Source organism: Paramesorhizobium endophyticum (genome assembly GCF_014640615.1).
GTDB classification, from domain to species: Bacteria; Pseudomonadota; Alphaproteobacteria; order Rhizobiales; family Rhizobiaceae; genus Paramesorhizobium; species Paramesorhizobium endophyticum.
Genome location: NZ_BMHH01000007.1, coordinates 111,185 through 224,228, shown reverse-complemented (window position 1 = coordinate 224,228; position 113,044 = coordinate 111,185). Strand labels below are relative to the sequence as shown.

At 62.1% G+C, this 113,044-nt stretch carries 106 protein-coding genes, 1 tRNA gene and 1 pseudogene (2 of these 108 cut by a window edge); 66 read left to right on the top strand and 42 right to left on the bottom strand.

From position 1 onward, the window contains the following. The 20 genes from IEX53_RS11160 to IEX53_RS11065 all read left to right on the top strand — a co-directional run. Positions 1-84, top strand: the final stretch of a protein-coding gene (locus IEX53_RS11160; protein ID WP_188824236.1) for a phage tail tape measure protein. It extends 468 nt beyond the left edge of the window; 84 of the gene's 552 nt are visible here — the last part of the coding sequence; its start codon lies beyond the left edge, outside the window; its stop codon occupies positions 82-84. Positions 85-86: 2 nt separating this feature from the next. Continuing rightward, complete coding sequence (locus IEX53_RS11155; protein ID WP_188824235.1) at positions 87-710, top strand: DUF2460 domain-containing protein; 624 nt, start codon at positions 87-89, stop codon at positions 708-710. 187 nt (positions 711-897) lie between these two features. After that, a complete protein-coding gene (locus tag IEX53_RS11150; protein ID WP_188824234.1) occupies positions 898-1,785 on the top strand; it encodes a phage/gene transfer agent baseplate hub protein in 888 nt (295 codons plus the stop codon). Beyond that, on the top strand, positions 1,782-2,216 hold the full coding sequence (locus IEX53_RS11145) for an NlpC/P60 family protein (protein ID WP_188824233.1): 435 nt from the start codon (positions 1,782-1,784) through the stop codon (positions 2,214-2,216). The genes IEX53_RS11150 and IEX53_RS11145 overlap by 4 nt, the downstream gene beginning before the upstream one ends. A 203-nt stretch (positions 2,217-2,419) precedes the next feature. After that, positions 2,420-6,229 (top strand): baseplate multidomain protein megatron, encoded by a 3,810-nt coding sequence (locus tag IEX53_RS11140; RefSeq protein WP_188824232.1) that lies wholly within the window; start codon positions 2,420-2,422, stop codon positions 6,227-6,229. Between the two features lie 234 nt (positions 6,230-6,463). Then, on the top strand, positions 6,464-6,670 hold the full coding sequence (locus IEX53_RS11135; protein ID WP_188824231.1) for a hypothetical protein: 207 nt from the start codon (positions 6,464-6,466) through the stop codon (positions 6,668-6,670). Between the two features lie 134 nt (positions 6,671-6,804). After that, positions 6,805-7,101, top strand: a complete 297-nt coding sequence (locus IEX53_RS11130; protein WP_373288631.1) for a hypothetical protein — start codon at positions 6,805-6,807, stop codon at positions 7,099-7,101. A gap of 75 nt (positions 7,102-7,176) precedes the next feature. Continuing rightward, positions 7,177-7,839: a response regulator transcription factor gene (locus IEX53_RS11125; RefSeq protein ID WP_188824229.1), complete on the top strand. Its 663-nt coding sequence runs from the start codon at positions 7,177-7,179 to the stop codon at positions 7,837-7,839. Between the two features lie 361 nt (positions 7,840-8,200). After that, positions 8,201-9,523 (top strand): ATP-binding protein, encoded by a 1,323-nt coding sequence (locus IEX53_RS11120; protein ID WP_188824228.1) that lies wholly within the window; start codon positions 8,201-8,203, stop codon positions 9,521-9,523. Between the two features lie 87 nt (positions 9,524-9,610). Beyond that, on the top strand, positions 9,611-10,036 hold the full coding sequence (locus IEX53_RS11115; RefSeq protein ID WP_188824227.1) for an RT0821/Lpp0805 family surface protein: 426 nt from the start codon (positions 9,611-9,613) through the stop codon (positions 10,034-10,036). Between the two features lie 261 nt (positions 10,037-10,297). Then, a complete protein-coding gene (gene ccmI / locus IEX53_RS11110) occupies positions 10,298-11,173 on the top strand; it encodes a c-type cytochrome biogenesis protein CcmI (RefSeq protein ID WP_188824226.1) in 876 nt (291 codons plus the stop codon). Next, positions 11,170-11,616, top strand: coding sequence for a cytochrome c maturation protein CcmE (gene ccmE, locus IEX53_RS11105; protein ID WP_188824225.1), 447 nt, complete (start codon positions 11,170-11,172; stop codon positions 11,614-11,616). The genes ccmI and ccmE overlap by 4 nt, the downstream gene beginning before the upstream one ends. 225 nt (positions 11,617-11,841) lie before the next feature. Further along, positions 11,842-13,833: a heme lyase CcmF/NrfE family subunit gene (locus IEX53_RS11100; protein ID WP_188824224.1), complete on the top strand. Its 1,992-nt coding sequence runs from the start codon at positions 11,842-11,844 to the stop codon at positions 13,831-13,833. Between the two features lie 263 nt (positions 13,834-14,096). After that, positions 14,097-14,543 carry a cytochrome c-type biogenesis protein gene (locus tag IEX53_RS11095; protein WP_236016144.1) on the top strand — a complete coding sequence of 149 codons (447 nt, stop codon included), beginning with the start codon at positions 14,097-14,099 and terminating at the stop codon, positions 14,541-14,543. Positions 14,544-14,709: 166 nt separating this feature from the next. Continuing rightward, positions 14,710-16,230: a DegQ family serine endoprotease gene (locus IEX53_RS11090; RefSeq protein WP_188824222.1), complete on the top strand. Its 1,521-nt coding sequence runs from the start codon at positions 14,710-14,712 to the stop codon at positions 16,228-16,230. A gap of 242 nt (positions 16,231-16,472) precedes the next feature. Beyond that, on the top strand, positions 16,473-17,171 hold the full coding sequence (locus IEX53_RS11085) for a response regulator transcription factor (RefSeq protein WP_188824221.1): 699 nt from the start codon (positions 16,473-16,475) through the stop codon (positions 17,169-17,171). After that, entirely contained in the window at positions 17,168-18,625 is a 1,458-nt protein-coding gene (locus IEX53_RS11080) for a sensor histidine kinase (protein WP_188824263.1), read from the top strand. Before IEX53_RS11085 ends, IEX53_RS11080 begins: the two co-directional genes overlap by 4 nt. Before the next feature lie 274 nt (positions 18,626-18,899). Then, positions 18,900-21,827 carry a bifunctional [glutamine synthetase] adenylyltransferase/[glutamine synthetase]-adenylyl-L-tyrosine phosphorylase gene (locus IEX53_RS11075; protein WP_236016135.1) on the top strand — a complete coding sequence of 976 codons (2,928 nt, stop codon included), beginning with the start codon at positions 18,900-18,902 and terminating at the stop codon, positions 21,825-21,827. Between the two features lie 45 nt (positions 21,828-21,872). Next, entirely contained in the window at positions 21,873-22,112 is a 240-nt protein-coding gene (locus tag IEX53_RS11070) for a type II toxin-antitoxin system Phd/YefM family antitoxin (protein WP_188824220.1), read from the top strand. 2 nt (positions 22,113-22,114) lie between these two features. Further along, complete coding sequence (locus tag IEX53_RS11065) at positions 22,115-22,528, top strand: PIN domain-containing protein (RefSeq protein ID WP_188824219.1); 414 nt, start codon at positions 22,115-22,117, stop codon at positions 22,526-22,528. 10 nt (positions 22,529-22,538) lie between these two features. Here IEX53_RS11065 and IEX53_RS11060 read toward each other — a convergent pair whose 3' ends face one another. Next, a complete protein-coding gene (locus IEX53_RS11060) occupies positions 22,539-24,890 on the bottom strand; it encodes a PAS domain-containing sensor histidine kinase (RefSeq protein ID WP_188824218.1) in 2,352 nt (783 codons plus the stop codon). 453 nt (positions 24,891-25,343) lie between these two features. After that, entirely contained in the window at positions 25,344-27,989 is a 2,646-nt protein-coding gene (gene pepN / locus IEX53_RS11055) for an aminopeptidase N (protein ID WP_188824217.1), read from the bottom strand. A gap of 143 nt (positions 27,990-28,132) precedes the next feature. Here pepN and IEX53_RS11050 point away from each other — a divergent pair, with 143 nt between their 5' ends. After that, complete coding sequence (locus tag IEX53_RS11050) at positions 28,133-29,101, top strand: DMT family transporter (protein WP_373288628.1); 969 nt, start codon at positions 28,133-28,135, stop codon at positions 29,099-29,101. A gap of 191 nt (positions 29,102-29,292) precedes the next feature. Next, on the top strand, positions 29,293-30,150 hold the full coding sequence (locus IEX53_RS11045; protein WP_373288627.1) for a hypothetical protein: 858 nt from the start codon (positions 29,293-29,295) through the stop codon (positions 30,148-30,150). Positions 30,151-30,167: 17 nt separating this feature from the next. On the opposite strand, the gene IEX53_RS11040 is transcribed toward IEX53_RS11045, so the two are convergent. The 3 genes from IEX53_RS11040 to IEX53_RS11030 all read right to left on the bottom strand — a co-directional run bounded on the left by IEX53_RS11040 (position 30,168) and on the right by IEX53_RS11030 (position 33,891). Then, positions 30,168-31,343, bottom strand: a complete 1,176-nt coding sequence (locus tag IEX53_RS11040) for a linear amide C-N hydrolase (protein ID WP_236016134.1) — start codon at positions 31,341-31,343, stop codon at positions 30,168-30,170. 86 nt (positions 31,344-31,429) lie between these two features. Next, positions 31,430-32,668 (bottom strand): MFS transporter, encoded by a 1,239-nt coding sequence (locus tag IEX53_RS11035; protein WP_188824216.1) that lies wholly within the window; start codon positions 32,666-32,668, stop codon positions 31,430-31,432. Positions 32,669-33,015: 347 nt separating this feature from the next. After that, positions 33,016-33,891 carry a uracil-DNA glycosylase gene (locus tag IEX53_RS11030; RefSeq protein ID WP_188824215.1) on the bottom strand — a complete coding sequence of 292 codons (876 nt, stop codon included), beginning with the start codon at positions 33,889-33,891 and terminating at the stop codon, positions 33,016-33,018. Between the two features lie 223 nt (positions 33,892-34,114). On the opposite strand from IEX53_RS11030, the gene IEX53_RS11025 reads away from it, so the two are divergent. Beyond that, the gene (locus tag IEX53_RS11025; RefSeq protein WP_188824214.1) at positions 34,115-35,782 is read left to right on the top strand and encodes an electron transfer flavoprotein-ubiquinone oxidoreductase; all 1,668 of its coding nucleotides are present in this window, start codon (positions 34,115-34,117) and stop codon (positions 35,780-35,782) included. A 44-nt stretch (positions 35,783-35,826) separates the two neighbouring features. On the opposite strand, the gene IEX53_RS11020 is transcribed toward IEX53_RS11025, so the two are convergent. Next, positions 35,827-36,414, bottom strand: a complete 588-nt coding sequence (locus tag IEX53_RS11020) for a DUF922 domain-containing Zn-dependent protease (RefSeq protein ID WP_188824213.1) — start codon at positions 36,412-36,414, stop codon at positions 35,827-35,829. 173 nt (positions 36,415-36,587) lie between these two features. Here IEX53_RS11020 and IEX53_RS11015 point away from each other — a divergent pair, with 173 nt between their 5' ends. Further along, positions 36,588-37,352, top strand: coding sequence for a VOC family protein (locus IEX53_RS11015; protein WP_188824212.1), 765 nt, complete (start codon positions 36,588-36,590; stop codon positions 37,350-37,352). A gap of 100 nt (positions 37,353-37,452) precedes the next feature. Beyond that, positions 37,453-37,968, top strand: coding sequence for a P-loop NTPase family protein (locus tag IEX53_RS11010; protein WP_236016133.1), 516 nt, complete (start codon positions 37,453-37,455; stop codon positions 37,966-37,968). 59 nt (positions 37,969-38,027) lie between these two features. Here IEX53_RS11010 and IEX53_RS11005 read toward each other — a convergent pair whose 3' ends face one another. From IEX53_RS11005 to IEX53_RS10995, 3 genes are all read right to left on the bottom strand, one after another. Next, positions 38,028-39,101 (bottom strand): hypothetical protein, encoded by a 1,074-nt coding sequence (locus tag IEX53_RS11005; RefSeq protein WP_188824210.1) that lies wholly within the window; start codon positions 39,099-39,101, stop codon positions 38,028-38,030. A gap of 173 nt (positions 39,102-39,274) precedes the next feature. Beyond that, on the bottom strand, positions 39,275-40,426 hold the full coding sequence (locus tag IEX53_RS11000) for a porin (protein WP_188824209.1): 1,152 nt from the start codon (positions 40,424-40,426) through the stop codon (positions 39,275-39,277). A 21-nt stretch (positions 40,427-40,447) separates the two neighbouring features. Further along, complete coding sequence (locus IEX53_RS10995) at positions 40,448-40,714, bottom strand: SEL1-like repeat protein (RefSeq protein ID WP_188824208.1); 267 nt, start codon at positions 40,712-40,714, stop codon at positions 40,448-40,450. Positions 40,715-41,021: 307 nt separating this feature from the next. Between IEX53_RS10995 and IEX53_RS10990 the strand changes: the two genes are divergently transcribed. Beyond that, on the top strand, positions 41,022-41,369 hold the full coding sequence (locus tag IEX53_RS10990) for a DUF2147 domain-containing protein (protein ID WP_188824207.1): 348 nt from the start codon (positions 41,022-41,024) through the stop codon (positions 41,367-41,369). 125 nt (positions 41,370-41,494) lie between these two features. Here the strand turns inward: IEX53_RS10990 and IEX53_RS10985 are convergent, their stop codons facing one another. Further along, on the bottom strand, positions 41,495-42,196 hold the full coding sequence (locus IEX53_RS10985) for a glutathione S-transferase family protein (RefSeq protein WP_188824206.1): 702 nt from the start codon (positions 42,194-42,196) through the stop codon (positions 41,495-41,497). Positions 42,197-42,289: 93 nt separating this feature from the next. After that, positions 42,290-42,613 (bottom strand): ArsR/SmtB family transcription factor, encoded by a 324-nt coding sequence (locus IEX53_RS10980; RefSeq protein WP_188824205.1) that lies wholly within the window; start codon positions 42,611-42,613, stop codon positions 42,290-42,292. Positions 42,614-42,661: 48 nt separating this feature from the next. Between IEX53_RS10980 and IEX53_RS10975 the strand changes: the two genes are divergently transcribed. The 6 genes from IEX53_RS10975 to IEX53_RS10950 all read left to right on the top strand — a co-directional run bounded on the left by IEX53_RS10975 (position 42,662) and on the right by IEX53_RS10950 (position 47,166). Further along, a complete protein-coding gene (locus tag IEX53_RS10975) occupies positions 42,662-43,150 on the top strand; it encodes an SRPBCC domain-containing protein (RefSeq protein ID WP_188824204.1) in 489 nt (162 codons plus the stop codon). Positions 43,151-43,330: 180 nt separating this feature from the next. Next, complete coding sequence (locus tag IEX53_RS10970; RefSeq protein WP_188824203.1) at positions 43,331-43,477, top strand: hypothetical protein; 147 nt, start codon at positions 43,331-43,333, stop codon at positions 43,475-43,477. After that, positions 43,474-43,641, top strand: a complete 168-nt coding sequence (locus tag IEX53_RS10965) for a hypothetical protein (RefSeq protein WP_188824202.1) — start codon at positions 43,474-43,476, stop codon at positions 43,639-43,641. Before IEX53_RS10970 ends, IEX53_RS10965 begins: the two co-directional genes overlap by 4 nt. 55 nt (positions 43,642-43,696) lie before the next feature. After that, entirely contained in the window at positions 43,697-45,199 is a 1,503-nt protein-coding gene (locus IEX53_RS10960) for an AMP nucleosidase (protein ID WP_188824201.1), read from the top strand. 141 nt (positions 45,200-45,340) lie between these two features. Beyond that, the gene (locus tag IEX53_RS10955) at positions 45,341-46,348 is read left to right on the top strand and encodes an endonuclease/exonuclease/phosphatase family protein (protein ID WP_188824200.1); all 1,008 of its coding nucleotides are present in this window, start codon (positions 45,341-45,343) and stop codon (positions 46,346-46,348) included. 155 nt (positions 46,349-46,503) lie between these two features. Beyond that, complete coding sequence (locus IEX53_RS10950) at positions 46,504-47,166, top strand: antifreeze protein (protein ID WP_188824199.1); 663 nt, start codon at positions 46,504-46,506, stop codon at positions 47,164-47,166. A gap of 49 nt (positions 47,167-47,215) precedes the next feature. Here IEX53_RS10950 and IEX53_RS10945 read toward each other — a convergent pair whose 3' ends face one another. The 4 genes from IEX53_RS10945 to IEX53_RS10930 form a co-directional block, all read right to left on the bottom strand. Next, positions 47,216-47,572, bottom strand: coding sequence for a DUF423 domain-containing protein (locus IEX53_RS10945; RefSeq protein WP_188824198.1), 357 nt, complete (start codon positions 47,570-47,572; stop codon positions 47,216-47,218). Positions 47,573-47,586: 14 nt separating this feature from the next. Further along, positions 47,587-48,693: a pyridoxal phosphate-dependent aminotransferase gene (locus IEX53_RS10940; protein ID WP_188824197.1), complete on the bottom strand. Its 1,107-nt coding sequence runs from the start codon at positions 48,691-48,693 to the stop codon at positions 47,587-47,589. Between the two features lie 281 nt (positions 48,694-48,974). Next, entirely contained in the window at positions 48,975-49,892 is a 918-nt protein-coding gene (locus IEX53_RS10935; protein ID WP_373288630.1) for a tyrosine-type recombinase/integrase, read from the bottom strand. A 285-nt stretch (positions 49,893-50,177) separates the two neighbouring features. Continuing rightward, positions 50,178-51,347, bottom strand: coding sequence for a porin (locus tag IEX53_RS10930; protein ID WP_188824195.1), 1,170 nt, complete (start codon positions 51,345-51,347; stop codon positions 50,178-50,180). A gap of 200 nt (positions 51,348-51,547) precedes the next feature. Here IEX53_RS10930 and IEX53_RS10925 point away from each other — a divergent pair. The 3 genes from IEX53_RS10925 to IEX53_RS10915 all read left to right on the top strand — a co-directional run bounded on the left by IEX53_RS10925 (position 51,548) and on the right by IEX53_RS10915 (position 54,402). Then, positions 51,548-51,638 (top strand) — tRNA-Ser (locus tag IEX53_RS10925). Positions 51,639-52,332: 694 nt separating this feature from the next. Next, positions 52,333-53,433 (top strand): porin, encoded by a 1,101-nt coding sequence (locus IEX53_RS10920; protein ID WP_188824194.1) that lies wholly within the window; start codon positions 52,333-52,335, stop codon positions 53,431-53,433. A 321-nt stretch (positions 53,434-53,754) separates the two neighbouring features. Further along, positions 53,755-54,402: a BON domain-containing protein gene (locus IEX53_RS10915; RefSeq protein ID WP_188824193.1), complete on the top strand. Its 648-nt coding sequence runs from the start codon at positions 53,755-53,757 to the stop codon at positions 54,400-54,402. Between the two features lie 721 nt (positions 54,403-55,123). Here IEX53_RS10915 and IEX53_RS10910 read toward each other — a convergent pair. Beyond that, positions 55,124-55,420: a hypothetical protein gene (locus IEX53_RS10910; protein ID WP_188824192.1), complete on the bottom strand. Its 297-nt coding sequence runs from the start codon at positions 55,418-55,420 to the stop codon at positions 55,124-55,126. A 7-nt stretch (positions 55,421-55,427) separates the two neighbouring features. On the opposite strand from IEX53_RS10910, the gene IEX53_RS10905 reads away from it, so the two are divergent. Then, positions 55,428-56,270 carry a helix-hairpin-helix domain-containing protein gene (locus tag IEX53_RS10905; RefSeq protein WP_188824191.1) on the top strand — a complete coding sequence of 281 codons (843 nt, stop codon included), beginning with the start codon at positions 55,428-55,430 and terminating at the stop codon, positions 56,268-56,270. A gap of 155 nt (positions 56,271-56,425) precedes the next feature. Here IEX53_RS10905 and pyrE read toward each other — a convergent pair whose 3' ends face one another. From pyrE to rpoZ, 3 genes are all read right to left on the bottom strand, one after another. Further along, complete coding sequence (gene pyrE, locus IEX53_RS10900) at positions 56,426-57,004, bottom strand: orotate phosphoribosyltransferase (RefSeq protein WP_188824190.1); 579 nt, start codon at positions 57,002-57,004, stop codon at positions 56,426-56,428. Positions 57,005-57,241: 237 nt separating this feature from the next. Next, on the bottom strand, positions 57,242-59,494 hold the full coding sequence (locus tag IEX53_RS10895) for a RelA/SpoT family protein (RefSeq protein ID WP_188824189.1): 2,253 nt from the start codon (positions 59,492-59,494) through the stop codon (positions 57,242-57,244). A 177-nt stretch (positions 59,495-59,671) separates the two neighbouring features. Further along, on the bottom strand, positions 59,672-60,076 hold the full coding sequence (gene rpoZ, locus IEX53_RS10890) for a DNA-directed RNA polymerase subunit omega (RefSeq protein ID WP_188824188.1): 405 nt from the start codon (positions 60,074-60,076) through the stop codon (positions 59,672-59,674). Positions 60,077-60,405: 329 nt separating this feature from the next. Here rpoZ and IEX53_RS10885 point away from each other — a divergent pair, with 329 nt between their 5' ends. Continuing rightward, positions 60,406-60,990, top strand: coding sequence for a LabA-like NYN domain-containing protein (locus IEX53_RS10885; protein WP_188824187.1), 585 nt, complete (start codon positions 60,406-60,408; stop codon positions 60,988-60,990). 28 nt (positions 60,991-61,018) lie between these two features. After that, complete coding sequence (locus tag IEX53_RS10880; protein WP_188824258.1) at positions 61,019-61,669, top strand: uracil-DNA glycosylase; 651 nt, start codon at positions 61,019-61,021, stop codon at positions 61,667-61,669. 346 nt (positions 61,670-62,015) lie between these two features. Here IEX53_RS10880 and smpB read toward each other — a convergent pair whose 3' ends face one another. Continuing rightward, positions 62,016-62,492 carry an SsrA-binding protein SmpB gene (gene smpB / locus IEX53_RS10875; protein WP_188824186.1) on the bottom strand — a complete coding sequence of 159 codons (477 nt, stop codon included), beginning with the start codon at positions 62,490-62,492 and terminating at the stop codon, positions 62,016-62,018. Positions 62,493-62,575: 83 nt separating this feature from the next. Beyond that, the gene (gene dapA / locus IEX53_RS10870) at positions 62,576-63,457 is read right to left on the bottom strand and encodes a 4-hydroxy-tetrahydrodipicolinate synthase (RefSeq protein WP_188824185.1); all 882 of its coding nucleotides are present in this window, start codon (positions 63,455-63,457) and stop codon (positions 62,576-62,578) included. Between the two features lie 242 nt (positions 63,458-63,699). On the opposite strand from dapA, the gene IEX53_RS10865 reads away from it, so the two are divergent. Then, on the top strand, positions 63,700-65,805 hold the full coding sequence (locus IEX53_RS10865) for a lytic transglycosylase domain-containing protein (protein WP_188824184.1): 2,106 nt from the start codon (positions 63,700-63,702) through the stop codon (positions 65,803-65,805). A 210-nt stretch (positions 65,806-66,015) separates the two neighbouring features. Continuing rightward, positions 66,016-67,350, top strand: a complete 1,335-nt coding sequence (gene hemN / locus IEX53_RS10860; RefSeq protein ID WP_188824257.1) for an oxygen-independent coproporphyrinogen III oxidase — start codon at positions 66,016-66,018, stop codon at positions 67,348-67,350. Between the two features lie 100 nt (positions 67,351-67,450). Here hemN and IEX53_RS10855 read toward each other — a convergent pair whose 3' ends face one another. Next, positions 67,451-68,659 (bottom strand): MFS transporter, encoded by a 1,209-nt coding sequence (locus tag IEX53_RS10855; RefSeq protein WP_373288626.1) that lies wholly within the window; start codon positions 68,657-68,659, stop codon positions 67,451-67,453. A gap of 135 nt (positions 68,660-68,794) precedes the next feature. Between IEX53_RS10855 and IEX53_RS10850 the strand changes: the two genes are divergently transcribed. Continuing rightward, a complete protein-coding gene (locus IEX53_RS10850) occupies positions 68,795-69,628 on the top strand; it encodes an AraC family transcriptional regulator (RefSeq protein ID WP_188824182.1) in 834 nt (277 codons plus the stop codon). 6 nt (positions 69,629-69,634) lie between these two features. On the opposite strand, the gene IEX53_RS10845 is transcribed toward IEX53_RS10850, so the two are convergent. Both IEX53_RS10845 and IEX53_RS10840 read right to left on the bottom strand, forming a co-directional pair. Then, the gene (locus IEX53_RS10845; protein ID WP_188824181.1) at positions 69,635-69,943 is read right to left on the bottom strand and encodes a HigA family addiction module antitoxin; all 309 of its coding nucleotides are present in this window, start codon (positions 69,941-69,943) and stop codon (positions 69,635-69,637) included. Continuing rightward, positions 69,933-70,235: a type II toxin-antitoxin system RelE/ParE family toxin gene (locus IEX53_RS10840; protein ID WP_210311638.1), complete on the bottom strand. Its 303-nt coding sequence runs from the start codon at positions 70,233-70,235 to the stop codon at positions 69,933-69,935. Before IEX53_RS10840 ends, IEX53_RS10845 begins: the two co-directional genes overlap by 11 nt. 106 nt (positions 70,236-70,341) lie before the next feature. Between IEX53_RS10840 and bspA the strand changes: the two genes are divergently transcribed. From bspA to recO, 6 genes are all read left to right on the top strand, one after another. After that, on the top strand, positions 70,342-70,896 hold the full coding sequence (gene bspA, locus IEX53_RS10835; protein WP_188824180.1) for a type IV secretion system effector BspA: 555 nt from the start codon (positions 70,342-70,344) through the stop codon (positions 70,894-70,896). Then, positions 70,893-71,294: a holo-ACP synthase gene (gene acpS / locus IEX53_RS10830; protein WP_188824179.1), complete on the top strand. Its 402-nt coding sequence runs from the start codon at positions 70,893-70,895 to the stop codon at positions 71,292-71,294. Before bspA ends, acpS begins: the two co-directional genes overlap by 4 nt. Before the next feature lie 91 nt (positions 71,295-71,385). Next, positions 71,386-72,171, top strand: a complete 786-nt coding sequence (lepB, locus tag IEX53_RS10825; RefSeq protein WP_188824178.1) for a signal peptidase I — start codon at positions 71,386-71,388, stop codon at positions 72,169-72,171. A gap of 2 nt (positions 72,172-72,173) precedes the next feature. Next, positions 72,174-72,893, top strand: coding sequence for a ribonuclease III (gene rnc / locus IEX53_RS10820; protein ID WP_188824177.1), 720 nt, complete (start codon positions 72,174-72,176; stop codon positions 72,891-72,893). Beyond that, positions 72,890-73,819, top strand: coding sequence for a GTPase Era (gene era / locus IEX53_RS10815; RefSeq protein WP_188824176.1), 930 nt, complete (start codon positions 72,890-72,892; stop codon positions 73,817-73,819). The genes rnc and era overlap by 4 nt, the downstream gene beginning before the upstream one ends. 86 nt (positions 73,820-73,905) lie before the next feature. Continuing rightward, positions 73,906-74,634 carry a DNA repair protein RecO gene (recO, locus tag IEX53_RS10810; protein WP_188824175.1) on the top strand — a complete coding sequence of 243 codons (729 nt, stop codon included), beginning with the start codon at positions 73,906-73,908 and terminating at the stop codon, positions 74,632-74,634. A gap of 254 nt (positions 74,635-74,888) precedes the next feature. Here recO and IEX53_RS10805 read toward each other — a convergent pair whose 3' ends face one another. Further along, the gene (locus tag IEX53_RS10805; protein ID WP_188824174.1) at positions 74,889-76,127 is read right to left on the bottom strand and encodes an MFS transporter; all 1,239 of its coding nucleotides are present in this window, start codon (positions 76,125-76,127) and stop codon (positions 74,889-74,891) included. Between the two features lie 402 nt (positions 76,128-76,529). Here IEX53_RS10805 and nadA point away from each other — a divergent pair, with 402 nt between their 5' ends. The 5 genes from nadA (at position 76,530) to panB (ending at position 82,116) form a co-directional block, all read left to right on the top strand. Next, positions 76,530-77,597 (top strand): quinolinate synthase NadA, encoded by a 1,068-nt coding sequence (nadA, locus tag IEX53_RS10800; protein ID WP_188824173.1) that lies wholly within the window; start codon positions 76,530-76,532, stop codon positions 77,595-77,597. A gap of 234 nt (positions 77,598-77,831) precedes the next feature. Further along, positions 77,832-79,547, top strand: coding sequence for an L-aspartate oxidase (locus tag IEX53_RS10795; protein WP_236016132.1), 1,716 nt, complete (start codon positions 77,832-77,834; stop codon positions 79,545-79,547). Then, entirely contained in the window at positions 79,547-80,416 is an 870-nt protein-coding gene (gene nadC / locus IEX53_RS10780; protein ID WP_188824172.1) for a carboxylating nicotinate-nucleotide diphosphorylase, read from the top strand. Before IEX53_RS10795 ends, nadC begins: the two co-directional genes overlap by 1 nt. Beyond that, positions 80,413-81,261: a pantoate--beta-alanine ligase gene (gene panC / locus IEX53_RS10775; protein ID WP_188824171.1), complete on the top strand. Its 849-nt coding sequence runs from the start codon at positions 80,413-80,415 to the stop codon at positions 81,259-81,261. Before nadC ends, panC begins: the two co-directional genes overlap by 4 nt. A 36-nt stretch (positions 81,262-81,297) precedes the next feature. Beyond that, a complete protein-coding gene (gene panB, locus IEX53_RS10770) occupies positions 81,298-82,116 on the top strand; it encodes a 3-methyl-2-oxobutanoate hydroxymethyltransferase (protein WP_188824170.1) in 819 nt (272 codons plus the stop codon). A gap of 912 nt (positions 82,117-83,028) precedes the next feature. Here panB and IEX53_RS10765 read toward each other — a convergent pair. The 3 genes from IEX53_RS10765 to IEX53_RS10755 form a co-directional block, all read right to left on the bottom strand. Continuing rightward, positions 83,029-86,241: an efflux RND transporter permease subunit gene (locus IEX53_RS10765; RefSeq protein WP_188824169.1), complete on the bottom strand. Its 3,213-nt coding sequence runs from the start codon at positions 86,239-86,241 to the stop codon at positions 83,029-83,031. A gap of 307 nt (positions 86,242-86,548) precedes the next feature. Continuing rightward, on the bottom strand, positions 86,549-87,766 hold the full coding sequence (locus IEX53_RS10760) for an efflux RND transporter periplasmic adaptor subunit (protein ID WP_188824168.1): 1,218 nt from the start codon (positions 87,764-87,766) through the stop codon (positions 86,549-86,551). Between the two features lie 47 nt (positions 87,767-87,813). Further along, positions 87,814-88,617: an alpha/beta hydrolase fold domain-containing protein gene (locus IEX53_RS10755; RefSeq protein WP_188824167.1), complete on the bottom strand. Its 804-nt coding sequence runs from the start codon at positions 88,615-88,617 to the stop codon at positions 87,814-87,816. Positions 88,618-88,886: 269 nt separating this feature from the next. Between IEX53_RS10755 and IEX53_RS10750 the strand changes: the two genes are divergently transcribed. Next, the gene (locus IEX53_RS10750) at positions 88,887-89,792 is read left to right on the top strand and encodes a LysR family transcriptional regulator (RefSeq protein WP_188824166.1); all 906 of its coding nucleotides are present in this window, start codon (positions 88,887-88,889) and stop codon (positions 89,790-89,792) included. A 229-nt stretch (positions 89,793-90,021) separates the two neighbouring features. Here IEX53_RS10750 and IEX53_RS10745 read toward each other — a convergent pair whose 3' ends face one another. From IEX53_RS10745 to ygfZ, 4 genes are all read right to left on the bottom strand, one after another. Further along, positions 90,022-91,014 (bottom strand): NUDIX hydrolase, encoded by a 993-nt coding sequence (locus IEX53_RS10745; protein WP_188824165.1) that lies wholly within the window; start codon positions 91,012-91,014, stop codon positions 90,022-90,024. A 267-nt stretch (positions 91,015-91,281) separates the two neighbouring features. Further along, on the bottom strand, positions 91,282-91,797 hold the full coding sequence (locus IEX53_RS10740; RefSeq protein ID WP_188824164.1) for a tyrosine phosphatase family protein: 516 nt from the start codon (positions 91,795-91,797) through the stop codon (positions 91,282-91,284). Then, positions 91,797-92,411, bottom strand: a complete 615-nt coding sequence (locus tag IEX53_RS10735; protein WP_188824163.1) for an HD domain-containing protein — start codon at positions 92,409-92,411, stop codon at positions 91,797-91,799. Before IEX53_RS10735 ends, IEX53_RS10740 begins: the two co-directional genes overlap by 1 nt. Next, positions 92,411-93,400 (bottom strand): CAF17-like 4Fe-4S cluster assembly/insertion protein YgfZ, encoded by a 990-nt coding sequence (gene ygfZ / locus IEX53_RS23885; protein WP_236016131.1) that lies wholly within the window; start codon positions 93,398-93,400, stop codon positions 92,411-92,413. Before ygfZ ends, IEX53_RS10735 begins: the two co-directional genes overlap by 1 nt. Before the next feature lie 70 nt (positions 93,401-93,470). Here ygfZ and IEX53_RS10720 point away from each other — a divergent pair, with 70 nt between their 5' ends. The 3 genes and pseudogenes from IEX53_RS10720 to IEX53_RS10710 all read left to right on the top strand — a co-directional run. Then, positions 93,471-94,805 carry a dihydroorotase gene (locus IEX53_RS10720; RefSeq protein WP_188824162.1) on the top strand — a complete coding sequence of 445 codons (1,335 nt, stop codon included), beginning with the start codon at positions 93,471-93,473 and terminating at the stop codon, positions 94,803-94,805. A gap of 208 nt (positions 94,806-95,013) precedes the next feature. Continuing rightward, complete coding sequence (locus IEX53_RS10715; protein WP_188824161.1) at positions 95,014-95,301, top strand: YciI family protein; 288 nt, start codon at positions 95,014-95,016, stop codon at positions 95,299-95,301. Positions 95,302-95,530: 229 nt separating this feature from the next. Next, positions 95,531-95,899 (top strand): annotated as a pseudogene (locus tag IEX53_RS10710) (HAD family hydrolase); the annotation flags it as partial. A 58-nt stretch (positions 95,900-95,957) separates the two neighbouring features. On the opposite strand, the gene IEX53_RS10705 reads toward IEX53_RS10710, so the two are convergent. The 6 genes from IEX53_RS10705 to IEX53_RS10680 form a co-directional block, all read right to left on the bottom strand. Further along, complete coding sequence (locus tag IEX53_RS10705) at positions 95,958-96,707, bottom strand: SDR family oxidoreductase (protein ID WP_188824160.1); 750 nt, start codon at positions 96,705-96,707, stop codon at positions 95,958-95,960. 125 nt (positions 96,708-96,832) lie between these two features. Continuing rightward, entirely contained in the window at positions 96,833-97,747 is a 915-nt protein-coding gene (locus IEX53_RS10700) for a helix-turn-helix domain-containing protein (protein WP_236016130.1), read from the bottom strand. A 13-nt stretch (positions 97,748-97,760) separates the two neighbouring features. Further along, positions 97,761-98,546, bottom strand: coding sequence for a hypothetical protein (locus IEX53_RS24255; protein ID WP_188824158.1), 786 nt, complete (start codon positions 98,544-98,546; stop codon positions 97,761-97,763). A gap of 165 nt (positions 98,547-98,711) precedes the next feature. Continuing rightward, complete coding sequence (locus IEX53_RS10690; protein ID WP_188824157.1) at positions 98,712-98,969, bottom strand: hypothetical protein; 258 nt, start codon at positions 98,967-98,969, stop codon at positions 98,712-98,714. Between the two features lie 181 nt (positions 98,970-99,150). Next, positions 99,151-99,507: a TIGR02301 family protein gene (locus IEX53_RS10685; protein ID WP_373288629.1), complete on the bottom strand. Its 357-nt coding sequence runs from the start codon at positions 99,505-99,507 to the stop codon at positions 99,151-99,153. An 87-nt stretch (positions 99,508-99,594) separates the two neighbouring features. Continuing rightward, positions 99,595-100,026 carry an NUDIX hydrolase gene (locus IEX53_RS10680; protein WP_188824156.1) on the bottom strand — a complete coding sequence of 144 codons (432 nt, stop codon included), beginning with the start codon at positions 100,024-100,026 and terminating at the stop codon, positions 99,595-99,597. 75 nt (positions 100,027-100,101) lie between these two features. Between IEX53_RS10680 and IEX53_RS10675 the strand changes: the two genes are divergently transcribed. After that, positions 100,102-100,872: an SOS response-associated peptidase gene (locus tag IEX53_RS10675; RefSeq protein ID WP_188824155.1), complete on the top strand. Its 771-nt coding sequence runs from the start codon at positions 100,102-100,104 to the stop codon at positions 100,870-100,872. Between the two features lie 108 nt (positions 100,873-100,980). Continuing rightward, complete coding sequence (locus IEX53_RS10670; RefSeq protein ID WP_188824154.1) at positions 100,981-101,601, top strand: LysE/ArgO family amino acid transporter; 621 nt, start codon at positions 100,981-100,983, stop codon at positions 101,599-101,601. Here the strand turns inward: IEX53_RS10670 and IEX53_RS10665 are convergent. Both IEX53_RS10665 and IEX53_RS10660 read right to left on the bottom strand, forming a co-directional pair. Next, on the bottom strand, positions 101,598-101,762 hold the full coding sequence (locus tag IEX53_RS10665) for a hydrolase (protein ID WP_188824153.1): 165 nt from the start codon (positions 101,760-101,762) through the stop codon (positions 101,598-101,600). The genes IEX53_RS10670 and IEX53_RS10665 overlap by 4 nt on opposite strands. A 144-nt stretch (positions 101,763-101,906) precedes the next feature. Then, positions 101,907-102,236, bottom strand: coding sequence for a DMT family transporter (locus tag IEX53_RS10660; protein ID WP_188824152.1), 330 nt, complete (start codon positions 102,234-102,236; stop codon positions 101,907-101,909). Between the two features lie 468 nt (positions 102,237-102,704). On the opposite strand from IEX53_RS10660, the gene cysS reads away from it, so the two are divergent. From cysS to rarD, 5 genes are all read left to right on the top strand, one after another. Beyond that, positions 102,705-104,204 (top strand): cysteine--tRNA ligase, encoded by a 1,500-nt coding sequence (cysS, locus tag IEX53_RS10655; RefSeq protein WP_188824151.1) that lies wholly within the window; start codon positions 102,705-102,707, stop codon positions 104,202-104,204. A 228-nt stretch (positions 104,205-104,432) separates the two neighbouring features. Beyond that, positions 104,433-104,816 (top strand): endonuclease domain-containing protein, encoded by a 384-nt coding sequence (locus IEX53_RS10650; protein ID WP_188824150.1) that lies wholly within the window; start codon positions 104,433-104,435, stop codon positions 104,814-104,816. After that, complete coding sequence (locus tag IEX53_RS10645) at positions 104,813-105,286, top strand: GFA family protein (RefSeq protein ID WP_188824149.1); 474 nt, start codon at positions 104,813-104,815, stop codon at positions 105,284-105,286. The genes IEX53_RS10650 and IEX53_RS10645 overlap by 4 nt, the downstream gene beginning before the upstream one ends. 51 nt (positions 105,287-105,337) lie before the next feature. Then, positions 105,338-106,951, top strand: coding sequence for a citramalate synthase (gene cimA / locus IEX53_RS10640; protein WP_188824148.1), 1,614 nt, complete (start codon positions 105,338-105,340; stop codon positions 106,949-106,951). Between the two features lie 166 nt (positions 106,952-107,117). Next, entirely contained in the window at positions 107,118-108,032 is a 915-nt protein-coding gene (gene rarD / locus IEX53_RS10635; RefSeq protein WP_188824147.1) for an EamA family transporter RarD, read from the top strand. A gap of 228 nt (positions 108,033-108,260) precedes the next feature. On the opposite strand, the gene IEX53_RS10630 is transcribed toward rarD, so the two are convergent. Further along, entirely contained in the window at positions 108,261-109,259 is a 999-nt protein-coding gene (locus IEX53_RS10630; RefSeq protein ID WP_188824146.1) for a CorA family divalent cation transporter, read from the bottom strand. 43 nt (positions 109,260-109,302) lie between these two features. Then, positions 109,303-109,908, bottom strand: a complete 606-nt coding sequence (locus IEX53_RS10625) for an LOG family protein (RefSeq protein ID WP_188824145.1) — start codon at positions 109,906-109,908, stop codon at positions 109,303-109,305. A 201-nt stretch (positions 109,909-110,109) separates the two neighbouring features. Here IEX53_RS10625 and IEX53_RS10620 point away from each other — a divergent pair, with 201 nt between their 5' ends. The 3 genes from IEX53_RS10620 to IEX53_RS10610 form a co-directional block, all read left to right on the top strand. Next, positions 110,110-111,291 (top strand): Ig-like domain-containing protein, encoded by a 1,182-nt coding sequence (locus IEX53_RS10620; RefSeq protein ID WP_188824144.1) that lies wholly within the window; start codon positions 110,110-110,112, stop codon positions 111,289-111,291. Positions 111,292-111,562: 271 nt separating this feature from the next. Further along, a complete protein-coding gene (locus IEX53_RS10615; RefSeq protein ID WP_188824143.1) occupies positions 111,563-111,979 on the top strand; it encodes an ArsR/SmtB family transcription factor in 417 nt (138 codons plus the stop codon). Continuing rightward, on the top strand, positions 111,969-113,044 hold the 5' portion of the coding sequence (locus IEX53_RS10610; RefSeq protein WP_188824142.1) for an ABCB family ABC transporter ATP-binding protein/permease. The gene runs 820 nt beyond the window's last position; only the first 1,076 of its 1,896 coding nucleotides appear in the window; it begins with the start codon at positions 111,969-111,971; its stop codon lies off the right edge, out of view. Before IEX53_RS10615 ends, IEX53_RS10610 begins: the two co-directional genes overlap by 11 nt.

The following is a 113,044-nucleotide window of genomic DNA, read 5'->3' as shown; positions in this document are numbered from 1 at the left end:
GACGCCGCCTCCTTCCGGAAATCGGAAGCGCAGGTATCGAGCATGTTGGCGCGGGCGGCCCGACGCGGATCGAGGAGCTTATAATCATGCCGCAAATCGCCTCCTTCCACGATGTCCGCTTTCCCCTCGGCGTCTCCTTCGGCGCGACGGGTGGGCCGGAATGGCGCAACGAGATCGTCACGCTCACCTCAGGCCATGAAAAGCGCAATGCGCGCTGGGCCCAGTCGCGCCGCCATTTCGATGCGGGAACCGGCTTGCGCTCCCTAGAGGATCTGACCGAGGTGCTCGCCTTCTTCGAGGCCCGGCGCGGCTCGCTCCACGCCTTTCGCTTCCGCGACCCGTTCGACCATGCGGCGAAGGGGGAGTTGATCGGCACTGGCGATGGCGTGACCGCGACTTATCCGCTCGTCAAGCGCTATGGCGAGGGCGCGTATGCCTATCTGCGCCCCATCGGCAAGCCGGTCGCGGGGTCGGTCAGGGTGCAGATTCGCGGCGTCGAGATGATCGAAGGCGAGGCTTTTGCCATCGACAGCCTCACCGGGATTGTCACCTTCGCGCCCGATGCCATTCCGCTCGCCGGCGCGCCCGTCACGGCGGATTTCATGTTCGACGTCGCCGCGCGCTTCGACACCGACCGCCTCACCGCCAGCATCGCCACCTTCAAGGCGGGGGAGATTCCGTCCATACCAATCATAGAGGTGAAGGCATGATCTGTCTCCAAGCGCCCTCGTGGTTCGAGGCTCATTCCGCTGCGCTCCAATCGCACCTCACCATGAGGGCTACTGGAACCGCCGCCACCCTTCGTTGTTGTTGCATGGCGCAACGCCCCTTCACCCTCATCCTGAGGTGCTCGCGAAGCGAGCCTCGAAGGACGAGGGTGAAGGGGGAGATCGAACGATGACCCCCATCCCTCAACCCCTTGAATCCCATTTGCGGGGAAACGCCACAACCCATTGTTTCGTCTGGATTATCCGGCGGGAGGATGGCGTGGCGCTGGGTTTTACCGATCATGACAGGCCGCTTGAAGTCTCAGGCGTAGCGTGCGAGCCGCAAACGGGAATGAGCGGTAGCGAGGCGAGTGCGGGCCTGGGTCTGTCGGTCGATAGTGCGGAAATCGAGGGTGCGCTGTCCTCGGCTGCCATCGACAAGGCCGACATCGAGCGCGGGCTTTATGACGGCGCGTCGGTGGAAACCTGGCTCGTCAACTGGTCCGCGCCGGATGAGCGCGTCCTGCTGCGCCGCTCGACCATCGGCAAGATCACGCAAGCGGACGGCAGGTTCGTCGCGGAAGTCAAAAGCAGCGCCGCTGCGCTCGACAAGATCAGAGGCCGCCGCATCATGCGCGCCTGCGACGCGGAAGTGGGCGACGGGCGCTGCGGCGTGAATGCAAACGATCCGCGCTATGCGGGAACGGGGACGGTGCTTGAGCCCGGTGACGCCGCCTTTGCCGCATCCGGCCTTGGCGGCTTCCAAGCTGGCTGGTTCGCCAATGGCATTCTGCGCTGGCTGAGCGGAGCGAATGCGGGGCGCGAGGCGGTGGTGGTGAGCCATGTCTCGTCCGCTGGCGCGGCCCGGCTCTCGCTGCGCGACATCCCCGGCGCTCCAATAGCGGCAGGCGATACGTTCCGCGTCATCGCCGGTTGCGACAAGAGCTTCGCGACCTGCAAAGCGAAATTCGCAAACGCCGTCAACTATCGCGGCTTCCCGCACCTGCCCGGCAATGATGCCGCCTATGCCTATGTCAGCGGCGACGACGAGTTCGACGGAGGCCCGCTGGTTCCATGACCGCGTTGAAAGTCTTGCACGAAGCCGAAAGCTGGATCGGCACGCCCTATCGCCATGGCGCGTCGTCCAAGGGCGTCGGCTGCGATTGCCTCGGCCTTATCAGAGGTGTCTGGCGCGCGCTTTATGGCAAGGAGCCGGAAACGCCTGCCACATACGCGCCTGACTGGGCGGAGGTGGCGGGCGATAGCGACGCGATGCTCGATGCGGCGCGGCGATATATGGCTGAGAGGCCCGTCGAGGCGATGCAGCCCGGAGATTTGCTGGTGTTCCGCTGGCGCCCGCGCGTTGCGGCCAAGCATCTGGGCATCCTCGCGCCCGATAATCGCTTCATCCACGCCTATGAGGGCCATCGTGTGATGGCCTCGGCGCTCGTTCCGCAATGGCGGCGGAAGATTGCGGGGGTGTTTGTGTTTCCAGCTCCTCATCATTGAAACGCTGGTTCTCACCCCCCTCTGCCCTTCCGGGCATCTCCCCCACAAGGGGGGAGATTGCCAGCATTTAGCGCACCGCCAGTTCTGCTACGTTGGAGATTGGTGAAAGCGGAACTGACAGCCAATCTCCCTCCTTGTGGGGGAGATGCCCGGCAGGGCAGAGGGGGGTGTGACCGCGCAAAGCTCTAACCAAGAGAACTCCCATGGCCACACTCCTCCTCCAGGCCGCAGGCGCAGCGATCGGCGGCAGCCTGTTCGGCGCGATTGGCGGCACGATCGGTGCTGCGGCGGGCGCGCTGGGCGGCTATCTCATCGACACCGCGCTCATCAACTCCACCCGCCATGCGGAAGGGCCGCGATTGGCCGGGGCCAAGCCGACGACGGCGGAGGAGGGGGCCTCGCTCCCCTTCGTCTATGGCACGGTGCGCATTTCCGGCTCGCTCATATGGGCCACCCGTTTCGAGGAACAGTCGAAGACCACCCGCCAGGGCGGCAAGGGTGGCGGGGCGAAGACCACGGAATATAGCTACTACGCCAATGCCGCCTACGCGGTGGCGGAAGGGCCGATTGCCGGCATCCGCCGCATATGGGTGGACGGCAAGGAGTTGGACCAGACCAAGGTGGAGATGCGGATCTATCGCGGCACGGAGGACCAGCTTCCCGACCCGCTGATCGAGGCGAAGCAGGGGGACGGCAACGCGCCCGCCTATCGCGGCACGGCCTATATCGTGTTCGAGCGCATGCCCATCGACGATTATGGCCGCCGCCTGCCGCAGATCCAGTTCGAGGTGATGCGGCCCGTAGGTGCGCTTGCGAACAGCATCACCGCCGTCGCGCTCATTCCGGGCTCGACCGAGTTCGGCCTGTCGCCCGTGGCGGTGACGGACGAGCCGAGGCCGGGCGAGACGCGGGCGCTGAACCGCAACACGCTGCGCGCCGCCAGCGACTGGACCGCCGCGATGGACGAGCTGCAGGCGCTCTGCCCCAATCTGAAGCATGTGGCGCTGGTCGTGCCCTGGTTCGGCGACGATCTGCGCGCCGGAGTATGCACCATCCGCCCGGGCGTGGTGGAGCAGACGGCGAGGAAGCCGAGCCGGACATGGAAAGTGGACGGCCTCACCCGCGCCGCCGCGCATCGAATTACCCGCAACGCGCTGGGGCAGGCGGCCTATGGCGGCACGCCCTCGGACGACAGCGTCGTCGCCGCCATCCGCGACGCCCGGGCGCGCGGGCTGATGGTGACGCTTTATCCCTTCATCATGATGGACATCGCGCCCGGCAACAGCCAGCCGTCGCCCTATGGTGGGACCCAACCGGCCTATCCGTGGCGTGGGCGCATCACGTGTTATCCGTTGAGCGCCGACCACACGGCGGCGGTGACGGCGCAGATTTCAGCCTTTCTCACCGGCACATGGGGCTATAACCGCTTCATCCGCCATTGCGCCGATCTGGCGGTTTCGGCAGGCGGCGTCGAGGCTTTCCTGCTCGGTTCGGAACTGCGCGGGCTCACCACCCTTCGCGACGGGGCCAATGGTTTTCCCTTCGTGTCAGGCCTTTGCGATCTTGCCGCCGAGTTGCGCTCACGTCTTGGGAGCGGCTGCAAGCTGACCTATGCGGCGGACTGGTCGGAATATTTCGGCCATCACCCGCAGGATGGCAGCGGCGAAATGTTCTTTCACCTCGACCCGCTCTGGGCCCATCCCGCCATCGACGCCATCGGCATCGACAATTACATGCCGCTTTCCGACTGGCGCGACGAGGATGACCGGCATTTCGGGCCGGACGGGATTTCCGCCGCTTATGACATGGATGGCCTCATCGCCAACATCGCGGGCGGGGAGGGATACGACTGGTATTACGCCAGCGAGGCCGACCGGCGCAACCGCGTGCGCTCGCCCATATCGGATGGGCTGGCGGGCAAACCCTGGGTGTTCCGCTACAAGGATTTGAAAGGCTGGTGGGAGAACCCGCATTATACCCGGGTCGGCGGCAGGGAGAGCACGACCCCGACCGCCTGGCAGCCAAGGTCCAAGCCATTCTGGTTCACCGAGCTTGGCTGCCCCGCGGCTGACAAGGGGCCGAACCAGCCCAATGTCTTCCCCGACCCGAAATCCTCTGAAAACGCCATTCCATACTTTTCGGACGGCTCGCGCTCCGACCTGGCGCAAAGCCGCTTCCTCGCCGCCCATCTCGACTACTGGAACCGGGGCGCAAATGCGGGCAATCCTGTCTCGCCGATCTATGGCGCGCGGATGCTCGACGGCAGCCGAATCTATCTCTGGGCATGGGACACGCGGCCCTTCCCGGAATTTCCGCTGAAGCGCGATGTCTGGGGCGACGCCGACAATTGGCGTCTCGGCCATTGGCTGAACGGCCGCTTAAGCGGCGTGGCGCTTGGCGACCTCATCGCAGCGATCTTCGCGGATTTCGGGCTGGACGCGCCGGATACATCAGCCGCCGATGGCCATCTCTCCGGTTTCGCCATCGGTGAGCCAACATCGGCCCGCTCGGTGCTGGAACCCTTGCTCGATCTCTTCGGCGTCGAGGCGTTCGAGGCGGAAGGCCGCTTCGTCTTCCGCAGCGCCGCGCGGCTATTGCAGCCAAGCCTGATCGACGACATGGTGATGAGCGACGACGGCACGGCGGAAACCTCCGTGCTGGAGGATCGCAACGATCTGCCCGGCAGCGTGGAAGTCTTCTTCAGCGATCCCTTGCGCGATTATCAGACCGGCAGCGCCACCGCCCTGCGGCAGGAGGCGCGGGGGCAGGGCACCGAGACGCTGACGCTGGCGGGCGCGATGGAAGCGGGGCAGGCCAGGGCGCTGGCGGAGAGCTGGCTGAAACGCCGCTGGGCTTCACGGCATACGAAAAGCCTCGGCGTTCCCTGGGACCATGCGGGCCTGACGGTGGGCGACCGGGTGCGCCTGACCGGTGAGGACCGGGAATTCGTCATCACCTCGCTCGAAGATGGTGCGGCGCGGCAATTGCAGGCCGTCGCCGTCGCGCCGCATGTGAGGACGCCCGACACCGGAACCTTGCCGCCCCAGCCGCCCGCAAGCCCGATCAGCGAAGGCAAGCCGCTGAGCTTCCTTCTCGACCTGCCCGCCTGGCCGGGCGCGGAGGATGCGGCGGCGCAACTGCGCCTCGCCGCCTATGCGAAGCCCTGGCGCGGCGTCAGCGCCTATGCCTCGCCGCATGCCGAAGGCTATGCCGCCCGCGCGCTTCTGGGCAAACGCGCGGTCATGGGAGAACTTCTCTCTCCGCTGCCGCCTTCGCCGGGCAGTGGAAGGCTGGTCCGCGCCCACCCGATAGATGTGCTCATCTATGCCGGGGAACTAAGCTCGCAGCCCATGGAGCAGCTTTGCAACGGCGCGAACACCGGCCTTTTGCAGACGCCCGACGGAAGCTGGGAGGTGTTCCAGTTCCTCAACGCCGAGGAAACGGCGGAGAGCCAATGGCGGCTGACGGCGCTCCTGCGCGGGCAACTGGGCACGGAGGAAGAAGCCTCCATCACCAAGCCCGCCGGAACGCCCTTCATCCTGCTCAATGAAGCCGTCGCGCCCGCCGGACTTCAGGCTTCGGAAATCGGCCTAGCGCTCAACTGGCGCATCGGCACGGCGGGCCGCGACTTCTCGGACGCCTATTTCGATACGGTATCGATGACCGGTGGCGTCCGCGCCCTCCAGCCCCTGAGCCCTGTTCACGTCGCTGCGCGAATGATGGCGAATGGCGACTTCTCGGCAAACTGGGTCCGTCGCGGACGCATCGACGCCGATAGCTGGCTTGGCACGGATATCCCGCTCGGCGAGGAACAGGAGCTTTATCGCGTCGAGGTGCGGCGGGGTGGAGCGGTGGTCCGCACGGTCGAGGTGCGCGAGCCGCGCTGGACGTATGGCGCGGCGGATCGTGCCGCCGATCTGGGCGGCTTGGGCCAGCCCTTCGAACTGGCCGTGGCGATGGTCAGCGCGCGGATGGGGGCGGGGCGGTTCGGTTTGATGGCGATCCATCCTTAAGCGGATTTGCTCTACGAGCACCCCCCTCTGCCCTGCCGGGCATCTCCCCACAAGGGGGGAGATTGTTTGTCAGGTCCGCTTTCGCCAATCGCCAGCCTTTCAGGAAGCGCCGTCATCGATGCAGGCCAATCTCCCCCCTTGTGGGGGAGATGTCCGGCAGGACAGAGGGGGGTGAGCGCCAGCGCTTCCATTGAATGCAGAACTTAAATCCCCAACCCAAAAAGGAACCCTCACATGAACACCATCAAACCCTGGTATCTATCCAAGACCATCTGGGCCTCCGTCGTCACGCTCGGCGTCTCCGCCGCTGGCCTGTTCGGCTTTGCGGCAGACGCGGTCGATCAATCGGCGCTGGTCGAGACGATCATGCAACTCATCACTGCCGTATCCGGTCTTATTGCCATCGTCGGCCGCTTCCACGCAAATTCCCGCCTTTCGTAATCTTTCGTAATGTTTTCTTAACATTGCGGATTAACGATATGTAACAATATGTGAGGGAATGCTTCGGTGATGGGAGTCGGGGCCTTTACCGTTCATTCATTGTTCAGCTAGAAAGCGCTATGGAAGGCGCCATGATGAAACACTTGTTCGCTCCGAAACTGATCGCTGCCCTGACCGTCCTGGCCGGTAGCGCCGCCGCGCACGCTGGCAGCTTGCCGGTGACGTCGCCCGCCAAGGCGACCCTCGTCACCGAGGTAGCCGGCGATTGCGTCGCCGTCGGGCAGAAGGTCGCCGCCGAACAGGGCGGGACCCTGACGAAGGCGACTCCCTCCACGCAGAACGGGCGGGAGATGTGCGTCGTCGTGGTGCTCGTGCCCGGCCGCGATGGCGAGCGCCCGCGCCGCGTCGAGGTCGCGGTTCCCGCGAATTAAGCTTGAAGCGATAGAGCATTTGCAGCCAAGTGAAACTTGGCGTCGCATAATGCGGCTAAAATAGTGGAAGTATATATGCGCATCCTCATCGTCGAGGACGACAAGGATCTGAATCGTCAGGTCTCCGAGGCGCTGGTCGAGGCCGGCTATGTGGTGGACCGCGCCTATGACGGCATCGAGGGCCATTATCTCGGCGACAGCGAGCCCTATGACGCGGTGGTGCTGGATATCGGCCTGCCGCAGATGGACGGTATCAGCATTCTGGAGCGCTGGCGGCGCGACGGGCGCACCATGCCCGTGCTGATGCTGACCGCACGCGACCGCTGGAGCGACAAGGTCGCCGGCATCGACGCGGGCGCGGACGATTATGTCGCCAAACCTTTTCACATCGAGGAAGTGCTGGCGCGCCTGCGGGCCCTGATCCGCCGCGCCGCCGGCCATGCCTCGTCGGAACTCACCTGCGGCCCGCTGCGCCTCGACACCAAATCCTCCAAGGCGAGCGTCGATGGCGTTCCGCTGAAACTGACCTCGCACGAATTCCGCCTGCTTTCCTATCTCATGCATCACATGGACGAGGTGGTCTCACGCAGCGAGCTGGTGGAGCATCTATACGACCAGGATTTCGACCGGGATTCCAACACGATCGAAGTTTTCGTCGGACGCCTGCGCAAGAAGATGGGCATCGATCTCATCGAAACCGTGCGCGGCATGGGGTATCGCATCCGGCGGGATAGTTAGGGTGTGTTGTGATGGAAACAGCGCCATGGCGATCCCTTCACCCTCGCCCTTCGAGGCTCGCTCCGCGAGCACCTCAGGATGAGGGTGAAGGGGCGCAGCGCCTCAGGGGTAACGATCGCGGCGTCTCAGGATAGGAGTTGCAGGAGCGCAGACGTATCAGCAGCCCTCATGGTGAGGTGCGAGTGAAGCGCAGCGAAACGAGCCTCGAACCACGAGAGCGCTTGGCGCTGATTCCATCGAACGAGAACCATTCCGAAAACGAAAGGCCCTGTCCCTGACCGCCCTCCGCTTCATCCCCGCCACGCGCTCGCTGGCGCTGCGTGTCGTCACCCTGTCGACGGTGTGGGTCATTGTCGGCCTCATGGTGGTCGCGACGGTCATTTCCGCGCTTTATAGCGAGGCGGCGCAGCATAGTTTCCAGCGGCTTCTTTCGGCGCATCTGTTCAGCCTTGTCGGCGCGGTCAGCGTTTCGCCTGACGGCACGCTGCAGGGACGGCCGGAACTGGGCGAAATCCGCTATTCCAGCCCGCTTTCCGGCTGGTACTGGACCGTGGAGCCCGTCACCACGAACCTGAAAGGCCTGCTCGAATCGCAATCGCTCGCCGGCCACACCATTCCGCAGGAGCCGCTCTCCAAGGTGCCGTTCGACCAGTCCTTCACCCGCACCTATACGGAGAAGGGCCTGAAGGGAGAGGAATTGTCTGTCGTGGAGACGGAAGTGGTGCTTGACGCCGCCAACCGCGTGGCGCGCTTCCGCGTGATGGGCAATCTCAGCGAGGTGAAGAAGGAAATCCGCGATTTCCGCAACACGCTCTATACCTATCTCGGCATTTTCGGCCTCGGCAGTATCCTCATCAACGCCGCCATCATCCTGTTCGGCCTGCGCCCCCTCGACAAGGTGCGCGCCTCGCTGGCCGATATCCGCGAGGGCCGCTCCTCCCGCCTCGACGGCAACCTGCCGCTGGAGATCGCGCCGCTCGCACAGGAGATGAACGCGCTCATCGAAAACAACCGCCGCATCGTCGAGCGCTCACGCACGCAGGTCGGCAATCTCGCCCATTCGCTGAAGACGCCGCTCTCCGTGCTCGTCAACGAGGGGCGCAGCATCGGCGGCGAGAAGGGCAGGGTGGTCGTGGAGCAGAGCGAGGCGATGCAGGTGCAGGTGCAGCATTATCTGCAGCGCGCGCGCATCGCGGCCCAGCGCGACAGCGTCGTTTTTCGCACCCCCGTCGTGCCGGTTCTGGAACGGATGATCCGCGTGACCACCAAGCTCAATCCCAATTACCGCATCGATTTCGACAACCGCCTGCCGAATGCCGTCTTCGCGGGCGAGCGCGAGGATTTCGAGGAAATCGTCGGAAATCTGATGGAAAACGCCGCCAAATGGGGCCGTTCGGTCATCAGGTTGAGCCTTTCCCCGGCTGATTTCGCCGGAAAGGGCGACATGACGCCCCATGCCGGCTTCGAAGTGGCGGTCGAGGACAATGGGGCAGGGCTTGCTCAGGAAAAGATCAAGGAGGCGCTGATGCGCGGCCATCGTCTGGACGAAACCAAGCCGGGCACCGGGCTCGGCCTCTCCATCGTGCAGGATACGGTGCGCGAATATGGCGGAACGCTCAAACTGGAGAAATCGGCGCTTGGCGGGCTCGCCGCACGAATCGTTCTGCCTCTTGTTGAAAATTGATTGCAATTGAAAGCGCGTCTATAATGGACCGCTTGACATAAATCGCTATGAACATTCGATTATTCATGTCCCTGAATTGAGAGCCCGATGAAGCCAGTAGCCCTCTCCGCAGCCCTTGTCCTTGCCCTGTTCGGCCTTTCCGCCTGCAGCACGGTTTCCGGCCCGCGCCCATCCCTGATCTCGATCGGGCCTTCATCCAAGCCGGCCAGATCGGACGTATTGGGCGCGCTGGGCAACGGCCTCATCGGCACCGCCGCGAGCAGGCTCTCCTCCGGCGACCGCAGGAAGGCGCTGGAAGCCGAATATAAGGCGCTGGAATATGCGCGGGCCGGGGACGCCACGAGCTGGAAGGGCTCCGACGCGTCGGGCGAAGTGGTCGCCGCGCAGCCCTATCAGGTCGGCTCCCAGAACTGCCGGCAATATACCCACACCTTCACCGTCAACGGCGCCCCCCAGACCGCACGCGGCACCGCATGCAGGAACGGGGACGGAAGCTGGACGCCGTTGACGTAGGAAACGCCCTCCTTCCCCCTTGCGGGGATTGAGGAGCGACGAACCCCGTGTTAGCGGGCGGATGGGGGTGGTGACGTTTGCGCTTGCTTCGAAGATCGTAGCGCAAACGTCACCACCCCCACCCGGCCCTTCGGGCCACCCTCCCCGCAAGGGGGAGGGACGGGCGCTTCGCATTGACCACCCGCAATTTGCGGCGAATTGCCCTATTTGTCCGGTTCCCGATTGGATTCGTCCCGCCGGGCGGCTATGTCTCGAGCCATCATGGGATTTTGGCTGACCGCTGTATTTCTGACGCTTGCCGCCACGCTTGCCGTTCTCCTGCCGCTGACGCGCAGGAGGGCGCTGGATTCTGCTGCCGCGCCGTATGATATCGAAGTCTACCGCGACCAGATGCGCGAAGTGGAGGCTGACGCCGGCCGTGGCCTGATCGATCCCCAGAGCGCCGACGAAGCGCGCGCCGAGATCGGCCGCCGCCTTTTGCGGGCAGGCCACGAGGCGGAGCATGCGCCCGCGACGGGGCAGGGGGCGCGCTGGACCGTGCTGGGCGCTGTTCTCTCCGTGCCGCTGGTCGCCTGGGGGCTTTATGGCCTGACCGGCTCTCCCGATCTTCCGTCCGAGCCGCTGGCCGGCCGCGTTGCGCAAAGGCCGGTGGAGAACGCGGTCGGCGATTTGATCGCGCGGGCGGAGGCGCATTTGAAGCAGAATCCTGACGATGGCCGTGGATGGGATGTGCTCGCCCCGATCTATCTGCGCCTCGGCCGGTTCGAGGATGCGGCCAACGCCTATCGCAATGCCATCCGTCTGCAGGGCGAATCGGCGGGGCGCTCGCTGGGGCTCGGGCAGGCATTGACGGCCGCCGCCGGCGGCACGGCCCCGGAAGAAGCACAGGAACAATTGGATAGCGCCGCGGCACAGATCGATTCGATGGTTGCCGGGCTTGATGCACGGCTGACGCAGAACCCTGACGATCTCAATGGCTGGAAGCGTCTCGTCCGCTCCTATCTGGTGCTGAACCGCCGCGAAGACGCCGCCGCCGCCCTGAAGCGCGGCAGCGAGGCGCTGGCGCCGGAAAAGCGCCATGATCTTATCGCCTTCGCCAAGGGGCTTGGATTGGAGTCGACGGAGGCAAAACCATGAGCCGCAAACAGAAGCGCCTCGCCGTGATATCAGGCGCGCTGGCCGTTCTGGGTCTGGCGGTGGCGCTGGTGCTCGTCGCGTTCAGCCAGGACATACGCTATTTCCGCATGCCCGACGATCTGACCGCGCAGGATGTTGCCTCCGGCGCGCGGTTCCGACTGGGCGGGCTTGTGGAAAAGGGGACGGTCAAGCGCGGCGAGGGCACCCGCGTGGAATTTTCCGTCACCGATACGATCAAGAGCGTGAAAGTCGTCTATGACGGCATCCTGCCCGATCTTTTCCGCGAGGAGCAGGGCGTGGTGACCGAAGGCCGCTTCAATCCGGACGGCACCTTCATCGCCGACAGCGTTCTCGCCAAGCATGATGAGCGCTACATGCCCAAGGAAGTCGCCGATGGCCTGAAGGAAAAGGGCCTCTGGCAGCATACGGAAGAGGCGCGTTGAGATGGAAACGCTGGCGCTTGAACACCTCCCTCTGTCCTGTCGGACATCTCCCCCGCAAGGGGGGAGATTGGCCTTCATCGATGAAGGCGTTTTATCCTTCGACGTTGACGATTGGCGAAAGCGGGCCTCCCATTCAATCTCCCCCCTTGTGGGGGAGATGTCCGGCAGGACAGAGGGGGGTAGGAACGACCGGGCGGCTTCACTCAAATGTAAAGGGCGCCACGCATGACCGCCGAGATCGGACAATTCGCGCTTGCCCTGGCGCTGGCGCTTTCGCTGGTGCAGTCAATGCTGCCCGTCATCGGCGCGCGGCGGCGCGATGCGCGGATGATGGGCGTCGCCGCGCCGACCGCCATTGCCGTCTTCGCCTTCATCGCGCTGGCTTTCGCCGTGCTGGTCCACGCCTATGTCGTCTCGGACTTCTCGGTCTTGAACGTGGTCGAGAACTCGCATTCGCAGAAGCCGCTCCTCTATAAGATCACCGGCGTATGGGGCAATCATGAAGGCTCCATGCTGCTCTGGGTGATGATCCTTGCCTTTTTCAGCGCCCTTGTCGCCGCTTTCGGCAACAACCTGCCTCCCGCGCTCAAGGCCAATGTGCTGGCCGTGCAGGGCTGGATCGCCACGGCCTTTCTCCTCTTCATCGTCGCCACCTCCAATCCCTTCGCGCGCGTCAGCCCCGCGCCGCTGGAGGGGCAGGATCTGAACCCGATCCTGCAGGATATCGGCCTCGCCGTGCATCCGCCGCTGCTTTATCTCGGCTATGTCGGCTTTTCGGTGTGCTTCTCCTTCGCCGTCGCCGCGCTGATCGAGGGCCGGCTCGACGCGGCTTGGGCGCGCTGGGTGCGGCCATGGACGCTCGCCGCCTGGATGTTCCTGACTGGCGGCATCGCGGTCGGCTCCTACTGGGCCTATTACGAACTGGGCTGGGGCGGCTGGTGGTTCTGGGACCCGGTGGAGAACGCCTCCTTCATGCCCTGGCTCGCCGGAACGGCGCTGCTGCACTCGGCGCTGGTGATGGAAAAGCGCTCGGCCCTGAAAATCTGGACGGTGCTGCTGGCGCTTCTCACATTTTCGCTGTCGCTGCTCGGCACCTTCCTGGTGCGCTCGGGCGTGCTGACGTCCGTCCACTCCTTCGCTACCGATCCGGGGCGCGGCCTCTTCATTCTCGCGATCCTGACGCTCTTCATCGGCGGCTCTCTGGCGCTCTTCGCGCTGCGGGCCCAGAGCCTGGCGAGCGGCGGCCTGTTCCAGCCAGTCTCGCGTGAGGGCTCGCTGGTCCTCAACAATTTGTTCCTGACGACAGCGGCGGCAACCGTGCTGATAGGCACGCTCTATCCGCTGCTGCTGGAGGCGTTGACCGGCGACAAGATCTCCGTCGGCGCGCCCTTCTTCAACATGACCTTCGGCCCGCTGATGATCCCGCTGCTTGCCGCCGTGCCCTTCGGCCCGCTGCTGGCATGGAAGCGCGGCGATCTCCTGGGTGTGGCGCAGCGGCTGATGACGGCCTTTGCTCTGGCGCTTTTTGCGGTGGGCTTCGTGCTTTATCGCACTTCCGCCGGAGAGGTACTCGCTGCATTCGGCATTGGCCTTGCCGTCTGGGTGATGCTGGGAAGCCTGACGGACCTTGCGCTCAAATCCGGCGTCGGCAAGGTATCTGTCCGCACCGCTTTTGCGAGGCTGGTCGGCCTGCCGCGCTCGGTCTTCGGCACCGCGCTCGCTCATTTCGGCCTCGGCGTCACGCTGCTCGGCATTGTCGGCGTCACTACTTTTGGCACGGAGCAGGTGGTGGCGATGAAGCCGGGCGATACCGTGCCGGTCGCGGGCTATCAGCTGCGCTATGAGGGCCTCGCCGCCGCCAGCGGCCCGAACTATACGGAAGAGCAGGGGCGTTTCACGCTGATGGACAGCGCCGCGCGCCCTGTCGATACGATCATCTCCGCCAAGCGCTTTTATCCGGCCCGCCGCATGCCGACAACGGAGGCGGGCATCGTCACCCACGGGTTCAATCAGTATTATCTCTCGCTGGGCGACGGCCTCGCCGATGGCGGCATCGTCGTGCGCATCTGGTGGAAGCCGCTGGTGACGCTGATCTGGCTCGGCGCGCTGGCCATGATGCTCGGCGGCTTCGTCTCCCTCCTCGACCGGCGCTTGCGAGTCGGCGCTCCGGCGCGGCGCAAGGCTGCGCGGGCGGGTGGCGCGGAGGTGGCGGCGTGATGGGAAAAGGTCGGCAGTGGCTGGTTTCAAAGCTTTCTAGACCCTTCACCCTCGTCCTTCGAGGCTCGCTTCGCGAGCACCTCAGGATGAGGGCGAAGGGCGCCGGCGCGTTACCGGCCACGCGCCTTGACCCGGTGGTGAAGGGTGCTGGCACTTCGCCGGCTCCGAATCTCGGTCCGGTGGCGAAGAGCGCTGACGCAGCAGTAGCCCTCATCCTGAGGTGCTCGCGAAGCGAGCCTCGAAGGGCGAGGGCGCTTGGCGCCATCCTTGCCCTCTCCCTCCTATCCGCCACCGCCGCCCACGCCGTCACCCCCGACGAAATCCTCCCAGACCCCGCATTGGAGAGCCGTGCCCGCGCCATTTCGACGGAACTGCGCTGCATGGTGTGCCAGAACCAGTCCATCGATGATTCCAATGCCGAACTTGCCAAGGATCTGCGCATTCTGGTGCGTGACCGGCTGAAGGCGGGGGATAGTGACGAGCAGGTCCTCGATTTCATCGTCGCGCGCTATGGCGAGTTCGTGCTTTTGAAACCTCGGCTCGAAACCAAGACCATCCTGCTCTGGGGTTTCCCGGTGGTGGTGTTGCTCATCGGCGGCGGGTTTCTCCTTGCCGCGTCACGGCGCAGGCCGACTGCGCAGACCGTTCCGCTTTCGGACGAGGAACGCCGCAAACTGGCCGCGATCCTGGAAGATAAAGACCAGCGATAGTTCTGAATCGCGCAAAACTTTCAGGTCTAACCTTACGAAACTTTCATCTTGCGGAAATTTGCCGGTAAGGTTGCGGTTAGTATCTATGGCGCACAATGCCCATCTAGAGCGTGATGCGGCGCAATGCCCTTCCGTGCCCAGCCTATCCCTGCCCAAGGAGTTTCTGATGTCGAAAGAAAAGTCCCCGTCCGTGTACCGCAAACGCATGTATGCGGTGGCGCTGACCTCGGCGCTCGCCGGTGCCGTCCTGGCGAATGGGCCACTCAGCACCGTGATGCGCGCCTATGCCGATCCCGTCACCGTGACCGCGCCCGCCCAGCCCGGCTTTGCCGATCTGGTGGAAAAGGTCCGCCCGGCGGTGGTCAGCGTTCGCGTCGACAGCGACAAGAAGCCCGATACCAGCGATAGCATACCGGGCTTCTTTTCCGCGCCTGGCTTCGACCAGCTTCCGGACAATCATCCCTTGAAGCGCTTCTTCCGCGAGTTCGGCCCGGACGGCCAGACCAAGCGCCCCGGCAAGCAGCGCCCGCGCCGCGAGCGTCCGGTCGCCCAGGGCTCCGGCTTTTTCATCTCCGATGACGGCTATATCGTCACCAACAACCATGTGGTGGCTGACGGCAATGCCTATTCCGTGGTTCTGCAGGACGGAACCGAACTGCCTGCCAAGCTGGTCGGTACCGATCCGCGCACCGACCTTGCGGTTCTGAAGGTCAACGACCCGAAGCGTAAGTTCACCTATGTGGCGCTCGGCGATGACAAGAATGTGCGCGTCGGCGATTGGGTCGTTGCCGTGGGCAATCCCTTCGGCCTCGGCGGCACCGTGACGGCGGGCATCGTTTCGGCGCTTGGCCGCGATATCAACGCCGGCCCCTATGACGATTTCATCCAGATCGACGCGTCGGTGAACCGCGGCAATTCCGGCGGCCCGACCTTCAACCAGCAGGGCCAGGTGATCGGCATCAACACCGCCATTTTCTCCCCGTCAGGCGGCAGCGTCGGCATTGCCTTCGCCATTCCCGCCGCGACGGCGAAGACGGTGGTCGACCAGATCATCAAGACGGGCCATGTCCAGCGCGGTTGGATCGGCGTCACCATACAGCCGGTGAACAAGGAAATCGCCGAGTCGCTCGGCCTTGCCGAACCGAAGGGCGCGCTCATCGCCGAGCCGCAGGATGGTGGGCCGGCTGCCAAGGCGGGCCTTGAGGCCGGTGATGTGGTCACCGCCGTCAACGGCGAACCGGTGGAGAACTCGAACGATCTTGCCCGCAAGGTTGCCGCCATCGCTCCCGGCAGCAAGGCGGAACTGACCATCTGGCGCAAGAATGCCGCCAAGACCATCAATGTCACCGTTGGAACCATGCCGAAGGAACTGGCGCAGGCCCCCGCCGGCAAGCCTACGATGCCGCAGGATTCGGAATCGCTGGATTCCTACGGCCTCACCGTCGTTCCCTCGGAAGACGGCAAGGGCGTCGTGGTCACGGATGTCGATCCGGACAGCGATGCCGCCGACAAGGGCATCAGCTCCGGCGATGTCATTATCAGCGCAAACAACAAACCGGTGAAGGACGTTAGCGATATCAACGCCGCGATCAGCGAGGCGAAAAAGGCGGGCCGCAAGGCCATCCTGCTTCAGATCATGACGAACGACCAGAGCCGCTTCGTAGCGCTTCCGATCGCCAAGGGCTAGGGCAGAAGGTGCCGGGGGCTTGTTTCCAGTCTTCCGTCCCCGGCATCCATGCAATTGGGCAGCGATCGGAAAGCGCAGGGCAGCGGGCTGCAAGCGGCCCGCTGCCCGTCCAGAATAGTGAGATAGTGAGTAGTGATCAGTGAGATAGTGGAAATTGCTTTCGCTATTTCACGACGTCGCTTCTCCCGGTCTCCTTGTATTACTACCTCACTGTTCACTACTCACTATCTCACTGGGCCCCAATGAAAATCCTCATCATCGAAGACGACCGTGAAGCAGCCCGGTATCTGGAGAAGGCTTTCGCCGAGGCGGGCCATGCCGCCGATATCGCAGGCGATGGCGAGACGGGCTATGCGCTGGCCGAGAGCGGCAAATATGATGTGCTGATCATCGACCGGATGCTGCCGCGCCGCGACGGGCTTGCCGTGATTGCCGGCCTGCGCGCCAAGGGGGACGAGACGCCGGCGTTGATCCTCTCCGCGCTCGGGCAGGTGGATGACCGCGTGACGGGCCTGCGCGCCGGTGGTGACGATTATCTGACCAAGCCCTATGCCTTCTCAGAGCTGCTGGCGCGCGTCGAGGTGCTGCGGCGGCGGTCGAGCCCGCGCGAGGCGGACACGATCTACCGCGTCGGCGATCTGGAGCTCGACCGTCTGGCCCATACGGCGCGGCGGGGAGGGGTCGACATCGTCCTCCAGCCGCGCGAGTTCCGGCTGCTCGAATATCTGATGCGCCATGCGGGCCAGGTGGTGACCCGCACCATGCTGCTCGAAAATGTCTGGGACTATCATTTCGACCCGCAAACCAACGTCATCGACGTCCATATTTCCCGCCTGCGCGGCAAGATCGAGAAGGGCTTCAAGACGCCGCTGCTTCATACCGTGCGCGGCGCGGGCTATGTGCTGAAAGCCGTGTCCGGCTCCGCCGCCGAGGACGCCTGATGGGCCGCGTCGCCGCCCTGATGCGCACGACGGCGGCGCGATTGTCCGCGCTCTATCTCCTGCTTTTCATGCTGGGGGCCATCGCGCTCGTCATCTATATGAGCAATCTCTCGGTCACGCTCCTGACCGGCCAGACCGAGCAGGCGCTGAGCGAGGAGGTCGCCAGCATCGGCGCGGCCTATAACAGGGGCGGCATTTCGGCGCTGGTGCGCACAATCGACCGCCGCGCCCGCCAGCCGGGCGCCTATCTCTATCTCGTCACCGATTCTGTGGGGCAGATCCTCGCCGGCAATGTCGAGAGCCTCGAGCCCGGCGTGCTCGATACGGACGGCATGGTCGAGCGCGCCTTCACCTATCAGCGCTATGGGGACCGAAACGGCAGCAGCGTCCACAAGGCTATCGCCATCGTCATCGCGCTGCCCAACGGCATGCGGGTGCTGGTCGGGCGCGATCTGAGCGAGCCGGAGCGCTTTTTGGGCATCGTGCGCCGCGCGCTCATGCTGGCCCTCGGGCTGATGGGCGTCGGCGCGTTCCTGATCTGGTATTTCGTCGGCCGGCGCGCGCTCATCCGCATCGACCAGCTTTCCTCCGCCTCGCATCGCATCATGGATGGCGACCTGACGGGCCGCCTGCCGGTTTCCGGCTCGGGCGACGAGTTCGACCGCCTCTCTGGAAGCCTCAACGCCATGCTGGGCCGCATCCAGGAACTGAATGACGGGCTGAAGCAGGTTTCCGACAACATAGCCCATGACCTGAAAACGCCGCTGACACGCCTGCGCAACCGGGCCGAGGCGGCACTGGAGCAAGTCCAGGAAAAGTGGGAACCGGTTTTCCGTTCGGACTTGCGAGAAAACAAAAAATCGAGCGGCAGGGACACGAAGGATTATCGGGCTGCGCTGGAGGACATTATCGCCGAGTCCGACCAACTGATCCGCACCTTCAACGCCATCCTGATGATTTCGCGGCTCGAAGCCGGCTATTCCAGCGAGAACATGCAGATCATGCCCGCCGCGCCCATCCTGCGCGATGTGGCCGATCTCTACGAGCCGGTGGCGGAGGATGCGGGCGTTGCGCTGACGCTGGGCGATCTTGATGAGACGCCCCTGCGCATCAACCGCGAACTCGTCGGCCAGACTGTCTCGAACCTCGTCGACAACGCCATCAAATATGCCGCCGGGGAAAACGCGGCAGTGACGCTTTCCATGGAGCGGCAGGAAAAGAGCATTCTGATCGTCGTTGCGGATAACGGTCCCGGCATTCCCGAGGAACAGCACGACCGCGTGACCGAACGCTTCGTCCGCCTCGAGGAAAGCCGCACCCAACCGGGACTGGGACTGGGCTTGAGCCTTGCCAAGGCAGTGATGAAATTGCACGGTGGGAGCCTGAGGCTGGAGGACAACGAGCCGGGATTGCGGGCGGTGCTGGCTTTTCCGGTGCCGGAGAATGGGGGATGAGGTGTTCGTTCGATTCAAGCATTGGAACTGATATGAAATGAAGCCTCGGCGGGACAGCGCCCCCCTCTGTCCTGCCGGACATCTCCCCCGCAAGGGGGGAGATTGCGCTGTCATTTATGACGGTGCTTCATCTGCGATATTTGATAATGCAACGTTGGCGATTGGCGAAAGCGGTGCTCAAAGCTAATCTCCCCCCTTGTGGGGGAGATGCCCGGCAGGGCAGAGGGGGGTGAGTGCCGGAGTGGACTATCAGGTTAGTTTGAGGGACGTTTTTGTGGGACAATCATTCTTCGCGCAAACTCTAAAACCACTCGTTCCCCTCGACGCCGAACGGGCTGCATCCTTCCTCGATGATCTGCGCGACTCCGCGGCTGAGGCCGGCTGCTCCAAGCTCGTCAAACATCTAGGTGATCCCTCATCCGCCGCTTTTCTCTCCGCCGTTCTCGATCTCTCCCCCTTCATTCGCGAAATTCTCCTGCGCCGTCCCGCCATTCTGGAGGCACTAACCGAGACTTCCGCCGAAGCCCGACTTGAACAACTCCTCGCCGAAATATCCGCCTCATGGGGCGAGGACGGCGTCACCGAAACCACGCTCATGGCGTCCTTGCGCCGGTTGAAGCAGGAAGCCCATGTGTTGATCGCGCTGGCGGATCTCGCTGGGCTGTTCGCCACCGCTGAAACCGCCCTCTGGCTGACGCGGCTTGCAGAAACCTCCATCCGCGCCGGCGTCTCCTTCCTCCTGCGCGAAGCGGATAGCGCGGGCAAGATTAAGCTCTCCGACCGCGACAGGCCGGAGGAAGGTTGCGGCTGGATTGTCCTGGGCATGGGCAAGCTCGGCGCGCATGAGCTGAATTACTCGTCTGACATCGACCTGATCGTCTTCATCGATGAAACGTCCAAGGCTATCGGTGACCCGCTCGATTGCGTCGAGACCTTCTCGAGGCTGACGCGGCGGCTCGTCCGTATCCTTCAGGACCGCACGGCGGATGGCTACGTCTTCCGCGTCGATCTGCGTCTGCGGCCCGATCCGGGTTCCACCCCGCTGGCGCTGCCCGTGGAATCGGCGCTGCATTATTACGAAGGGCGTGGCCAGAACTGGGAACGCGCGGCGATGATCAAGGCCCGTCCGGTGGCGGGCGATATCGAGGCGGGGCGCAAGGTTCTGGCGGAACTGGCGCCCTATGTCTGGCGCAAATATCTCGATTATGCCGCGATTGCCGACATCCACTCGATCAAGCGCCAGATCCACGCCCATAAGGGGCTGGGCGACATCGCCGTGCGCGGCCATAACGTCAAGCTGGGCCGGGGCGGCATCCGCGAGATCGAATTCTTCGTCCAGACCCAGCAATTGATCGCGGGCGGGCGGTTTCCGGAATTGCGCGGGAGCCAGACCGTTGCGATGCTGGAAAAGCTCGCCGAACGCGGCTGGATCACGCCGGATGCCCGCGACGCGCTCGGGGTGAAATACACTTTCCTGCGCGATGTCGAGCATCGCATCCAGATGATCGCCGACGAGCAGACCCACGTGCTGCCGGAGGACGAGGAAGGCTTCTCCCGCGTCGCCCGAATGATGGGCTATGCGAGGACGGAGGATTTCTCGAAAGACTTTCTCTCCGCGCTCGGCGTCGTGGAAGGCCATTACGCCGCCTTGTTCGAGCAGGCGCAGGAACTGGGCGGCGAGGGCGGCAATCTGGTCTTTACCGGCGATGTCGACGATCCCGGCACGCTCGAAACCCTCTCCAAGATGGGCTTCGAACGCCCTAGCGACATCTGCCGGGTCATCCGCACCTGGCATTTCGGCCGCTACCGGGCGACTCGCTCGGCGGAAGCGCGCGAGCGGCTGACCGAACTGACCCCGGCGCTGCTCAAAGCCTTCGGCGAGACCAAGCGGGCGGATGAGGCGCTCTTGCGCTTCGATGATTTGCTGAAGGGCCTGCCTGCAGGCATCCAGCTTTTCAGCCTGCTGCAATCGAATCCGCCCTTGCTGGGCCTGCTCGTGCTCATCCTGAGCGCCGCGCCGCGTCTTGCGGACATCATCACCCGCAAGCCGCATGTGTTCGACGGCCTGCTCGACCCCGCGATCTTCGCGGAAATACCGACCCGCGCCTATCTGGAAGAGCGGCTGGAGAGCTTTCTGGGGCAGGGCGGATCATATGAGGAAACGCTCGACCGCCTGCGCATCTTCGCCGCCGAGCATCGTTTCCTCATCGGCGTCCGCCTGCTGACCGGCGCCATCGATGGCCCGCGCGCGGGGAGGGCCTTCTCCGACCTCGCGGATTTGATGATCGGCAAGACACTTGACGCCGTGCTGGAAGAATTCAGCCGCCGCCACGGCAAGATTGCGGGTGGTAAGGTCGGCATTCTCGGCATGGGCAAGCTCGGCAGCCGCGAGCTGACGGCTGGCTCGGACATCGACCTCATCCTGCTCTATGACCATGACGAGGACGCGGAGGAATCTGACGGCGAAAAGCCGCTCGCGCCCTCGCAATATTATATCCGCATGACGCAGCGGCTGATCGCGGCCCTTTCCGCCCCTACGGCGGAAGGCGTGCTCTACGAGGTGGATTTGCGCCTGCGTCCCTCCGGCAACAAGGGCCCCGTCGCCACCCATATCGCCGCCTTCGGCAAATATCAGCGAACGGAAGCATGGACCTGGGAGCACATGGCGCTCACCCGCGCCCGCTCCATCGCCGGTGACGCGGCGTTCCTGAACCGCATCGAACAGGAAATCGACGCCATCCTCTCCCTTCCACGCGACCCGGCGAAGATCGCCAAGGACGTCGCCGAGATGCGCGCGCTGATCGAAGAAGAAAAGCCCCCGCGCGACCTCTGGGACATGAAGCTGAAACCCGGCGGCATCATCGACCTGGAATTCCTCGCGCAATTCGCCGTGCTGACGGGCAATGTCACGGGAAGCGAGCGCTCCACCGCGACCGAAGACGTTCTGCGGCGCCTCTCCCCCTCGCTCGCCGCGCCCGCGGTGGTGGACGACCTCACCGAAGCGCATCGCCTTTACGCGCGCCTTTCCCAGATCATCCGCCTGTGCCTGCCGGGCGAAGTGGAGCGCGACGATCTCCCGCCGGGGTTGGCGGACCTCCTCTGCCGCGCCGCCGCCCTGCCAGATATCAAGGGTGTCGAGGCACAGCTTGAGGAAACGGGAAGGACGGTACGGGGGTATTTCAATAGCTTGACAAGACATTAAAGCGCACCCACTATGACCATATGGTCATTTTTATGAGGGCCGCCCATGAAAACAGTCACTGTCGTTGAAGCCAAGTCACATTTTTCGACCCTGCTGGCGGAAGTGGAGGCGGGGAAGGAAATTGCAGTGACTCGTCGCGGAAAAGTCGTGGCGCGATTGGTCCCGGATCACCCGAGAACTGCAGCCGATGCCTTTCGTGATATCTGGGCTGCAAAGAACGAGATCGATCTGGAAGAACCGGAAGACCTTCCTCCAGAAGATGATATAGAGCCATTGGACGATTAATCGTGGCAGCGCTCTATCTACTGGATACCAATATTCTTATCGCCGCCCTGAACGAACACTCGGGTATTCGCCAGCGTCTGGATAGTCTGCGACTTGAGAACGTGTATCTCTCGGCAATCGTGCTTGGGGAACTTGAATACGGGGCAGAAAAAAGCGCCTACGGTGAGCGTAATCGCGCCCATCTGGCAACTCTGGCCGGGCAATTACCGCTCATCGGCCTCGACGCGGAGGCTTCGCGCCATTATGGGATTCTGCGGACATTCTTGGAACGGAAGGGAACGCCCATCGGCTCCAATGACATGTGGATCGCGGCGCAAGCGTTGGCCATCAAGGCCACGCTAGTTACGAATAATGAACGCGAATTCTCCCGCGTGCCGGGCCTGCCGGTAGAGAATTGGCTTCGCAAAGTGAATTGACCGCCCAGGCTCAAGCCGCCTCCGCCGCGCTCTCCGCCTTCACCGCATCCTCCACCGGAATCCGTATCGACACGATCGTTCCGACCCCCTCGGTGGAACGGATTTTCAGCGTGCCGCCATGGAGGCGCACCAGTGAGCGGGAGATCGCGAGGCCGAGCCCCGAGCCGGCGTGGGACTTGGTGAACTGGTTTTCCACCTGCTCGAAGGGTTGGCCCAGTTTCTTCAGCGCCGCCTTGGGGATGCCGCAGCCCGTATCCTCGATGGCGAGCACCAGGGCCGTGGCGGTCTTGCGGGCGCGCACGGAGATGCGGCCGCCTTCGGTGGAGAACTTCACCGCGTTGGAAAGCAAATTGATCAACACCTGCTTGATCGCGCGGCGGTCGGCCTGGAGAGTCATCGTCTCGGCGATGTTCGTCTGCACCGCGATCTTCTTTTCGTGTGCCTGCAGGGAGATCACCCGCACGGTTTCGCGGATCAGCGGGCAAAGGTCGATTTCGCTGCGGTCGAGCGAGAAATGCCCCGCCTCGATCTTCGACATGTCGAGAATGTCGTTGATGACGTTGAGGAGATAGGTGCCGCTGGTGTGGATGTCGCGCACATATTCCTCGTAGCGGTCGGAGCCGAGCGGGCCGAAAGTGGCCTGGCTCATGATTTCCGAGAAGCCGATGATGGCGTTGAGCGGCGTGCGCAACTCGTGTGACATGTTGGCGAGGAATTCGGACTTGGCGCGATTGGCGCTTTCGGCGCGCTCCTTCTCGACGGCATATTTGCTGGCGAGTTCGGAAAGCTCGCGTACCCGGTCCTTCTCGCCTTTGCGGGCGAGGCTAAGGTCGTGGATGGTCGCCATCAGGCGGCGCTCGCTGTCCACCAGCCGCTCCTGATGCAGCTTCAACTGGGTGATGTCGGTGCCAATAGAGACGAGGCCGCCATCCTGCGTACGCCGCTCGTTGACCTGCAGCCAGCGTCCGTCGGCCAGCTGCCGTTCAAAGGTCTGCGCGCCGCTGCGGTCGTTCTCATTGGCCATCCGCCGCTCGAAGGAGAAGGGCCGCATCAGCGCCTGGATCTCGTTGCGCGTCACGCCCGGCTTCAGCGCCTTGGCGGGAAGCCCTGCATATTCATTGAACTTGCTGTTGGACATGACCAGGCGATTGTTGGCGTCCCATAGCACGAAGGCTTCCGAAATATTCTCGATGGCCTCGCGGATGCGCATGTCTGCTTCCGCCGTGGCCTGCGCGAAACGGTGCTGCTCGCTGACGTCGAAGGCGATGCCGACGAGGTGCATGTCGGTGTCCTCGGCGATTTCGGCGCGCACGCGCATCCACACCCAATAACCGTCCGCATGACGCATGCGGAACACCTTGTCGAGTTGGCGGATATCGCCTGCCGCCGCCTGCGTGGCAATTTCGTAGAGGTCGCCGTCTTCCGGGTTGATGATGGCAGCCACGTCGCCGAAGGAGAGGATGGCGTCATGGGCCTCATAGCCCAGCATTTCATACATGGAGCGCGACCAGTACATGCGCCCGCGCGCCATATCCCAATCCCACAGGCCGCAGCGGCCGCGTGCAAGCGCCAGATTGATGCGCCACTGGATCTGTTCGGAAATATGGTCCGCGTCGCGCGCCCGCGCCGCCTGGCTGAAATAGGCATAGAGGATCGCCATCATCACCCCCGCCGTGCCGGCGAAGAGCGTGATGTTGAGCGACACGATCCGCCGCCATTCGGCATAGATCGAGCTATTCGGCTCCGCCGCCAGAACGGCGAGATTGCCCTGCGCCGTGCGGCCCAGCGAGCCTAGCGCTTCCTCGCCGCCAAGCCTGATATGCATGACCCCGGCGCGCTCGCCGAAGAGGAACAGCGGTTGTGCATCGGAAACCAGGCTCTCGATGTTCTTGCCGCGCGCCCCATCCATGCCGGACGCGCCGAGGATGGAGGCGTTGCCGTCCGCCACGGCGATCCGCACCGATTGCGGAATAAGGCCGCGCGAGCGGAAATCGGCGATGATGTTCTCGATATCCGCCGCCGAAAGCCCCTCGGTGCTCCCGGCCTTGGCGCGGGAGGCGGCCACACGGTCGATGACGGCGGAAATATGCGTGGTGGCGAGCGCCAGCGCGGAGCGCGCGTTGCGCTCGATATCCTCGCGCCACGCCATGAGCGAGAGTACGCGCGCCACGGCAAGGACGATCAGAAACAGGATGATCAGCGTCGGGATGGACCGGCGCAGCCAGGGCTCAAGCCTTACGATCTTCTGATAGGCGGGACCGGCAAGCAGACCCGCATGGCCGGAAAGCCCGGCGCGCGATCTTCTCTTGCCGGAGGCGTAATACCTCCCTGTCGGCGCGTCATACGCGTCCGCATTTGCCATCCCCTGGCCCCTCTAAGCTGGAACTTTCCTTTGAAAGCGATTCGGGACGCCGCACATCCGAACCAAGGCCAATGAATCAAAACCGATTCGGCCTGTCCAGTCTTTTAATAAAATTTTAATCAGAACCGAGGTGATTCGGGTAATATGGTTGTGCTTTTAAGATAATTCTCGTAAAAAGGGAAGTAGGTGTCGGATGTGTTTGTGCCGTTTCGTTACAGCCGGCATTTCTAAATGGAACCGTCGGCGGGACAGCAACCCCCTCTGTCCTGCCGGACATCTCCCCCACAAGGGGGGAGATTGGCTGTGAGGTCCGCTTTCGCCAATCGCAGACGTTGCAGAATAAAGAGTCGCCATTGATGAAGGCCAATCTCCTCCCTTGCGGGGGAGATGCCCGGCAGGGCAGAGGGGGGTGTTCCTGGCGCTCCCGTCTAAACAAGAACCGCGCCCCACGTTTCACCCCAGCGTCCGCTCCACGATATCCCGCACATCGGTAGACAGCTTCTGCGTTCCGGCGATCTGGGCCAGCGCCGCGCGGGCGTGTTCGCGCCGTCCGGGCTCCAGCGAGCGCCATGAGCGCAGCGCTGTCAGGAGCCGCGCGGCGAGCTGCGGGTTCTGCGGGTCGATCCTGAGGATCGTCTGCGCAAAGAAGCGGTAGGCCGCGCCATCGGCCCGGTTGAAGCCGGTCTGGTTGGCACTGGCGAAGGCGCCGATGAGTGCGCGGGTGCGGTTGGGGTTGTCGAGCGAGAAGAGCGGATGGCTCATTAGCGCCTGCACCGTATCGAGCGTCGCCGCTCCGGGCCGCGTCGCCTGAATGCCGAACCATTTGTCCATCACCAGCGGATCGCCGCCGAACCGCTCCTCGAAGGCCGCGAGTGCTTCCCGCGCGCTGTCGCTCTCACCGAAATGATGCACGACTATACCCAGGGCCATCGCCCGGTCGGTCATGTTGTCAGCGGCATGGAACTGCGCCGCCGCCCGTGCCGGATCGCCTTCAGCCACGCTCAAATAATTGAGCAGCGTGTTGCGCAAGGCCCGGCGTCCGGCACCTTCCGCATCGGATGAGAACGGACCCGTATCCGCCAGCTTCTCGTAGAGCGCGGCGAACCGCGCGGCATGGGCTTGCGCAATCGCCTTTACGAGCGTCTCCCGGCTTGCCGATATCGCGTCCGGGTCGATGTCGCTGCCGATCTCCCGGGCGATGTCGCTTTCGCCAGGCAAGCTCAGGCAAAGGGCGCGGAAGGCGGGATCGAGCGTTTCATCAGCCGCAATGCCGCCCATGAGAGTGACGATTTCGCCATTCACGGAAAGCTTCTTGCCGCCGCGCGCCTGCTTGACCCCGGCGATGAGCGCACCGGTCAGAAGCTTGGTCAGCGCCTGCCAGCGTCCGACCGGGTCGCCGTCATGGAGCGCGAGGAAGGTGAGATCCTCATGCGGCAATTCGCTTGTGAGCGTCACCGGGGCGGAAAAGCCCCGCAAGAGCGACGGCACGGGCCGCTCGGATATGCCGGTGAAGCGCACCGTCTCCTTCCGCTGGCGCAGATGGATGACGTTATCGGTCACCTCCATCCCCTCGGCGGAAGCGGGCGCAATCTCCCTGCCGTCAGGCCCGATGAGGCCGAATTCGATGGGAATATGCATCGGCTTCTTGCGGCTCTGGCCGGGCGTGGCTTTCAGCGACTGCTCGAACTCGATGGTGAAACTTTTCGCCGCCGGATCGTAATCATAGCTCACGGAGAGATTCGGCGTGCCCGCCTGCTCATACCAGAGTGCGAACTGGCTCAAGTCCCGCCCCGAGGCGTCGGCGAACGCTTTGAGGAAGTCCTCGATCGTCGCCGCCTCGCCGTCATGGCGCTCGAAATAGAGGTCCATCCCCTTGCGGAAAACGTCCGGCCCCAGGATGGTGCGGATCATGCGAACCACTTCGGAGCCCTTTTCGTAGACCGTCGCCGTGTAGAAATTGTTGATCTCGCGATATTGCCGCGGGCGCACCGGATGGGCGAGGGGGCCCGCATCCTCCGGAAACTGATGCGCCTTCAGCGTCTTCACCTCTGTGATGCGCTTGACGGCGCGGGAGCGCATGTCGGCGGAGAACTCATGGTCGCGGAAGACCGTCAGCCCCTCTTTCAGGCAAAGCTGGAACCAGTCGCGGCAGGTGATGCGGTTGCCGGTCCAGTTGTGGAAATATTCATGCGCGATGACAGCCTCGATGCCGGCATAGTCCGTATCCGTGGCGGTCTCGGCGTCGGCCAGCACATATCTGTCGTTGAAGACGTTGAGGCCCTTGTTCTCCATCGCGCCCATGTTGAAGTCAGACACGGCGACGACGTTGAAGACATCGAGATCATATTCGCGCCCGAACACTTCCTCGTCCCATTGCATTGAACGCTTCAAGGAATCCATCGCGTAATATGCCCGCGATTCCTTGCCGTCCTCGACATAGATGGCGAGATCCACCGCCCGGCCCGAGCGGGTGGTGAAGCGGTCGGTTATGAAGCCGAGATCACCTGCGACCAGCGCGAAGAGATAGGACGGCTTGGGATGCGGGTCGTGCCAGACGGCGAAATGCCTGCCGCCCTCGATATCGCCGCTTTCCACGGGGTTGCCGTTCGAAAGCAATATGGGCGCTTCCGCCTTCGCTGCCTCGACGCGCACCGTATAGACCGAGAGCACGTCCGGCCGGTCGAGATAATAGGTGATGCGCCGAAACCCTTCCGCCTCGCACTGCGTGCAATAGACGCCGCTGGAGCGGTAAAGGCCCATGAGCTGGCGGTTGGTGGTCGGGTTGATTTGCGTGACGATCTCGACGGTGAAGCGCTTCTCCTCAGGCAGCGCGGTGATTTCCAGCCGCTCCGGCGTCGCCTGATAGCCGTTCTCGCCGAGTTTCACCCCGTTGACGCTAAGTGAGACCAGCATCAACTCGTCACCGTCGAGCACCAGCGGCTGGCCCGCCGCCACGCCCTCGCGCCGCTCGATGGTGAGAATGGCGCGGACGACGGTACGCTCCGGGTCAAGTTCGAAGACGAGCGCCGCCTCGGGAATCAGGTAATCCGTCGGGCGGTAATCCTCGAGGCGGAAGGTCTGGCCGGTATCCGTACGCATCGTCATTTCCTTAATTAACGTTCCCTCGCGCCTTCCTATCCCTCTTCACACCGGCACACAACATTCCCGCTGGCATTCCCCATGAATGCGGCCTATGGAGAAACCGAACCTGCCGCGTCATAATTTCCCAAGGGATCACTGCCTTGAACGCTCCTTCGCGCCCGGAGCCTGTCGAAACCCGTGCCGAACCGAACGTCATGGTGGGCATCGGCTTCAAGGTCGCCTCTGTCTGCATTTTCGTCGCCATGTCGAGCCTGCTGAAAGGGGCGGACGGAATACCGGTCGGGCAACTCGTCTTCTTCCGCTCCTTCTTCGCCATCTTTCCCATCGTCGCCTATCTGGCCTTTACCCATCAGCTGAAAGGCGTGTTCCGCACCAATGAGCGCTTCAGCCATGTCTGGCGCGGGCTGGTCGGCGTTTCCTCGATGAGCTTCAGCTTCTTTGCGCTGACCAAGCTGCCGCTGCCCGAGGCCATCGCGCTCAATTACGCCGCGCCGCTCTTCGTCGTCGTGTTCAGCGCCATCCTGCTGCACGAGACGGTGCGCATCTACCGCTGGAGCGCGGTGATGGTCGGCCTTCTCGGCGTCCTGGTCATCCTCTGGCCGCGCATGACGGTGCTGACGAGCGGTGAGATCGGCGCGGACGAGACGATAGGCGCGCTCGCGGCGCTGGCGGGAGCGGGAATGAGCGCCATCGCCATGCTGCTGGTGCGCCGCCTCGTCCAGACGGAGCGCACACCCACAATCGTCATCTATTTCTCGCTGACCTCCACCATCATGGCGCTGTTCAGCCTGCCTTTCGGCTGGGTGATGCCGACCCCCGCCCAGGCGGCGATGCTGATCGGCGCGGGATTTGCGGGCGGCGTCGCGCAGATATTTCTGACCCAGTGCTACCGCTATGCGGAAATGTCCACCATCGCGCCCTTCGAATACACCTCAATGCTGCTCGGCCTCGCCATCGGCTATCTCATCTTTGGGGAGGTCCCGACGATGCAGATGATTGTCGGCAGCACCATCGTCATTGGCGCGGGCATTTTCATCATCTACCGCGAGCACCGGCTCGTTGTGGCGGAGCGTAACAAGAGAGCGCAGGCGGCGGGAAGAATATCGTAGCTTTTGGCTCAGAGTAATATTTTGGGTATACTACAGTATAAATCTTCGAGACGATGTATTTAATAGTGGAAATCGGAATTACGTTTGTGTTTGAAGTTTATTTCGCTTCCCTCTGCGCGTAACCATGGGTTCGTGGCTTTGTTTTGCAGCATCTCTCCATGATGCAGCGCAACACTTGTTAAGGGGGGGCTATGGTCGGACATGGATCGCACAGCGGCAAAAAAGGCATTCTTCGCGCCGCCCGGCGCAGCATCCTATTGCTGACTTTTATTCTGGCCTCGCCAGTGATGCCGGCCGGGGCGGCGGATGTCTTCGAGCCTGCCCCGCCGGAAATCCAGGACCAGGAGCGCTGGCGCATCCTCTTCAGCCCCTATGTATGGGGCGTTTCCCTGCACGGCAAGGCGGGCCTGTTCGGGCTCGACACGGGCGTCGATGTACCTTTCCGCGAAATATACGATCATCTCGACGCGGCCTTCATGGGCAATATCGACGCCACCAACGGCACGGTCGGCTTCTATATCGACGGGCAATATGTCAAGGTGAGCAAGGACGAGAACCTCCTCGGCAATGAGGTCAACGTCGACATCACCTCCACCACCCTTTCGGGCGGCGTCTATTACCGCATGCATGAGGCGGCTCTCGACGGCGCGACCTTGTTCGGCGATCCGCGGGTCTTCGCACTCGAGCCGACTGTCGGCGTGCGCTGGACGCGGCTCAAGGCGGAGCTGGACGCCGGGCCGCTCTTGAACGAGACGCGCAAGGTCGAATGGACCGATCCATTCGTCGGCGCGCGCATTTTCTACGATTTGACCGACCGCTGGAATATTTTCGCGGAAGCCGATATCGGCGGTTTCGGAGCGGGAACGAAGCTCAGCGCCAACGGGCAGATCTATCTCGGCTACCGCACCCTGCTAGTCGACTTGCCCATCAATTGGCGCGTCGGCTATCGGGCTCTCTATCAGGATTACAGGGAAGAGACCCAGGCGGGCGAGTTCAAATATGATGTGACAGAGCACGGGCCCGTCGTCGGTTTCTCCGTGCAATATTAGCAGAAACGTGACCGATCCTATTTGCCGGCGGCATCCATTACCGCGCTCGTGCCGTCCGGCTTGTCGATGAAAGCGGCCAGCGGAATTACAGCCGGCTTCTTCGTGGTCCTGAGTTTTCCCAGCTCGAACATCGTATAATTCAGTGCCGTATAATCTCGAACGAAGAAGCGCAGCCGCTCGAGGTCGGCCAATCGTGTCCAGGTCGTATATTCCGACTCTCCGGTGATGCCCAGCCCTTTGTCGAGCGTGTCTCCTTCGCCGCCGGATTTGTTGATGGATATGCCGATCGGACGGTCGAAATTGTTCATCACATGCGCAAGCGTCCTGACTGCCTGATCGGGCGTTTTGGCCTTCTGCGTATAGGTGGAATAAAAGGCGGCGCGGACAAATCTGCCGACCGACGTGTCGGAAGCGGGGAGCCCGGCGGTGGATATGCCCGAATCCGGCTGCTTCACCTTGAATCCCCCAAACGAACCCGAGGATTTATCGATGTTGGAAAGATGGGTATAATTGTTGAGGTTCGTAAGATGCCATGAGAATTGCGGCCCGTTGGTCATTACGCCGACGGGATTCTCGTAAACCGTCTCCTTGCCCTTGTTGAACTCGATGACGATGGATGCTCCGGTCCGGTCATAGACGATGAAGTGGAACGGGCCTTCCGCACCGCCCAGGGCGCGAATCGGAGCCAGCATGGCCGGTTGCCTGGCAAGCGCTTGCCTGACATCGGCTGCGCTGGCGAATTGCCCCAGCGTCCAGGTTCCGAGATCGACTGCGGCAAGGATGGCGCGGGTTTTCTCTATCTGTTTCTGTGGGCCGTTCACATTGGGATATGCCAAAAGCGCGAAGGATAGCCCAGCCTCGTTGATGCCATCGATCAGCTTGAGGTCGTTCAAGGCAATCTTTGCCTTGCCGCCAGGCGAGACATCCGGAAATGCAATGCCAAAAATGGCGTAACGGGATTGATAGTTGAGGGACGGATGCCCGCTCACCTCGTCCGACTTGAATTTCTGTCCCGCCGGAAAATAGACCAGTTGATATGGAAGGGCGGCAGCCAGTTCCAAGGTGCGTCCAAGATAAAGCCTGTTGGCTGCGTCGAAGTAACGTAGCGTCGTGCAGGCCAATGCCGGCGCGGCGAGCGCCATGACAGCAACGCATCCGCTCATAAGAGCGCAGACTGTTTTCCGCATGGGCATTCAGGCATCTCCACAAAGCAGAATAATTTAATAGCAGTATAAAAATGAAAATATTAAAATAATACTTTATTTTACTGTAGAGAATTCTACGTTTCGCTGCGCGGGTCGAGCAGGGCTGTTTCCGGCGTTGGCTGTGTTTCTGCGCTCTGGAATTGGAATTCCGTCTTTTGGGCAGGCGGGAGGGAATGGCCGCGCCGCTGGATGCGCCAGAGCGCATGGGCGGCATAGAATGTATAGCAGAGCGCTATGGTGACGAAGAAGCCCTGGGGGCCGATGGCGTCCATCAGCCGGCCCGCGATTTGCGGTCCCATCATGCTCCCGGCCCCGTAAACGATCAGCAATCCGCTCGATATTTTCACGAACTCACTGGCATCGGCGGAATCATTCGCATGCGCCGTGTTGAGGCTGTAGATCGAATAGAGGACCGAGCCGAACAGAAACATCATTATATAGATGAGCGATCCGGGCCCGGGGTGAAGCAGCACCATCGCAGCGGAGAGCACGAGCCCGATAATGCCAGCCACCACCATGACGTAGCGCCGGTCCACGAAATCCGAGGCGCGCCCGAGCGGATATTGAAAGATCGCGCTGCCGATCATCGCGGTGGCGAGCATGGTGGCGATGCCGAAGGTGGAAAGCCCGATCTGCTTGCCATAGACCGGTGCGAGGAAGCCCCAGGCCCCCGCAATCATCCCGGCGAGGAGCGAGCCGACCACGGCCGCGGGCGAGCGGCGGTAAAGCCCTGAGAGGTCGAGCGAAACCTGGGTCAACGGCCTTGGCGACTGCGCGTTGGAAAGCGCGGTCGGGATGAGCGCTGCCGCATAAATCAGCGCGCAGACGATGAACAGCGTCTGCGCCGCCGGGTCGCCGAAGGGCAGAATATATTGCCCGGCGAGCAGCCCCACCATCGAGACGATCATATAGATGGAGAAGACCATGCCGCGCGTTTCGTTGACGACGCGCTCGTTGAGCCAGCTCTCGACGATCATATAGCCGCCGGCGAGCGAGAACCCGGCGACGCCACGAAAGACCATCCAGGCAATGGGGTCGATAATCAGTGCGTGCAGCAGCAGCGACATGCTGAGCAGCGTTAGCAGCACGGAGAACACCCGCACATGCCCGACCCGCCGCACCAGCCGGGGCACGATGAGGCAGCCGAGCGTGAAGGCGAGCGCGTAGGACGTGCCCATCCAGCCGATGGTCGTCGGCGACCAGCCGTCGAGCCCGGCGCGCAGCGGCAGGAGAATACCCGCAAGCCCGCCGCCCGTCAGCATTAGGAACGTGCTGAAAAGCAGCGCGGCAATGGGCAGGAGTTGGCCAGCCATGAAAAACCTCGATCAAGACAAGGCACGGAGAATAAAAGAAAAATCGCCCTGCCGCGCGAGAGTTTGCGACGCGGGCGATGGCGGAATTCCGACAGGGGTGCTTAACCGCAATAGATGACGATTGGATGGCGGGCTAACGATGCGCCCACCTTCCCCCTTGCTGGGATTGAGGAGCGTTCGGCCGTAGGCCGAGGAAAAGCCAACGATTTGGCTTTTCCAGCGACGAACCCCGCGTTAGCGGGCGGATGGGGGTGGTGACGGGTGCGCTTTTGCTGGAGACAATGGCGTTAACGTCACCACCCCCACCCGGCCCCATGGGCCACCCTACCCGCAAGGGGGAGGGAGACTCATCCTGCCATCTCCCGCAACCGCATCTTCACCGCCAGCAGATCTCGCCATGCAAACCGCTTCTGGGCCGGGCTCCTCAACAGATAGGCCGGGTGCAGCGTCGGCATGACCGGGATTTCCTTGCCCGATGGCGTCAAATGCACTTTCCAGTTTCCCCGCAGCCGCAAGATACCTTCCTGCGCGCCGGTCAGCGCCTTCGCCGCCGGGCCGCCTAGCGCGACCAGCACTTTCGGATCGGCGAGCTCGATCTGCCGTTCGATGAAGGGGCGGCAGAGTTCGGTTTCGAGCGGCGTCGGGGTGCGGTTGCCGGGCGGACGCCAGGGGATGGTATTGGCGATATAGACCTTTTCCCGCTCCAGCCCCATGGAAGCGAGCATCCGGTTGAGCAGTTGCCCGGACCGCCCGACGAAGGGCCGCCCCTCTATATCCTCGTCACGCCCCGGCGCTTCGCCGATGAACATGACGGGCGACTCCGGGTCGCCATCGGCAAAGCACATGTTCTTGGCGGTGAATTTCAAATTGCAGCCGTCGAAGGCCGCGAGCCGCTCGCGCAATTCCTCCAGCGTCGCCGCCGTACGCGCCGCCTCCCGCGCCATCGCCACCTGCGCATCGTCGGGCACGACGGGGCGAGGGGGGGCCGGTGCCGGTGCCGCTTGCCGGGAAGGCTGCTGAGGGGAGGCGGAGACACTCGCCGGCTGGGGCGAAGCTTCACCCGCATGGCCTGCGCCGGGCTGCGCCTGCCTTGAAGGCGTTTTCGGTCTCGCGCTTTCGGCAAAACGGTCGATGGGGTCGTCGGAGAGCGCGATATCCACCCCCGCTTCCGCATAAAAGCGGATCAGCCCTTCGATATCCATCCATTCCTGCTCATTTGCCATGGGTGCATCCTTATCAGGAATGAGCTTGCGCCGTCCATTGCAAGGAAAGCCCTTAAAAGCCATGAATTTATTGACGTTTACGTCAAGGTAAACTAATTAATCGTGGAGTGCCACAATTGCTCCGGACAATTGGCCGCTTGTGAGGATTCAAGCGACGCTATAACAGGTAAGATAACAAACGAGGCAAGACGGCTCCGGGGAACAGGCCGTCACGGAGGATGAGATGAGCGAGGCGAACGAGCTTCAGACACGCGAGAGCATGGAATTCGACGTGGTCATCGTCGGGGCGGGTCCGGCGGGACTGGCGGCGGCGATCCGGCTGAAGCAGGTCAATCCCGAACTCTCCGTCGTGGTGCTGGAGAAGGGCGGCGAGGTTGGCGCGCATATCCTCTCGGGCGCGGTCGTCGATCCCATCGGCATCGACAAGCTCATTCCAGGCTGGCGCGAGGAGAGCGACCATCCGTTCCAGACGCCCGTGACCGATGACCATTTTATAGTGCTCGGGCCTGCCGGATCGGTGCGCCTGCCCAATTTCATGATGCCGCCGCTGATGAACAATCACGGCAATTACATCGTATCGCTCGGCAATGTCTGCCGCTGGCTGGGCGCGAAAGCGGAGGCGCTGGGCGTCGAAATCTATCCAGGCTTCGCCGCCACCGAAGTGCTCTATGACGACAATGGCGCGGTCATCGGCGTCGCCACCGGCGATATGGGCGTCGAGAAGAACGGCGAGCCCGGCCCGGCCTATACGCGCGGCATGGCGCTGCTCGGGAAATATGTGCTGATCGGCGAAGGCGCGCGCGGCTCGCTGGCCAAGCAGCTCATCGCCAAATTCAAGCTCGACGAGGGCAGGGAGCCGCCGAAATTCGGCATCGGTCTCAAAGAACTCTGGCAGGTCGATCCGTCCAAGCACAAGCCTGGCCTCGTGCAGCACTCCTTCGGCTGGCCGCTCGATATGGAGACCGGCGGCGGCTCGTTCCTCTATCATTTCGGCGAAAATCTGGTAGCGGTCGGCTTCGTCGTTCACCTCAACTACAAGAACCCCTATCTCTCGCCCTTCGAGGAATTCCAGCGCTTCAAGACCCATTCGGCCATTCGCGGCACCTTCGAGGGCGGCAAGCGCCTATCCTATGGGGCGCGCGCCATCACCGAGGGCGGCTTCCAGTCGGTGCCTAAGTTGACCTTCCCCGGCGGGGCGTTGATGGGCTGCTCGGCGGGCTTCGTCAACGTGCCACGCATCAAGGGCTCGCACAATGCGGTGCTGTCGGGAATCATGGTCGCGGACCATGTGGCCGAAGCCATAAAGGCGGGCCGCTCCCATGACGAACTGACCGCCTATGAGGAAGCCTGGCGCGAGAGCGAGATCGGCAAGGATCTGAAAAGGGTCCGCAACGTCAAGCCGCTCTGGTCGAAGCTCGGCACGGTGCTCGGCGTGGCGCTTGGCGGCCTCGATATGTGGATCAACACGCTGACCGGCGGCTGGTCGCCCTTCGGTACGATGAGCCACGGCAAGCCTGATTACAAGACGCTGGAACCGGCGGCGGATGCGAAGAAGATCGAATACCCCAAGCCCGACGGCGTGCTCACCTTCGACCGGCTATCCTCGGTCTTCCTTTCCAACACCAACCATGAGGAGGACCAGCCGGTCCATCTTCAGGTGGAGAACATGGAATTGCAGCGGACCTCGGAATTCGAAATCTATGCCGGCCCGTCGCAGCGCTATTGCCCGGCTGGGGTCTACGAATGGGTGAAGCAGGACGGCAAGGAAGTCTTCGTCATCAACGCCCAGAACTGCGTCCACTGCAAGACCTGCGACATCAAGGATCCCAACCAGAACATCAACTGGGTGCCCCCGCAGGGCGGCGAGGGGCCGGTTTATGTGAACATGTGAGGCTTAGTGCCCCTCCTTCCCTGCAGGGGAGGGAGGGCGCCAACTCATTCATTCACCAACCCCAGCACCAGCTGGTGCACATTCCCGCCTTCGCTCATCTCAGCCTTGTCGAAGTCTCGGCTCTGTTGGCGCTGTTCCTGTGACAGGGCGGCGAGGCGTTTGGTCAGTTCCTGCCTGATCTTCTTGCATCCCGGATCGTTCGGCACGGTGAGGCCCACCGACATGACCTCGATCTTCTTCACCATGTCGAGGATGAGTTCGCCATGCACCCGCTCATGCGCCTCGATCCCCGCGATGAAGCGGTCCAAGCGTTTCTGCGTATCGGGCGGCATTTTGCCTGATGGCTTCGGCAGCTTGTAGATGATGGTGAGGTGCGGGACGGCCTTGGCGAGACGGCACCCGCCGCCTTCGGGCACATATTTGCGCGACCATTTCAGATCGAAGGTGGTGAAGGCGATGGTGGGGCCGAGGCTCAATCGCGGGCCGTTCTCGCCGATCGAGCGGTAAAGCTCGATGCCCGTCTGGCCGGAAACCGGATAGGTTTCGATCCGCTCGGCAGGCTTCCACTGCGCCCACGCCGTCACGGGCCCCAGGCACAACGCGATCCCAAGAACAAAAGCAATGCGCCGCATGTCGCCTCTCCTTCTTCGCCGGAACGCTAAAGGAAACCACCGATTTTGTCAGGAGCCTTTTCTGCCCCGTTTGTCAGGAGAGGTGGGATGGGGCGGTTTTCCGTGTCATACTGGTGGGGCATAGGATTGCAGGTGAAACACCAACCAGCCCCAAACAGGAAGGGAAACGTGAAATGCCCAAGCAATCGGATTTTATCTGGTATGAACTGGTGACATCGGACCTCGCCGCCGCAGAGGACTTTTACAAGAAGGTCCTCGGCTGGAACACCGAAACATGGCCGGGGAACATGCCCTATGTCATCGCCAAAAGCGGGGATACGGGCGTCGCCGGGTTGATGACGATTCCGGAAGAGGCGAAGGCGAACGGGCAGGTGCCGATGTGGGCCGCCTATATCGGGGTGGAGGATGTCGACGCGGCGACGGAAGCCCTGCGCAAGGCGGGCGGGACGGTCTATCGCGAGCCTGATGATATTCCGGAGGTGGGCCGTTTCTCTGTCGTCGCCGATCCGGGCGGCGCGATGTTCATGCTGATGACCCCGAGCATGGAAGGCCAGCCGCCGCTGCCCGACCAGACGCCCGGAACGGTCGGCTGGAACGAGCTTTACGCCGCCGACGGCCCCAGCGCCTTCGAATTCTATTCAAACCAGTATGGATGGGCGAAGGGCGAAGGCATGGATATGGGCCCGATGGGGATCTACCAGCTTTTCGAAATCGACGGAAAGCCGCGCGGCGCCGTCATGACCAAGCCCGAGAACGTGCCTGCGCCCATGTGGCAGTTCTACTTCTGGGTCGACGGCCTCGACGCGGGCATCGAGCGCGTCAAGGCGAACGGCGGCAAGATCGTGCTGGAGCCGACGCCGGTGCCCGGTGACAGCTGGATCGCCGGCTGCATGGACCCGCAAGGGGCGCTGTTCTCGCTGGTATCGGTGAAGCGGTAAGGGATGAGGGCAGTAGGGGCGGCGGGGCAGTATGTTTGGCCTAGCCATCAGCTGCTGACGTTGCCCTGTCCCTGCTGCCCCTAAAACGATGAAACGCATTATGATCATTGGCGGCGCCGGCTCCGGTAAATCGACACTCGCACAAGAGATCGGCGAGCGGCTGGGGCTGCCTGTGATCCATATCGATCCAATGTATTGGAAAGCCGGCTGGGTGCAGCGCACGCCGGAGGAAACGACCGCGCTGGCGCTTGACGCGGCGCGGGGCGAGGAATGGGTATTCGAGGGCAACCATACGGCGACCATACCGGCGCGCCTTGAACGGGCCGACACATTCATCTTCCTCGACATCGGCACGATTCGCCGCCTCTGGCGCGTCGTCCTGCGCGTCATAAGGCATCACGGCAGGACGCGGCCCGACATGGCCGAAGGCTGCCCGGAGCGTTTCGATTGGGCCTTCCTCAAGTGGGTCGCCGGATATAGCAAGAACGGCCGCATCCGCGCGCTCAAGCTTCTGGAGACCATCCCGTCGCACGTTCGGGTCTTCCACCTGCGCAGCCCGGAGGAGGTGAGGACGTTTCTGGAAGCTATTCCGCCCAAATTGGAACCGACCCTTTGATCATTCTGCCTTCATGCAGATAGGAACAACCGGCGGCCGAAGCCGCCGGTGGGGACTAATTACTGCGGAAGTGGATAGGATTGAGTGAATTGAATGTAGGGGTGAAGTTCGCCACCTTTGTCTGCGATGCAATCGCCCAAAGTCAGATTGTTAGACTCTGCAGCAGTGCTTTCAGAACGTATGCATTTTGGCGACAGGTAGTAGAATCGTCCGACGTTATACTGTGCGTTAAGTTTCACGGTCATTGAGGCGCCGGGATCGAATTCAGCTTTGGTTTCATCATCGACTCCAAAGATGTTGAATTCCGCTTGCGTCCAATCCGAGCCCAGTCCCAGATAATTGTCACGAGAAACGGTGACCTGCTCGGGGCCAAATTGCAAAATGGCGACGTTCTGCCCCGTGTTGCTTTTATTTACATAGCCTGTGAGCGTGACATCCGTAAGTTGCGTAACCGGAATTAACGGCGCCGGCCCCATTTCCTCCATGTAGCAGCTCGGTTGTCCATCCTTGTCCTGGCGTGTCCAGTCACTTAGGCATTTTTCAGGGTAGTTAACGAGCCAAGACCGAACAGTCACCTCTCCGCCGCCGGAAGATCCTTGATTCTGGTACATGAATTGTTGCCATCCGTAGCATTCGGGGGCATTTCCGCAAGCCTGGGTGGTAAAATAGTTCGTGTTGAGTTGCAGGCTATATTGGCCGTCGAGCTTGGAATCGCCCGTGCCGCCCACGCTGGTTACGGATTTAACGTCCGTAACCGACGGGAAAGAGCCGGTTGCATAAGAGAGGTAGGAGCTTGAACTAACTATGCCGGGTTCAAAAAAGTAATTGTCGGATCCGCCATCCACGATTTTGGAGGCGCGTTTGCTGACCTTGGGCACGGGTGGGGCAGGCTCAGTGGTGGATGTCTTGATGCAAGGGATCTCATTGAGGGCCTTGCTGGGATATTTCGAATGGTAGCAACCCGGGCCCGGAGGAACAATATTTTGCATCTCCTCTCGCCAGGCCTTAAGCGCGGCAGGATCAACCTGTTCCGTCGTATTCACCGGAGAGTCCGCGCTTTGTGCGGTAGTGACCGGGATGAAGGCGGCGCCCACCAGCGCTGCCAATAACCGCATTTTCCATTTGTTGGTCATCTTTTTCTTTTCCCTTAAGTATAAATAGTTACATGAGCTTGAGCGCGCGCCTTATGGTGGTGCGCTAAATAAACTTCTACTTTAGATTGAATTTAGAAATCATCAACTAAATTGATTGCATTTTACATATGGCGACGGGGCGCTACATTCGCCCCGTCCTGCTCCAAGCGGGATCAGAACGAGCGCTGGAAGCGGATGACGCCGCCCCATACACCGTCATCATTGCCATTGAGGCTTTCGGACTCCTTGAGATAGACGACTTCCGGCGTGACCGTGAAACCGGGCACGAGCTCATAGGCCAGGTTGACGGCGACGGCCAGTTCCTTGGCGTCGTCGAAGGAGACCTGCAAATTGGCGACCGCCTTGTCGCTCACCGCATAGCTCGCGCCGACCCAGCCGATCCAGTCCCCGCCCCACGACGCGTAGAAATTATGGTTGCGGTGCTCGATGTCGCCATCGGAGCGCCAGCCGCCCATCGCGAAGACGGAGAGGGAGTCGCTGATATTGTAATCGGCGCGCAGCTTGACCGCATATTCCTCGAAATTTGCATCATAGCCGACGACGGCGCCGATCGAGCCGCGGCCCTGGGTATATTTCAGGCCGCCGACGACATGCGGCATATAGCTGTCGATCGTGTAATCCTCGGCCCCCTGCTCGAGCGAGAGGATGGCGGAGAGGCCATTGCTGCCCTTGAAGGTGTAGCTGATGAGCATGGTGTCGTAGCCATAAGGCTCCAGCGCATCGTCATTAACAACATTCCCGGCATAGCCGAGGAAGGTACGGAACGCGGTCTCGTCCTTGCCGAGGCGCAAGCCGCCAAGCTCGATATAGGCAAAGTTCAGCGTCGTGGTGTCGAAATTGGCCCAGGCGCTGTTGCGTTCCTCCACCGGCGAGCCGTCCGGCCCGTCAATGGTGTAGGGCACGCTGGTCGTGTCATACTGGAAGCGGCTCTCGGTATAGGTGTAGAGCGTGCCGAGTTCCGTCGCGGTAGCCGTGTGGGTGCGCAGCGCAAAGCGTGTGCTGAGGTTCCAGGTGTCGCGCAGCCTTTCCTCGGGTTCGCTGCCATAGAACCTCCGGCGGTCGACACCGTGAAGGCCGAGCGCATCGCCGGCGGCAGCGTCAAAACGGATATAGCCCGAGATGCGCAGGCAGGTTTCGGTGCCGGGGATAAAGAAGTAGCCGGCGCCGGTGGTGTAGCAGGCGCGCAGATATTCGTTCTGTTCCGGCTCAGGGGCCGCGGCAGCATGGGTGGCGTCCGCGGCGCCGGCGCTGGACGCCGCGGTCAGAACCGCGGCGAAACCGAGAAGAATGCACTTGATGTTCATTTCTCATCTCCTGGAAATGCCTCAGTGCGTCGTCATCCATTCGCGGGCGGCGCGCAGTGCGGTGGCCAGATCAAGCTTGCTCATGCTGGTGGCGATCTCGCTCCGCATGATTGCGGCGCGCTCATTGCCCTTGATCGCGGCAATGTTGAACCATTTGTGCGCGGCGACGAGATCGACGTCGCAGTCGCGGCCCGTGGCATACATCATGCCCATTTCGAAGAGGATGTCTCCTTGAGCGGGCGCATCCATGGCGCCCGCCTCCGTGCCGCGAAGTTCATACCGTGCCATCTGTCCAAGTCCCTGTTTTACATCGAACATCCGGTTCAGCCCGGTGCTCTTTTTGTGCTTATGAGACTGCCAGACAGGCTTGAAATGGCCGTTAAGGACGATGCTTAACCACGGCCAAACAAAATCCGAACGGGAGGTAAAATTATACTTGCGTTAAACATGATGCTCCGGACTTTTCCGGGGTTTTTCCGAAAAATCGCGTAAAATAGCACAAGCCAAAATCAACCGTGCGCTAACCAAAGATTCGATTGGCATCACCACCGGCTTCGTTTACTTTTACGTATGCGTAATTGGGAGGAACCAGAAAATGCGCACGATTTTGCTTGCAACAGCCGCCATTTTCACGCTCGCTGCCGAGCAGGCCGCAGCCACCGAGCTGATCGTCGGCACATGGAAACGGCCGAACGGCACCATCATCAAATACGATTCCTGCGGCGCGGATACCTATTGCGGCACGGTGATGACGGGCGAGTATAAGGGAAAGTCCATCGGCACCATGTCGGGCAAGGACGGGTCCTATAAGGGCAAGGTCAACAAGCTCGACGAGGGCAAGACCTATACCGGCAAGGCCAGTGTGAAGGGCAACACGCTCTCGCTCTCGGGCTGTGTGATGGGCGGCCTGATCTGCAAGAGCGAGAGCCTGACGCGGCAGTAAGCGTTTTGCTTGTTGCGCCGCCATCGAGGCGGTTTGCAAGCCGCTTCGATGGCGGCGCAGCGAGCATAGACTGAGCGGCATCTAAAAACTGCCGCTCAGGTAGCTCTATATATTACCGCGCCATATTACCGCGCCTTCTGCCCGAACAGTACCTTCTGCGCGCCCTTATCCTCGGCGAGGTTGGTTTTCGCTTCCTTGCCCAAGGCCAGACCGCGCTGGACGGCGGGGCGGGCGGTTACGGTTTCGAACCAGCGCTTCAGGTTCGGGAAATCTTCCAGATTCTGATCGTAGTTCTTGTAGGCGCTGATCCAGCCGATGCAGGCGATGTCGGCGATGGAATATTCATCCGCCAGATAATCGCGGCCTTCGAGGCGGCGGTTCATCACGCCGTAGAGCCGGTTGACCTCATTGGTGTAGCGGTCGATGCCGTACTGGATCTTTTCCGGCGCATAGATGCGGAAATGGCCCGCCTGGCCGGACATGGGGCCGAGCCCGCCCATCTGCCACATCAGCCATTCTTCGGTGGCGACGCGCTTGCGCTCGTCGGTGGGGTAGAACTTGCCGAACTTGCGCCCGAGATATTGCAGGATGGCGCCGGATTCGAACACCGAGATCGGCTCGTCGCCCGGACCTTCCGGATCGATGATGGCGGGCATGCGGTTGTTCGGCGCGATCTTCAGGAAGTCCGGCTTGAACTGGTCGCCCTTGCCAATATTGACGTATTTCACCTCATAGGGAACGCCCAGTTCCTCCAGCATGATGCTGATCTTGTGGCCATTGGGTGTCGGCCAGTAATAAAGTTCGATCGGCTTTGTCTGCGTCGTCATGAAAATCTCCTGAGGGTAGATTGCGATGAGTAGGTTTAGAATTTTCGAAAGCCGCAATCAATTCGGGTCCAAGCTGTAGATCGTTACGAGAGGCTATTTTTCCAAGTCACATTTCATGCGGTCGAGAATGGACAACGCATGGGTGGCGTATTGGCTGATCCAGCGGTCATGAATCTGCTTGATCGGGAGAGAATTGAGGTGGTTCCACCGCTCGCGCCCCTCACGCCGAACGATGATCAGTTCGGCCTCCTGCAGCACCTTGAGATGCTGCATCACTGTGCACCGATCCATATCCGCAAATGCATCGCACAGCATTCCGGTCGTTTGCGGCTCGTCCTTCAGCCGATCGAGCATGAGCCGCCGGCGCGGATGCGCCAGCGCTTTGAAAATCAGGTCTTCTTTGCTATCACTTGACATGTTATGTTTTTATAACATATTGTCGGGTCAATCAACAGGAGATCGATCATGAAACCCGAATTCAAAGTTTCAGCGCGCATTGCAAAGCCGGTTGGCGCGGTTTTCGACGCTGTCGTGAACCCCACGAAACTCAGCGGCTACTTTACCACGATAAAGGGTGCGAGCGCGCCGCTCATCCCCGGAACGACGGTGGTCTGGTGGGGTGAGGTTCCCGTGGAGGTCGATGAGGTTTCCGCCGACAAGCGCATCGTGCTGCGCTGGGATGGTCCGAACGGGGAAGACGGCAAGCCCGCATACAAAACGCGGATCGAAATGAATTTCGAGCCGGCCGAAGACGGCGCAACCCTGGTCACGATTGCCGAAACCGGATGGCGCGACGACCAGCAGGGCCAGCGCGCCTCATATCAAAACTGCGAGGGCTGGACGCAGATGCTGTGCTGCATGAAAGCCTTCGTCGAGCACGGCATCAATCTGCGCCAGGGCTTTTATCCGCATGAATTGAAAGGCGATGTTGGGTGCGAGCCGAAACCCCATTAAGCGGGATATAAAAAGGACGGCGGCTTCCACCTCACGTCAAAATGTTTGAACGGCGGATGAACGGCGCTCTCAGCATGCATTCAGCCTCGATCGGCTATCCCTGAGATCATCGGGCATAATCCCGAAAAGTTGCAGACTTTTCGGACAAGATTATGCCACACGAAACGAAGGACGATCTCGATGCTGCTGCGGCGCTTTACCATTTTCAGTCTGTTTCTCATGGGGCTTGCCATTCTGACCGGCGGCATCGTGCATGAGGCCCGCAAGGCGAGCGCCCAGAAGCCGCTTTTTGACGTGACCGAAAGCAGCGGGACGGCCTTGCAATGACGGCCAGGATGCGCGCCTCCGCTGCCCTTTTTCTGCGTATGGCTCTCTTTGCCGTGGTTCTCGTCGGCCCGGTCGGCGCCTTCGCCGCGGTGCAGGGGGACAAGGCGCCGGGCATTCAAGGGGCAGGGCTCGTTCTTCTCGTCAGCATCCAGCGCGCCGGATAAACGAAACTTCAGCACTGTCTGCAATTTTTCAAAATCATGCCCTATTATAAGGCGCATGGAAAATCGAATCGACAAACTGCATCGCCCCGGCATTCAAACGCCACCCCACCAGGAGTCCGAGCAATTCACCGACGCCCGTGCGGCGGTCGATTGCCTGCGCGCACTCTATGAGCGTAACACCGCGTTCCTGCGCGATGCCTTCGACAGGATCGCGCAAGGGGAGGGGGGCGAGCAGCGCTATCGCGCCTATTATCCCGAATTGCGGCTTTCGACCTCCAGCTTCGCCCATGTCGATTCCCGCCTGGCGTTCGGCCATGTCTCGACCCCCGGCGCCTACTCCACGACGATCACCCGGCCGGACCTGTTCGATGATTATCTGCACGAGCAGATCAGGCTGCTGATCCGCAATCACGGCGTTCCGGTTACGGTGCAGGAATCGCTGGTGCCGATCCCCATCCATTTCGCCTTCCTCGAGGGAACGCATATCAAGGGCGCGGTCGCCGATGCCTTCTCGCGCCCCCTGCGCGACATTTTTGACGTCCCCGATCTCGCGGCGACTGACGACCGCATCGTCAATGGCGATTATGAGCTTGCGCCCGGCGAGGCCATGCCGCTTGCGCCTTTCACAGGCCAGCGCGTCGACTATTCGCTGCATCGCCTCGCGCATTATACGGCGACGAGCCCGCAGCATTTCCAGAACTTCGTTCTCTTCACCAACTATCAGTTCTATGTTGATGAATTCTGCGCCTATGCGCGCGAGCTGATGTCGGAAGGCGGCGGCGGATATGAGAAATTCGTCGAGCCCGGCAATCTCGTGACCCTCGCCGGCGATCATGCGCCCTCCATCGGCCTCCCCCTGCATCGCCTGCCGCAAATGCCTGCCTATCACCTTGTCATGCCGGACCAGTCGGGCATCACCATGGTCAATATCGGCGTCGGCCCCTCCAACGCCAAGACGATCACCGATCATGTCGCCGTGCTGAGGCCTCACGCCTGGCTGATGCTCGGACACTGCGCAGGACTGCGCAACACGCAGGAACTTGGTGACTATGTTCTCGCCCACGCCTATGTGCGTGAGGATCATGTGCTCGACGACGATCTGCCGGTCTGGATACCGCTGCCGGCGCTCGCCGAAGTGCAGGTGGCGCTGGAGGAGGCGGTGGAGGAGGTCACCGGCCTGCAGGGCTACGATCTGAAGCGGATCATGCGCACCGGAACGGTCGCCACCATCGACAACCGCAATTGGGAACTGCGTGACCAGCGCGGCCCGGTGCAGCGCCTGTCGCAATCGCGCGCGGTGGCGCTCGACATGGAATCGGCCACCATCGCCGCCAACGGCTTCCGCTTCCGCGTCCCCTACGGCACGCTGCTATGCGTTTCCGACAAGCCGCTGCATGGGGAATTGAAACTGCCGGGCATGGCGACCGAGTTCTACAAGCGGCAAGTGGCGCAGCACCTCCAGATCGGCATTCGCGCCATGGAAAAACTCCGCGCCATGCCCCCGGAACGCCTGCATTCGCGCAAATTGCGAAGCTTTTTCGAGACGGCGTTTCAGTAAAGGGCGTTATCCGGTCGCGGACGGTGAGGGGGTGCTTGGGGCGACGGATGGAATTGTGCGAGCGGTTGAATCCCGCATTTCATCGTCATTCTGTATTCGTTTAGCCATCTCCAAGCCGCAATCGTCTTTTTACTGCGCGTTATGACCCCAAAAAGCCCCTCTCTTTTCCCCTTCCTACTGCTCGCCGCCGCGCTGCTGCTTTCGGTGCCGCTGGTGCTGAGCTTTTTGGGCCGTCTGCATCCGGCGCTCGATTCGTTCACCCATTTCCGAGCGCATATCGCAGTGCTGATGGGCTTGCTCGCCATTCCATTGTTCTTCACGGCGCTTTGGCGCGAGGCGGCAATGGTTCTCCTTCTCTCGGCGAGCGCCTTCGCCACAACGCTGGGCGCAGCGCAAGGGCTGCTCTCCGGCGCTGCAAAAGCTGAGGCCGGGGAGAAGGGCGAGGCGCTTTACAGCCTCATCCAGTTGAACCTGCTCTACAACAATCCCGCTCCGGCGGAAGTGCTGCGGATGATCGCGCGGGAAAAGCCCGATATCATCACCTTCGAGGAAGTCTCGGACGAATGGGCGGAGAAGCTGAAGCTGTTGGAGGGACGCTATCCCTACCAGCAGATTTGCCGCAGTATCGGCTGGGGCGTCGCCATCCTCTCGCGCCGTCCCTTTGCCGAAGGCAGCGGGACCGGCTGCGCGGGTAATGGCATCATGGCTTTCGCCCGGTTCGACCTTGGCGGGGCTCCCCTCTCGGTCGTTGCGCTGCATCTGCGCTGGCCCTGGCCTTTCGGCCAGCCGGAGGACATCGCCCTTCTGCAGCCATATCTGGCAAGGCAGGACGCCCCGCTCATCATCGTTGGCGATTTCAATGCCGTTCCCTGGAGCAACGCCGTGCGCCGCATCGAGGCGGCCAGCGGCACCCATCATGTCTCGGGCATCGGCCCATCCTTCGCGCTGCGCCAACTCCCTGCCGGTCTCACCCGCTATGTCGGCCTGCCGATCGATCAGGTGCTGGCAAGCCCGGATGTCCGCGTCGCCAAGATCACCGCGCTTTACCCCGCCGCCTCGGACCATCTCCCCGTCCGGCTCGATTTCTCCTTGCCGCAGCCGCCGCGGGCGCCGGACGAGCCGGTCACGCAGACCGTCATGACCAGGTAAATTCAGTTTTACTTATGTAATGTAAGTTTATCTTCGCTGCCGGTCACGTAGTTTAAAGCCGTGAACACAAATTTTACCTTGAATATATACGTTTATTGACGGAAAAACTGGCAGGGGTGCACAGTTGCCGCATCCTGATCACGGAGAACCGAGAAATGCTTATTCGATCCATCGCAAGTCTGGCCGGCGCTGCCCTCATCATGGGCGCGGCTGCCCTGACTGTTTCATCCCCAGCCAATGCGCTGACGATGAAGGAATGCAGCGTGAAATACAAGGCCGCCAAGGAGGCGGGGACGCTGGGCGGCGTGAAGTGGAATGATTTCCGCAAGACCGAGTGCGGCTCAGCCGAAGATGCTGCCGCCGGCGCCGCTTCCCAAGGCTCCGCCGCTGGTACTGCTGCCGCCACGGCTGGCGCCGCCGCTGCCGCAGGCGCAGCCTCCGGCAAGGGCCTGAGCCGTCTGGAGTGCAGCGCGAAATATGAAGCCGCCAAGATCGCCGGCAGGCTCAACGGCATGAAGTGGAACCAGTTCCGCAAGGCCGAATGCGGCGCGGGCGCGGATTCGGTTGCGCTGAGCACCGATGGCGAGCAGGAGCCAGCAGCGCCAGCCGCCAATGTCAACGTCCCCGCTGGCGTCAGCTTCCCGAGGGCCATTTCTCCGAAATTCGCCAATGAGAAGCCGGCCAAGGCACGGATGCACACCTGCCTCGAGCAATATTACGCCAACAAGGAAGCCAATACGCTCGGTGGTCTGAAGTGGATCCAGAAGGGTGGCGGCTTCTACAGCCTCTGCAATGCACGGCTGAAGCAGACGTCGTAAGGCTTCAAAGCTCTATGCAATGAAAACGGGGCGTAGAGTCCCGTTTTTTTTATGTCTCCTTTGTCATCAGCCCCGCGCCCGCAATCACCCACCCGAGCATCATCAGCGTTCCGCCTGACGGCGCGGCGTAGGGGAAGAGCCTGTCGCCGGTGAGATCTCGCATCAGGAGATCGCCGGTGAAAAGCAGGAGCCCGAGCAGGATCACCCATCCGCCGAGCCTTGCCACCATCCTGCCCGGAGCCAGCAGGGACAGCACGAGCAGGGCCGGCGCATGGCCGAGGAGCAGTGGCGCGAGGGTGCCGAGATTGGCGCTGCCGCCATGGGCGGAAGCCGCATAGGCCGCGATGGCCGCCGCGCCGCTCAAGGCTCCCAGAAGCGCGAAGGGGCGGTAGAGTTCCCTGGCCATGTTCGTACCCCCTGTCAGATGTCCGCCGCCGCAAGCGCAAGCGGCAATGTTGCCTCGAAAAGATCGAGTTCAGCCTTCGGCCCGACGCTGACGCGGATGCAGCGGTCGAGAATCGGTGCGGCGGGCTTGCGCACGAAGATGTCGCGCTCGATCAGCGCATCGAGAACTCGCTTCGCGAACGCGCCGTCCCGCCCGCAATCGATGGTGACGAAATTGGTGGCGGAGGGGATAGGTGCAAGCCCGTTCGCCGTCGCAATCGAGGCGATCCGCCGCCGCGCGGCATCGATCATGCCGATCACCTCATCGAGATAAGCCTGATCCTTCAGCGCGGCCATCGCTGCGACTTGCGTCAAACGCGGGACGCCGAAATGGTCGCGTATCTTGTCGAAAGCGGTAATCTGGTCCGGCGCGCCGATGGCATAGCCGCAGCGCATCCCCGCCAGCCCATAGGCCTTCGAAAAAGTCCGCATCCGCAGCACATTCGGCCTGGCGACATCGAGCGGCGGAATGGCCGAGGCGGGCGCGGTCTCGCCATAAGCCTCGTCGAGAATGAGCAGCGTGGTTTCCGGCAATGCCTCGATGAAGGGCTGGACCGCATCCGCCTCCAGCCAAGTTCCCATCGGATTATCGGGGTTGGCGAGATAGACGAGCGGCGGCCCCTCGCGCTTCACCGCATCAAGCAGCCCGTCAAGGTCGCTCCTGTCCTCGCGATAGGGCACGGTGACGATACGCCCGCCGAAACCCGCGACATGGAAATTGAAGGTCGGATAGCCGCCGAGCGAATTGACGACCGCATCACCGGGATTGACATATTGCCGGACGACCAGCCCCAGCAGGCAATCGATACCGGGACCCACGGCGATGCTTTCGGGCCCTATGCCCAGATGAGCCGCCAGCGCCTGTTTGAGCTCGTGATTCTCCGGGTCGCCATATTTCCAGACATCGCCCGCCGCCGCCTGCATCGCAGCGATAACCGACGGGGCAGGGCCGAAACCGTTTTCATTCGCCCCGAGCCGTGCCGCGAAAGGCCGCCCGCGTAGTCGCTCCAGCGCCTCAGGGCCGACGAACGGGACGGTGGAGGGGAGTTTCCCGACGAGCGGGGTGAAACGTGGAATGGCCATGAGAGGAACCCGAGAGAGCGAACTGGCATTCGCTACCATGGATTGGTCTATCGTGGCTATAGAGGGAGATTCGCTAATGGAAACGTTGGCGCTCTATGTCGCCCCCCTCTGTCCTGCCGGACATCTCCCCCGCAAGGGGGGAGATTACGCTTTCATGAACGGGTGCTACTAACCGCCAACGTCGCAGGATAAGAGCGGAGCGATATGTCAGCCAATCTCCCCCTTTGCGGGGGAGATGCCCGGCAGGGCAGAGGGGGGCGCCGTTCCGCCGGCCTCTCAAACTACCGCACCTCCAGCACCTTCACGCACGAATCCAGATCATTCGTCGCAAGGTGCGCATACCGCATGGTCATCTGCAGCGTCTGGTGACCCAGCCACATCTGCACGCGGCGGATATCGATTCCCCCGCGCACCAGCCGCGAGGCGCAGGTGTGGCGCAGGATGTGCGGCACCACCTGGTCGTCCTTGCCCAGGCCCACTTCCATCTTCGCCTCGTTCCAGATGGCGCGGTAGCGGATCTGGTTGAGCATCGCGAATGGGCCTTTCCGTCCCATGTGCGGGATATCAAGCGCCTTGCGCACGCGCCGGGTCATGGGCACGGTGCGGCTGCGATTGGATTTGGTGAACCAGAAGGTGACGCGGTGGTCCTGGATATCGTTCCAGGTCAGGCCGATGGCCTCGCCCAGGCGACAGCCCGTGTCGACCAGGAAGATGGAGAGGCGGTAGCTATCTTCGCAGCGGCTTCGGATGGCCGCGAACAGCCGCTGCTCCTCGTCATACTCGAGAAAGCGGATGCGTCCCGCTCGCTCTTTCTGGCGGATGAACTCCGGCAGGCTGAAGATTTCGCCCATCTTGTACGCCTTTCGCAGCAGTTTGCTCAGCGCCGCCATCTTTCGATTGATGGTGGCATTGCTATTGCCGCGTTCGCGAAGCGTACCGATGACCCGGTCGAGCATTTCCTGGCTGAAGCCGCTGAACCGCTCGCCTTTCAATATCTCATCGATCTCGCCGAGGAAGGACTTCACATTGTATTTGTGGGACCCGTCGTCCCATAGAATGTTGAGATACCTTCTTGCCAGTTCGGCGAGCGAATGCTGATTGACCAGCCTGTGGGTTGCACTCTGGGAAGCTGTGTAATTGAGATTATATCCTATGATAGGCGTATAAGTCTCACTGCTTCCGATGGTATTGTTTTTCATAATAACCATCAACGCCTCCCTAAATACAAAGTATTGAAGGAAGAGTTAACGAATGTATTAACGAAAAACAAGTCTCGTTTACTTAAACTTTGTATTTGCATCATCCATGATCCCGCATCCAACGAAATAACCCACCTCTCGTTGGTACTTCCCCCAAATAGATCAAAGTTTCAGTTATCTATGTATCACCTCACAAATTGGTTTCGACATTCGCTTTCACTTTCGTGAACGCATTATCAGCAGAGGAACGCTGGAGCTTATCCCCAGCGTTCCCTTGAGTGATTTCTAGAAAGACCGCTGGAAGCGGAGGATGCCGCCCCAATAATCATCCTTACCGCCGGTAAGCTCCTTGGATTCCTTGACGTAGAGGACTTCGGGCGTGATCGTCAGACCGGGCACGAGCTCGTAGGCCACGTTGGCTGCCACAGCCATTTCCTTGAAGTCGTCATAGGAAAACTGGGCGTTGAACGCTGTCTGCTCGTTGAACTGGTAGCTGCCGCCGACCCAGACGATCCAATCCCCGCCCCATGAGGCGTAGAAATTGTCGCGGTAGTTGGCGAGGCTGCCATCGGACTGCCAGCCGCCCATCAGCCACAGCGAGATGGCGTCGGTGACGTTTATGTCCGCGCGGGCCTTGATCGCGTATTCTTCCATGTTGGCGTCATAGCCGCCGACGACGCCGAACGAACCCCAGCCCTGCGCCCATTTGGCGCCGACCACGACATGGGGCGTATAGCTGTCGATCGTGTACCAGCCCTCGCCTTGTTCGAGCGAGACGATGGCAGAGATGCCGTTGCCGGCGGTGAACGTATAGCTGATGAGGGTGGTGTCGTAGCCCAGATTCTCCAGCGTATCGTCGTTGATGACGCCGCCGGCATAACCAAGGAAGGTGCGGAACGCGGTTTCGTCCTTACCGATGCGCAATCCGCCCAGCTCGATATAGGCGAAATTTAGCGTGACAGGATCATTCTCTGCCCAAGCGCCCCAGCCCTGGTCGCGCTCGTTGATTTCCGTCAGCAGATTCGACTGATTGTCATTTGTGTCCCATTGGAAGCGGGTCTCGGTATAGGTGCGCAGCGTGCCGAGTTCGGTCTCGGAGGCGGTGTGTGTGCGCAGCGCGAAACGCATGCGCTTGTTCCAGGTGTCGTGATAATCCAGATCCGCGTCTTCCGGGAGATCGACCGGGGCGCCGGGATTGATCAGGCGGTTGCCCCTGCGATCGATCGCGGTCATCCCCAGCGCATCGCCGACGCCGATGTCGTAGCGCAGATAGCCGGATATGCGCAAACAGGTCTGGGTGCCCGGAATATAGAAGTAGCCCGCGCCATAGGCGTCACAGACGCGAACATATTCAACGGGTTCCGCCTCTGCGGCGACGACGGCGTCGGCGGCCTGCGCGCCGGAGGCTGCGGTAAGGGCCGCAGCGGAGCCGAGGAGAAGGCTCTTGATGTTCATTTTCTGACCTCCAGTCTAGAGTCGGAGGCAGGAGAAAAACGTAAGTTGAATCAATTGATTAGCGATTTCCACCTCAGTGTGGCCATCTTTCCGCCTCACCACGCCTGGGCCAGCGCGCACGCACCCTGTGGATGAATTTCCAGCCTATTCGTCGCAAATCGCTTGAACTGCCGTGCTTTACCGGCTATCTCGCCCTTACCGGAGAGGTGGCCGAGTGGTCGAAGGCGCTCCCCTGCTAAGGGAGTAGACCTCAAAAGGGTCTCGTGGGTTCGAATCCCATCCTCTCCGCCACCCTGCGCCCTTTGGGCTTCGGGTGGGCAGGCCACCAAATCATCTCTTCTACATATGCAGTGGAGCGTCACGGAATGGCGTTCCCGTCCTTTGGCAGATTCTCGGGCTTGTCCCGAGAATCTGCCAAAGGTGAAGCGAGGAGCCAGGGTGCCGATACGGGCAAGCGAGAGATTAGGATTAGATGTCGGCAGATCCTCGGGACAAGCCCGAGGATGACGGCAGATTTACTGTTCCAGCGGCGCCTGCGGACCTCTCCGCCGTTGCAACTCTAATGGAGAGGGCGGAATCGTCCCCACTTCCGTCATTCCCGTGCTTGTCACGGGAATCCATGCCTCGGCCTTATCCCCATGACAACGGTCCAGGCGCTCCCCCCCCCGCTCCCTCTCGATTCCCTCTTTTGAGGGATGAGTCGCGCTGAAAACGCGCCGATTCCGCCCCTCACATATTAATAACTTCTAAACGGACCGCCTTGCCCACGGCAATTTCGTGTCTTTTCTGCAACAATGGGTGGGCATAGAGCGGGGTATAACATAAGCGAACGCTATTGGGTGTTGAAACGCGAAACCCGGCGAGTATGGTCACGACAGAAGAAGGAGCGCTTCGGGGCGACTTTTTCGAGGGGATGGGGACAGGTTGTCCTTCAGCCAAATCAGAATGCCCAGACCCATTTTTAACTTTGACTGGAGGTCAGAAAATGAACATCAAGAGCCTTCTTCTCGGCTCCGCTGCGGCCCTCGTCGCAGTCTCCGGCGCTCAGGCCGCCGACGCCGTCGTCGCCGCCGAGCCGGAACCCGTTGAATATGTTCGCGTTTGCGACGCTTACGGCAAGGGTTACTTCTACATTCCGGGTACCGAAACCTGCCTGCGTCTCTCGGGCTATGTCCGCGTCGACGTCAAGGGCGGCCGTGCGCTCGGCGTAACGTCCGTCGATCAGCAGGACGGCGATCTCGACGATACCTACAACATCAACACTCGCTTCACGCTGCGCACGCACACCGCTTCCGAGACGGAACTCGGCACGCTGCGCACCTACACCGAGACCCGTTGGAACTTCGGCAACGACGATTGGGAAGCTGGCGACAAGGGCACCTCGTTCAACTTCGGTTACATCGAGCTCGGTGGCCTGCGCGTTGGTAAGGACGAAACCGCGTTCCGTACCTTCATCGGTTACGCCGGCAACGTCATCAACGACGATCCGCTCGAGGATGATTACTACGACACCAACCTCATCAGCTACACCTTCACGGCTGGCAATGGCCTCTCGGCCATCATCTCGCTCGAGCAGGGTTCTGGCGATAACACCAACCTCAGCGGCGAGTATGACCATACCATCGACAGCTACGTGCCTCACGTCGTCGGCGGTCTGAAGTATGCCCAGGGCTGGGGCTCGATCGCCGCTGTTGCGGGCTATGACGCCAATATCGAAGAGTGGGCTGCCAAGCTTCGTGTTGACCTCAACGTGAACGACAAGTTCTCTTTCTTCGTGATGGGCGGCTGGCAGTCTGAAGGTGATCTTCAGTACTACAAGTCCAACGTCTTCGCGAACTGGGGTGGTGACTGGATCGGTTGGGTTGGCGCAAGCTACAAGCTGACCGACAAGGCAACCTTCAACGCGCAGGTCTCCTTCGACGACGCCAAGGAACTGGCTGTTGCGGCCAATGTCGCCTACGAACTCGTTCCCGGCTTCACGATCACGCCGGAAGTCGTTTACGTCAAGGACAAGCTCGACAGCGACGGCATCAGCAACGACGAAGACCAGTGGGGCGGTATGGTCCGCTTCCAGCGCTCGTTCTGATCCATCCGGATTGGTTAAAAGAAACCCGGCGGCGAAAGCTGCCGGGTTTTTTATTTGAGTTTTAGTCAGAAGTATTTTATCGATCCGTCATTCCAGCTGATGCTTATTGTATAAATTACCACTATATTTGCCTTTCCACAGTTTTAATCAGTAAAAACCCTCCTATCTAAGCTTGATCTTACCGATTTTTTCGGCAAAAGTTCGGCTCTCCTGCTTCGCAATACATTTCGAATAGATTTCGGGATTTGCGGGAGGCGTTCTCGTGCTTGTATCGGTATGCGTATTAACAGGCGTTATTCTACGAGACACAGGAGAGGACTCATGAAAAGCTGGCTTTGGCCCGGCGTTGCGACGACGACCGTATTGACGGCGCTTGCCACATGGTTCGGCGCGGGGCCGGTCCAACACGATCTTGTATCCCGCGCCTCGGCGGCGCTTGTCGGAAACAATCAACCCTGGGCGACGGTCGATGCCGATGGCCGGGACCTGACCCTGCGGGGCACCGCGCCGGATGAAACCGCGCAGGCTGCCGCGACCCAGGTCGCCTCGGCGGTGCCTGGTGTCCGCGCCGTGGACAATCAGTCCGTTCTTCCGCCACTCTCGGAACCCTTCACTTTCCGAGCCATCAAGACCGGCGATGGAATCACCCTGACCGGCGATGTGCCGCCTGGTCCGGCGCGCATGGAGATCGTGGCTCTGACCGAGCGCGCCGTGCCGGGCATCCGCGTCGTCGACGACATGTCGGTCGCGCGGGGCGCTCCGGATGGCTTCCCCGCCCTCGTAGGCTTCGCCCTTGCCCAGCTTGCAGATCTGAAGGAAGGCGAGGTGGCGGTCAGCGGTGTTGATTACTCGGTCCGCGGCAGCGCCGCCGGGCGCGACGCCTATGAGCGCCTGACTGCGGCCGTAGCGGGCGCGCTGCCGGGGCAGGGGAGGCTAGCCTCCGCGCGCATAGCGCCTCCCTCCGATTAAGTCATTCACAATACTTAATTTGTATAGTTAAGGCTTGTGGATGAATAAGTAAAAGATTTTGTAAACCAGTTTCTGTGTTATTTTACTTCTAACGAATCGCGAGGGACTGAGATGGAATATCTTATAAATACATTCTGGCTCGTTCTGCTTGTTGCGTTTTGTATCGGGCTTTACGTCGGATTGAAGACTCTGGATGAAGATCTGGCGTAAAGGTGTCCAGCATGATCCCGAAAAGTTACAAGACTTTCGGACAAGATCATGCGGTTGAATAAAGCAATGATCCCGAAAAGTTGCAGACTTCTCGAATGGATCATGTGCTGAAGATGAAGGCGGGCCGCCTATATTGGCCTGGTGCAGGCGGGAAGCCGATGGCGGCTTTCGTGAATGCCTGGAGTTCGCGTGATCATTGCGTTCGTAAGGTGCGTCTCCTGCGCGTCGGTTGGCTGCGCGGATGCGTGCCGGGCATGACCCGACCGGAGCCCGCAGCGCGGTCTTTCCGGGCACGGTCGTGGTGAAGAAAGAATATCGTCAGTCAAAAAGTTGTCGGTGCCGAATAAGGTCTTCCGCCTGAAGGAGATGTCCGCATGTTGTTGCTCATCATTCAATTGGCCATACTGATTGCTGTTGCATTTGTCCTGGGTTGCATCATCGGATCATTGTATAGGCGCTACACGGCCACGCAGAACGGTCGCACCGCGGCGTCGCCCGCCCTGGCCCTTCCTTATTCTCCAAAGGCAGCGGGAGCTGCGCGGGCCGCGAAAACCACCGTTGCGTCGGCGGCTGCTTCACAGAAAGCCGGTCGGTCCCGGGCCGCAAGCGCAAAGGCGTCGGCAAGGCCCGCCCCGGCAAAGGTTGCACCTGTGCGGGCGCCCGCCGGCAGGACGATGGCCGACGCCGCCAAAGCTGCCGCATCGGCTGTGGCCTCGGTCAGCGCGTCGGTGATCCCCCTGGCGAAATCGGCGGCAAAGCCGGCGTCGCCCGCTCCATCGCCCGCCGCTCGCTCATCCGCTGCCGCCAAACCCGCCGTGGCGCGGGCAAAGCAGCCAGCGCCCTCAGCGGCAAGGCAGCTCGCGCCCGCCGGCGCCGTTGCCCCAACGCCGCCGCCGCTGCTTAAATCCCCGCGTGGTGGAAAGGCCGATAATCTGACGCTGATCGACGGCGTGGGCGACAAGCTCGAGAAGGACCTCAATAGCCTTGGCATCTTCCACTTCAACCAGGTGTCTGCCTGGACACCGGCCGAAATCGCCTGGGTCAACCGCAAGATCGGTTTCCCCGGTCGCGTCGAGCGGGAGAACTGGGTCGGCAAGGCGGCGCTTCTGGCCTCGGGCGTCCGCACCAATTTTACCAAGCGCGTGGAAGCAGGTCAGGTGAAGAGCAGCCACCGGACGCGAGGCGGCGCGGGAGCGGCGAAGACGTCCGCCCAGGCCTTGTCCTCCAGCGGGCCCTCGACATCGGCAAGTCCTTCTTCATCTCCGCGCACGGTATCACCTTCCAGCGTCACGCGAGCCGTGTCATCGAATGTGACTCGCGCCGCCTCCTCAGCTGTTCAGGCGGCCTCCGCCACCGCGGCCTCTGCGGAAAAATCCATGGCCTCCGCCGCAAAGACCGTCGCCTCCGCCGCCAAATCCGCTACGGCCACCCCCGCCTCGGCCATCAAGGCCGGCGCGGCCAAAGCCTCGACCACCGCCACCAAGTTGGTGACCGGCACATCTGCTCCGTCAGCCAATACAGCGTCGCCTGCGGTGAAGGCTGCCGCTTCCACGGTTACTTCGGCGGTGGTGAAAGCTGAAACGGCGGTGAAGAAAGTCGAGACGGCGGTGAAGTCGGCGACCAGATCCACGGCGCGCAAGCCGACCGGAAAGAAATAAGGGACGAGCGCTCCAATCCCCATTCGTCAACGTCTCCCCTTCGAAGGGGAGACGTATATTTATGAAGCGGTTTTCGGTGGCGGTTCGGCAGGATAGGCTAAGAATTATTCAACCCGAGAATCCACAGAGGCGGGGGCGAAAGGTGCTGCCCCGGATCAAATATTCCGGCTCCCCGGCTTCACCGCCGGTATCGCCGCCAGTTCCGGCGGCAGATCGTCGGGCGCATAGGCAGGCACTTCATATTCCGCGAGCGCGATCAGCCGCGTGCCGACATCCGCTTTCCCCGCCGAGCGGTCGACGATGCAGGCGGCGGCGAGGACTTCGGCTTTCAGGCCCTTCAGACAGTCGATGGTCTCGCGGATCGAGAGGCCGGTGGTGACGATGTCCTCGACGATCACCACGCGCGCGCCCTCGGGGATATCGAAGCGGCGCAGCCGGAACACGCCGTTCTCGCGCTCAACCCAGATCGAGGGGACGCCCAGATGCCGTGAGGTTTCATAGGACGGGATGAGCCCGCCGATGGCCGGTCCCACGACATAATCGATCCGGCCCAGCCCGGCGCCCTTGATCTTCTCGGCCAGCGCCTTGCAGAGCTTCTCCGTCTTGTCCGCATGCATGAAGACGCGCGCCTTCTGGAGGAAGACGGGGCTGCGCAAGCCCGACGTCAGGATGAAATGGCCTTCCAGTATCGCTCCCGCCTCGCGGAAGACGGCAAGCACATCTTCGGTGTTCATGGGTGTTCGTTCCTATGGTTTTGAAATTGAGACGCTGGCGGGACAGTACCCCCCTCTGCCCTGCCGGGCATCTCCCCCTCAAGGGGGGAGATTGCACCTTCATCGTCGTGCGGCACCAATCGCAAACGTCGTAGAATGGGCGCGGAGCATCGCGTCAGCCAATCTCCCCCCTGAGAGGGAGATGCCCGGCAGGCCAGAGGGGGGTGTCCTGCGCTTCCATCAAAGCAGAAACCGCCTCTACCCATTAACCCGCCGCACGTCGCTGACGCAGGCGCTTTCCTTCAATTGGGAGATGATGCGGTTCAAATGCTTCAGGTCCCAGACTTCGATGTCCATGATCATCTCGGTGAAGTCCGGCGCGGTGCGGATCATCGAGAGATTGTGGATATTGGCGTCGTTGCTGGAGGTGACCTGGGCAATCTCGGCGAGCGAGCCCGGCGAATTGATCGCGGTGACGCCGATGCGGGCGGGGAAGCGCTCCTTCATCTGTTCGTCTATATCCCAGCGCACGTCGATCCAGCGCTCCGGCTGGTCGTCATAGGCGGTCAGCGCCGGCGACTGGATGGGGTAGATGGTGATGCCCGCCCCCGGTTGGAGAATGCCGACGATGCGGTCGCCCGGCACCGCGCCCTCCGGCGAGAAGCGCACCGGCAGATCGGCATTGGCGCCGCGGATCGGCAAAGCGCGCTTGCCGCCATTTTCCGGCCGCGCTCTTTCGGCTGCCGCTGCCTTTTCGCCCGCCTCGCCGCCCTCCGGCACCTTGAAGATCATGCCGGCGGCGTTCTGGATGTTGAACCAGCCCTTTTCGCCGCCCTTGGCGGGGCTGTGCAGTGTGGCGCGGGTATCCTGATAATCGGGATGGACGGCCTTCACCACGTCGGTGGAGGGCAGTTCCCCGCGCCCGACGGCGGCCAGCACATCCTCCACATCCTTGCGCGCAAGCCTTGGCAGGCCCTGTTTCAGGCTGTCCTTGGAGAAGGTCTTGCCCGCGCGCTCGAAGGCGCGTTCGAGAATGCGCATGCCAAGGCCGGAATATTGCTTGCGCACCGCCACGCGGGTTGCGCGGCGGATGGCGGCGCGGGCCTTGCCGGTGACGACGACCGATTCCCACGCGGCGGGCGGCACCTGCGCCTTGGAGCGGATGATCTCCACCTCGTCGCCATTCTGGAGTTCGGTCATCAGCGGCATGATACGGCCATTGACCTTAGCGCCCACGCAGCTATCGCCGACATCGGTGTGCACCGCATAGGCGAAGTCGATGGGCGTCGCGCCGCGCGGCAGGGCGATGAGCCGGCCCTTAGGGGTGAAACAGAAGACCTGATCCTGGAAAAGCTCGAGCTTGGTGTGCTCCAGGAACTCTTCCGGGTTGTCGCCCTCGGCCAGCGCCTCAATGGTCTGGCGCAGCCAGGCATAGGCGTTGGTCTCGGTGGAGATGGTGTGCGGGTTTTCCGCGCTGCCGCGATCCTTGTAGATAGAATGGGCGGCGACGCCATATTCGGCGATCTCGTCCATTTCCCGGGTGCGGATCTGCAATTCCACGCGCTGACGCGACGGGCCGATGATAGTGGTATGGATGGAGCGGTAGTCGTTCTGCTTCGGCGTCGAGATATAATCCTTGAAGCGCCCCGGCACCATCGACCAGCTGGTGTGGATGATGCCCAGCGCCCGATAGCATTCCTCCACCGTATCGACGATGACCCGGAAGCCGAAAATGTCTGACAATTGCTCGAAGGAGAGCGCCTTGGTCTCCATCTTGCGGAAGACCGACCATGGCTGCTTCTGGCGGCTCTTGACGGTGGCCTTGATGCCGTTTTTCTTGAACAGTTCGGAGAGATCGCGCTCGATCTTCTGGAGGACGCCGCGGTTCTTCTCCAGCAACTCGGCGAGGCGGTCGGTGATCGCCTTCCACGCTTCCGGGTTGATGTAGCGGAAGGCCAGTTCCTCCAGCTCCTCGCGCATATCCTGCATGCCCATGCGCCCGGCGAGCGGCGCATAGATATCCATCGTCTCCTCGGCGATGCGCAGGCGCTTGTCCTCGCGCATGACGCCAAGGGTGCGCATGTTGTGGAGCCGGTCGGCGAGCTTGACGAGCAGGACGCGCACGTCCTCGGAGATGGCGAGCAGGAGCTTGCGCAGGTTTTCCGCCTGCACCGCCTTTTTGGAGACGAGGTCGAGCTTCTTGAGCTTGGTCAGCCCCTCGACCAGCTTGCCGATGTCGGGTCCAAAGAGCTGGTCGATCTCCTGCCGCGTGGCTGACGTGTCCTCGATCGTGTCGTGCAGGAGGGCGATGGCGATGGTCGCCTCGTCGAGATGCATGTCGGTGAGGATGGCGGCGACTTCGAGCGGGTGCGAAAAATACGGGTCGCCAGTGGCCCGCTTCTGGCTGCCATGCTTCTGCATGGCATAGACATAGGCCTTGTTGAGAAGCGCCTCGTTGACGTCCGGCTTGTAACGCTGGACGCGTTCGACAAGCTCGTACTGGCGCATCATTCGCTCGATCTCCTGCACTCTACATCGCATTTATGCGACGCCAAGCTCCGCCTGGCTGCAAAATGCCCGCACACCCATCGACATACACAAACATGCGCCGCAGCTGGAGAGCAACGGCGCATGTCGAAAATGGTGGAAAAGAGTAAACGCGCGCTGACCGGCGCGCGTACCGCTTGATCAATAGTCGTCGTTCTTTTCCGGAGCGACGAGACCTTCGATACCGGCCAGCAGTTCCTCTTCCGACATGCGGTCGAAGGAGACGATGTCCTCTTCCGCCGCATCGGCGATCTCCACGGCGACTTCCTCGGCATTGCCGGTAAGCTGCGGCTGGGCGGGGGCTTCCGGCTCGTCCACTTCCACATGCTTCTGCAGCGAGTGGATGAGGTCTTCCTTCAGGTCGCCCGGCGAAAGCGTCTCATCGGCGATTTCACGAAGGGCCACGACGGGGTTCTTGTCATTGTCGCGGTCGATGGTGATATGCGCGCCCTGGGAAATCTGGCGCGCGCGATGGCTTGCCAGCAGTACCAGCTCGAACCGGTTTTCAACCTTATCGACGCAATCCTCTACGGTAACGCGGGCCATTGCTGCCCCTTTCATTCTTCTGGACGTTCAACGGGATTCCTTGCCACATAGCGCTTGTGGGGGGAAAAGACAAGCGGAACGGATGTTTGACGATGGCGGGAACAGGACAGAATTTAAAGCGATTGCTACGGTAGGTGAATATATTGCATGCTACCATACGCATATCACAATTTATCGTTGCATATTTGCCCAACTTAGAATTGCTTGGATTTTATGTTCGAGCGGCGTACAAGGGCGGGAAGGCATGGTGAGAGCCATTTGCCTGCCACCACCCATATTTTCAAACCGGGCCCGCCATTTCCATGCAGGCCAAGATGGATATTTGAGGCATGTTCGACTCCCGCGAGAAGCTCGCGCTCTTTATTGACGGTGCCAACCTCTACGCCGCCTCCAAAACTCTGGGCTTCGATATCGATTATCGCAAGCTGCTCAAGGCCTTCCAGAAGCGTGGCTATCTGCTTCGCGCCTATTACTATACGGCGCTGGTGGAAGATCAGGAATATTCCTCGATCCGCCCGCTGATCGACTGGCTCGATTACAACGGCTATCGTGTGGTCACGAAGGCGGCCAAGGAGTTCACCGATTCGACCGGACGCCGCAAGGTGAAGGGCAACATGGACATCGAACTGACCGTCGATGCCATGCAACTGACGGATACGATCGACCATTTCGTCATTTTCTCCGGCGACGGCGATTTCCGCTCGCTGGCGGAGGCGCTGCAGCGCCGGGGCCGCAAGGTCAGCGTCGTCTCGACGCTTTCCACGCAGCCGCCGATGATCTCGGACGATCTGCGCCGCCAGGCCGACCACTTCATCGATCTGGCTTCCCTCAAGGCCGAGATCGGGCGTGATCCTGCCGAGCGCCAGGAGCGCATGGTGCGCCGCCAGGAAGAAGTCGAGGACGAGGATTATTGATGAAGGGGGAAACCCTGTCATCGATAAAATGACGTCCGAGCCTTCACCCGATTGCGCTATCTGCCCCCGACTCCATGCTTTCCTCGCCGAATGGCGCGAAAAGGAGCCGGGATGGCATAATGCGCCCGTGCCTCCCTTTCTGCCCGCTGGAGGAGACGACAGCGTTCGACTGCTGATCGTCGGGCTGGCGCCGGGCCTGCGTGGGGCAAACCGGACAGGACGCCCCTTTACCGGCGATTATGCAGGCGAGTTGCTCTACCGCACCCTGGGTGATTTCGGCTTCGCGCGCGGGACATTCGAAGCACGTCCGGATGACAGCCTCGAGCTCACGGACGCGGCAATCGTCAACGCCGTGCGCTGCGTGCCGCCCGAGAACAAACCGACCGCCACTGAAATCAACCATTGCCGGCAGTTTTTAACACCCGTTATCCGCCGCTTCCCCCATTTGCGTGCCATCGTCACGCTCGGCACCATCGCCCACCAATCTACCATCCGTGCGCTGGGCCAGCCTGTCGCGAAGCACCCCTTCGGTCATGGGCGGGTTAGCACGATCTCCAATCTTAAGGTTTTCTCGAGCTATCACTGCTCGCGCTACAACACCAATACCGGCGTGCTGACGGAAGCGATGTTCCGTGATGTATTTGAGGATGTGCGAAAATATTTGGATAGCGCGCGCTGAACGGCCAATTATACCGGCTTTTCTTGGGAAAAATCTCTGCTACAAAGTACAGGTTCGAGACGGAAGCCAGAATGTGCCGAGGCCAGCCGGCACGGCGGTGAAGAATAGGCTGCACCGCGCACAGGCGAGTGCCTCGCTCTCGAACTACGGAGGTGAGAAATGATGTGGTATCCTATATCACCTATCAGGATCACACTGCAGATACGAAAAACCCGGACGGGCTGGAAAATCACCGTCCGAGTTGATTTCGTAGCATAGCGGTAAAACAGACCCTGGGAGTTAGCGCTCCTAGGGTCACTCCGGAAAGATATGCGAAACGTCGCCAAAATTCAAGCTTGGGGCGGATTTATCCCCGATCGCGCAGCAACCGGGACTTCTCACGATTCCAGTCACGCTGCTTTTCCGTTTCGCGCTTGTCGTGCAGCTTCTTACCGCGCGCAAGGGCCAGCTCGAGCTTGGCGCGACCGCGCTCGTTGAAATAGAGCTTGAGCGGCACCACCGTCATGCCTTCGCGGTCGACCGAGTTCGCCAGCCGCGCCATTTCGCGGCGGTTCACCAGCAGCTTGCGCAGGCGGCGCGGGTCGTGGTTGAAGCGGTTCCCTTGCGTGTATTCCGGGATATAGGAATTGATCAGCCAGAACTCGCCATTCTCGAAGCTCGCATAGCTCTCGGCGATGTTCGCCTGATTGGAGCGCAGCGATTTCACCTCAGTGCCTTGCAGCACGAGGCCAGCCTCGAGCGTATCGAGGATTTCGAAATTGAAGCGCGCCTTGCGGTTGTCCGCGATTATCTTGCGCGCCGGAGCATCGTTCGGCTTGTTCATGACACTTTAAATTGTGAGTAGTGGACAGTGAGATAGAAAAACTGGCTCCTATCTCACTACTCACTACCTCACTATTCTCTCCCTTAATTGATCAGCCCTGCATATTTCATAGCCTGATCGATGCGCTCCGCCGTCGCGGCCTCGACCGGCACCATGGGCGAACGCAGGCTGTTTTCCAGCCGCCCGACGACGCTCAGGGCATATTTGATGCCGGAGGGGTTTGGCTCGATGAACAGAGCCTTGTGCAGCGGCATCAAACGGTCCTGAATGCCGAGCGCCTTGGCGAAATCGCCGGCGAGGCAGGCCTCCTGGAACTCGGAGCAGAGGCGCGGGGCGACATTCGCCGTCACCGAGATGCACCCGACCCCGCCATGGGCGTTGAAGCCCAGCGCTGTAGCATCCTCGCCCGAAAGCTGGATGAATTCGTATCCGCAGGTCATGCGCTGTTCGGAAACGCGCTCGATCTTGCCGGTGGCGTCCTTCACCGCGATGATGTTCTTGTGGTCGCGGGAAAGCTGCCCCATCGTCTCGGGCGTCATGTCGATGACCGAACGACCGGGAATATTGTAGATGACGATCGGCAGCGAGATGGCCTTCGCCACTTCCGAATAATGCGCATAGAGCCCGCGCTGGTTCGGCTTGTTGTAATAGGGCGTAACGACGAGTACGGCATTCGCGCCCGCCTTTTCGGCATGCTGGGCCAGCTCGATCGCCTCACGCGTGTTGTTGGACCCGGCACCGGCGATAACGGGCACGCGGCCCCTCGCTTCCTCGACGCAGACTTCCACGACGCGCTTATGCTCCGCATGGGTGAGGGTGGGCGTCTCGCCCGTGGTGCCGACCGGCACCAGGCCGTGCGTGCCTTCCTCGATCTGCCAGTTCACCAGGGCGCGGAAGGATTTCTCGTCAAAGGCGCCATCTGGTGTGAATGGCGTGACAAGTGCCGTAATGGACCCCTTCAGCATCGGTGAAATTCTCCAGAATCATGCTTGATAATGAGTGGCGGGCGCCCTCAGGCCAAGCGAACAGCCATGGCCTAAAGCGCTGCACCATAGTCTTGCCACAGGGCTGGGGCAAGAGCATTCAACCGAAGTCAACTGGGATAAATCAGGCGAATACGCTAACCTTTCGTTAATCATCTCTTCACCGGGCGGGAATACCATCCGTGCCGTGAATCAAACCGTGGAAAGAGGGGGCGCTGTCATCCATGCGTTCAGCAGTTTTGGCAAAAAATCTCTGGCGTAACGCCCTCTTCGCCGGCTCCGTGATAACGGCGGGGATAGGTTCGGCTGGTGCGGATCCCGTGCTGCCGGAGGGCGTGCCGACCCCTTATGCCCGGCCCTTCGCGGCTACCGCGGTGCGGTCTTTCCCTGCCGTGATCAAGCCCGATCCCCTCACCACCGCCGGCATCGCCCAGCCGGACCAGCCCATCCTCAACGACAATCTCAAGCTCGGGCTCGATGCGCTCTACGGCAAGGATCCGGCAAAGGCGCTGGCGGTCCGCAACGCCATGCCGCCCCAGTCGCTCGACCGCCACATATTGACGTGGGCGATCGGCCTTTCGGGCGCGAACGAGCTATCGAGCGCCGATATCGCCGCCGCGGCCAGGGAGTTGCCGGGCTGGCCGGGCACGGCGGCGCTGCGCCGCAATTTCGAATATGCGCTCGTGAAAGAAAATCCATCGCCGGATGCGGTGATCGCGGCTTTCGGCACGACGCATCCCAAGACCACCACCGGGATGATCCTTCTTGCCCGCGCGCATATGGCCAAGGGCGACAGCGCCAAGGCGCGGCAGATCCTGGCGCCCACATGGCGCGAGGAAAAGCTCGATTTCAAGGACGAGCAAGTCATCCTGCGCGAATTCGGCGCTGTGCTCACCCGGGAAGACCATCAGCGCCGCATGGTGCGGATGCTCTATGACAACCGCATCCAATCCGCTGGCCGCGTGGCGAAGCTGGCGAACGCGCAATTGCTCTACGAGGCCTTCGCCGCCGTCTCGCGCAAGGCGCCCGACGCAGCGAAGAAACTCGCCGCCGTGGATGCCGCATGGCGCGCGGACCCCGTCTATACCTTCGCGCAGATAAAGCATCTGCGCAGCCGGGAGCGCTATACCGAAGCAGCGGAACTGATGCTGCGCGCGCCGCACGAGGCGAGCAAGCTGGTGGACCCCGACGCATGGTGGGTGGAACGGCGCATTCTTTCGCGCGAGTTGCTCGACCTCGGCAAGCCGCAGATCGCCTATCGTCTCGCCGCAGCCCATGCCGCCGAAACACCGGCCATGGCTGCCGAAGCGGAGTTCCACGCCGGCTGGTACGCGCTGCGGGCATTGAAAGAACCCAAGACGGCGATGAAGCATTTCGCGCGCATAGCGGAGATTTCTTCCCGGCCGATTTCAGCCTCGCGCGCCCATTACTGGATGGGTCGGGCGGCGGAAGCGGGCGCGAGCGGCGATGCCAAGGCGCATTACGCCAAGGCCGCGCATTACGGCACGACCTTCTATGGCCAGCTCGCCGCAGCGAAGCTCGGCGAGGCGCGGCTGCAACTGCCTTATCCCAAGCCGACCGCAGCCGACCGCGCGCGGTTCGAACAGCGCCAGGCGGTGCAGGCCATCCGCCGGCTGGAGGCGATCGGCTATGGCGCGCGGGCGGAAATGCTCTACCGCGACCTTTCTCAGGAGCTCGATAGCACTGGCGAACTGGCGCTGCTGGCGGCGATGGCCGAGCGCAACGACAAGCATTATGTGGCGCTCCGGGTCGGCAAGGCGGCGGCGGGCCGTGGGCTCGATGTCGGCGCGCTGTCGCATCCCATCGGCGCGATCCCGGAAAACGCCAATATAAACGGATCGGGCAAGGCTCTCGCTTACGCCATCGCCCGGCAGGAAAGCGAATTCAACGTTTCCGCCGTGTCAGGCGCAGGAGCACGCGGCCTGCTGCAATTGCTGCCCGCGACCGCCAAGGAGGTCGCCCAGCGCGCGGGAATGGCCTATTCCAAGCCGCGCCTTACCACCGACGCCGCCTATAACGCGACGCTCGGCGCGCATTTCCTGGGCGAGCAGATCAACCGTTTCGATGGTTCCTATATCCTCACCTTCGCAGGCTATAATGCAGGCCCGCGCCGCGCCCAGGAATGGGTTGCGAAATATGGCGATCCGCGCGGCAAGCCGGTCGACGAGGTGGTCGACTGGATCGAGCGCATCCCCTACACCGAAACGCGCAATTACGTGCAGCGGGTGATGGAGAATTACGAAGTCTACAAGACCCGGCTACATGGCAAGATGGATATCGAGAAGGATTTGATCCAGGGGCGGAAGTAAAACCGGCTTCGGTTCGTCAGTCCGGGTTCAGATGTCTGACCCGAGGCCACGGACGGAGGCGCAACGGTTCTGTTTCGCGCGGCGCCATGGATGTGCTCGTTCGCCGAGCTTGTCTCAAGCCATTTGATCCCCATCAAAGCTGCTACCATCCGATGATCGTAAACAAATAATCGCAAATGGAAGCGGACGGGGCGAATGTCAGTCACCGCGATCGATAACACCTACATCAAGCGATACGCGGCGCTGGCCGTGCCGCGTTACACCTCTTACCCCACCGCCGCCGATTTTTCGCCGGTAACGCCGGAGCAGCACGCAAGCTGGCTGGCCGATGTGCGGGCGGGTGATGCGGTGTCGCTCTATATCCACGTCCCCTATTGCCGCCAGATCTGCTACTACTGTGGCTGCTTCACCAAATCCGCGATCCGCAACGATATCATCCGTACCTCGGAAGAGACGATCATCGACGAGATAAGCCTCGTGGGCGGCCTGATGCGCGCGCGGCCGAGCGTGACGCGGCTGCATTGGGGCGGCGGCACGCCCACCATTCTGGGCGCGGACGGGCTTCGCCATATCGTCGAGACGCTGGAGCGCTATTTCCATTTCTCGCCATCGATGGAGCACGCCATCGAGCTCGACCCGCGCTATGTGACGCCTGACATGGCGAAAGAGTTGGCTGCGCTGGGCATCAACCGCGCGAGCCTCGGCGTGCAGGATGTGGACGCCACGGTGCAGCGCGCCATCGGCCGCATCCAGCCTTTCGAGACCATCGCCAGGGCGGTGACGAGCCTGCGCGACGCGGGCATCGAAAACCTCAACTTCGACCTCATCTATGGCCTGCCATACCAGACCGTGACGTCATTGCGCGCGACCTGCGAGGCGGTGGCGAGCCTGTCGCCAGACCGGGTTGCCTGTTACGGCTATGCCCACCTGCCGCAGCGCCGCGCCAACCAACGCTTGATCGACGAGCGGGCATTGCCGGGCAGCGTCGAGCGCTTCGAGCAGGCGAGGGCGGTAGCGGCGAGCTTCGCGGCGCAGGGCTACGCGACGATCGGCATCGACCATTTCGCCAAGCCCGGCGATGCGCTTGCCATCGCGGCGGGCGAGGGGCGTCTCCACCGCAATTTCCAGGGCTATACTGACGATAATTGCGAGACGCTGATCGGCTTCGGCCCATCCTCCATCTCGCGCTTCCGCGAGGGATTTGCCCAGACGAAGGCCGATATCGGGCAATATGGCAGGGCCATCGCGGAGGGCAGGCTCGCCACGGCGCGCGGCCATGTCTTCACCGAAGAAGACCATATCCGCTCCGGCATCATCGAACGGCTGATGTGCGATTTCGCCGTCGATCTCGCAAGCGCCGCGCCCTCTCTGGACCTGTCCGGCGAGAAAATGGCGTTGCAGCGCCTTGCCGTCGAGGGAATCCTCCGCCTGGAGGGCAACAGGGTCACCATGACCGAGCGCGGAAGACCCTTCGTTCGCCTCGCGGCGGCGGTGTTCGACGCCTTCCGCGAGGACCATGCGCATTCGTTCAGCGCGGCAGTTTAAGGGAGTGAGATAGTGAGGTAGGGAATAGTGAGATAGTGAGGTAGTGAGCTCGGGCGGAGTCCATTATCTATCTCACTACTCACTACTCACTACTCACTACTCACTCTCTTTTCATCTTCGGCAGGAACACCGTCAGCAGCCCGAGCAGCGGCAGGTAGGAGCAGATCGTGTAGACGAACGATATGCCCTTCGCGTCAGCGACGATGCCGAGCACGGCTGCGGCGATGCCGGCCATGCCGAAGGCGAAGCCGAAGAACAGCCCGGCGATCATGCCCACCCGGCCCGGTACGAGCTCCTGGGCGAAGACGACGATGGCCGGAAACGCCGAGGCGAGGATGAAGCCGATGATGACAGTCAGCACCGCCGTCACCGGCAGGTTGGCGTAAGGAAGCGCCAGCGTGAAGGGCAGGACGCCGAGGATCGAGAACCAGATGACGGCGCGCGAGCCGATCTTGTCGCCGATTGGGCCGCCCAGGATCGTCCCGAGCGCGACCGCGCCAAGGAACAGGAACAGCAGCAACTGCGAAGTTTCGACCGAGACGCCGAACTTGTTGATCGTGTAGAAGGTGTAATAGCTCGTCAGGCTTGCCATATAGGTATATTTCGTAAGGACGAGCAGCACCAGCACGCCGAGCGAAACCACGATCTTGCCGCGCGGCAAGGGCAGCGCCCGCGCCGGGGTGGCGCGGCTGGCGTTGGCCGTGCGGTAGCGAGCATACCAATTGCCGACTCGCCACAGCACGAACATGCCGATGAGCGCCGCGATCGAGAACCAGGCAATGCTGCCCTGGCCGCGCTCCAGCACGATGAACGCCGCCAGCAGCGGGCCCATGGCGGAACCGAAATTGCCGCCGACCTGAAACAGCGATTGCGCCATCCCATGCCGTCCGCCGGAAGCCAGCCGCGCCACGCGCGAGGATTCCGGATGGAAGATCGATGAACCGACGCCGACGCACGCCGCACCGGCCAGCAGAAGCGAATAGTGGTGTGCGAAGGCCAGCACGATCAGCCCGCAGAAGGTGAAGCCCATGGCCACTGGCAAGGAATAGGGCATCGGCCGTTTGTCCGTATACATGCCGATGATCGGCTGCAGGATCGAGGCCGTTATCTGAAAGGTGAAGGTAAGGAGCCCGATATGCCAGAAATCGAGGTGATAATTGTCCTTCAGCATCGGATAAATGGCAGGCAGCAGCGATTGCATCATGTCGTTGAGCAGATGACAGAAGCTGACCGAGAGGATGATGCTGAGCGTCGTCGTCTCGACGGCGGTACTTATGGGCCGATTGGCAGCGGCGGTGGTATCGGTCACGATGGACTCCGGAAATGAAGCGGCATGGCATCCGAAAGCCATGCACGGTAATTTTGCGATTGCCGGGTTTATAGAAATTGCCTGCAACCTGCTTTCGTGCTTTGGTCCATTTCTTTCGAGACTGGGCCAAAACCGATGAAAACGTCATCCCCGGACTTCTTTTCGCTCGACAAGAAAGAGCTGCAAAAGCTGCATGAGCAGCGCATCGCCATGCTGGAGGGAATGCAGGGACCGCTGGTCGCCCTGCCGACCAGATATCCCGATGGCTATTTCGTCCCGTTTCACAAGCATAGCCGCGCGCAGCTTCTCTGCGCCTCCCATGGGGTGGTTCTGGTGACGACGGCGTCCGGGCGCTGGATGGTGCCGGGCGACCATGCGATCTGGATACCGGCGGGCGTGGAGCATTCGGTGGAGATATTGGGCGAGGTGCTTATGCGCTCCATCTACGTCTCCGTCGATGCGGTGGCCGGTGTGCCGGATCACCTCCATGTGGTGGGCCTCACCGACCTGATGCGCAGCCTCATCGATGACGCCACCTCCTCCGACAGCATACCCGAGCCCGGCAGCCGCGACGCGCTGGTGATCGAGTTGATCCTGCGCGATCTGCATACGCTTCCCGAGCGCCCGCTGGGCCTGCCAATCCCGGCGGATTCCCGGCTTGCTGCGCTCTGCCGCCGCTTCGTCGAAAAGCCATCGCCCCACGCCACCATCGATGAATGGGCGGCAAGGCTTGCCATGAGTCGCCGATCCTTCACCCGCATGTTCCAGCGCGAAACGGGCTTGAGCTTCTCGCTCTGGCGGCAGCAAGCCTGCCTCTTCGCCGCCCTGCCGCGCCTTGCCGACGGCGAGCCGGTGACGAGTGTGGCCCTCGACCTCGGCTACGACAGCGTCCCCGCCTTCACCACCATGTTCAAGCGAATGCTGGGCGTCTCGCCGAAGTTTTACGGAAGCCGGGGAGGGCGGGTGTAGAATGAGCTATGCCACTTCCAGAGTCTTTATGCCGCTGACATCGATCTCGCGTTCGGCGTGCCATGTGTCATAGGCGGCCTGCATCCTGATCCAGACGCCGGGACCATCACCGAAGAGCTTGCCAAGCCGCACGGCAATCGCAGGCGTCACGGGCTGCTTCCGCTGAATAATATCGTAGAGCGTTTGGCGCGAAATACCGAGCAGGCGCGCAATCTCCGCCTTGCTCTTGCCGGTGGCCGGAATCATGATCTCTCCCAGCATTTCACCGGGATGCGTGGGCTCAATGGACGAATGACGTAACGTGTCAGCTGCCATGATAATCCTCCAAATCAACATCCGTGGCGTTACCGCCTTCCCATGCGAAAGTGATACGCCAGTTACGAGAGACCCAAATGGCAAAACGCCCAGCTTGGTCCCCTTTCAAGGCATGGAAGCCAAAGCCTGGAGCATTCATCTCCGCAGGATCATGAACTGCGTCGAGGCGTGATAGCACAATACGAATCTTGTTTCGCCATTCTGGCCTAAGCCCGGCGTCATCACCCTTCGTCCAGTACCTTTTCAGGGCCTTGCTTCGAAAGCTTTCGATCATTGCCAGATTGTAAGGCACTTCCTGACATCATGTCAATAAACCCCTTACGACATGACGCGTGTTCATTTGGATGACTATATGCCGCTGCCTTGCTTATTGCCCTGCCGCCAGTTATGAACCTCTCATGCTTTTTCAACGCCGCAAACCAGCAGGTTTCAGGGAACGGCTGCGCACCTGGCTTTGGCCGCGCCGGTCGTTTTCCCGTTCGTTCCGCTATATGGGCAAGCGCCTGATGCGGATCACCGCTTCGCCCCATGCCGTCGCGGCGGGGCTGGCGGTGGGCGTGTTTTCGGCTTTTACGCCGTTTTTCGGCTTCCACATCATCATCGCCGTCATCCTCGCTTGGGCTTGCGCGGGCAATGTGGCGGCGGCGGCGCTTGGCACGACGGTTGCCAATCCGCTGACCATCCCCGTCATATGGGGCGCGACCTTCGAGTTCGGCCGGTTTCTCCTGACAGGCGATCTGTCGTCGGCGGGAATGCCGGATCATCTCGGCCGGTTCCTCCAGCATTTCAACCTGGCCGACATATGGGGGCCGGTCCTGAAGCCGATGCTGTTCGGCTCGACGGTGCTCGGGCTTGCCTTCGCGCTGGTGGTCTATGTGGCCGCGCGCTGGGCCACCGCCGCTTTCCGCCGCAAGCGGCTGGAGCGGCTGAGGGCGAGGGCCTGCGCGGCATGATCATCGGCATCGGCAGCGATCTCATCGATATCCGCCGGGTCGAAAAGACGCTTGAGCGCCATGGCGAGCGCTTCACCCACCGTATTTTCACGCAAGTCGAGCAGGCGAAATCCGATGCCCGCGCCCAGCGCGCCGCCTCCTATGCCAAGCGCTTCGCCGCCAAGGAGGCCTGCGCCAAGGCGCTCGGCACCGGCATGTCGGACGGCGTGTTCTGGCGCGACATGGGCGTGGTCAATCTGCCCTCGGGCAAGCCGACCATGAAACTGACGAATGGCGCGGCGGCGCGGCTTGCCCGAATTTTGCCGCCCGGCCACATAGCTGCCATACATTTGACCATTACCGATGATTTCCCTCTGGCGCAGGCGTTTGTGATCATAGAGGCGCTGCCTTCGTCCTGACATTTACCAATCCTCAGGCATTCGCATAGGCTGGATTGCTTCACGCAATTGTAACGGCTAATAAAACGCGGTTAGTGCAATCGGAGAACTGATGAGCGTGTCCGACAAGAGCGAAGCGAAAAAATCCGGCGGCTTCGGGGAAACCCTTGGCGTCGTCGTGCAGGCCCTGATCCTCGCGCTGATCATAAGGACGTTCCTGTTCCAGCCGTTCAGCATCCCATCGGGCTCGATGCGGCCGACGCTGCTGGAGGGCGATTATCTCTTCGTCTCCAAATTCTCGTATGGCTATTCGCATTTCTCGCTGCCCTTCTCGCCGGACCTGTTCTCCGGCCGCATCTGGTCGAGCGAGCCGAAGCGCGGCGACATCGTCGTCTTCAAGCTGCCGAGCGACCCCTCCGTCGATTACATCAAGCGCGTCGTCGGCCTGCCGGGCGACCGCATCCAGATGCGCCAGGGCGTGCTCTACATCAATGATGTGCCGGTCAAGCGCGAGAAGATCGGCGAGATCAATAACCCCGATATCACCGAGCAGAATCGCCCGGTCGAGGTCTATCGCGAGACGCTGCCCAACGGCGTCAGCTACGACACGCTCGAACTCGCGCCCAACTCCATCGGCGACGACACGCGCGTCTTCGAGGTGCCTGCCGGTCATTATTTCATGATGGGCGACAACCGGGACAATTCGCTCGATAGCCGTTTCACGGTCGGCTACGTGCCGTTCGAAAATCTCGTCGGGCGCGCCAACATCATCTTCTTCTCCATCGCCGGGGGCGCGAGCCCGCTGGAAATCTGGCGCTGGCCGGCGGATCTGCGCCTGAGCCGCCTGCTCACTTCGGTCAACTCCGAGCCGCCACTCAAGCTTCTGGAAACCGAGTAGGCATGACGGGCAAGATCGATATTGCGCGATTTCTCGAGGAAAAGACGGGGCACAAGTTCAGCGACCCCGCGCGGCTCGAGCGGGCATTGACCCATGCGAGCGCGCGGCAGCAGGCCGGCGCGAATTATGAGCGGCTGGAATTCCTGGGCGACCGCGTTCTGGGGCTGGTGGTGGCGGAAATGCTGTTCGCCGCCTTTCCGAAAGCCGCCGAGGGCGAATTGTCGGTGCGGCTCAACGCGCTCGTCAATGCCGAGACCTGCGCCGCCATCGCCGACGAGATCGGCCTTCATGCGCTGATCCGCACGGGTGCCGACATCAAAGCGCTGATGACGGAAAAGCGCCTGATGAATGTGCGCGCCGATGTCATCGAGGCGCTGATCGCCGGCATTTATCTGGAAGGCGGGCTCGATGCGGTCCGTCCCTTCATCCGCCGCTACTGGGAGCCGCGTTCGCGCGAAACCGAAGCAGGCCGCCGCGATGCGAAAACCGAATTGCAGGAATGGGCGCACCAGCAGAAGGGCGCCCAGCCCCGCTATGTCATCAAAAGCCGCGTCGGGCCGGATCACGATCCCCAGTTCACCGTTGAGGTGACCGTGACGGGCTTCGATGCGGCTGTCGGGATCGGGCGATCCAAGAGAATCGCGGAGCAGAACGCTGCCGCCGAAATATTATACCGCGAGGGCGTATGGCAGCGCCCGGACGCGGAAGAAGGAATAGAATGACCGAACCATCCATCCCGCAGGGCGATAATGATGGCCCGACGCGCTCCGGCTTCGTCGCGCTCATTGGTGCGCCGAACGCGGGCAAGTCCACGCTCGTCAACCAGCTCGTCGGCACCAAGGTTTCCATCGTCACGCACAAGGTGCAGACGACCCGCGCGCTGGTGCGCGGCATCCTGATCCAAGACCGCACCCAGATCGTGCTCATCGACACGCCGGGCATCTTCCGCCCCAAGCGCCGGCTCGACCGCGCCATGGTGACGACCGCCTGGGGCGGCGCGCGCGACGCCGACCTTGTGCTTGTCATCATCGACGCGCAAGGCAGGCTCAACGAGGAGGCGGAAGCCATTCTCGCCAGCCTCAAGGATGTACGCCAGCCCAAAATCCTTGTCCTGAACAAGGTGGACCGGGTCGATCCGCCCTCGCTTTTAAATCTCGCCGCCAAGGCGAACGAGAAAATCCACTTCGAGCGCACCTTCATGATTTCGGCGCTGACCGGCTCCGGCTGCAAGGATCTGCGCGACTATCTCGCCAAGGCGCTGCCGGTCGGCCCGTGGTATTATCCGGAAGACCAGATTTCCGATATGCCGATGCGCCAGCTCGCCGCGGAAGTGACGCGGGAGAAGCTGTATCTGCGTCTCCACGAGGAGCTGCCCTACGCCTCGACCGTTGAAACGGAGCGCTGGGAAGAACGCAAGGACGGCTCGGTGCGCATCGAGCAGGTGATCTATGTCGAGCGCGAGAGCCAGAAGAAGATCGTGCTCGGCCACAAGGGCGAGACGGTCAAGGCCATCGGCCAGGCCGCGCGCAAGGAGATCGCGGAAATGCTGGAGCAGCCCGTGCACCTCTTCCTCTTCGTCAAGGTCCGCGACAATTGGGGCAACGACCCCGAGCGGTATCGGGAAATGGGGCTGGAGTTTCCAAGCTAGGGAATAGTGAGATAGTGAACAGCGAGATAGAAAAACATTCTTCCTCCACTATCTCACTACTCACTATTGCACTATCTCACTAAACCATGGAATGGCGCGATGAAGGCATCATCCTCGGCACGAGGCGGCATGGCGAGACGAGCGTCATTGTCGAATTGATGACCCGCGCCCATGGGCGGCATTTGGGGCTAGTGCGGGGAGGGCGCTCGCGCAAGCAGCAGCCTCTGCTGCAGCCCGGCAACTGCGTCGATGCGCTATGGTATGCCCGGCTAGATGAGCATATGGGCACGTTCCAGATCGAGCCTTTGAGCTTCGCCGCCGCGCGCCTGATCGAAATGCCGGTGGCGCTCTACGGCATCCAGCTCGCCGCCGCTCACTTGCGCCTCCTGCCCGAGCGCGACCCGCATCCCGGCCTGTACGAAACGCTCGGCCTGATGATCGAGCATTTCGACAATCCGATGGCGGCCGGGGAGCTTCTCTTACGCTTCGAGGTGATGATGCTGGAGGAACTTGGCTTCGGCCTGGACCTGACCGCCTGCGCCGCGACGGGGAGCCGCGAACACCTCGCCTATGTCTCCCCGAAATCAGGCCGCGCCGTCTCTCGCGATGCCGGAGCGCCCTACGCCGACAAGCTGCTGCCCCTGCCGGAATTCGTCTCGGACACCCGCGTCCGCGCCCATTCCCTCGCCGAAATTGACGCAGCCTTCCGGATGACCGGCTATTTCCTGATGCGCCACGTCTGGGAACCCCGCGCCTTGACGCCCCCTGAAGCGCGGGCGGGCTTCATGGCGGCGTTGGGGAAGGTGGTGGCGTAGCGGGGGGCTCGAATTGAAATGTTGGCGGGGCGCTGTCCCGCCGACATTTGTTATCTCGCGTTCTTAACGATATTGCGCTACGCTAACGGCACAAAGCTTGAGTTCAGAAGGCTCTGGGCATGCCTCTTTTTGAACTATACGCCTTTTTCGGTGCGCCATTGATCGTTTTTGCGATAGGCTTTGGCGTTTCCTACTTCACCAGGCCCAAGGACCGGGTGTACAACAACAAGCCGCATCGCTCCCGCTAATCGCCCTCACTCCGCCGCCTGCAACACCGGCCTTTCCACCGCGCGCTCGCGAATAGGCCAATGCACCAGCGCCGCGAAAAGTCCGAGCACCACGCCAAACCACCACACCGGATCGTAGGAACCGAAGCGGTCGTAAAGATAGCCGCCCAGCCAGACGCCGAGGAACGAGCCGATCTGGTGCGAGAAGAAGACGAGTCCGCCCAGCATCCCCAGATAGCGCGTGCCGAACATGATCGCGACGAGCGCATTTGTCGGCGGTACCGTCGAGAGCCAGAGCAGCCCCATCAGGCCGGAGAAGACCAGCACCGACATTCCCGATTGCGGCAGCAGCAGGAACGCGGCGACGAGCACCGAGCGCGCCAGATAAAGCAGCGAGAGGAAAATCGGCTTCGACGTCTTCTGGCTGATGATGCCTGAGGCGAGTGAGCCGATGATGTTGAAGAAGCCGATCAGCGCCAGCCCCCACACGGCATAATGCGGCTCGATGCCGATATCGGCGATATAGGCCGGGAAATGCGCGGTGATGAAGGCCACCTGGAAACCGCAGACGAAGAACCCGGCGGTCAGCAACAGATAGCTTTTATGCCCCAGCGCCTCGCGCAGTGCTGCGCCGATGGACTGCTTGTAGGCATCCTGTGCAATGCGCCCGCTCGACGAATTGCCCCTGAGCGGCACCGCCAGCACCGGGATGATCAGCATGGCGATGCCCATATAGACCAGCGCATCCGACCAGCCGAAGCGCTCGATTAAACCAAGGCTGATCGGCGCGAAGACGAACATGCCCGCCGACCCCGCCGCCGTGCCGAGCCCGAACACGAAGGTGCGCTTTTCCGCCGGCACATTGCGCGCGAAGGCCGAAAGCACGATGCCGAACGAGCCGGCGGCAACGCCGAGGCCGATGAGAATGCCGCCGCCCATATGCAGCCAGAGCGGCGCGCTGGCATGCGCCATCATCAAAAGCCCGCTCGCATAGAGCAGCGCCGACATGACCAGCACCCGCCATGTGCCGTATTTATCCGCAATCGCGCCGAAAAAGGGCTGCCCCGCGCCCCAGAACAAATTCTGCAGCGCCATGGCGAGGCCGAATGTCGTGCGGTCCCAGCCCTTTTCCGTCAGCATCGGCAGCTGGAATATGCCCATGGCCGAGCGTGGGCCGAAGGTCATCAGCGCAATCAGGCAGCCCGAGGCGATGATGAGCAAGGGCAAATGGTTTTGCTTCGCGGCGGAGGCAGAGGAGGAAGCCATGGGATGATTCCTGCATCAATCGGAAGATGTGAATGTACCCGCTGCAATCGATCATTCAAACGAATTGGTTTGAACCTTCATTCACTGAATTTGATGTTGCATTTGCCCCTCACCCTTACCCTCTCCCCGCGCGCGGGGAGAGGGGGACACGGACGTTTCCGCCTCGTTCTTCTGCCAGATGCAGGGGAAAAGGACGAAGACGCAACGTTGATGTCCCCCTCTCCCCGTAATTCACGGGGAGAGGGTAAGGGTGAGGGGCAGCGGGGCAGTTGCAAAACTTTTATGACAACCCCGCTTGCAGAGCAGCCATTATGGTCATACTGTCCTGCGCGACGGCATTGGCCGTTTTTCTTTTGCGCATGGTTATGCTCAAAGTGAGCATAAATAGCGGGAGGGTATGAGATGACGGCGAATGCGGCAGCAATAAGCACGGCGAAGGCGACCGCGGCGGAGCGGTTCGGGATAAAGAAAACGCCCGTGCTGGAATTCACGCCCGAGGTGGCGCGGGAGACCGAGCATCTTTATGCACGCGTGGCGCACCACATCCCACGTATCGAATGGCCAGTCCATGCGCCCTATATCGCTGCGATCAACCGGCTGAAGAAGGAGCGCGGGGCGGTCATCCTCGCCCACAATTACCAGACGCCGGAAATCTTCCACTGTGTGGCCGATATTGTCGGCGACTCGCTCCAGCTTGCCCGCGAGGCGACAAGGGTGGATGCGGAAATCATCGTTCAGTGCGGCGTGCATTTCATGGCCGAAACGTCGAAGCTGCTTAACCCGGAAAAGACGGTGCTGATGCCGGACATGGCCGCCGGTTGTTCGCTGGCCGAATCGATCACAGGAGCGGATGTGCGCCTGCTGCGCGAGACCTATCCCGGCGTGCCCATCGTTACCTATGTCAACACCTCCGCCGAGGTGAAGGCCGAGAGCGACATCTGCTGCACGTCAGCCAATGCGGTGGAAGTCGTGGAGAGCTTCGGCACCGACCGTGTCCTCTGCATCCCCGACGAGTTCCTGGCGCAGAATGTCGCCGCGCAGACCAGGGTCAAGGTGCTCACCTGGAAGGGCCATTGCGAGGTGCATGAGCGCTTCACGCCCGAGGAACTGCTCGCCTACAAGGAGACCGACCCTTCCATCCAGATCATCGCCCACCCGGAATGCCCGCCGGAAGTGGTGGCGGTCTCGGACTTCGCCGGTTCGACCAGCGGCATGATCGATTATGTGCGCAGGAACCGCCCCGCCAAGGTGCTGCTTGTCACCGAATGCTCCATGGCGTCGAACATCGAGGCGGACTTGCCCGGTGTCGAATTCGTCAAGCCCTGCAACCTCTGCCCCCACATGAAGCGCATCACCCTGCCGAAGATCCTGGACAGCCTCGTCTTCATGCGTGAGGAAATCCATGTTGTTCCAGAAGTAGCCGAGCGCGCCCGCCGGGCGGTGGAGCGCATGGTGAATTTGCGGAATTGAGGGGAAATATTGTGGCTTCAGCACCCAGCGTAGCGCACCCCCCTCTTTCCTGCCGGACATCTCCCCCACAAGGGGGGAGATCGGCCTTCATCGATGACGATTCTCTATTCTGCGACGTTGACGATTGGCGAAAGCGGCCCTCACAGCCAATCTCCCTTCTTGTGGGGGAGATGTCCGGCAGGACAGAGGGGGGTGCTCGTAAAGCGCAACGCATCGATCTCGCGCGAGCCCCTCATGCCCGTCACTAACGACATCATCATCGTCGGCGGTGGCCTCGCCGGGCTCTTCTGCGCTCTCAAGCTCGCGCCGCGTCCTGTCACCGTTCTCGCCGCCGCGCCCATCGGCCATGGCGCGTCATCGGCATGGGCGCAGGCGGGCATCGCGGCTGCGGTCGCGGACGGCGACACCATCGAGCAGCATCTGGCCGACACGCTCGCCGCGGGTGACGGCATCGTGGACGAGACCATCGCCCGGGGCATGGTCAGCGAGGCGGCCGCGCGCGTCCACGACCTTCTCTCCTACGGCGTTCCCTTCGACCGGGATCTTCAAGGGCGCTTGCAGGTCTCCCGCGAGGCGGCGCATTCGCAAAGCCGGGTGGTCCGGGTGCGCGGCGACATGGCGGGCCGCGCCATCATGCAGGCGCTTGTGGAGGCGGTGCGCCGCACGTCCTCCATTCAGGTGCTAGAAAATTATATAGCAGAAGAAATCCTCATGGAAGAAGGTCGGGTGACCGGCATTCTCGCCCGTCGTGAAGACGAGCGCCTCCATCTCCCCGCCGGCGCCGTGGTGCTGGCCTCCGGCGGCATCGGCCACCTTTATGCGGTGACCACCAATCCGCCCGAAGCATTAGGCATGGGCGTCGGCATGGCCGCGCGGGCCGGGGCAATCGTGGCAGACATGGAGTTCGTGCAGTTCCACCCCACTGCGCTCGACGTCGGCAGGGACCCCGCGCCGCTGGCGACCGAAGCGCTGCGCGGCCATGGCGCGACGCTCGTCAACGACCGGGGCGAGCGCTTCATGCAGGCGCTCCATCCGGAAGCGGAAATGGCCCCGCGCGACGTGGTGGCGCGCGGCATCTTTGCGGAAGTAATGGCGGGGAGGGGCGCATGGCTCGATTGCACAAAGGCAGTGGGCGCCAGCTTCCCGGAGGAATTTCCCACCGTTTACGGCTACGCCCAAGAAGCCGGTATCGACCCGGTGACGCAGCCGATCCCGGTCGTCCCGGCGGCGCATTATTTCATGGGCGGGGTGCTGACGGATGCCCAGGGCCGCACCTCGCTTGACGGGCTATGGGCATGCGGCGAGGTCGCATCGACGGGGGTGCATGGGGCCAACAGGCTGGCGTCGAACTCGCTGCTGGAGGCGGTGGTGTTCGCCGCGCGGGTGGCGGGGGATGTTGAGGCGTGTTTTTCGGTCAAAACACTGCGCGAGACTCACCCCCCTCTGTCCTGCCGGACATCTCCCCCACAAGGGGGGAGATCGGCCTTCATCTATGACGGTTCTCCCTTCGGCAACGTTGACGATTGGCGAAATCGGACCTCCCAGCCAATCTCCCCCCTTGTGGGGGAGATGCCCGGCAGGGCAGAGGGGGGTGAGACACGCTCCCGCCAAAAGGACACCCCCTCCAGCCAGGCGCTCAGCGATGATGTCGCCATCGCCCTCCTGCGCAAAACCATGAGCACGAATTTCGGCGTCATCCGCGACCGCGCTGGCATGGAAGAGGGCCTGCGCACCATCCTCGCCCTCGAACGCACCAACCGCACCCCTGCCTTCGCCAACGCGCTCACCACGGCCAAACTCGTCGCAGTCAGCGCCTTGAAACGCCAGGAGAGCCGGGGCGCGCATTTCCGCACCGATTTCCCCGACGCACAACCCGAATGGCGGCATCGCTCGCGCCTCACCCTTGCGGAAGCCGAAGGCTTTATCCAGAACCACAGGGAATTTGCCTGATGACCCCCAGACCCAATCCGCCCGTCCTGCCGCGATTGCTCATAGAAGACGCGGTGCGCGCAGCACTGGCCGAGGATTTGGGCCGCGCGGGCGACATCACCACGCAAGCCACCATCGCGGAAGATGCGCAGGCGGAGGCGACGCTCACCACGCGCGAGGCGGGCACCATTGCCGGCCTGCCGCTGGCCGAGGCCGCCTTCACCTTGCTTGACCCCGCCATCTCCTTCGTCGCGCTTGTCAAGGACGGCGACAAAGTAACGCCCGGCCAGCCGCTCGCCCATGTCACCGGCCACGCCCGCGCCATTCTTTCCGCCGAGCGGGTGGCGCTGAATTTCCTGATGTATCTGAGCGGCATCGCCACCTACACCGCGAAATTCGCCGATCTCATCGCCCATACGAACGCCAAAGTCTGCGACACGCGCAAGACCGTACCCGGCATGCGCGCCTTCGCCAAATATGCGGTGCGTTGCGGCGGCGGTGCGAACCATCGCTTCGGCCTCGACGACGCCATCCTCATCAAGGACAACCACATCGCCGTCGCGGGCGGCGTCGCAAAAGCCATCGAAGCGGCGCGGGCCTATGCCGGGCATCTGGTGAAAATCGAAATCGAGGTGGACACGCTGGAGCAGCTTGAGCAGGCGCTCGCGGCACAGGCCGATGTGATCCTTCTTGACAACATGGGCCCTCCGGTCCTTGAAAAAGCCGTAAAAATGACAGCAAATCGCGCCAAACTGGAAGCTTCCGGCAACGTTTCCTTCGATAAAATCCGGGTTATAGCGGAAACGGGCGTCGATTATATCTCGACCTCGAAGATCACCATGGCCGCGCCGACGCTGGATGTGGGGCTGGATATAGGGATCAACCCATGAAGGTCATCTCCACCATCGCGGACCTCCGCGCCACCTTAAAAGCGGAACGCCGTTCCGATAAGACCATCGGCCTCGTGCCGACCATGGGCTATCTCCATATCGGCCATCTGACGCTGGCGCGGGAGGCTCGCAAGAGCTGCAACGTGGCAGTGGTGTCGATCTTCGTCAACCCGACGCAGTTCGGCCCGAATGAGGATCTCGCCACCTATCCCCGCGACCTGAGGCGCGATCTTGAACTGCTGGAGGCGGAGGGCGTCGATTACGTCTTCACCCCTGAGATAGCGGAGATTTACCGCCCCGGCGCGCAAACCATCGTCGAGGTGACGGCGCTTTCTCGCGTCCTGATGGGGAAGCTTCGCCCCGGCCATTTCCGTGGTGTCACGACCGTCGTCACCAAGCTCTTCAACATCGCCCAGCCGGACCGAGCCTTTTTCGGCGAAAAGGATTACCAGCAACTCGCCATCATCCGCCGCATGGTGACCGATCTGGACGTGCCGGTGGAAATCGTAGGCGTGCCGACCGTGCGCGAAGAGGACGGCCTCGCCTGCTCCTCGCGCAACGCCCTGCTGACGCCCGAGGATCGCAAGGCCGCCGTGGTGCTGTCGAAGGCGCTGAACGCCGCGCAAACGCTGGCCGCGCAAGGCGAGCGCTCCGTGACAGCCATCCGCAAGGCGATAATAGACGTGCTTGAAGCCGAGCCGCGCGGGTCCATCGAGGCGGTGGACATCCGCGACGCCGCGGATTTGTCGAAAGTCACCGGCAAATTCGACAAGCCCGTTGTGGTGCTTTTAACCGTCCGCTTCGGTAAGGTGCGGCTGATCGATCAAAGAGTGATAGATAACTAACGCCAGCGTTTCAGACTGCAATTGCGGAGAATTCCCATGAGCCGAGAAATCACCACCCGCCGCATCACTGCCCCGGAAATCCGCGCGATGAAAGGCGGCAGGCCCATCGTGTCGCTGACGGCGTATCATGCGCATACGGCGGCGATTGTCGATCAATATGCGGATTTCATGTTGGTGGGCGATAGCCTTGGCATGGTCATGCACGGCATGGACTCGACCATCGGCGTCACGCTTGACATGATGGTCGTGCATGGCCGCGCGGTGGTCCGTGGCTCGAACAAGGCGCTCGTTGTAGTGGATATGCCCTTCGGCACCTATGAGGAAAGCCCGTCGGAAGCCTTCCGCAACGCCGCGCGGATCATGAAGGAAACCGCCTGCGGCGCGGTGAAGCTGGAAGGCGGTGTGCGCATGGCCGAGACAATCCGCTTCCTCACCGAGCGCGGTATCCCTGTCATGGCCCATATCGGCCTGACGCCGCAATCGGTCAACACCCTCGGCGGCTTCAAGACACAAGGTCGCGACCCCGCCCATTGGCCGCTGATCAAGGCGGACGCGCAAGCGGTCGCAGAGGCAGGGGCGTTCGCGGTGGTGCTGGAAGGCATTGTCGAGCCGCTCGCCGCCGAAATCACCCGCGAAACCGCCATCCCCACCATCGGCATCGGCGCTTCGAGGGACTGCGACGGGCAGATCCTGGTTCTGGAAGACATGCTCGGCCTCAACCCCCGCCCGCCGAAATTCGTCAAGCAATACGGCGCGGTAGGCGCAGCCATCGAGGCAGCGGTCAAGGCCTATGCGGAGGATGTGAAGGCGCGGGCGTTTCCGGGGGAAGAACAGGTTTATAAGATGAAGAAATAGCGGGGCTCGCGCCCTCCTTCCCCCTTGCGGGGAAGGTGCCCGCGTCAGCGGGCGGATGGGGGTGGTGACGTTTGCTCTTCTGCTGGCGACCTTGCGCAACGTCACCACCCCCACCCGACCCTACGGGCCACCCTCCCCGCAAGGGGGAGGGAGGGCGCTCGGCCTTCCGAATCCACTTCACGTTCGAGATCAAGGCCCTCAACGTACAGGCTCTCCATGAACTGGACGAATGGTAGGCCATGCTTTTCCGGCGCAACGTGCTCAATGGGGGCAGGAGACTTAAGCGGCGCGCTATCGGCGCTTTGATCGTTTGGACTTGTCGGCTTTTTGCTCAAGATACGTCCCCTGCGCTTTCGTAGCATCGGATAGGACACGACCAACATCAGCCCATGCCTTCGCAACGCTTCCATTGAACTGAGCCGGGTGGCGTATTTCTATGGGCGAGAAGAACAAGAAGGGAGCGGAAAACCCGCGCATGAACCCATTTTTGAAGGCATCTGCTTTCATTGGTTACAACCGCTTCGAACGCTCATGGCCATATCATGGCCCCTAAGGCAACAATATCAACGAAGCGCGGGGAAGTCGAGGCTATTAGAGCACTTCACGGTTTGATGGAAAAGGTGCCATGGCGATCCCTTCACCCCCGCCCTTCGAGGCTCGCTTCGCTAGCACCTCAGGATGAGGGTGAAGGGGCGTCAGCGTCTCAGGATGAAGTGAGGACGGCGCGCTCCAGTAGCCCTCATGGTGAGGTGCGAATGGACCCTGAGGGGCGACCCTGAGCTTGTCGAAGGGGCCCGAAGGGGGAATGAGCCTCGAACCACGAGGGCGCTTGGCGCTGATTCCCCCAAAATAAGAACCGCTATAGTCAAAACAAAAACCCCGCGGATGTTCCCATCCGCGGGGCTTCTTCTCTTAGTGCGCCTTCTGCGTCACCGGCGCATGCCCTCCGGCTTCCGGCGGGATTGGGATCGTCCCGTCGCCGGTGTGCTTCAGCGGCTTGTTTCCGCTGAGGGCTCGCAGGAGCACATAGAACACCGGCGTCAGGAAGATGCCGAAGGCGGTGACGCCGATCATGCCGGCGAAGACGGCGATGCCCATGGCCTGGCGCATTTCCGCACCCGCACCTGTCGAGAGCACCAGCGGCACCACGCCCATGATGAACGCCATCGACGTCATCAGGATCGGGCGCAGACGCATCCGGCTCGCTTCCACCGCGGCATCCTTCGGCGACATCCCCGCGAACTCGAGTTCTCGAGCGAACTCGACGATCAGGATGGCGTTCTTCGCCGATAGGCCCACCAGCACGATCAACCCGATCTGGGTGAAGATGTTGTTGTCGCCATGGCTGAGCCATACCCCGGTCATCGCCGCCAGAAGCCCCATCGGCACGATCATGATGATGGCGAAGGGCAGGGCGAGACTTTCATATTGCGCCGCCAGCACCAGGAACACGAGCAGGATGGCAAGCGGGAAGATGATGAGGTTCGAGTTGCCGGCAAGGATCTGCTGATAGGTCAGGTCCGTCCACTCGAAGCTGATGCCGGGAGGCAGCGTCTCCTGTGCAATCCTCTCGATCGCGTCCTGCGCCTGTCCGGACGAATAGCCCGGCGCGGGGCCGCCATTGATATCGGCGGAGAGGAAGCCGTTATAGCGGATCGTGCGCTCGGACCCGGCGCTCTGCTCGACATTGAGCAGCACCGCGAGCGGGATCATCTCGCCCGAAGCCGAGCGTACCTTCAGCTTGCCGATATCCTCGGCCCGGGCGCGATAGGGCGCGTCGGCCTGCATCCGGACGGAATAGGTTCGGCCGAACTGGTTGAAGTCGTTCACATAGAGCGAGCCCAGATAGATCTGCAGCGTTTCAAACACATCCGTCACTGCCACGCCGAGCTGATGCGCCTTGGCGCGGTCGATATCGGCATAGAGCTGCGGCACGTTGATCTGGTAGCTGGAGAACAGCCCGGCCAGTTCCGGCGTCTGATAGGCCTTGCCGAGGAACGCCTTGGTTGCCTGATCAAGCGCTTCATAGCCAAGGCCGTTGCGGTCCTCGATCTGCAGCTTGAAGCCGCCGATCGTGCCAAGTCCCATCACCGGCGGCGGCGGGAACATGGCGATGAACGCATCCTGGATGCCCGCGAACTGCTGGTTCAGCTGCATGGCGATGGCGTTGCCCGAAAGCGCCGGGCCTTCACGCTCCTCGAAAGGTTTCAGCATCACGAACACGATGCCCGCATTCGCTGAATTGGTGAAGCCATTGATCGACAGGCCCGGGAAGCCAAGGGTCGTCTCGACGCCCGGCTGCTTGGCGGCAATGTCGCTCATTTTCCGGATGACGGCATCGGTACGGTCCAGCGTCGCCCCATCAGGCAATTGCGCGAAGCCGACGAGATACTGCTTGTCCTGCCCCGGCACGAAACCGCCCGGCACCTTGTTGAACATCACGAAGGTAAGACCGACCAGCACGAGGTAAAGCCCCATGATGATGGTCTTGCGCGAGAGGATGCCCCGCACACCACGGCTATAGCCGTTGGAGCCGGCGCCGAAGGCGCGGTTGAAGCCGCGGAAGAACCAGCCGAACACTCCGTCCATGAGACGGGTGAGCCAATCCTTCGGCGCGTCATGGCCGCGCAGCAGCAAGGCCGCCAGCGCCGGGGAAAGCGTCAGCGAGTTGAAGGCCGAGATGACCGTCGAGATCGCGATGGTGAGTGCGAACTGGCGGTAGAATTGGCCGGTAAGGCCCGAGGTAAAGGCGAGCGGCACGAACACCGCCACCAGCACCAGCGCAATCGCGATGATCGGGCCGGAAACCTCACGCATGGCGCGATAGGTCGCTTCGCGCGGGGACAGGCCTTCCTCGATATTGCGCTCGACATTTTCCACCACCACGATGGCGTCGTCGACAACGATGCCGATGGCGAGCACGAGGCCGAACAGGCTGAGCGCGTTGATGGAGAAGCCGAAGACATACATCACCGCGAATGTGCCGACGATCGACACCGGCACGGCGACGAGCGGGATGATCGAGGCGCGCCATGTCTGGAGGAACACGATGACGACCAGCACCACCAGCGCGACGGCTTCGAGCAGCGTATGCACCACCGCGTCGATGGAGGCGCGGACGAACTGCGTCGTGTCATACGCAATCTCGTATTTCACGCCTTCCGGCATGGTCTTCTGCACTTCCTCCATCACCTTGCGGATATCGTCCGATATCTGGATCGCGTTGGAGTTCGGCGCCTGGAAGATACCCATGCCCACCGCTGCCTTGTTGTCGAGCAGCGAGCGCAGCGAATATTCGGACGCGCCGAGCTCGATGCGCGCGACATCCTTCAGACGCGTGATCTCGCCATTCGCCCCGGTCTTGATGATGATATCGCCGAAATCCTCGACGGTCTTGAGACGCCCTTGCGCGTTGACGGAGAGCTGAAGATCGAGGCCCGGAAGGCCCGGCGAAGCGCCGATGGCGCCTGCCGCCGCCTGGACATTCTGTTCGCGCACCGCCTGGACGACATCGCTGGCCGAAAGGCCACGCTCTGCCACCTTTTGCGGGTCGAGCCAGATGCGCATGGAATAGTCGCCGCCGCCGAATATCTGCACCTGCCCGACACCGTTGATGCGGGCCAGGCGGTCCTTGACATTCAAGACCGCGTAATTGCGCAGGTAAGTGATGTCATAGCGGTCATTAGGCGAAAGCAGATGCACCACCATGGTCAGGTTCGGCGAGCTTTTCACCGTGGTGACGCCGAGGCTGCGCACTTCCGCCGGAAGCCGTGGCTCAGCCTGGCTGACGCGGTTCTGCACCAGCTGCTGTGCCTTGTCCGGGTCGGTGCCGAGCTTGAAGGTCACCGTCAGCGTCATCACGCCATCCGCCGTGCCCTGGCTCTCCATATAGAGCATGTCCTCGACGCCGTTGATGGCTTCCTCGATGGGCGTCGCCACCGTCTCGGCGATGACGCGCGGACTGGCACCCGGATATTGCGCGCGCACCACCACGGATGGCGGCACCACTTCCGGGTATTCGGAGATCGGCAGTGCGCGCAGGCCCAAAAGCCCCGCCACCACGATCAGGACCGACAGCACGCCCGCAAAGACGGGACGGTCCACAAAGAATTTGGAAAAGTTCATGTCACGTCCCTCTGGGAGTGTGATTTCTGAGAGAAAGAGAGAGCGACGGCGGAAGGGTTGTTTCCGCCGTTGCCATGTTTGTTAGGAATTCTGACGAGGTATCGCTTGGCGGAGCCGTCGCTCACCCCCCTCTGTCCTGCCGGACATCTCCCCCACAAGGGGGGAGATTGGCTGACACGGGCTTTGGCCCCCATCCTGCAACGGTCCGCGATTGGCGGGAGCGTCTATGAAGGATGATCTCCCCCCTTGTGGGGGAGATGCCCGGCAGGGCAGAGGGGGGTGAGCGCCAGACGCCCAACTGAGTCCTTTACCTCTGCGCCGTCGCCAGCGGCTGCTCGCTGGTCGTCATCGCCACCATCTGCGGCTCGATCAGCGCGCCGGGGCGCACCCGCTGCAGGCCGTTGACGACGACGCGCTCGCCCGGCTCGAGGCCGCTCTGGACAATCCGCAGGCCTTCGGCCGCCTCGCCCAGTTTCACCTCGCGATAGGCAATCTTGTTGTCGGCGCCGACGACGAGGACGAATTTCTTGTCCTGGTCGGTGCCGATCGCCCGTTCGCTGATGAGCAACTGGCGCTCCGGCTTCGGCTCGCCCATTTCGATGCGGGCGAACTGGCCGGGGATCAGCCTGCCGTCCTTGTTGTCGAGCACCGCGCGGACGCGCACCGTGCCGCTGGCCGTGTCCACCTCATTGTTGATGAGCTGCAAGTGACCCTCGATCGGCTTTCCGGTCTGACCGGATGTGGCGATCCGCACCGGAATCCGCTCGACCGCCGGCGCACCGCTTTCGCTGGCTGGAAGTTCGGCAAGCGCCTTCGCCACGAACTCCTCGCTGACATCGAAGCTGGCATAGATGGGGTCGGCGGAGACCAGCGTGGTCAGCACCGGCGAGGCGGAGCCCGCCGCCACCAGATTGCCGGGCGTGATCTCGAACCTGCCGGCGCGGCCCGAGATGGGAGCGCGGATTTCCGTGTAGCCGAGGTCGAGCTTCGCCGCCTGCAGCGCGGCTTCCGCGGACCGCAGCGAGGCTTCCGCCTCATGCGCCGTGGTCATGCGCTGGTCGAGGTCGCTTTGCGAGACGGTGCGCGAGGCGACGAGCTTGCGCCCGCGTTCCAGTTCGAGCCGCGCGAGTTCCACCCGCGCCTTGGCCGCTTCCACCTGGGCTTGGGCCTGCGCCACCGCCGCCTGGAAGGGCGCGGGGTCGATGCTGACGAGCAAGTCGCCTTGCTTCACCAGCGCGCCCTCGCGGAAATGCACCGCCTGGATTGCTCCGGCGACGCGCGAGCGAAGCTGCACGCGGTCGACCGCTTCGAGCCGGCCGGAGAATTCCCGCCAGAGGGTGACGTCGCGCGCCTCGACGGCGGCGACGGAGACGGGAATGGCGGGGGCGGCTTCCGGCGCCGCCTCGCTGGTTTCGGCCTGCGCGCCGCCGCCGGGGAGGTTGGTGTAGAGCGCCACGCCGGAAACGGACGCGAGAAGGATCAGGCCGGCGCTCCAGAGGAGCCGGCTGGGGGCAGTCTTAGTCATGTGTGATCTCCGTGATCGGCGCTACGGCCGGTACAGGTTGAGAATGGTTATTGAGGGAGGGCTCCCGTCTCCTGGAAAAACGCCTTGAAATAGTCGCAGATCGTCTCCCCCCATGGCGGACGGACGCTCGGGCACTCGCAATAAGCGATGGGCCATCCCGTCTTTCCGGCCAGAACATGTTCCTGAACCATAACGCCCGCCTCCCGCAGGCGCCGTGCATAGTTCAGGCTTTCGTCGCGCATCGGGTCGTCCTCCGCCGTCACCACCAGCGCAGGCGCGACCCCGCCGAGCCGCATGGAAAGCCCGGGCGCCGCATAGGGATGGCAGGCGCCGAAGCCCAGATAGTGCTTCCAGCCGTCCAGCCATTTGCAGTCCGTCGCGCCGCCCTGCATCTTGCGGAACGAACCCGTCGCCACGCTCGGGTCGAGCATCGGCGAAAGCAGGATCTGTCCCTGCAGGCTGCCGAACGCCACGTCCCGCGCCTTCAGCGCCAGCCCGGCGGCGAGATTGCCGCCCGCTTCCTCGCCCGCGACGTAGAGCGCGGATTTCTTGCTCGCAAGCGCCCCGCGATCCTTGCAGAGGCACCCCAGCATCTCATAGGTGAACTTGAGCGCCGCCGGAAAAGGCTCCTTGGCCGCATCGCAATAATCCGGCGACACCACCACCGCGCCCGCATCGGCGAGCAGCGTCGAAACCAGGTGCCCGCATTTCGCCGAGCCCTCCAGGAACGCGCCGCTATGCAGATGCAGCACCAGCGGCGGCGCCTTCGCTCCCGAGTCCCCGCGATAAACGCGCACCCTCAGCGGGCCCGCATTGCTGTTAAGTGTCTCCTCGGTCCAGACCGCTCCCATGATTCCTAAACTCCGCCTCCGCGCGCCATTCATCTGTTGGGTTGCAAAGGCTTTGGTTTATCCTATTGCACAGCCTTCCTGACAGCCTTTTGTCAGTAGGATTGCTGCAAAGCACAATGTGGCCCTAAGATGGTATTGTTTTGCGCGGTAAAAAATCCCAACTACGCCACAACACTGTTTCTGTGGGTGAACAATAAGCAGGGTTTCCGAAAGGTGGATGCCGGTTTTCGGATGAAAATCCTGCTGAATCGACAAATGGGGGTGAAGGGATGGACCAGCTAGCAGCCATGCGCGCCTTTATCCGGGTGGTGGAGGCGGGCAATTTCTCGCGCGCGTCGGAATCGCTGGGCATGCCGAAGGCGACCGTGACCAAGCTCATCCAGAGTCTGGAATCGCACTTACGCACCAAGCTTTTGAACCGCACGACCCGCCGCGTGCTGGTGACGCATGACGGCGCGCTCTATTATGACCGCGCGCTCAGGCTCCTTGCCGATCTGGAAGAACTCGATTCGAGTATCGCCGACGCGCAGGGCACCCCGCAAGGGCGGGTGCGTGTCGAGATGTCGGGCGCGCTGGCGAACCTCATCGTGATCCCCAACCTCTGGGATTTCAAGGCGCGCCACCCCGGCATCCGCCTTGATCTCGGCGTCTCCGACCGTCCGGTGGATATCCTGGCGGAAAATGTTGATTGCGCCATTCGCATTGGCGAGATCACCGACCAGTCGCTGATTGCCCGGCGCATCGCGCAGATGCACTTCATCACCTGCGTCGCGCCGTCCTATCTCAAGAAATTCAGCAATCCGCAGCACCCGCGCGAGATCGAGCCGGATCATTACGTCGTCGGCTATTTCCGCGCCCAGACCGGCCAGCAACTTCCCCTCGAATTCACGCGCGAGGGCGAAGAGAACATGGAGGTCTTTGGCCGCTACCTCGTCGCCACCAACGAGGCGATCACCTACCTCGCCGCCGCCGAGGCCGGCATGGGCATCGTCCAGATCCCCCGCCTGATGGCCGAGACACCCTTCCGCAATGGCACATTGCAACCGATCCTGTCCGAATGGAGCCGCGAACCCGTGCCCATCTTCGTCGTCTTCCCGCCCAACCGGCATTTGAGCAGCAAGGTGCGCGCGTTCGTGGATTGGGCGGCGGATTTGTTCGGGAAGGCGGGGTTATGAAGTATCGCATGGAAGTAGCCATTATTTTGATGGAAGCGCCCAGCGCCCGCGCCCTTCGAGGCTTCGCTTCGCTACGCACCTCAGGATGAGGGCTACTGCGGCGTCGCAACCCTTCACCCTCATGGTGAGGTGCGATTGGAGCGCAGCGGAATGAGCCTCGAACCACGAGGGTGAAGGGCGCACAGTTGGTTCCGTGGGAGAGATTTCCACAACGTCTTTCAACCTACGCTCACCTCACCCTCAACCCCGGCGCAGGCCTCTCCTCCAGCACCTCGTGGCGAAAGCGGTAGAGGGCGGCGGGGCGGCCGCGGGTTTGGGTGATCGTTGTGCCGGTGGGCTCCACCAGATTGGTGCTTTCGACCAGCCGGCGGAAATTCTGCTTGTGGAGATGGCGGCCCGATATCGCCTCGACCATTTCCTGCAGCGCCGTCAGCGTGAAGTCCGGCGGCATCAGCTCGAAGACCACCGGGCGGTATTTCAGCTTGCCGCGCAGGCGGGCGATGGCGGTTGCGAGGATACGCCGGTGGTCGAAAGTCATGGCGCGTCCGAGCGAGACAGGCGGCGGGTTGGGCGCATTGCCATCGTTGAAGGCTTCTCCGACCAGCCCCGCCTCGTAGAGAAGCTCATAGCGTTCGAGCACACGCTCCTCGTCCCACGGCACGCCGTCGAGGCCGAACGCCAGCCGCAGCCGGGTGGGGCGGGGCAGCAGCCGCGCCGCGCGGGGTTCCTGCTTTTCGTTCGCCCAGCGCTGGAGGGCGGGCAGGATGGTATCGTCGATGAGCGCGGGCTTGCCGCCGCGCCAGTCCTCCCACGGCAGGAAGGCATACCATTCCCGCCAGCGTCCCGTTTCGGCGGTCGTGCTCCCACCGCCGTTCACCGCCGAACGAGTCAGCGCCAGATAGCCCACCGAGACGACATGCGGGCCATCCTCAGTCGCGGTTTTATGGCGGCCCCGGTCGCCGAACGTATAAAGCTGCTCCACATAGCCGAGCCGCAGCCGCGTCTGCTCGCTCACCCAGCCGCGCAGGCCCGTTTCGAGCGTGCGATGGGCGAGGGGATCGAACGGGCCGAAGGGGAGTTCGTCCAACGCATGATCCGGCGAAGTTGCGGACTTTTCGGACGCGCTGGTCGTCGGCGTACAGAGAATGAGCGGCCCGTTGTCCTCCACCGCGACGATGGCGGCGGAAAGGCCGATCTCGACGGCGGTGGTTGGCTGGCGCATCAGAGTGGCTCCGGTTCTGATGAAGCGGCGCGTCGCCCACCCCCCTCTGCCCTTGCGGGCGACAGGTTCGCGCCCTCCTTCCCCCTTGCGGGGAAGGTGTCTGCGGAGCAGACGGATGGGGGTGGTGACGCTTGCGCTTTTGCTGGAGACAATGACGCAAACGTCACCACCCCCACCCGACCCTTCGGGCCACCCTCCCCGCAAGGGGGAGGGAGGGCGCAAGCCGGCCCGGCAGGGCAAAGGAAGGTATCCGGCGCTTCCATCCCCTCACACCCCCAGCGGCAGCACGAACGGCACGCCTTCGAACGCCTCCGCGCCACGCCCGATTGCCGTTACCGCATCCACCATCCGCCCGCCGCGTCCAAGCAGATCGTCCGCCAGCCGCACCAGGCGGATGTTCGGCGTGGCTGATGGCGCGCGCTGGCGCAGGAGCGTGGCGAGCTTCACCGCACCCGTCTCCGGATTGAGCGCGCTCGCCACGATATAGGCCGCGGCCGTGGAGCGCGAAATCCCGGCGAAGCAATGGATGAGTAGTGGCGCCCGCCGGTCCCAGCCATGGGCGAAGCCGATGAGCTTTTCCACATGCTCCGCCGCCGGGGCGGTCATGCCGGGCAGTTCCTCGACGATATCGTTGAAGCCGAGCACGAGGTGCCGCTCCGCCGCGATGCAGTCCGGCCGCTCGACAGGCGTACCGGTATTGAGCAAGGTCACCATGTCGCGCGGGCCATGCGCAAGCACTGTTTCGGCAAGGCGAGAGAGCGGTGAGACGACGATGTCAGGCATCAGCGGTCCTCGTTCTTCCGCGCCGCTTCGAGCGCATGGAAGCGCGCGAGAAAATCCTCCTGCACGTTTTGCGTCGCCCGCGGCGTCAAGTCCAGCCCTTGCGGGTCGATCCCGCGCGGACGTCCGAAATATTTGACCGCCTCCGCCTCCGAGAAGCCCGCCAGCCGCGTCGCCTCGAAGAAGGCGGCGATAGTGTCGGCCCGCTTGATCAGCGTCTTGAGCGGGCCGGGCGTGGCCGCAGGCAGCGAGAAGCGCAGGTGAATGGCCGTTTGCAGCCGCGTTTCCACCGCCTTGTAATCGCCGCCCACGGCGGTCTTGAACGGCGAGATCATGTCGCCGATGACATATTCCGGTGCGTCATGGAGGAGGGCGGTCATTCGGTCCCGCACCGTGGCTTCAGGCGCGATTCGCGAAAATATCTGCTCGACCAATAGCGAGTGCTGCGCCACCGAGAAGGCATGGTCCCCGGCGGTCTGACCGTTCCAGCGCGCCACGCGGGAAAGGCCGTGCGCGATGTCTGATATCTCCACGTCGAGCGGCGAGGGGTCGAGCAGATCGAGCCTGCGCCCCGACAGCATACGCTGCCACGCCCGCCTTTTTTCGCCTGCGGCCATCAGGCGGTCTCTTGCGTCTCGGGAAAGCCGAACGTCGCTCTGGGTGGAATTGCGAGCGTCACCGTCACCTCGCCGGCGAGAATGGGCGTGCCCGCATCCATCGCCTCCTTCACCCGGTCGATGCGCACGAGCGCCAGCCCTTTGTCGCCTGCGACGCTGCCCAGCGTGCCGATCTCCCGTCCACCCACCGTCAGCGGCGTGCGGGGGGCGGGCAGGGCGGCTTCGCCCGTGGCAACCAGCACCCTGCGGCGCGCCGTGCCGCGATGCTGCATGCGCGATACCACCTCCTGCCCGATGAAGCAGCCCTTGCGGAACGAGACGCCGCCGGTCTGGTCGAGATTGACATCATGCGGGAAGGCATCGCCGAGCGCATAATCATGGCCGGATTCGGCCACGCCGTGGGCGATACGCAAAGCTGTCCATGTCGTGGAATGCCCCTCACCCTTACCCTCTCCCCGCAGGCGGGGAGAGGGGGACATAGACGTTGGTGCCCCTTCATTCTTGCCAGGTGCAGGGGTGGAAGAAAGAGGCGGCAACGTCGATGCCCCCCTCTCCCCGTCCTGACGGGGAGAGGGTAAGGGTGAGGGGCTCTCGTAATGCCGCACCACCTCCAATTCATCCGGAAATCGCCGGTCATATATGATTGAATCATTATATGAGGCAGCGGAATCGTTCTTCCAGGAAGTGCTAATATACGCTTCATTTTGCAGGGAAATTTCCGCCTTGGACCTGAGCCTGTAAAGCGTCAGCCGCTTGGCGAAATCCGCCGCCTGGGAGGCGGGCAGGTCGAAGCGCAATCCACCCTCGATGCGCGAGACGAGGAAATCGAACAGAATCTTGCCCTGGGGCGTCAGCAGCGCGCCCGGTTTCAATTCGCGCTCGTTCAGCTCGCTCAAATCGGTGGTGATGATGGCCTGCAGGAATTTCTCCGCCTCCTCGCCGGTGACGAGGACGAGCGCGCGGTCGCTCAAACGGATAGGTTCGATCATGCCTTTTACCCCTTTTGTTCCCGTGATAGGTAAGCCGGAACGTGAAAGCCGGCAAGACGGAGAGACTAAGATGGCAGAGACTTTCGACACGATCCTGAAGGGCGGCACGCTGGTCAATCAGGATGGGAAAGGCTTGCGGGATGTCGGCATCCGCAATGGCCGCATCGCCGCCATCGGCAATCTCTCCGGCCATGACGCCGGGGAAATCATCGACTGCACCGGCCTTCATATCCTGCCCGGCGTAGTGGATAGCCAGGTGCATTTCCGCGAGCCGGGGCTGGAGCATAAGGAAGATCTGGAGACCGGATCCCGCGCCGCCGTGCTGGGCGGCGTCACCGCCGTTTTCGAAATGCCCAACACCAAGCCGCTCACCACCTCCGCCGAGACGCTGGCTGACAAGATAAAGCGCGGTCGCCACCGCATGCACTGCGACTTCGCCTTCTGGGTCGGCGGCACGCGCAACAATGCGGGCGAGGTGGCCGATTTGGAGCGTCTACCGGGCGCGGCGGGCATCAAGGTGTTCATGGGCTCCTCCACCGGCGACCTGCTGGTGGAAGACGATGAAGGCGTGCGCTCTATCCTGCGCAACACTCGCCGCCGTGCTGCTTTCCATTCGGAGGACGAGTTCCGCCTGCGCGAGCGGGAGCATCTGCGCGTTCCCGGCGACCCGTCGAGCCACCCCGTCTGGCGCGACGAAATCGCCGCCCTCTCCTGTACCGAGCGCCTCGTGCGCATCGCCCGTGAGACCGGTGCACGCATCCATGTGCTGCATATCTCGACCTCGGAGGAGATCGAGTTCCTCAAGGGCCACAAGGATGTCGCCACCTGCGAGGCGACGCCGCACCATCTGACTCTCGACGCCGAAGACTATAAGACGCTTGGCAATCTGATCCAGATGAACCCGCCTGTCCGCGAAGCCCGCCACCGCGACGGTGTCTGGCATGGCATCGATCAGGGCGTTGTCGATGTGCTGGGCTCCGACCACGCGCCGCACACGCTGGAGGAAAAGCAGAAGCCCTATCCCGCCTCACCGTCAGGTATGACCGGCGTGCAGACGCTAGTGCCGATCATGCTCGATCATGTGAATGCCGGGCGGCTCTCCATCGAACGCTTCGTGGATTTGACCTCCCACGGCCCCAACCGCATCTTCGGCATGGCGCGCAAGGGCCGCGTCGCCGTCGGCTATGACGCGGACCTGACGATCGTCGACCTGAAGCGCCGCGAGACGATCACCCACGCCCAAGCCGGCTCCCGCGCCGGCTGGACGCCCTATCACGGCAAGACCGTCACCGGCTGGCCGGTGGGCACCATCGTGCGCGGGCTGAAGGTCATGTGGGAAGGCGAAATCGTCACGCCCTCGCAAGGCGAGCCGGTGGAATTCGTCGAGGCCCTGCCGCGGGTTTAGATAGCGTGAGTCCCTTCACCCTCGTGGTTCGAGGCTCGCTACGCTCGCACCTCACCATGAGGGTGAAGGGGCGTCGGCGCTTCTGACAGGGTGAAGGGCGGCGGCGCTTCAGTAGCCCTCATGGTGAGGTGCGAATGGAGCGCAGCGGAATTCGCCTCGAACCACGAGGGCGCTTGCCAGAGATTTCAACCATAAACGGGAGACGCGCATGTATATCGTCAGCCTGACCTATGTGAAGCCTTTGACGGAAATCGAGGAATATCTGCGGGTTCACCGCGAATTTCTCGATACCTATTACGCCAGGGAGATATTCTTGGCGTCCGGCCCGAAAAATCCGCGCGACGGGGGTATCATCCTGGCGAGCGGCAAGGTCAGCCGCGCCGAGCTTGAGGAGATCTTGGCGCTGGACCCGTTCCAGCAGCATGGGCTGGCGCGGTATGAGGTCGTGGAGTTCGAGCCGGTGAAGCACCACGGGGCGCTGGGCGGGATTTTGTAGGCGATGTTCGTTTGGCCGAGCCGCCAGGCAACCCCCCTCTGCCCTGCCGGGCATCTCCCCCTCAAGGGGGGAGATTGGCCTGCATCGATGACGGCGCTTCATTCTGCAATGCTGGCGATTGGCGAAAGCAGTACTGACAGCCAATCTCCCCCCTTGAGGGGGAGATGCCCGGCAGGGCAGAGGGGGGTATTAGGCCCGCCAGCATTTCAATCTTAAATCGGGTTACACCATGCGCGCCAACCACCCCATCACCACCATCGGCTTCGATGCCGATGACACGCTCTGGCAGAACGAGCAGTTCTTCCGCCTGACGGAGGAGCGCTTTGCGTCATTGCTCGCGGACTATGCGGAACAAGATCACCTGACCGAGCGCCTCCTCGACGCCGAGCGGCGCAATCTCCAGATTTACGGCTTCGGCATCAAGGGCTTCACGCTGTCCATGATCGAGACGGCGCTGGAGGTGACGGAGGGCAGGGCGCCCGCCCATGTCATCCAGGCGATACTCGATGCCGGGCGCGAGATGCTGGCGCATCCGGTCGAAACCCTGCCTGACGTGCGCGAGACGCTGGAGCGGATATCGGGCGTGGTGGAACTGGTGGAGACGCTGGAATAGGGTTCCTCCCCGCTGTCGCGGGAAGGAAGTTGCTTGGCGTGGATTACCAGGCCTGATCGACCGGCAGCACGAACAGCTCCGCGACATTGACATGCGCGGGCGCTTGCGCGGCGAAAAGGATGGTATCGGCAATATCAGCGCCGCTGAGGAAGCTCAGCTGGTCGCGCAGGCCTTCCATCTGCTCCCGGTAGTTGCCGTCGCTGATATGCTCGAACAGCTCGGTCGAGACCGCGCCCGGCTGAATGCAGGTGACGCGGATATTGTGCTTCTGGCCCACCTCCATGCGCAGGCCGTCGGAGAAGGCCGCGACGGCATGCTTGGTCGCGCAATAAACCGAGAGGCCCTTGAATACCTTGCGTCCGGCAATGGAAGATGTGCTGAAGATATGCCCCGAGTGCTGCTTGATCATCTGCGGCAGGACGGCAGCGGTGGTGTTGAGCAGTCCCGTGAGATTGACGTCGACCATGCGGCGCCACTCGTCGGTCTTCAACTGGTCGATGTCGGATGCGGGCATGAGACCGGCATTGTTGAAGAGGATGTCGATGGAGCCATAGGTCTCGATCAATTTGGCAACGCCGGCTTCGACCGAGGCCGCGTCCGTCACATCCATTTCGATCGGCAGGGCGTCGCCGCCTTTCGCCACGATCTCGTCCTTGAGCGCTTCCAGACGGTCCACGCGCCGCGCGGCTATGCCGACCTTCACGCCTGCTTCGGCGAGCTTGCGCGCCGTGGCCGCGCCAATGCCGCTGGATGCGCCGGTGATGAGGGCAACTTTTCCATTGATGTTTGTCATGATTGTTTCTCCTTATCGATGCTGGGATGCCCTTGAAGCCGGGGCATTCGCAGAGGATTTAAGGAGAAGCGGGGGTTCCGATCTCTCGCGCTTTTGCGGAAGCTGTCGCGATCTTGCTACAATCGTCAATCGCGGCGATAGGTGCTGGGCGAGATGCCGGTTTCCCGCCGGAAGATTTGGGCGAAATGGCTCGGGCTGGAATAGCCGACCGCCATGCCGATCTCGATAATGCTGGCGTCGGTTTCCTGCAGGAGTTGCTGGGCTTTCAGGATGCGCTGCTGAATGAAATATCGCGAGGGCGGGAGGCCGGTCGCCTGCCGGAAAAGCCGTGTGAAGTGGAAGGCGCTCAATCCCACCGCCTGGGCCAATTGCTTGAGATCGAATGGCCGGTCGAGATGCGCTTCCATATGCGCGACCGCCCGCCGAAGCTTCGCGCCCGGCAGGGCATTGCGCGGACGCGTTTTTGCATCGCTCGCCGCATACCGGCGCACAAGATGCGCGGCGAGGCTCTGGGCGAGGCCCTGGACGAAGAGCGGGCTGGCTTCGGCGCCGATCTTCAGCTCTTCATGCAGCAGCGCCAGCATGTGCGACAGCATCTCGTCGCGCTCGCCGGAAACATCCCGCAGCGTGACGGCGCTCGTCTGGCCGGTGATCTCCCGCGCCATTTTTTCGAAGAGCGGGACCGAGAGATAAAGATGCATCACCTTGAATGGCTCGTCTCCCTCGGCCCGCCAGCGCAATTCATAGGGAACCGGCGAGCGGGTCAGGAAGAAATCGCCGACGCTCACCCGGCTGGCGGTCCAGTCGCCGCCCAGGTCGCGCTCTTCGACGGCGGCGCGTCCGGACACGATCCAGACGATAAGCGGCTCGGCCACCGCAGGCACGAGAAATGGCTGCTGCGTGGCGTTATGCGAGAAGATCTGGATGAAGACATCCTGCCAGGCCGGGCCATCGGCGCTCTGGAGCGTCCGGCCAGCGATATAATGGGCAAGCCCCGCCGGAGAGGTCCGGTCCGGGGCGGATGGCAGCCGCCGATTCATGCCGGTGGGACGATCAATCCCCCGCCACGAAGAACTGCCACTTCCCGTCCGGGCTGATGCCGATGCGGTAGAAGACATAGGCGCCGAAGCTCTTCATCTCCTCGAAATCCCCGGCGGTGAGGATCTGGTAGAGCTCCACCATCTGCGGCGGCGCCAGCTTGTCGATGGGGTAGGCGAAGAAATAGGGCCAGACATAGAGTTCGTTCTGGCCGCCTGCATCCAGATGCACATAGCCGGTATCGAGCAGGTCGACGAGGATGGCCAGCACTTCGCGCCCGTCGCTGTCGCCGGAAAGGCTCTTCAGATATTCGATCGGGTCGCCCTCATAGCCGCTGAGCGAGAGGGCGGTTATGTCGTCGCCGGTGCCCAGAAGCGGGCGCAGCGCTTCGATATCGCCCGATTTGGCGGCAGCAAGGATGCGCTCGCGCGTTTCGCGGACCGGCGCGGGCAATTTGCTGTAATCATATTCCACGACCGGCGGCGGGCCGTTTTCCTTCACCTGCGGACGGGCCGGGTCATGCAGATTTTCCCCTGGCTCGGCCTGCTCGGGTTCCGCTTGTGAAGGCTCCGCCTGCGGCGGCTGGGCCTGGTCGCCCGGAGCCGGCTGGACGGGTTCGGGCGTGGGCACCTGCGCTGCTGGATTGGTGTCTTCGGGCGCGGGCTGCTGCGTCGTCTGGGCCTGTGTCTGGATGTCGCTCAAGGCCAGCCGTTCAGGCTCGCCGGGCGCACGTGCATGAGCCTGCGCCGCCGCGCTGACGAGGAGGATGGTGAGGATTGTGCGGAGATTTCTGGGGGGCATGGCAACGAATCTGAAAAGGGAGGCAGATGATGGAAGCCATGGTGGCACAGAAAACGTGCCCACGAAAGGGAGTAGGGGAACAAGGGTGCAAGGGAATAGGGGAATAAGGAAATTAAAGCCGGGAATATGCAGAAACATACTCCCCTATTCCCTTGCTCCCATAAACTACTGCAGCACCCGGTCCGTCACGAACTCACCCGCGATGATCTGCTCGCGCATCTTCTCGATCAGCGCCAGCGCGGACTCGTCGCCCGCATCGCGGATGAGTTCCGTCAGCGCGGTCGCAAAGGCCGCCTCGGCGAGGATTTCGGGCTCGATGCCTTCGGAAATGCCATCGGCCCAGGCTTCGTTCTGATATTCGATCGCGGCAAGCTTTTTCTCGCGTGCGATGAGTTCATCGAGATCGGTTGGAGCTTGTGCCATCTTTTCACCCTGGGCTTTACGCCATTTAGTTCGGTACTACGGGACAGTCCGGACTGATTTAAAGTCCCGTTAACAGATTACCACCAATTTTAATCATCCGGCAGCGCTGATGATTCCAGCAGTTAACACAATCTTAATCGCATGATTTTATCCAAAAAGCCTGCCACTTTTTGTCACGCGCTCAATTGCCATAGCGCGAGGCGATCTCGTTGGACAAGCTTTCCCCTTCCTTCATGTAGCGGTCGATCGCCGCAACCGCCGAATCGGTACAGCTCGTATATATCTCGCTGAACGCCCTGTAACCGCGGTTGAAGCTCGCAGTCATCTGCGCGCGCCGCGCCTCTTCGGGCTTTTCGGCGGCAATTATGGCATTCATGCGGTCTCGCCACTCACTTCCTTCCTCTCCGCAAAGATTGCGCAGATAATGAAGCGAGCCGAGAATCTCCGCCAGCCGGGTGAGCTTCGCCTCATAAGGCGGCTTTTCCGCCGCTTTGGCCACCGCCGGAAAGGCCATCAGAGCGGCTGCCACTATCGCTATCCATGCCTGTTTCAATGAGACCCTCAATTCTTCTCGTTCTTCTGACGCGAAACAATCCCGGCTTCAAGATAGCATCGCCGAACAAGCTTAACGCGCCCCGCCATCCTCGAAGCGGGCCACCTCGCGGGCGACGATGAGCGTGCTCTGCGTGACCTGTGAAGCGGCCATTTCATCGAGATCGAGCCATACTATGGCGGCAGCGTCGTCAGCGGCCCGCGCCTCGCCGGTGACGCCATGGGCGCGGAAAACGGCGAGATAATAGCTCGCGGCATAAGTACCGCCATTATCCTTGGAGAGGTCGACCGTGGCGAAATGCTTCAGGGTTTCGGCGGTGAGTCCGGTTTCCTCCAGCAATTCCCGGCGCGCCGCCTGCTGCGGCGTTTCGCCCGCATCGCGCCCGCCGCCCGGGAAAGCGAGCCATCCCTTCCACGGCTCGCGCCCGCGTTCCACCAGCAAAAAGCGGCCATGCTCCCGGCAGATGACCGAAACGCCGTGGATAATGGGAGGAGAAGTGACCATGGATAATGGGTATGCCGCGACTGCCAGATTCGCAAGAGCTTGACGGACACGGCAAAAAGCGGAACATCGTTCCCCATGTGTGGACGGTTTTCATTGACGGCGACGCGGCAGGAGGTCGAGGCGCTTTTTGAAGCGATGGTGGATGATTTTCCGCCGCGCTACAATATCGCGCCCACCCAACCGATCCTCATGGTTCTCTCCGGCGATGCGCTGGCTCCGGGCGGCAATCTTCCGCCCCGCATGGGGCATCTGGTGCGCTGGGGCTTCATTCCGGGCTGGGTCAAGAACCCGCGCGACGTCTCCCTCATCTTCAACATCCGCAGCGAAACGGCGGCCGAAAAGAATTCCTTTCGCGCCGCGCTCACCTATCGCCGCGCGCTGGTCCCGGCCTCCGGCTTTTACGAATGGCGGCGCGAGGGAAAGAAGCGGGCGCAGGCCTATTGGGTCCGCCCCCGCCATGGCGGCCTCATCGCCTTCGCCGGGCTCATGGAAAGCTGGCTTGGCGCCGACGGCTCGCAGATCGACACCGGCGCGATCCTGACGACGGAAGCTAATGCAACACTCCGTCCGATTCACGAGCGGATGCCTGTCGTGATCAATCCCAGAGATTTCGAGCCTTGGCTCGACTGCAGGCATAATCCGCCCCACGATGTCGCCCGGTTGATGCGCCCCGCCGAGCCGGATTTCTTCGAGGCGATCCCTGTATCCGACAAGGTCAACCGCGTGAGCAATGTCTCGCCCGACATTCAGGAACGCGCTCAACAGGGCTTGACGGAAGAGGCCGGACCGCCAAAAGAAGAAGAGAAGCCGGAACCAAGTTCAGGTGCTCAGCTGTCGATGTTTTGATATAATTACGCGCGTGAACCTGAGTTTCATATATAACTACACTGGTGTAGTTATATATGAAACTCCGCCCCCTCTGCTGCTCAACGCAATCCCAGGAAATTCCGATACATGTTCTCCGCCGCTCTTTCCGGCTTCCTTCTGGGCGCCTCGCTCATCATCGCCATCGGCGCGCAGAATGCCTATATCCTGCGCCAGGGCCTGCTGCGCCAGCATGTCTTCGTGCTGTGCCTGATCTGCGCGCTTTCCGACGCGCTTCTGATCACCGCCGGTGTGGCGGGGCTGGGAACGCTGCTTGCGCATTCGCCGATGCTCATCGCGGCTGTGACGCTGGGCGGCGCGGTTTTCCTGTTTTCCTATGCGTTCGTAGCATTTCGCCGCTCCTTCAAGCCCGAGGCTATGGAAGCCCGCGGCAAGGGCGCGGCCAGCCTCAAGGCGGCGGTGGCGACCTGCCTGGCGCTCACCTTCCTCAACCCGCATGTCTATCTCGATACGGTTCTGCTTTTGGGCAGCCTTTCGGCCCGTTTCGAAGGGGCGGACCGCATCGCCTATGGCGCCGGCGCGGCTGTCGCGTCCTTCGTCTGGTTCTTCGGGCTTGGCTATGGCGCGCGCCTGCTCCAGCCGGTCTTCGCCAAACCTGCCGCCTGGCGCATCCTCGATTGCCTGATCGGCTTCGTGATGGCCGGAATCGGCATCAGCCTTCTCAGGCAATTTGCGGGCGGCCTCGGTTAAGCCGGTTTCTTGCGGGTCAGGATCGAGCGGCGATTGTCATTGCGCGCATCCGAGCGTCCGCGCGGCGCGGCAAGCAGGGCGGCGACCAGTGCAGCCGGTCCGATCTCGCGATAGTGCTCGGTCAGCCTGTCCCGTCGCGGCGTCAGGGCTTTCTTGGTCATGGCAGGGCTCCTTACCTCTGTTCTAGAGCCCTATATTCTTGCGTGGATTCGGACTGAAAAAAGGCTGCTTGCCGCCGGATTTGGGGAATTCAGGTTAATTTGAGTTAACCATGAGATGTGTTGCCGGAAGGCCACGTATTCCCTTCAATGCGGCACCGAGGACGAGAATAGATTCATGATGACCACGCCTGCGACAATCAGCGCCAACCCGATTATCGCTGGGGCATCCAGCCTTTGCCCATAAAACAGCCACGCGACGATTGCGATGAGGATGACTCCCACGCCTGACCAGATCGCATAGGCAATGCCCACGGGCAGAGTTCGCAGCGTCAACGAGAGGAAATAGAACGCAACCATATAGCTGGCACCCATGATGAGGGTTGGCCCCAGCTTGGTGAAGCCGTTCGATTGCTTTATGAAGGATGTGCCGACAACTTCGGCTGCAATTGCGATAAGGAGATAGAAATATTGCACGGGGCGTTCCTCGTCAGACAGCGAAAAAGGTGAACGCCGTGGCGAAGAAGAACCCCAAGGGGCGCAGGGGCTACCAGCCTGCAACTCTATTTTCGGCAACGTGTTGCTATTTCAATTCAAAAGGCTTTTCAAGCACCATAATCCACGCTGTACGTGTCAATCATCATCGAAGCTGATCGGCTTGGGAGACTGCCGCCTTTCGACGGCATCATTTTGCTGGGATCACAGTAATTGCCTGACAGACGTTTAAGCATCTTGTCATCTGCCCCTTGACGCCGCCCGCTCCGGCGGGAATAGTGCGCTTCATGAAAACGCCATCCGCACCGATTTGCATTTGTGTGATCATTATCGGCTAGCAACTCGCTGGCCCGGCCGTTTTCGTCTCCTTGCTCCCCTGAAAAGATGACAACGCCCCGGCCAGCCGGACTTGCGTTCAATTTCGCCCGTCGACCGGGCAGGGAGACATATATGACGAAGGCAGCGCCGCTATTGCGCCTGTATAACACGCTGACGCACCGGAAGGAGGACTTCGCGCCGATCGATCCTGAGAATGTGCGCATGTATGTCTGCGGGCCGACGGTCTATGACTATGCCCATATCGGCAATGCGCGCCCCGTCATCGTCTTCGACGTGCTGTTCCGCCTCTTGCGCCATGTCTATGGCGAGGCGCATGTCACCTATGCCCGCAACATCACCGACGTGGACGACAAGATCAACGCCCGTGCGGCGCGGGACTATCCCGACCTGCCGCTCAACGACGCGATCCGCAAGGTGACGGAGACGACCAACGCCCAATTCCAGGCGGATGTGGCGGCTCTCGGCTGCCTTCCCCCTACCGAGCAGCCGCGCGCGACCGAATATCTCGATGAAATGCGCGCGCTCATCGACCGGCTGGTTGAGCGGGGCTTCGCCTATGTCGCCGACGATCACGTGCTCTTCTCGGTCGCCTCCATGGACAAGAGCGCGGGGCTGCCGCGCTATGGCGCGCTTGCCCGCCGCTCTCTCGATGAGATGATCGCCGGCGCCCGCGTCGATGTCGCCTCCTACAAGCGCGACGAGATGGATTTCGTGCTGTGGAAGCCGTCGAAAGACGGCGAGCCGGGCTGGCCGTCTCCGGCGGGCATCGCGGTTCCGGGCCGTCCCGGCTGGCATATCGAGTGCTCGGCCATGTCAATGGCCAAGCTGCTGAAACCCTTTGGCGGCGGGCTAGAATGCGACGATCCGCAAAAGAACGTCTTCGACATTCATGCGGGCGGCATCGATCTGGTCTTCCCGCACCACGAAAACGAAATCGCCCAATCCTGCTGCGCCTTCGGTACCGAGCGCATGGCCAATATCTGGATGCACAACGGCTTCCTGCAGGTGGAAGGCCAGAAAATGTCGAAGAGCCTTGGCAATTTCGTGACGATCCACGAGCTGCTCGCGACCGAGAAGCTGGGCGGGCGCAAATGGCCGGGCGAGGTGCTGCGGCTGGCGATGCTGATGACGCATTACCGGCAGCCGATTGATTTTACGGCCAACGCGCTCGCCGAAGCGGAAAAGACGCTCGACGCCTGGTATCGCGCCGTGGGCGACGTTGACGGGGGCGATGATGTCAGTGCCGATCTCTTCGACGCGCTGGTGGATGATTTGAACACTTCGAAGGCGATTGCCGTGCTGCACGAACTGCGCGGCGAAGCTTTCAAAGGCTCGCATGAGGCGAAGCGCAGCCTGAAAAAGAGCGCCAACCTTCTGGGATTGCTCACCATCACGGAAAGCGAGTGGCTGGCGGGCAAGGCGCAAGACATTGCCATCGACGAAGCGGCCATCGAGGCGAGCATCGTGGAACGGCTGGTGTTTTTAAAGGAGAGGAACTTCGCCGAGGCCGACCGTATTCGTAATGCGTTGTTGAAACAGGGTGTGCAGTTGATGGACGGCAAGGACCCGACGACAGGTGAGCGCGTGACGACGTGGGAGGTGAAGAGGTGATAACCGGCCACATGGTGCGTGCGATTCACCCCCCTCTGCCCTGCCGGGCATCTCCCCCACAAGGGGGGAGATTGGCTGGCAGGGGCCGTGGCGCCAGCATTCAACGTTCGCGATTGGCGGAAGCGTTCATGATGGCGAATCTCCCCCCTTGTGGGGGAGATGCCCGGCAGGGCAGAGGGGGGTGCGCTCCGCTCGCGCCGAGCGAAGCAGGACGAGGGGAGCATTGAAATGGTCTCTCATACTCCGGTCCCCAGCCGCATCCGCAAAAACGCCAAATCGATGCGCCGAAAAATGACCGATGCCGAACTGAAGCTCTGGAATGAGCTTCGGGCGCATCGGCTCATGGGACTGAGCTTCCGGCGGCAAATGCCGATTGCCGGCTACATCGTGGATTTCGCTTGTCCAACTGCCCGTATCATCGTGGAAGTAGATGGCTCGCAGCACGGCGAGGAGAAAATGGCAGTGGCGGACACGGAGCGGACCAGGCGACTGGAACAGGATGGCTGGCGCATCCTCCGTTTCTGGAACGATGACATCCTGCGGGACATTGATGGCGTATGCCGGCATATCGTCACCATCGCCGGTTCGCCAACGGAGGAGACACTACAATGACCCAGACCGAACTCTATACCGGCGGCTGCCAGTGCGGCGCCGTCCGTTTCCGCGTGGAGGGCAAACTGACAGACGGCTCGATCTGTCATTGCCGCATGTGCCAGAAGGCGTTTGGAAACTTCTTCGCGTCGCTCGTTTCCGTCCCCGAGGAAGGGTTGACCTGGACGCGCAACACACCGAAACGATTCCAATCGTCAAATCACGTCAGGCGTGGCTTCTGCCCTGAGTGCGGAACACCCTTAACCTATGAGGCGCCTGACGGTATCGCGCTCGCCATCGGCGCCTTCGATCATCCGGAAAAGATCGGAATGGCCGTGCAATGGGGCATGGAGGGCAAGCTGCCGCAAACCGATACGCTTTCGCAGCTGCCGGGATATACGACGATGGAAGACCCGCACGCCGTCAACTTCCTGAAAGGGCTCGTCTCCTATCAGCACCCCGACCATGATACTGACCAATGGCCCGCATGATTTCGAACCGCAGCTGAGTGCCAGCCCCCACGGTCGAAAAGGATCAAATCAATGAAAAAAGAGCGCATCTATCTCTACGACACGACCTTGCGGGACGGCCAGCAGACGCCGGGCATCGACTTTTCGCTTGAGGCCAAGAAGGCGATTGCGGCCATGCTGGACGAGTTCGGCATGGATTATGTCGAGGGCGGCTATCCGGGGGCGAACCCCACTGACACGGCCTTCTTCAAGCGCAGGCAGACTGCACGGGCGAAATTCGTCGCCTTCGGCATGACCAAGCGGGCAGGGGTCTCGGCCTCCAACGATCCCGGCCTGTCGGCGCTGCTGCAAACGGCCTCCGACGCCGTCTGCTTCGTCGCCAAGAGCTGGGATTACCATGTGAAGGTGGCGCTCGGCTGCACCAACGAGGAAAATCTCGAGGGGATCACCACGTCGGTCACCGCCGCCCGCATGGCCGGCAAGGAGGCGATGGTCGATTGCGAGCATTTCTTCGACGGCTACAAGGCCAATCCCGACTATGCGCTCGCCTGCGCCGCCGCCGCCTATGAGGCGGGTGCGCGCTGGGTGGTGCTGTGCGACACCAATGGCGGGACGCAACCGGGCGAGGTGGCGGAAATCGTCCATGCGGTGAGGAAGGTCGTGCCCGGCGAGCGGCTCGGCATCCACGCCCATAACGATACGGAGCAGGCGGTGGCCGTCTCGCTCGCCGCCATCGATGCGGGCGTCCGCCAGGTGCAGGGAACGCTCAACGGCATCGGCGAGCGCTGCGGCAACGCCAATCTGGTGGCGCTGATCCCGACGCTGATGTTGAAGCCCTATTGGGCCGACCGGTTCGAGACGGGCATCACGCCGGTAGCGCTGGCGAACATCACCCGCCTGTCCCACACCTTCGACGATATATTGAACCGCGCGCCGCAGAGCCAAGCCGCTTATGCCGGCACCTCCGCCTTTGCCACCAAGGCCGGCATCCATGCCTCGGCGTTGCTCAAGGACCCCGCGACCTATGAGCATGTCCCGCCGGAAGCCGTAGGCAACCGCCGCCGCGTCATGGTTTCCGACCAGGGCGGCAAGTCCAATTTCATTGCAGAGCTTGAGCGGCGGGGCATCAAGGTGGCCAAGGACGATCCGCGCCTCGATACGCTGATCGCGCTGGTCAAGGAGCGCGAGGCGGCGGGCTATGCCTATGAAAGCGCCGATGCCAGCTTCGAGCTTCTGGCGCGGGGTGTCCTCGGCGCGATCCCCCATTTCTTCACGGTCGATTCCTTCCGCTGCATCGTCGAACGCCGCTTCGACGCCATCGGCAATCTGAAGACCGTTTCGGAGGCGGTGGTGAAGGTCGAGATCGACGGCGAGGTTCGCATGTCCGTCGCCGAAGGCCGCGGCCCCATCAACGCGCTCGACATCGCCCTGCGCAAGGATCTGGGCCGCTATCAGAACGAGATAGAGGACATGGAACTGGCCGACTTCAAGGTGCGCATCCTCAATGGAGGCACCGACGCCGTCACCCGCGTGCTGATAGAATCACAGGACGGCACCGGCGCGCGGTGGAGAACGGTCGGCGTCTCCGACAATATCATCGACGCGTCGTTCCAGGCGCTGATGGATTCGGTAGTGTACAAGCTGATGAAGAACCGCGAGATGGCAGGGTTGGTGGCGGCGGAGTAGCAGCGCCCTTCCCGCAAGGGGGAAGGAGGGTGTCACGTTTGCAGGCATCACCAAAATTCATCATTCATCACAATAATTCAATGGATTTCATACCAGCTTGAGAGCAAGAGCCGGATAGCCAGGCACGAATATCCGTGCCAGAAACGAGGTCAGGGAGATAAAAATCATGACGGACACAACCCTTGACCGGGGCCGGATGTCGGACGGCCTTCGCGGTTTCGGCTTTGCGTTTTCGGCCTTTCTGATGTGGGGCTTCCTGCCGCTCTACATGAAGCAGGTGTCGCACATTCCTGCGGCGGAAGTGGTGGCGCATCGCGTGCTCTGGTCGATTCCCGCCGCGGCGGTCGTCCTCTTCCTGATGGGGAACCTCAGGGACATCGTCACCGCGCTGCGCAACCCGCGCATGCTGCTGATGGCCTGCCTCACCGCCGGGCTGATCACCATCAACTGGGGCATTTATGTCTGGGCCATCGCGGACGGGCGGACGCTGGAGACGGCGCTCGGCTATTACATCAACCCGATCCTCAACGTGCTCCTCGGCGCGGTGCTCCTGCATGAAAAGCTCAACCGCGCGCAGATGGTGGCGGTCGGGCTGGCGGTTGCCGCCGTGGTGCTGCTCACCGTCAAGGCGGGCGGCCTGCCATGGGTCTCGCTCGCGCTGGCGCTCAGCTTCGGCTTCTATGGCTTCTTCCGCAAGACGCTGCCCATCGGCCCGTCGCAAGGCTTCATGCTGGAGGTGCTGATCCTCTCCATCCCGGCGTTCGGCTATCTCATCTGGCTGCTCGCCCATGGCCAGGATCATTTCGTCGCCGGGCCGTCATGGAACGTGTTCCTGCTGATGATGGCAGGCCCCGTCACCGCCGCGCCGCTCATCTGCTATGCCTTCGGGGCAAAGCTCCTGCGCTACACCACCATCGGCATCATGCAATATATCGGCCCGACGATTATCTTCCTCATCGCCGTGTTCTGGTTCAGGGAGCCATTCTCGACGGTGCAGTTCATCGCCTTCCTGATGATCTGGGCGGGGTTGGGGATTTATACCTGGTCGAGCTTGGCGGAGGCGCGGAAGAAAAGTTCCTAAGCGGATTGGGCCAAGCGCCCTCGTCCTTCGAGGCTTCGTTCCGCTGCGCTCCACTACACACCTCAGGATGAGGGCTACTGGAGCGCGCGCTCTTTCGCCCTTATCATGGAGTATGGAAGGGGACTGCCCTTCATAGGCGTTACAAGCGCCGGCGCCCCTTCACCCTCATCCTGAGGTGCTCGCGTAGCGAGCCTCGAAGGGCGAGGGTGAAGGGGTCTAGCGTAGTGCCTACCGCCCCGCGCCGCCAATCCGCCTCACAAGCAAGAACACTCCCGCCGAGATCGCAAGCGCGACGATAACCACCGTCCAAAATCCGTGCGGCTGGTCGGCGAAGGGAGCTCCGGCGGTATTCATGCCGAAGAAGCCGGAAATGACGGTGGAGGGCAGCAGCACCGCCGTCATCACCGAGAGCACATAGAGCAGCCGGTTGGAGCGGTGGGCGAGCTTGGCCATCAGCTCTTCCTGCAACAGCCGCGCCCGCAATTGCAATTGCTCGCTCTCCTGATGCAGCGCGCCCGCCCGCTGCAAGAGGTTCTCCACGATATCGGCCAGTTCCTCGGGAAATTCCTTGCGGTGCGCCTGTTCCAGATGCCGCAGCAGATTGGCGGTGATCGAGAGATAGCGGTGCGAGGCGACGATCTGGCGGCGCACCGGCACCAGCCGCTCGCTTTCGTCCTGCCAGGCATTGTCGACGATATGATCCTCGATGGAATCGAGCTTTTGTCCGAGCACCGACAGCTGCAGCCGCAACCGCTCCATGAAGCGGCGCATGATGCGCTCGAACAGGCGGGCCGGGGTGGGCGGCTTCAAGAGGCCCTGGTCGAGCGCCTGCCTGACATCATCGACCGATTGCAGCGGATGCTTGCGCCCGCTGATGAAGCGGCTCTCGCTGAAGGAAAAGCGGAAATAGCCCGGCTCGCGCCCGTCGCCATAATGCTCGTGCTGCATGTCGGGGATTTCGCCGAAGAGCCAGCCATCCTCATATTCGATGTAATAGCGGTCGGAGCCGGAAAGCAGGCTCTCCCTGACGAGGGCAGGCGCCTCCTCCGCCTCGATGGCCTTGCGCCCGCGCGTATCGGCCAGCGCATAATGAACCCATGTCCAGCGCGCATCATCCGGCGCCACCCGCCCGCCCGAAGCATCGAAAGCATAGAAGGAGGCAATGCCGGCCTCCTTGAAGTGAGTAGTGAGAGAGTGAGAAGTGAGTAGTGGGGGCACAGTCTGCATTCCGTCTCTACCTCACTATCTCACTATTCCCTATCTCACTCACTTACATCCTTTCGATGACGGCCTTGTCACCTTCCGCGTCGCCCTGCGAGGCGGCATCGAGAATGGCGGGGATGATGTCCTCGGCGTTATCCACAATCAGCGGCCTGACCAGATGGCCGGTATGAATGAAGCCCTCGGCGCGCATATGGTCGAACATGGCGATCATCGGCTGCCAGAAGCCGCCGATATTGGCAAGCACCATTGGCTTCCTGTGATGGCCGAGCTGCGCCCAGGTCATCATCTCCACGATTTCCTCCACCGTGCCGATGCCGCCGGGCAGCGTCACGAAGGCGTCGGCGCGTTGGAACATCAGCTGCTTGCGCTGGTGCATGTCGTCGGTGACGATGAGTTCGGACAGATGTTCGAGCGCCTCTTCCGTGGCTTCCTTGCGCATCAGGAATTTCGGGATGATGCCCGTCACCTTGCCGCCCGCCGCCATCACGCCCTCGGCGACCGCGCCCATGATGCCGCGCGTGCCCCCGCCATAGACGAGCGAAAGCCCATGCTCGGCAATCGCCCGGCCCAGCGCGAGACCGGACTCTTTATAGAGTGGGTTCTGGCCCGTGGAAGAGCCGCAATAAACGCATATGGATCGAATCTTGCTCATGAGGCGGAATAGGGCAGTTCGGACGAGAGGCGTCAAGCCGGGATATAAGGCAGTAGGGCAATAAGGGAATAGGAAGTATGGGTGGCCCGATCTCCCCAACTGCAAAATTAAGGCAGCTATGATTTAACCAGTGCAATTCCCTGCATTTTCTTGTCTGGCCGATAAAAAAGCGATAAATCATAATAAAAAGGGACAGGGGATATGCAGAGAAGAACGACTTATGCGCTGTTGGGCTTCCTCGCGGTGATCGTCGCGGCGGGGATAGCCGGTTATCGGGGTATGCTGCCGGGCACCGCGCCGCAAGCGCCGGAGCCGGTGGCCGCATCTGTCCCGCCCGCCACCGCGCCTGAAACGCCCGCGTCCAATCCGCAAGCCACTCCGCCAGCGCAGAGCAAGGCGGAGGTTACTGTTCCCTCCTTCGACGTCCTGCGTGTCGAGCCGGATGGCTCGGTCGTTGTCGCAGGCAAGGCCGCACCGGAGTCGAGTGTCGATATCGTCGCGGGTTCCACTGTGGTGGGCACAGCGAAGGCAGCGGGGAACGGCGATTTCGCGGTCGCGCTCGACAAGCCGCTGAAGCCGGGCGACCATCAGCTCGTGCTGCGCGCCACCGGCGCCGACAACAAGGCCGCGACCTCGGCGCAGACGGCGATTGTCTCCGTGCCGGAAAAGAGCGACGGCGAGGTGCTGGCGCTGGTGGAGGAGCCGGGGCAGGCGAGCCGCATGATCACGACGCCGCAGGCGAAGGCACCTGAAGCCACTCCGGCTCCTGGCGCCGCCATTGCCGCTCCCGCAACATCGCAGGAGCAGCAGAAGCCCGCCCCGATCATCGTCGAGGCGGTGGAAATCGAGGGCGACACGGTTTTCGTCGCGGGCAAGGGCGTGCCGGGCAAGCAGGTTGCGGTCTATGCCAACGAAACGCTGCTGGGCAAAGCGCCGGTCGAGACGACGGGCCGCTATCTGGTCGAGAGGCATCATCCGCTCGCCGTGGGCGATTACATCATCCGCGCGGACCTTCTGGAAAAGGACGGCACCGTAATCGCCAGCGCCCGCGTTCCCTTCCACCGCGAGGCTGGCGAGAATGTCTCCGCCGTCGCGCCGCAGGCGGGCGCATCACAGCCTGTCGCGACAAGCCAGACTGCCGCAACGCGAGCCGCCCGACCACTCGAAAGCGTCGCCGGTTCGGTCATCATCCGCAAGGGCGACAATCTCTGGACCATCTCCAAGCGCACCTATGGCCGCGGCACCCGCTACACGACCATCTATCTCGCCAATGCCGACCAGATCAGGAACCCGGACCTGATCTGGCCGGGGCAGGTGTTTTCCATGCCGAACGAACCGCTGCCGGATGACGAGGCGGAGAGGCTGCTGAAGGCGAAGCGGTAGGAACCTATTGGCGTCATCGCGAGGCGCCCCCCTCTGTCCTGCCGGACATCTCCCCCGCAAGGGGGGAGATTGGCTGATACGGTCGATGGCTCTTATCCTGCAACGTCAGCGATTGATGCCGGCCATTGATGAAGGCCAATCTCCCCCCCCATGCGGGGGAGATGCCCGGCAGGGCAGAGGGGGGCGCTGTCCCGCCGATGTGTCAATTGACAGCGAAACTCACTTCCCACCCCTTGCCGTAGCATATTTTATCGTATATCGCCGATGAACGATGAAAGAATGCTCCCGCCCCGATCTGGAATCATCCCTCGCCGGTGAGTGCGAAGATGCGCGGGCGGTTCGCATTTATAACGCGCTTGCCCATGGAGTGCGCCTGCGCATTTTGCGCCAACTCCTCGCCCGCGATGCCTGCTGCTTCAAGGACATCGTCTCCACCATCGACCTCGCCCAATCCACCGTGTCGCAGCATCTGAAGGTGCTGGTCGAGGCCGGGCTCGTCGATTACCGGCCCGAACGCCAGTCGTCCCGCTATAGCGTGAACCCTCAGGCGCTGGCCGCCATCCGATCTCATTTGAACGATCTGGCGGACTACAAGCAAGTCCAGGAAAAGTGTGACGCGGTTTTCCGTCCGGACTTGCGTCAAAACAATGCCGATCAGCGGAAAAAACCACAAAATCATGTCGAATAAAAAAAATCAGAAAACCGTTTCCGCCGATTCCGGCCATACGCTGCAGACGATCCGCAATCTCTGGCCCTATATGTGGCCGGACAACCGCCCGGACCTGAAAATGCGGGTGGTCTGGGCGACATTCTATCTCGTCATCGCCAAGATCGTGCTCATCCTCGTGCCCTATTTCTTCAAATGGGCGACGAATGCGCTGAACGGGCAGTTTCAGGCACCGGACTATATTCCCGCGCTTTTCATCGGCGCCACCATGCTGGTGGTTGCTTATAATGTCGCGCGCATCGTGCAGGCGGGGCTGAATCAGTTGCGCGACGCGCTCTTTGCCAGCGTCGGGCAATATGCGGTGCGCCAGCTTGCCTTCCGCACATTCGTCCACATGCATGAACTGTCGCTGCGCTTTCATCTGGAGCGGCGCACCGGCGGTCTGTCGCGGGTGATCGAGCGCGGCACCAAGGGCATCGAGGCAATCGTCCGCTTCACGATCCTCAACACACTGCCGACGGTGCTGGAATTTGCGCTGACGGCCCTCATCTTCGCCTTCGCCTACGGCTTCTGGTATCTTCTCGTCGTGGCCGTCACGGTCTGGCTCTATACCTGGTTCACCATCAAGGCGAGCGATTGGCGCATCGACATCCGCCGCGAGATGAACGATTCCGATACCGACGCCAACACCAAGGCCATCGACTCGCTGCTGAACTTCGAGACCGTCAAATATTTCGGCAATGAGGCGATGGAGGCCAAGCGCTTCGACGCCTCCATGGCGCGCTATGAGAAAGCCGCGACCCGGACATGGACGTCGCTCGGCTGGCTCAACTTCGGCCAGGCGGTGATTTTCGGCGCAGGCATGGCGATCCTCATGATCATGTCGGCGCGGGAAGTCATGGCCGGCACGCAGTCGCTGGGCGATTTCGTCTTCATCAACGCGCTGCTGATGCAATTGTCCGTGCCGCTCAACTTCATTGGCTTCATCTATCGCGAGGTGCGGCAGGGCTTGACCGACATCGAGCAGATGTTCGACCTTCTCGATGTCGAGCAGGAAGTGAAGGACAAGCCCGACGCGAAGTCCCT

Excerpts from the sequence above, each read along its gene's own strand:
- IEX53_RS11155 (WP_188824235.1), top strand. The coding sequence starts at position 87 with ATGCCGCAAATCGCCTCCTTCCACGATGTCCGCTTTCCCCTCGGCGTC.
- IEX53_RS11150 (WP_188824234.1), top strand. The coding sequence starts at position 898 with ATGACCCCCATCCCTCAACCCCTTGAATCCCATTTGCGGGGAAACGCC.
- IEX53_RS11145 (WP_188824233.1), top strand. The coding sequence starts at position 1,782 with ATGACCGCGTTGAAAGTCTTGCACGAAGCCGAAAGCTGGATCGGCACG.
- IEX53_RS11140 (WP_188824232.1), top strand. The coding sequence starts at position 2,420 with ATGGCCACACTCCTCCTCCAGGCCGCAGGCGCAGCGATCGGCGGCAGC.
- IEX53_RS11135 (WP_188824231.1), top strand. The coding sequence starts at position 6,464 with ATGAACACCATCAAACCCTGGTATCTATCCAAGACCATCTGGGCCTCC.
- IEX53_RS11130 (WP_373288631.1), top strand. The coding sequence starts at position 6,805 with ATGAAACACTTGTTCGCTCCGAAACTGATCGCTGCCCTGACCGTCCTG.
- IEX53_RS11125 (WP_188824229.1), top strand. The coding sequence starts at position 7,177 with ATGCGCATCCTCATCGTCGAGGACGACAAGGATCTGAATCGTCAGGTC.
- IEX53_RS11120 (WP_188824228.1), top strand. The coding sequence starts at position 8,201 with ATGGTGGTCGCGACGGTCATTTCCGCGCTTTATAGCGAGGCGGCGCAG.
- IEX53_RS11115 (WP_188824227.1), top strand. The coding sequence starts at position 9,611 with ATGAAGCCAGTAGCCCTCTCCGCAGCCCTTGTCCTTGCCCTGTTCGGC.
- ccmI (WP_188824226.1), top strand. The coding sequence starts at position 10,298 with ATGGGATTTTGGCTGACCGCTGTATTTCTGACGCTTGCCGCCACGCTT.
- ccmE (WP_188824225.1), top strand. The coding sequence starts at position 11,170 with ATGAGCCGCAAACAGAAGCGCCTCGCCGTGATATCAGGCGCGCTGGCC.
- IEX53_RS11100 (WP_188824224.1), top strand. The coding sequence starts at position 11,842 with ATGACCGCCGAGATCGGACAATTCGCGCTTGCCCTGGCGCTGGCGCTT.
- IEX53_RS11090 (WP_188824222.1), top strand. The coding sequence starts at position 14,710 with ATGTCGAAAGAAAAGTCCCCGTCCGTGTACCGCAAACGCATGTATGCG.
- IEX53_RS11085 (WP_188824221.1), top strand. The coding sequence starts at position 16,473 with ATGAAAATCCTCATCATCGAAGACGACCGTGAAGCAGCCCGGTATCTG.
- IEX53_RS11070 (WP_188824220.1), top strand. The coding sequence starts at position 21,873 with ATGAAAACAGTCACTGTCGTTGAAGCCAAGTCACATTTTTCGACCCTG.
- IEX53_RS11060 (WP_188824218.1), bottom strand. The coding sequence starts at position 24,890 with ATGGCAAATGCGGACGCGTATGACGCGCCGACAGGGAGGTATTACGCC.
- pepN (WP_188824217.1), bottom strand. The coding sequence starts at position 27,989 with ATGCGTACGGATACCGGCCAGACCTTCCGCCTCGAGGATTACCGCCCG.
- IEX53_RS11045 (WP_373288627.1), top strand. The coding sequence starts at position 29,293 with ATGGTCGGACATGGATCGCACAGCGGCAAAAAAGGCATTCTTCGCGCC.
- IEX53_RS11040 (WP_236016134.1), bottom strand. The coding sequence starts at position 31,343 with ATGCCCATGCGGAAAACAGTCTGCGCTCTTATGAGCGGATGCGTTGCT.
- IEX53_RS11035 (WP_188824216.1), bottom strand. The coding sequence starts at position 32,668 with ATGGCTGGCCAACTCCTGCCCATTGCCGCGCTGCTTTTCAGCACGTTC.
- IEX53_RS11030 (WP_188824215.1), bottom strand. The coding sequence starts at position 33,891 with ATGGCAAATGAGCAGGAATGGATGGATATCGAAGGGCTGATCCGCTTT.
- IEX53_RS11025 (WP_188824214.1), top strand. The coding sequence starts at position 34,115 with ATGAGCGAGGCGAACGAGCTTCAGACACGCGAGAGCATGGAATTCGAC.
- IEX53_RS11020 (WP_188824213.1), bottom strand. The coding sequence starts at position 36,414 with ATGCGGCGCATTGCTTTTGTTCTTGGGATCGCGTTGTGCCTGGGGCCC.
- IEX53_RS11015 (WP_188824212.1), top strand. The coding sequence starts at position 36,588 with ATGCCCAAGCAATCGGATTTTATCTGGTATGAACTGGTGACATCGGAC.
- IEX53_RS11010 (WP_236016133.1), top strand. The coding sequence starts at position 37,453 with ATGATCATTGGCGGCGCCGGCTCCGGTAAATCGACACTCGCACAAGAG.
- IEX53_RS11005 (WP_188824210.1), bottom strand. The coding sequence starts at position 39,101 with ATGACCAACAAATGGAAAATGCGGTTATTGGCAGCGCTGGTGGGCGCC.
- IEX53_RS11000 (WP_188824209.1), bottom strand. The coding sequence starts at position 40,426 with ATGAACATCAAGTGCATTCTTCTCGGTTTCGCCGCGGTTCTGACCGCG.
- IEX53_RS10995 (WP_188824208.1), bottom strand. The coding sequence starts at position 40,714 with ATGGCACGGTATGAACTTCGCGGCACGGAGGCGGGCGCCATGGATGCG.
- IEX53_RS10990 (WP_188824207.1), top strand. The coding sequence starts at position 41,022 with ATGCGCACGATTTTGCTTGCAACAGCCGCCATTTTCACGCTCGCTGCC.
- IEX53_RS10985 (WP_188824206.1), bottom strand. The coding sequence starts at position 42,196 with ATGACGACGCAGACAAAGCCGATCGAACTTTATTACTGGCCGACACCC.
- IEX53_RS10980 (WP_188824205.1), bottom strand. The coding sequence starts at position 42,613 with ATGTCAAGTGATAGCAAAGAAGACCTGATTTTCAAAGCGCTGGCGCAT.
- IEX53_RS10975 (WP_188824204.1), top strand. The coding sequence starts at position 42,662 with ATGAAACCCGAATTCAAAGTTTCAGCGCGCATTGCAAAGCCGGTTGGC.
- IEX53_RS10970 (WP_188824203.1), top strand. The coding sequence starts at position 43,331 with ATGCTGCTGCGGCGCTTTACCATTTTCAGTCTGTTTCTCATGGGGCTT.
- IEX53_RS10965 (WP_188824202.1), top strand. The coding sequence starts at position 43,474 with ATGACGGCCAGGATGCGCGCCTCCGCTGCCCTTTTTCTGCGTATGGCT.
- IEX53_RS10960 (WP_188824201.1), top strand. The coding sequence starts at position 43,697 with ATGGAAAATCGAATCGACAAACTGCATCGCCCCGGCATTCAAACGCCA.
- IEX53_RS10955 (WP_188824200.1), top strand. The coding sequence starts at position 45,341 with ATGACCCCAAAAAGCCCCTCTCTTTTCCCCTTCCTACTGCTCGCCGCC.
- IEX53_RS10950 (WP_188824199.1), top strand. The coding sequence starts at position 46,504 with ATGCTTATTCGATCCATCGCAAGTCTGGCCGGCGCTGCCCTCATCATG.
- IEX53_RS10945 (WP_188824198.1), bottom strand. The coding sequence starts at position 47,572 with ATGGCCAGGGAACTCTACCGCCCCTTCGCGCTTCTGGGAGCCTTGAGC.
- IEX53_RS10940 (WP_188824197.1), bottom strand. The coding sequence starts at position 48,693 with ATGGCCATTCCACGTTTCACCCCGCTCGTCGGGAAACTCCCCTCCACC.
- IEX53_RS10935 (WP_373288630.1), bottom strand. The coding sequence starts at position 49,892 with ATGAAAAACAATACCATCGGAAGCAGTGAGACTTATACGCCTATCATA.
- IEX53_RS10930 (WP_188824195.1), bottom strand. The coding sequence starts at position 51,347 with ATGAACATCAAGAGCCTTCTCCTCGGCTCCGCTGCGGCCCTTACCGCA.
- IEX53_RS10920 (WP_188824194.1), top strand. The coding sequence starts at position 52,333 with ATGAACATCAAGAGCCTTCTTCTCGGCTCCGCTGCGGCCCTCGTCGCA.
- IEX53_RS10915 (WP_188824193.1), top strand. The coding sequence starts at position 53,755 with ATGAAAAGCTGGCTTTGGCCCGGCGTTGCGACGACGACCGTATTGACG.
- pyrE (WP_188824190.1), bottom strand. The coding sequence starts at position 57,004 with ATGAACACCGAAGATGTGCTTGCCGTCTTCCGCGAGGCGGGAGCGATA.
- IEX53_RS10895 (WP_188824189.1), bottom strand. The coding sequence starts at position 59,494 with ATGATGCGCCAGTACGAGCTTGTCGAACGCGTCCAGCGTTACAAGCCG.
- rpoZ (WP_188824188.1), bottom strand. The coding sequence starts at position 60,076 with ATGGCCCGCGTTACCGTAGAGGATTGCGTCGATAAGGTTGAAAACCGG.
- IEX53_RS10885 (WP_188824187.1), top strand. The coding sequence starts at position 60,406 with ATGTTCGACTCCCGCGAGAAGCTCGCGCTCTTTATTGACGGTGCCAAC.
- IEX53_RS10880 (WP_188824258.1), top strand. The coding sequence starts at position 61,019 with ATGACGTCCGAGCCTTCACCCGATTGCGCTATCTGCCCCCGACTCCAT.
- smpB (WP_188824186.1), bottom strand. The coding sequence starts at position 62,492 with ATGAACAAGCCGAACGATGCTCCGGCGCGCAAGATAATCGCGGACAAC.
- dapA (WP_188824185.1), bottom strand. The coding sequence starts at position 63,457 with ATGCTGAAGGGGTCCATTACGGCACTTGTCACGCCATTCACACCAGAT.
- IEX53_RS10865 (WP_188824184.1), top strand. The coding sequence starts at position 63,700 with ATGCGTTCAGCAGTTTTGGCAAAAAATCTCTGGCGTAACGCCCTCTTC.
- IEX53_RS10850 (WP_188824182.1), top strand. The coding sequence starts at position 68,795 with ATGAAAACGTCATCCCCGGACTTCTTTTCGCTCGACAAGAAAGAGCTG.
- IEX53_RS10845 (WP_188824181.1), bottom strand. The coding sequence starts at position 69,943 with ATGGCAGCTGACACGTTACGTCATTCGTCCATTGAGCCCACGCATCCC.
- bspA (WP_188824180.1), top strand. The coding sequence starts at position 70,342 with ATGCTTTTTCAACGCCGCAAACCAGCAGGTTTCAGGGAACGGCTGCGC.
- acpS (WP_188824179.1), top strand. The coding sequence starts at position 70,893 with ATGATCATCGGCATCGGCAGCGATCTCATCGATATCCGCCGGGTCGAA.
- lepB (WP_188824178.1), top strand. The coding sequence starts at position 71,386 with ATGAGCGTGTCCGACAAGAGCGAAGCGAAAAAATCCGGCGGCTTCGGG.
- rnc (WP_188824177.1), top strand. The coding sequence starts at position 72,174 with ATGACGGGCAAGATCGATATTGCGCGATTTCTCGAGGAAAAGACGGGG.
- era (WP_188824176.1), top strand. The coding sequence starts at position 72,890 with ATGACCGAACCATCCATCCCGCAGGGCGATAATGATGGCCCGACGCGC.
- recO (WP_188824175.1), top strand. The coding sequence starts at position 73,906 with ATGGAATGGCGCGATGAAGGCATCATCCTCGGCACGAGGCGGCATGGC.
- IEX53_RS10805 (WP_188824174.1), bottom strand. The coding sequence starts at position 76,127 with ATGGCTTCCTCCTCTGCCTCCGCCGCGAAGCAAAACCATTTGCCCTTG.
- nadA (WP_188824173.1), top strand. The coding sequence starts at position 76,530 with ATGACGGCGAATGCGGCAGCAATAAGCACGGCGAAGGCGACCGCGGCG.
- IEX53_RS10795 (WP_236016132.1), top strand. The coding sequence starts at position 77,832 with ATGCCCGTCACTAACGACATCATCATCGTCGGCGGTGGCCTCGCCGGG.
- nadC (WP_188824172.1), top strand. The coding sequence starts at position 79,547 with ATGACCCCCAGACCCAATCCGCCCGTCCTGCCGCGATTGCTCATAGAA.
- panC (WP_188824171.1), top strand. The coding sequence starts at position 80,413 with ATGAAGGTCATCTCCACCATCGCGGACCTCCGCGCCACCTTAAAAGCG.
- panB (WP_188824170.1), top strand. The coding sequence starts at position 81,298 with ATGAGCCGAGAAATCACCACCCGCCGCATCACTGCCCCGGAAATCCGC.
- IEX53_RS10765 (WP_188824169.1), bottom strand. The coding sequence starts at position 86,241 with ATGAACTTTTCCAAATTCTTTGTGGACCGTCCCGTCTTTGCGGGCGTG.
- IEX53_RS10760 (WP_188824168.1), bottom strand. The coding sequence starts at position 87,766 with ATGACTAAGACTGCCCCCAGCCGGCTCCTCTGGAGCGCCGGCCTGATC.
- IEX53_RS10755 (WP_188824167.1), bottom strand. The coding sequence starts at position 88,617 with ATGGGAGCGGTCTGGACCGAGGAGACACTTAACAGCAATGCGGGCCCG.
- IEX53_RS10750 (WP_188824166.1), top strand. The coding sequence starts at position 88,887 with ATGGACCAGCTAGCAGCCATGCGCGCCTTTATCCGGGTGGTGGAGGCG.
- IEX53_RS10745 (WP_188824165.1), bottom strand. The coding sequence starts at position 91,014 with ATGCGCCAGCCAACCACCGCCGTCGAGATCGGCCTTTCCGCCGCCATC.
- IEX53_RS10740 (WP_188824164.1), bottom strand. The coding sequence starts at position 91,797 with ATGCCTGACATCGTCGTCTCACCGCTCTCTCGCCTTGCCGAAACAGTG.
- IEX53_RS10735 (WP_188824163.1), bottom strand. The coding sequence starts at position 92,411 with ATGGCCGCAGGCGAAAAAAGGCGGGCGTGGCAGCGTATGCTGTCGGGG.
- ygfZ (WP_236016131.1), bottom strand. The coding sequence starts at position 93,400 with ATGATCGAACCTATCCGTTTGAGCGACCGCGCGCTCGTCCTCGTCACC.
- IEX53_RS10720 (WP_188824162.1), top strand. The coding sequence starts at position 93,471 with ATGGCAGAGACTTTCGACACGATCCTGAAGGGCGGCACGCTGGTCAAT.
- IEX53_RS10715 (WP_188824161.1), top strand. The coding sequence starts at position 95,014 with ATGTATATCGTCAGCCTGACCTATGTGAAGCCTTTGACGGAAATCGAG.
- IEX53_RS10705 (WP_188824160.1), bottom strand. The coding sequence starts at position 96,707 with ATGACAAACATCAATGGAAAAGTTGCCCTCATCACCGGCGCATCCAGC.
- IEX53_RS10700 (WP_236016130.1), bottom strand. The coding sequence starts at position 97,747 with ATGAATCGGCGGCTGCCATCCGCCCCGGACCGGACCTCTCCGGCGGGG.
- IEX53_RS24255 (WP_188824158.1), bottom strand. The coding sequence starts at position 98,546 with ATGCCCCCCAGAAATCTCCGCACAATCCTCACCATCCTCCTCGTCAGC.
- IEX53_RS10690 (WP_188824157.1), bottom strand. The coding sequence starts at position 98,969 with ATGGCACAAGCTCCAACCGATCTCGATGAACTCATCGCACGCGAGAAA.
- IEX53_RS10680 (WP_188824156.1), bottom strand. The coding sequence starts at position 100,026 with ATGGTCACTTCTCCTCCCATTATCCACGGCGTTTCGGTCATCTGCCGG.
- IEX53_RS10675 (WP_188824155.1), top strand. The coding sequence starts at position 100,102 with ATGTGTGGACGGTTTTCATTGACGGCGACGCGGCAGGAGGTCGAGGCG.
- IEX53_RS10670 (WP_188824154.1), top strand. The coding sequence starts at position 100,981 with ATGTTCTCCGCCGCTCTTTCCGGCTTCCTTCTGGGCGCCTCGCTCATC.
- IEX53_RS10665 (WP_188824153.1), bottom strand. The coding sequence starts at position 101,762 with ATGACCAAGAAAGCCCTGACGCCGCGACGGGACAGGCTGACCGAGCAC.
- cysS (WP_188824151.1), top strand. The coding sequence starts at position 102,705 with ATGACGAAGGCAGCGCCGCTATTGCGCCTGTATAACACGCTGACGCAC.
- IEX53_RS10650 (WP_188824150.1), top strand. The coding sequence starts at position 104,433 with ATGGTCTCTCATACTCCGGTCCCCAGCCGCATCCGCAAAAACGCCAAA.
- IEX53_RS10645 (WP_188824149.1), top strand. The coding sequence starts at position 104,813 with ATGACCCAGACCGAACTCTATACCGGCGGCTGCCAGTGCGGCGCCGTC.
- cimA (WP_188824148.1), top strand. The coding sequence starts at position 105,338 with ATGAAAAAAGAGCGCATCTATCTCTACGACACGACCTTGCGGGACGGC.
- rarD (WP_188824147.1), top strand. The coding sequence starts at position 107,118 with ATGACGGACACAACCCTTGACCGGGGCCGGATGTCGGACGGCCTTCGC.
- IEX53_RS10630 (WP_188824146.1), bottom strand. The coding sequence starts at position 109,259 with ATGCAGACTGTGCCCCCACTACTCACTTCTCACTCTCTCACTACTCAC.
- IEX53_RS10625 (WP_188824145.1), bottom strand. The coding sequence starts at position 109,908 with ATGAGCAAGATTCGATCCATATGCGTTTATTGCGGCTCTTCCACGGGC.
- IEX53_RS10620 (WP_188824144.1), top strand. The coding sequence starts at position 110,110 with ATGCAGAGAAGAACGACTTATGCGCTGTTGGGCTTCCTCGCGGTGATC.
- IEX53_RS10615 (WP_188824143.1), top strand. The coding sequence starts at position 111,563 with ATGAAAGAATGCTCCCGCCCCGATCTGGAATCATCCCTCGCCGGTGAG.